Annotated in this window: 89 protein-coding genes (1 of these 89 running past the window's edge); 31 read left to right on the forward strand and 58 right to left on the reverse strand. The window is 71.8% G+C overall.

Features of this window, described 5'->3' with window-relative positions; genetic code table 11:
- Positions 1-1,350 (forward strand): thioesterase domain-containing protein (locus ABZS69_RS40935; RefSeq protein WP_355381816.1); only part of this gene is annotated, 1,350 nt, incomplete at its 5' end.
- A gap of 49 nt (positions 1,351-1,399) precedes the next feature.
- On the opposite strand, the gene ABZS69_RS40940 is transcribed toward ABZS69_RS40935, so the two are convergent.
- Entirely contained in the window at positions 1,400-2,359 is a 960-nt protein-coding gene (locus ABZS69_RS40940; protein ID WP_355381818.1) for a TetR/AcrR family transcriptional regulator C-terminal domain-containing protein, read from the reverse strand.
- A 251-nt stretch (positions 2,360-2,610) separates the two neighbouring features.
- Between ABZS69_RS40940 and ABZS69_RS40945 the strand changes: the two genes are divergently transcribed.
- Together ABZS69_RS40945 and ABZS69_RS40950 are read left to right on the forward strand one after the other, a co-directional pair.
- Positions 2,611-4,131 (forward strand): MFS transporter, encoded by a 1,521-nt coding sequence (locus tag ABZS69_RS40945; RefSeq protein WP_355381820.1) that lies wholly within the window; start codon positions 2,611-2,613, stop codon positions 4,129-4,131.
- Between the two features lie 244 nt (positions 4,132-4,375).
- A complete protein-coding gene (locus ABZS69_RS40950) occupies positions 4,376-5,215 on the forward strand; it encodes a class I SAM-dependent methyltransferase (RefSeq protein WP_355381822.1) in 840 nt (279 codons plus the stop codon).
- Between the two features lie 9 nt (positions 5,216-5,224).
- Here ABZS69_RS40950 and ABZS69_RS40955 read toward each other — a convergent pair whose 3' ends face one another.
- On the reverse strand, positions 5,225-8,068 hold the full coding sequence (locus ABZS69_RS40955; protein ID WP_355381824.1) for an AAA family ATPase: 2,844 nt from the start codon (positions 8,066-8,068) through the stop codon (positions 5,225-5,227).
- 1,456 nt (positions 8,069-9,524) lie between these two features.
- On the opposite strand from ABZS69_RS40955, the gene ABZS69_RS40960 reads away from it, so the two are divergent.
- Together ABZS69_RS40960 and ABZS69_RS40965 are read left to right on the forward strand one after the other, a co-directional pair.
- The gene (locus ABZS69_RS40960; RefSeq protein ID WP_355381826.1) at positions 9,525-11,024 is read left to right on the forward strand and encodes an AMP-binding protein; all 1,500 of its coding nucleotides are present in this window, start codon (positions 9,525-9,527) and stop codon (positions 11,022-11,024) included.
- Between the two features lie 208 nt (positions 11,025-11,232).
- A complete protein-coding gene (locus ABZS69_RS40965) occupies positions 11,233-11,391 on the forward strand; it encodes a hypothetical protein (RefSeq protein ID WP_355381828.1) in 159 nt (52 codons plus the stop codon).
- A 108-nt stretch (positions 11,392-11,499) separates the two neighbouring features.
- Here the strand turns inward: ABZS69_RS40965 and ABZS69_RS40970 are convergent, their stop codons facing one another.
- Positions 11,500-11,829: an AzlD domain-containing protein gene (locus tag ABZS69_RS40970; protein ID WP_355381830.1), complete on the reverse strand. Its 330-nt coding sequence runs from the start codon at positions 11,827-11,829 to the stop codon at positions 11,500-11,502.
- Positions 11,822-12,646: an AzlC family ABC transporter permease gene (locus ABZS69_RS40975; RefSeq protein ID WP_355381832.1), complete on the reverse strand. Its 825-nt coding sequence runs from the start codon at positions 12,644-12,646 to the stop codon at positions 11,822-11,824. Before ABZS69_RS40975 ends, ABZS69_RS40970 begins: the two co-directional genes overlap by 8 nt.
- 79 nt (positions 12,647-12,725) lie before the next feature.
- On the opposite strand from ABZS69_RS40975, the gene ABZS69_RS40980 reads away from it, so the two are divergent.
- Positions 12,726-13,166 (forward strand): Lrp/AsnC family transcriptional regulator, encoded by a 441-nt coding sequence (locus ABZS69_RS40980; RefSeq protein ID WP_355381834.1) that lies wholly within the window; start codon positions 12,726-12,728, stop codon positions 13,164-13,166.
- Between the two features lie 3 nt (positions 13,167-13,169).
- On the opposite strand, the gene ABZS69_RS40985 is transcribed toward ABZS69_RS40980, so the two are convergent.
- Positions 13,170-14,003 carry an aldo/keto reductase gene (locus ABZS69_RS40985; protein ID WP_355381836.1) on the reverse strand — a complete coding sequence of 278 codons (834 nt, stop codon included), beginning with the start codon at positions 14,001-14,003 and terminating at the stop codon, positions 13,170-13,172.
- 78 nt (positions 14,004-14,081) lie between these two features.
- On the opposite strand from ABZS69_RS40985, the gene ABZS69_RS40990 reads away from it, so the two are divergent.
- On the forward strand, positions 14,082-14,582 hold the full coding sequence (locus tag ABZS69_RS40990) for a MarR family transcriptional regulator (RefSeq protein ID WP_355381838.1): 501 nt from the start codon (positions 14,082-14,084) through the stop codon (positions 14,580-14,582).
- A gap of 89 nt (positions 14,583-14,671) precedes the next feature.
- Here the strand turns inward: ABZS69_RS40990 and ABZS69_RS40995 are convergent, their stop codons facing one another.
- On the reverse strand, positions 14,672-15,124 hold the full coding sequence (locus ABZS69_RS40995; protein ID WP_355381840.1) for a helix-turn-helix domain-containing protein: 453 nt from the start codon (positions 15,122-15,124) through the stop codon (positions 14,672-14,674).
- 100 nt (positions 15,125-15,224) lie between these two features.
- Between ABZS69_RS40995 and ABZS69_RS41000 the strand changes: the two genes are divergently transcribed.
- Both ABZS69_RS41000 and ABZS69_RS41005 read left to right on the forward strand, forming a co-directional pair.
- A complete protein-coding gene (locus ABZS69_RS41000) occupies positions 15,225-16,583 on the forward strand; it encodes an MFS transporter (protein WP_355381842.1) in 1,359 nt (452 codons plus the stop codon).
- The gene (locus tag ABZS69_RS41005; protein ID WP_355381844.1) at positions 16,580-17,056 is read left to right on the forward strand and encodes a pyridoxamine 5'-phosphate oxidase family protein; all 477 of its coding nucleotides are present in this window, start codon (positions 16,580-16,582) and stop codon (positions 17,054-17,056) included. Before ABZS69_RS41000 ends, ABZS69_RS41005 begins: the two co-directional genes overlap by 4 nt.
- Before the next feature lie 9 nt (positions 17,057-17,065).
- Here the strand turns inward: ABZS69_RS41005 and ABZS69_RS41010 are convergent, their stop codons facing one another.
- A complete protein-coding gene (locus ABZS69_RS41010) occupies positions 17,066-18,079 on the reverse strand; it encodes an NAD(P)-dependent alcohol dehydrogenase (RefSeq protein WP_355381845.1) in 1,014 nt (337 codons plus the stop codon).
- Positions 18,080-18,193: 114 nt separating this feature from the next.
- Here ABZS69_RS41010 and ABZS69_RS41015 point away from each other — a divergent pair, with 114 nt between their 5' ends.
- The gene (locus ABZS69_RS41015; RefSeq protein WP_355381847.1) at positions 18,194-18,997 is read left to right on the forward strand and encodes a helix-turn-helix transcriptional regulator; all 804 of its coding nucleotides are present in this window, start codon (positions 18,194-18,196) and stop codon (positions 18,995-18,997) included.
- Positions 18,998-19,021: 24 nt separating this feature from the next.
- Here ABZS69_RS41015 and ABZS69_RS41020 read toward each other — a convergent pair whose 3' ends face one another.
- Positions 19,022-22,282 (reverse strand): fibronectin type III domain-containing protein, encoded by a 3,261-nt coding sequence (locus ABZS69_RS41020; RefSeq protein WP_355381849.1) that lies wholly within the window; start codon positions 22,280-22,282, stop codon positions 19,022-19,024.
- A gap of 105 nt (positions 22,283-22,387) precedes the next feature.
- Positions 22,388-25,048, reverse strand: a complete 2,661-nt coding sequence (locus ABZS69_RS41025; protein ID WP_355381851.1) for a SpoIIE family protein phosphatase — start codon at positions 25,046-25,048, stop codon at positions 22,388-22,390.
- Between the two features lie 240 nt (positions 25,049-25,288).
- Between ABZS69_RS41025 and ABZS69_RS41030 the strand changes: the two genes are divergently transcribed.
- Entirely contained in the window at positions 25,289-28,090 is a 2,802-nt protein-coding gene (locus ABZS69_RS41030; protein WP_355381853.1) for a BTAD domain-containing putative transcriptional regulator, read from the forward strand.
- On the opposite strand, the gene ABZS69_RS41035 is transcribed toward ABZS69_RS41030, so the two are convergent.
- Entirely contained in the window at positions 28,059-28,538 is a 480-nt protein-coding gene (locus ABZS69_RS41035; protein WP_355381855.1) for a hypothetical protein, read from the reverse strand. The genes ABZS69_RS41030 and ABZS69_RS41035 overlap by 32 nt on opposite strands.
- 39 nt (positions 28,539-28,577) lie before the next feature.
- On the opposite strand from ABZS69_RS41035, the gene ABZS69_RS41040 reads away from it, so the two are divergent.
- The gene (locus tag ABZS69_RS41040) at positions 28,578-29,168 is read left to right on the forward strand and encodes a TetR/AcrR family transcriptional regulator (protein WP_355381857.1); all 591 of its coding nucleotides are present in this window, start codon (positions 28,578-28,580) and stop codon (positions 29,166-29,168) included.
- A gap of 111 nt (positions 29,169-29,279) precedes the next feature.
- Here the strand turns inward: ABZS69_RS41040 and ABZS69_RS41045 are convergent, their stop codons facing one another.
- The 4 genes from ABZS69_RS41045 to ABZS69_RS41060 form a co-directional block, all read right to left on the reverse strand.
- Positions 29,280-30,221, reverse strand: coding sequence for an NAD(P)H-binding protein (locus tag ABZS69_RS41045; protein WP_355381859.1), 942 nt, complete (start codon positions 30,219-30,221; stop codon positions 29,280-29,282).
- Positions 30,222-30,371: 150 nt separating this feature from the next.
- Complete coding sequence (locus ABZS69_RS41050; RefSeq protein WP_355381861.1) at positions 30,372-31,649, reverse strand: hypothetical protein; 1,278 nt, start codon at positions 31,647-31,649, stop codon at positions 30,372-30,374.
- Between the two features lie 79 nt (positions 31,650-31,728).
- Positions 31,729-32,505, reverse strand: a complete 777-nt coding sequence (locus ABZS69_RS41055) for an SDR family oxidoreductase (RefSeq protein ID WP_355381863.1) — start codon at positions 32,503-32,505, stop codon at positions 31,729-31,731.
- A gap of 28 nt (positions 32,506-32,533) precedes the next feature.
- Entirely contained in the window at positions 32,534-32,728 is a 195-nt protein-coding gene (locus tag ABZS69_RS41060) for a DUF2255 family protein (RefSeq protein ID WP_355381865.1), read from the reverse strand.
- Between ABZS69_RS41060 and ABZS69_RS41065 the strand changes: the two genes are divergently transcribed.
- Positions 32,643-32,951: an aldo/keto reductase gene (locus ABZS69_RS41065; protein ID WP_355381867.1), complete on the forward strand. Its 309-nt coding sequence runs from the start codon at positions 32,643-32,645 to the stop codon at positions 32,949-32,951. The genes ABZS69_RS41060 and ABZS69_RS41065 overlap by 86 nt on opposite strands.
- 38 nt (positions 32,952-32,989) lie before the next feature.
- On the opposite strand, the gene ABZS69_RS41070 is transcribed toward ABZS69_RS41065, so the two are convergent.
- The gene (locus ABZS69_RS41070) at positions 32,990-34,222 is read right to left on the reverse strand and encodes an aminotransferase class V-fold PLP-dependent enzyme (RefSeq protein WP_355381869.1); all 1,233 of its coding nucleotides are present in this window, start codon (positions 34,220-34,222) and stop codon (positions 32,990-32,992) included.
- Between ABZS69_RS41070 and ABZS69_RS41075 the strand changes: the two genes are divergently transcribed.
- A complete protein-coding gene (locus tag ABZS69_RS41075; RefSeq protein WP_355381872.1) occupies positions 34,221-35,615 on the forward strand; it encodes a PLP-dependent aminotransferase family protein in 1,395 nt (464 codons plus the stop codon). The two genes, ABZS69_RS41070 and ABZS69_RS41075, sit on opposite strands and share 2 nt — an antisense overlap.
- 27 nt (positions 35,616-35,642) lie before the next feature.
- Here ABZS69_RS41075 and ABZS69_RS41080 read toward each other — a convergent pair whose 3' ends face one another.
- Positions 35,643-37,640, reverse strand: coding sequence for a S8 family serine peptidase (locus tag ABZS69_RS41080; protein WP_355381874.1), 1,998 nt, complete (start codon positions 37,638-37,640; stop codon positions 35,643-35,645).
- A gap of 168 nt (positions 37,641-37,808) precedes the next feature.
- Complete coding sequence (locus ABZS69_RS41085) at positions 37,809-39,428, reverse strand: phospholipase A2 (RefSeq protein ID WP_355381876.1); 1,620 nt, start codon at positions 39,426-39,428, stop codon at positions 37,809-37,811.
- Between the two features lie 440 nt (positions 39,429-39,868).
- Here ABZS69_RS41085 and ABZS69_RS41090 point away from each other — a divergent pair, with 440 nt between their 5' ends.
- From ABZS69_RS41090 to ABZS69_RS41110, 5 genes are all read left to right on the forward strand, one after another.
- Positions 39,869-40,132: a hypothetical protein gene (locus ABZS69_RS41090; protein ID WP_355381878.1), complete on the forward strand. Its 264-nt coding sequence runs from the start codon at positions 39,869-39,871 to the stop codon at positions 40,130-40,132.
- 33 nt (positions 40,133-40,165) lie between these two features.
- Positions 40,166-40,666 (forward strand): MarR family transcriptional regulator, encoded by a 501-nt coding sequence (locus tag ABZS69_RS41095; RefSeq protein WP_355381879.1) that lies wholly within the window; start codon positions 40,166-40,168, stop codon positions 40,664-40,666.
- The gene (locus tag ABZS69_RS41100; RefSeq protein WP_355381881.1) at positions 40,657-41,895 is read left to right on the forward strand and encodes an MFS transporter; all 1,239 of its coding nucleotides are present in this window, start codon (positions 40,657-40,659) and stop codon (positions 41,893-41,895) included. Before ABZS69_RS41095 ends, ABZS69_RS41100 begins: the two co-directional genes overlap by 10 nt.
- 111 nt (positions 41,896-42,006) lie before the next feature.
- Positions 42,007-43,605, forward strand: coding sequence for a protein kinase (locus ABZS69_RS41105; protein WP_355381883.1), 1,599 nt, complete (start codon positions 42,007-42,009; stop codon positions 43,603-43,605).
- Positions 43,605-45,155 carry a protein kinase gene (locus ABZS69_RS41110; RefSeq protein WP_355381885.1) on the forward strand — a complete coding sequence of 517 codons (1,551 nt, stop codon included), beginning with the start codon at positions 43,605-43,607 and terminating at the stop codon, positions 45,153-45,155. The genes ABZS69_RS41105 and ABZS69_RS41110 overlap by 1 nt, the downstream gene beginning before the upstream one ends.
- On the opposite strand, the gene ABZS69_RS41115 is transcribed toward ABZS69_RS41110, so the two are convergent.
- The 13 genes from ABZS69_RS41115 to ABZS69_RS41175 form a co-directional block, all read right to left on the reverse strand.
- Positions 45,130-47,001: an ABC transporter ATP-binding protein gene (locus tag ABZS69_RS41115; protein ID WP_355381887.1), complete on the reverse strand. Its 1,872-nt coding sequence runs from the start codon at positions 46,999-47,001 to the stop codon at positions 45,130-45,132. The genes ABZS69_RS41110 and ABZS69_RS41115 overlap by 26 nt on opposite strands.
- The gene (locus ABZS69_RS41120; RefSeq protein ID WP_355381889.1) at positions 46,994-48,805 is read right to left on the reverse strand and encodes an ABC transporter ATP-binding protein; all 1,812 of its coding nucleotides are present in this window, start codon (positions 48,803-48,805) and stop codon (positions 46,994-46,996) included. The genes ABZS69_RS41115 and ABZS69_RS41120 overlap by 8 nt, the downstream gene beginning before the upstream one ends.
- A complete protein-coding gene (locus ABZS69_RS41125) occupies positions 48,802-49,983 on the reverse strand; it encodes a lanthionine synthetase LanC family protein (protein WP_355381891.1) in 1,182 nt (393 codons plus the stop codon). The genes ABZS69_RS41120 and ABZS69_RS41125 overlap by 4 nt, the downstream gene beginning before the upstream one ends.
- An 81-nt stretch (positions 49,984-50,064) precedes the next feature.
- Positions 50,065-50,217, reverse strand: a complete 153-nt coding sequence (locus ABZS69_RS41130; protein ID WP_355381893.1) for a hypothetical protein — start codon at positions 50,215-50,217, stop codon at positions 50,065-50,067.
- A gap of 55 nt (positions 50,218-50,272) precedes the next feature.
- A complete protein-coding gene (locus ABZS69_RS41135; protein ID WP_355381895.1) occupies positions 50,273-52,693 on the reverse strand; it encodes a hypothetical protein in 2,421 nt (806 codons plus the stop codon).
- Complete coding sequence (locus tag ABZS69_RS41140; RefSeq protein ID WP_355381897.1) at positions 52,690-53,562, reverse strand: thiopeptide-type bacteriocin biosynthesis protein; 873 nt, start codon at positions 53,560-53,562, stop codon at positions 52,690-52,692. Before ABZS69_RS41140 ends, ABZS69_RS41135 begins: the two co-directional genes overlap by 4 nt.
- A 68-nt stretch (positions 53,563-53,630) precedes the next feature.
- On the reverse strand, positions 53,631-56,486 hold the full coding sequence (locus ABZS69_RS41145; RefSeq protein WP_355381899.1) for an AAA family ATPase: 2,856 nt from the start codon (positions 56,484-56,486) through the stop codon (positions 53,631-53,633).
- Between the two features lie 117 nt (positions 56,487-56,603).
- On the reverse strand, positions 56,604-56,789 hold the full coding sequence (locus ABZS69_RS41150; protein WP_355381901.1) for an aroma-sacti cluster domain-containing protein: 186 nt from the start codon (positions 56,787-56,789) through the stop codon (positions 56,604-56,606).
- On the reverse strand, positions 56,747-57,478 hold the full coding sequence (locus tag ABZS69_RS41155; RefSeq protein ID WP_355381903.1) for an iron-containing redox enzyme family protein: 732 nt from the start codon (positions 57,476-57,478) through the stop codon (positions 56,747-56,749). Before ABZS69_RS41155 ends, ABZS69_RS41150 begins: the two co-directional genes overlap by 43 nt.
- Entirely contained in the window at positions 57,475-58,458 is a 984-nt protein-coding gene (locus ABZS69_RS41160; RefSeq protein ID WP_355381905.1) for a radical SAM protein, read from the reverse strand. Before ABZS69_RS41160 ends, ABZS69_RS41155 begins: the two co-directional genes overlap by 4 nt.
- On the reverse strand, positions 58,458-59,537 hold the full coding sequence (locus ABZS69_RS41165; protein ID WP_355381907.1) for a hypothetical protein: 1,080 nt from the start codon (positions 59,535-59,537) through the stop codon (positions 58,458-58,460). The genes ABZS69_RS41160 and ABZS69_RS41165 overlap by 1 nt, the downstream gene beginning before the upstream one ends.
- Positions 59,537-60,190, reverse strand: a complete 654-nt coding sequence (locus tag ABZS69_RS41170; protein ID WP_355381909.1) for a GAF domain-containing protein — start codon at positions 60,188-60,190, stop codon at positions 59,537-59,539. The genes ABZS69_RS41165 and ABZS69_RS41170 overlap by 1 nt, the downstream gene beginning before the upstream one ends.
- A gap of 10 nt (positions 60,191-60,200) precedes the next feature.
- Positions 60,201-61,031, reverse strand: a complete 831-nt coding sequence (locus tag ABZS69_RS41175; protein WP_355381911.1) for a S8 family serine peptidase — start codon at positions 61,029-61,031, stop codon at positions 60,201-60,203.
- Positions 61,032-61,214: 183 nt separating this feature from the next.
- Between ABZS69_RS41175 and ABZS69_RS41180 the strand changes: the two genes are divergently transcribed.
- On the forward strand, positions 61,215-64,271 hold the full coding sequence (locus ABZS69_RS41180; RefSeq protein ID WP_355381913.1) for a BTAD domain-containing putative transcriptional regulator: 3,057 nt from the start codon (positions 61,215-61,217) through the stop codon (positions 64,269-64,271).
- A 504-nt stretch (positions 64,272-64,775) separates the two neighbouring features.
- Here ABZS69_RS41180 and ABZS69_RS41185 read toward each other — a convergent pair.
- Positions 64,776-65,822, reverse strand: a complete 1,047-nt coding sequence (locus tag ABZS69_RS41185; RefSeq protein ID WP_355381915.1) for a hypothetical protein — start codon at positions 65,820-65,822, stop codon at positions 64,776-64,778.
- Positions 65,823-66,035: 213 nt separating this feature from the next.
- Here ABZS69_RS41185 and ABZS69_RS41190 point away from each other — a divergent pair, with 213 nt between their 5' ends.
- Entirely contained in the window at positions 66,036-66,773 is a 738-nt protein-coding gene (locus ABZS69_RS41190) for an SDR family NAD(P)-dependent oxidoreductase (protein WP_355381917.1), read from the forward strand.
- Positions 66,774-66,866: 93 nt separating this feature from the next.
- Here the strand turns inward: ABZS69_RS41190 and ispH are convergent, their stop codons facing one another.
- The 5 genes from ispH to ABZS69_RS41215 form a co-directional block, all read right to left on the reverse strand.
- Positions 66,867-68,387, reverse strand: a complete 1,521-nt coding sequence (ispH, locus tag ABZS69_RS41195) for a 4-hydroxy-3-methylbut-2-enyl diphosphate reductase (RefSeq protein ID WP_355381919.1) — start codon at positions 68,385-68,387, stop codon at positions 66,867-66,869.
- Positions 68,384-70,270 (reverse strand): squalene--hopene cyclase, encoded by a 1,887-nt coding sequence (gene shc, locus ABZS69_RS41200; RefSeq protein WP_355381921.1) that lies wholly within the window; start codon positions 70,268-70,270, stop codon positions 68,384-68,386. Before shc ends, ispH begins: the two co-directional genes overlap by 4 nt.
- A gap of 52 nt (positions 70,271-70,322) precedes the next feature.
- Positions 70,323-71,654, reverse strand: coding sequence for a hydroxysqualene dehydroxylase HpnE (gene hpnE / locus ABZS69_RS41205; RefSeq protein ID WP_355381923.1), 1,332 nt, complete (start codon positions 71,652-71,654; stop codon positions 70,323-70,325).
- A gap of 24 nt (positions 71,655-71,678) precedes the next feature.
- Positions 71,679-72,557 (reverse strand): squalene synthase HpnC, encoded by an 879-nt coding sequence (gene hpnC, locus ABZS69_RS41210; protein ID WP_355381925.1) that lies wholly within the window; start codon positions 72,555-72,557, stop codon positions 71,679-71,681.
- A gap of 72 nt (positions 72,558-72,629) precedes the next feature.
- Positions 72,630-73,493: a polysaccharide deacetylase family protein gene (locus ABZS69_RS41215; protein WP_355381927.1), complete on the reverse strand. Its 864-nt coding sequence runs from the start codon at positions 73,491-73,493 to the stop codon at positions 72,630-72,632.
- On the opposite strand from ABZS69_RS41215, the gene ABZS69_RS41220 reads away from it, so the two are divergent.
- Positions 73,482-74,597 (forward strand): hypothetical protein, encoded by a 1,116-nt coding sequence (locus tag ABZS69_RS41220; RefSeq protein WP_355381929.1) that lies wholly within the window; start codon positions 73,482-73,484, stop codon positions 74,595-74,597. The genes ABZS69_RS41215 and ABZS69_RS41220 overlap by 12 nt on opposite strands.
- Here the strand turns inward: ABZS69_RS41220 and ABZS69_RS41225 are convergent.
- From ABZS69_RS41225 to ABZS69_RS41270, 10 genes are all read right to left on the reverse strand, one after another.
- Entirely contained in the window at positions 74,557-75,426 is an 870-nt protein-coding gene (locus tag ABZS69_RS41225; RefSeq protein WP_355381931.1) for a DMT family transporter, read from the reverse strand. The two genes, ABZS69_RS41220 and ABZS69_RS41225, sit on opposite strands and share 41 nt — an antisense overlap.
- On the reverse strand, positions 75,423-76,244 hold the full coding sequence (locus ABZS69_RS41230) for a squalene/phytoene synthase family protein (protein ID WP_355381933.1): 822 nt from the start codon (positions 76,242-76,244) through the stop codon (positions 75,423-75,425). Before ABZS69_RS41230 ends, ABZS69_RS41225 begins: the two co-directional genes overlap by 4 nt.
- Before the next feature lie 279 nt (positions 76,245-76,523).
- Positions 76,524-76,913 (reverse strand): D-ribose pyranase, encoded by a 390-nt coding sequence (gene rbsD / locus ABZS69_RS41235; RefSeq protein ID WP_355381935.1) that lies wholly within the window; start codon positions 76,911-76,913, stop codon positions 76,524-76,526.
- Positions 76,910-77,857, reverse strand: a complete 948-nt coding sequence (locus ABZS69_RS41240; RefSeq protein WP_355381937.1) for a ribokinase — start codon at positions 77,855-77,857, stop codon at positions 76,910-76,912. The genes rbsD and ABZS69_RS41240 overlap by 4 nt, the downstream gene beginning before the upstream one ends.
- 5 nt (positions 77,858-77,862) lie before the next feature.
- On the reverse strand, positions 77,863-78,825 hold the full coding sequence (locus tag ABZS69_RS41245; RefSeq protein WP_355381939.1) for a D-ribose ABC transporter substrate-binding protein: 963 nt from the start codon (positions 78,823-78,825) through the stop codon (positions 77,863-77,865).
- A 41-nt stretch (positions 78,826-78,866) separates the two neighbouring features.
- Complete coding sequence (locus ABZS69_RS41250; protein WP_355381941.1) at positions 78,867-79,835, reverse strand: ABC transporter permease; 969 nt, start codon at positions 79,833-79,835, stop codon at positions 78,867-78,869.
- A complete protein-coding gene (locus tag ABZS69_RS41255; protein ID WP_355381943.1) occupies positions 79,819-81,327 on the reverse strand; it encodes a sugar ABC transporter ATP-binding protein in 1,509 nt (502 codons plus the stop codon). The genes ABZS69_RS41250 and ABZS69_RS41255 overlap by 17 nt, the downstream gene beginning before the upstream one ends.
- The gene (locus tag ABZS69_RS41260) at positions 81,324-82,340 is read right to left on the reverse strand and encodes a LacI family DNA-binding transcriptional regulator (RefSeq protein WP_355381945.1); all 1,017 of its coding nucleotides are present in this window, start codon (positions 82,338-82,340) and stop codon (positions 81,324-81,326) included. The genes ABZS69_RS41255 and ABZS69_RS41260 overlap by 4 nt, the downstream gene beginning before the upstream one ends.
- A 92-nt stretch (positions 82,341-82,432) precedes the next feature.
- Positions 82,433-83,497, reverse strand: coding sequence for a S8 family serine peptidase (locus tag ABZS69_RS41265; protein ID WP_355381947.1), 1,065 nt, complete (start codon positions 83,495-83,497; stop codon positions 82,433-82,435).
- Positions 83,498-83,510: 13 nt separating this feature from the next.
- Positions 83,511-84,146: a hypothetical protein gene (locus ABZS69_RS41270; protein ID WP_355381949.1), complete on the reverse strand. Its 636-nt coding sequence runs from the start codon at positions 84,144-84,146 to the stop codon at positions 83,511-83,513.
- A 571-nt stretch (positions 84,147-84,717) separates the two neighbouring features.
- Here ABZS69_RS41270 and ABZS69_RS41275 point away from each other — a divergent pair.
- The gene (locus ABZS69_RS41275) at positions 84,718-90,192 is read left to right on the forward strand and encodes a biotin carboxylase N-terminal domain-containing protein (RefSeq protein WP_355381951.1); all 5,475 of its coding nucleotides are present in this window, start codon (positions 84,718-84,720) and stop codon (positions 90,190-90,192) included.
- A 7-nt stretch (positions 90,193-90,199) separates the two neighbouring features.
- Here the strand turns inward: ABZS69_RS41275 and ABZS69_RS41280 are convergent, their stop codons facing one another.
- Positions 90,200-90,586, reverse strand: a complete 387-nt coding sequence (locus ABZS69_RS41280) for a VOC family protein (protein ID WP_355381953.1) — start codon at positions 90,584-90,586, stop codon at positions 90,200-90,202.
- A gap of 161 nt (positions 90,587-90,747) precedes the next feature.
- On the opposite strand from ABZS69_RS41280, the gene ABZS69_RS41285 reads away from it, so the two are divergent.
- Entirely contained in the window at positions 90,748-92,016 is a 1,269-nt protein-coding gene (locus tag ABZS69_RS41285; protein ID WP_355381955.1) for a LacI family DNA-binding transcriptional regulator, read from the forward strand.
- Positions 92,017-92,075: 59 nt separating this feature from the next.
- On the opposite strand, the gene ABZS69_RS41290 is transcribed toward ABZS69_RS41285, so the two are convergent.
- On the reverse strand, positions 92,076-93,629 hold the full coding sequence (locus ABZS69_RS41290) for a glycoside hydrolase family 43 protein (RefSeq protein WP_355381957.1): 1,554 nt from the start codon (positions 93,627-93,629) through the stop codon (positions 92,076-92,078).
- Positions 93,630-93,756: 127 nt separating this feature from the next.
- On the opposite strand from ABZS69_RS41290, the gene ABZS69_RS41295 reads away from it, so the two are divergent.
- Genes ABZS69_RS41295 through yicI form a run of 4 tightly spaced genes read left to right on the forward strand, consistent with a single transcriptional unit; the run spans position 93,757 to position 99,217 of the window.
- Positions 93,757-95,106 (forward strand): extracellular solute-binding protein, encoded by a 1,350-nt coding sequence (locus ABZS69_RS41295; protein ID WP_355381959.1) that lies wholly within the window; start codon positions 93,757-93,759, stop codon positions 95,104-95,106.
- Between the two features lie 52 nt (positions 95,107-95,158).
- Positions 95,159-96,082 (forward strand): sugar ABC transporter permease, encoded by a 924-nt coding sequence (locus tag ABZS69_RS41300; RefSeq protein ID WP_355381961.1) that lies wholly within the window; start codon positions 95,159-95,161, stop codon positions 96,080-96,082.
- The gene (locus tag ABZS69_RS41305) at positions 96,079-96,972 is read left to right on the forward strand and encodes a carbohydrate ABC transporter permease (protein WP_355381963.1); all 894 of its coding nucleotides are present in this window, start codon (positions 96,079-96,081) and stop codon (positions 96,970-96,972) included. The genes ABZS69_RS41300 and ABZS69_RS41305 overlap by 4 nt, the downstream gene beginning before the upstream one ends.
- A gap of 7 nt (positions 96,973-96,979) precedes the next feature.
- The gene (gene yicI, locus ABZS69_RS41310; RefSeq protein WP_355381965.1) at positions 96,980-99,217 is read left to right on the forward strand and encodes an alpha-xylosidase; all 2,238 of its coding nucleotides are present in this window, start codon (positions 96,980-96,982) and stop codon (positions 99,215-99,217) included.
- 21 nt (positions 99,218-99,238) lie between these two features.
- Here the strand turns inward: yicI and ABZS69_RS41315 are convergent, their stop codons facing one another.
- The gene (locus tag ABZS69_RS41315; protein WP_355381967.1) at positions 99,239-100,855 is read right to left on the reverse strand and encodes a CocE/NonD family hydrolase; all 1,617 of its coding nucleotides are present in this window, start codon (positions 100,853-100,855) and stop codon (positions 99,239-99,241) included.
- A complete protein-coding gene (locus ABZS69_RS41320; RefSeq protein WP_355381969.1) occupies positions 100,852-101,454 on the reverse strand; it encodes a helix-turn-helix domain-containing protein in 603 nt (200 codons plus the stop codon). Before ABZS69_RS41320 ends, ABZS69_RS41315 begins: the two co-directional genes overlap by 4 nt.
- A 71-nt stretch (positions 101,455-101,525) precedes the next feature.
- On the opposite strand from ABZS69_RS41320, the gene ABZS69_RS41325 reads away from it, so the two are divergent.
- Positions 101,526-103,052: a carboxylesterase family protein gene (locus tag ABZS69_RS41325; RefSeq protein ID WP_355381971.1), complete on the forward strand. Its 1,527-nt coding sequence runs from the start codon at positions 101,526-101,528 to the stop codon at positions 103,050-103,052.
- A 99-nt stretch (positions 103,053-103,151) separates the two neighbouring features.
- On the opposite strand, the gene ABZS69_RS41330 is transcribed toward ABZS69_RS41325, so the two are convergent.
- Both ABZS69_RS41330 and ABZS69_RS41335 read right to left on the reverse strand, forming a co-directional pair.
- Positions 103,152-104,345 (reverse strand): cytochrome P450, encoded by a 1,194-nt coding sequence (locus ABZS69_RS41330; RefSeq protein WP_355381973.1) that lies wholly within the window; start codon positions 104,343-104,345, stop codon positions 103,152-103,154.
- Positions 104,346-104,470: 125 nt separating this feature from the next.
- Positions 104,471-104,950, reverse strand: coding sequence for a hypothetical protein (locus ABZS69_RS41335; RefSeq protein ID WP_355381975.1), 480 nt, complete (start codon positions 104,948-104,950; stop codon positions 104,471-104,473).
- 318 nt (positions 104,951-105,268) lie between these two features.
- Between ABZS69_RS41335 and ABZS69_RS41340 the strand changes: the two genes are divergently transcribed.
- A complete protein-coding gene (locus tag ABZS69_RS41340; RefSeq protein ID WP_355381977.1) occupies positions 105,269-107,425 on the forward strand; it encodes a beta-L-arabinofuranosidase domain-containing protein in 2,157 nt (718 codons plus the stop codon).
- Positions 107,426-107,491: 66 nt separating this feature from the next.
- Here the strand turns inward: ABZS69_RS41340 and ABZS69_RS41345 are convergent, their stop codons facing one another.
- Genes ABZS69_RS41345 through ABZS69_RS41365 form a run of 5 tightly spaced genes read right to left on the reverse strand, consistent with a single transcriptional unit; the run spans position 107,492 to position 113,490 of the window.
- Complete coding sequence (locus tag ABZS69_RS41345; protein WP_355381979.1) at positions 107,492-109,222, reverse strand: beta-galactosidase family protein; 1,731 nt, start codon at positions 109,220-109,222, stop codon at positions 107,492-107,494.
- 18 nt (positions 109,223-109,240) lie between these two features.
- Positions 109,241-110,107, reverse strand: a complete 867-nt coding sequence (locus ABZS69_RS41350) for a carbohydrate ABC transporter permease (protein ID WP_355381981.1) — start codon at positions 110,105-110,107, stop codon at positions 109,241-109,243.
- Positions 110,104-110,985 (reverse strand): sugar ABC transporter permease, encoded by an 882-nt coding sequence (locus ABZS69_RS41355; protein WP_355381983.1) that lies wholly within the window; start codon positions 110,983-110,985, stop codon positions 110,104-110,106. The genes ABZS69_RS41350 and ABZS69_RS41355 overlap by 4 nt, the downstream gene beginning before the upstream one ends.
- Entirely contained in the window at positions 110,982-112,226 is a 1,245-nt protein-coding gene (locus tag ABZS69_RS41360; RefSeq protein ID WP_355381985.1) for an extracellular solute-binding protein, read from the reverse strand. Before ABZS69_RS41360 ends, ABZS69_RS41355 begins: the two co-directional genes overlap by 4 nt.
- 1 nt (position 112,227) lies before the next feature.
- Positions 112,228-113,490, reverse strand: coding sequence for a Gfo/Idh/MocA family oxidoreductase (locus tag ABZS69_RS41365; RefSeq protein WP_355381987.1), 1,263 nt, complete (start codon positions 113,488-113,490; stop codon positions 112,228-112,230).
- 79 nt (positions 113,491-113,569) lie between these two features.
- On the opposite strand from ABZS69_RS41365, the gene ABZS69_RS41370 reads away from it, so the two are divergent.
- The gene (locus tag ABZS69_RS41370) at positions 113,570-114,721 is read left to right on the forward strand and encodes an ROK family transcriptional regulator (RefSeq protein ID WP_355381989.1); all 1,152 of its coding nucleotides are present in this window, start codon (positions 113,570-113,572) and stop codon (positions 114,719-114,721) included.
- A 111-nt stretch (positions 114,722-114,832) separates the two neighbouring features.
- Here the strand turns inward: ABZS69_RS41370 and ABZS69_RS41375 are convergent, their stop codons facing one another.
- Positions 114,833-115,343: the end of a glycoside hydrolase domain-containing protein gene (locus ABZS69_RS41375; RefSeq protein ID WP_355381991.1), read on the reverse strand. It continues 2,450 nt past the right edge of the window; 511 of the gene's 2,961 nt are visible here — the last part of the coding sequence; its start codon lies beyond the right edge, outside the window — the gene reads right to left on this strand; it ends in the stop codon at positions 114,833-114,835.

The raw sequence follows: 115,343 nt of genomic DNA on the forward strand, positions 1-115,343 counted from the left end.
CTCCTCGACACCGCCCTGACCACACCCCAACCCCACCTCCTCCCCCTCCCCATCAACACCCACACCCTCAGCAACCGCCCCGACGGCGTACCGGCCATCCTCCGCGGACTCGTCCGCACCCCGGCACGCCGCGCCGCCCACTCCGGCGGGCCCGGCCCGGACGACAGGTCGGGGCTGCAGCGGCGCCTGGCCGGGCTGTCCGCGGCCGAGCAGGTCGACGAGCTCACGCTGATCGTGCGCGAGTGCGCGGCGAAGGTGATCGGGTACAGCGAGCCGGAGGCGATCCGGGCGGAGCAGAACTTCCTCGAGGCGGGGTTCGACTCGCTGACCGCGATGGAGCTGCGCAACGTCCTGAGCAAGGCGACGGGGGTGCGGATGCCGGCGACGGCGGTCTTCGACTACGGCACCGCCGTGGGGCTGGCCCGGTTCCTGGCCGAGGAGATCGCGATCGACGCCGCCGGCGGGACGTCCCCGGCCGGCGCGGCGGAGCAGGACGGGAGCGGGTCGCTCAGCTCGCTGCTGCGCGCGGCGGCTCCTGCCGGGAAGCTGCAGGACGGGCTGGACATGCTGGAGGCCGCGGCGCGGCTCCGGCCGTCGTTCGGGACGCTGGACGAGCTGGACCGCCCGTACCCGCCGCTGATGCTGGCCTCAGGCCCGGGGGGCCCGAAGCTGTTCTGCTTCAGCACGCCGATGGCGCTGGGCGGCGCGTCGCAGTTCGCGCGGCTGGCCGTGCATTTCCAGGGGGTGCGCGACCTGTATGCGCTCCAGGTGCCGGGCTACGCCCCGGACGACAGCCTTCCGGACAACGTGGACGTCATCGTGCGCATGTGGGCGGAGTCCATCCGGGAGACGGCCGGCGACGACCCGTTCGTCGTGGTCGGCTACTGCGGCGGGGGCAACTTCGCGCACGCGGCCGTCACGTACCTGGAACGGATCGGGGTACGCCCGGCAGGGCTCGTCCTGCTGGACACCTTCCTGCCGGACAGCAGCGTCATCGACGAGCTCGGCGGCCAGATGCTGGAGGGGATGTTCGACCGGGCGGAGACGTACGGCCCCTTCAGCGACACGCGGATGACGGCGATGGGGCGGTACTACCGGCTCTTCAGGGAGACCGAGGTGGAGGGGATCGAGGCCCCCGTCCTCTTCCTGCGGCCGGACACCCCCCTGCCCTCCGGCCCCGACGGGGAGAGGTCGCGGGACGGGAACTGGCGGGCCTCCTGGCACCTGCGGCACGACCTGTGCGAGGTCCGCGGCGACCACCTCACGATGATGGAGGGCGAGTCGGCGGCCATCGCACAGGCCGTGGAGGAATGGCTGAAGCCGTCCGACGGGCGTTCGAACGGCGCGTGAGCGGCGAACGACGCAGATGCCGAGACCGAGTCGGACGGGGGCGGCAAGGTCAGTGATCCTCGGTCAGGGGCGGACCCGAGCGGGGCCACAGCCGAGGGGGAGACGGGGACCGCCCCGTCTCCCCCTCCAGGAACCGTGCGATGCCGTCGAGGAGACGCTGCAGGCTGAACTCGAAGATCTCCTCCAGGTCCGCGATGACCTCCGGGCTGTTGCGGAGCGCGGCCTGGCGCGGATACCTGTCGGTGCCCAGCTCCTCCAGCACCGCGGGCACCTTCACGGATCGCCACTGGCTCAGCGAGATCCCGCCGCCGCGCCGTTCGGAGGCGATCTCGCTCACCCGGAGCAGGGCCAGCCCCTGGGCGATGCCGCTCACGCCGAGATAGATCCGGTGGGTCGTGACGGGGTCCAGACCCAGGCCGTCGAACGCGCCCAGGCCGCGTTCGAAGCGGGCGAGGAGGCTGGGGACGAGCGGCGGCTGGACCGTCGCGATGACCTCCAGGACCCAGGGGTACGTCGAGTACAGCGCCCACTCCCACCGGGCCGCGGCCTCGAGCTCGGCCCGCCAGCCTCGTGGGTCCCGGGGTTCGGCGTCCCCGCCTTCGCTGAACACGGCCTCGACCATCAGGTCGATCAGCTCGTCCTTTCCGTCGATGTAGTTGTACAGCGACATCACCTTGACCCCGAGCACGTTGGCGACGTGCCGCATGGACATGCTCTCCAGACCGTCGGCGTTGGCGATCCGGATGGCGGTCCACACGATCCGCTCCCGGGAGAGGCCGGCGTCGGTCCGATGGGGATCCTCACGCGTGGCACGCCCGCCGGGGGCAGGACGCGCCGGAGGGGGAGGTGGAGGCCGGTCGCCCTTCTTCTCCCGCCAGGCTTCCTGGCCGGTCCGCGACTCGAGGCGGGCCCGGTAGGCGCGCGCCTGGCACGAGCGCGAGCAGTAGAGGGGCCTGCGCCCGCGGGAGGGGGCCGTCAGCTCCTTCCCGCACTGTACACACGTCAGCATGGCAGCTTATTTTCGTCACGATCTTCCATTGTGATGAAATTATATCACGCTCTAAATGTGACGAAAAGAAAGGTGGGCTCTTGTGACGAAAATATTCTTCAATCGAGGTCGCCGATCAGGCGATATCCGCGAGCAGGGGGGATGTAGGGGGAATGTAGGGGAACCTGTAAACATTTGCTTGACGAGGTCCTTCTGTGTGATGACATATGGTGTACTGTAAGTGTTACGTACACAGTATGAGAGGGGTGTGAATGGCTATCGCTGAAAGCGGCGCCAAAGCGGGGTGGAGACAATGGACCGGTCTGGCGATCCTCATGTTGCCCGTGCTGCTCATCTCCATCACGGTGACGGTGCTGTTCTTCGCGCTCCCGTCTCTGACCGCCGAGCTGGAACCGAGCGGCACGCAGCAACTGTGGATCGTTGACATCTATGCCTTCCTGTTGGCCGGGCTTCTCATCCCGATGGGCAATCTGGGTGACCGGATCGGCCGCAGGCGGTTGCTCCTGGTGGGCGCGGTGGTGTTCGGCCTCACGTCGGCCATTGCGGCGTACGCCCCCACCACCGAGTTGCTCATCGTGGCGCGTGGCCTGCAGGGAGCCGCGGCGGCGACGCTGATGCCGCCGACGCTCGCCCTCATCCGGGTCCTGTTCACCGATGCCCGCCAGCTCCAGATGGCCATCGCCATCTGGGCGGCGGTCTTCACTCTTGGCAGCGTGGCCGGGCCGATCGTCGGCGGGTGGCTGCTGGAGATGTTCTGGTGGGGGGCGGTCTTCCTGATCAGCGTCCCGATCATGATCCTGTTGCTGCTGCTCGGCCCGCTTCTGCCGGAGTACCGAGATCCCAATCCCGGCAAGTTCGACATCCTCAGCGCGCTGCTCGTCCTCCTCGCCGCCCTGCCGATGGTCTACGCGGTGAAGCTGATCGCCGAGCAGGACCTGTCACCGGCGATGTGGCTCGCCGCCGCGATCGGGCTGCTGTTCCTGACCCTGTTCCTGCAGCGGCAGCGGAAGCTGCCCGACCCCATGCTCGACCTGGCGCTCTTTCGCCGCCAGGCGTTCACCGTGTCCCTGATCACCGCCACCCTCGCGGTGTTCGCCCTGGTCGGGACGTTCTATTTCATCACGCAATATCTGATGTCGGTGCTCGAGATGCGGCCGATCGTGGCCGGCCTGATGACCGTGCCGACGGCCGTCAGCTCGGCGGCGGGCTCGGTGCTCGGGGCGGTGCTCACCAAGTGGGTCCGGCCCGGCTACATCATGGGCTCCGGCATGGTCTTCGGGGCCGTCGGCTTCCTGCTGATCTCGCAGCTGGGCACGGACGTCAATCTGCCGTTGCTGTTCGGCGGGCTGTTCCTGCTGGGCTGGGGGATCGGGTCGGTGCAGGCGCTGGCGTCGAGCATGGTGGTGGCCACGGCGCCGCCCGAGAAGGCGGGATCCGCCTCGGGGCTGTTCGAGTCCTCCACCGAGTTCGGGCAGGCGCTCGGGGCGGCCATTCTCGGCAGCATAGGGGTGGCCGTCTACCGCGGCACCCTCGCCGGGGATCTGCCGCCTGAGGTGCCGCGTGATGCCGCCGCGCTGGCGAACGAGACCATCGGCGGCGCCATCTCGGTCGCCGGCGAGCTCCCGCAGGCGGTGGGCGCGGCCCTGGCCGCCGTGGCGCGCGAGGCGTACGTCGACGGCATGCAGGTCGCCTCGCTCGCGGGCGCGGGGATCATGCTGGTCATGGGGATTCTCGCGTTCATCAACCTTCGTGACTCGCAGAATCCTTCCTGACATCCGGACGCAACGGACAAAACGAAATTGGTAAACCGGGGCGCCCGAGTGGGCGGGAAGACCGGATCAGAAAAAGGGGGGATAGCACCATTGAGTACATGAGAGAATCCGGGCACTCTTCGAAGTATAGACAAGAGTCTTCGCGAGACGAACGCGATTGATCCTCGGTGCGTTCGCGTCGGCAGGCAATCGGTGCGCTGCCCCGACCGCGGGCCACCCTTATTGTCGGAGGGAAGTCGGAGACATGTACGACCAGAGCAGCCATACCTTTTTGAATTTCAAGGGCTATGGCTTGGTACATGAAACCGGCACCCCGGCCGACGACTTCCGGGAGAATGCCCGGGACGACTACCGGACGACCGTCGAGCAGACGGCCGCCTTTCTCGCCGCCAAGGCGGGGATCAACGGTTCGTGCACGGTGCTAGAGGTGGGCGACGACTGCGAGTGCCTGCTCATCTACCTCGCCAAGTGGTTCGGCTGCCGCGGCGAGGGGATCTTCGAGAGCGCGGAGTACGTCAGGTTCGCCCAGGACCTGTGCACGAACCAGATACACCGGATCGACATCGGGTTCCGGCGGGCGTCGGTGACGCGGCTCCCGTACGAGCCCGGGAGTTTCACCCACGTCGTCAGCCACGGCGCGCTGCACAAGGTGCCGGACAAACTCCACAGCTATTCGGAGATCCGCCGCGTGCTGCGAAAGGGGGGCGTCTTCGCCTTCAGCGATTTCTACCAGCCCCGGAAATGGATCAGCGCGCGCACCCGCACCGAGGTCTACGACAAGTTCGGCTGGAACAACGGGTACACGCTGCTGAAATACCATTCCGCGCTGGAGGAGGCCGGCTTCGAAATCGATTCGGTCTTCAACGTGACCGGATTCCTCCGCCGGACGTTCGAGGGGAACGCGGAGGCGGCCCGGACGCGCGCCGAGCAGATGGCCGACGCCGAGTCCCGGGACAAGATGCTCGCCTTCTCCTCGTCGTGCGAAGAAGTGCAGATCGCGATCGACCATGGAGAGGTCGGCTGGGCGATCTTCGTTGTCCGCAAGCCGGACGAGCCCGGCCCGGAGGTCCCGGATGCCGCGTAGCGCGAACCGTCAACCGGGTACGGACGCCGAGCCGGGAAGGTGACGAGGATCCTCCGCGACGAGCACGCCCCCACTCGTGGTGCCGAGCTCCTTCGACGAGAACAGGCGCGGAAGGTCGTTCCGGCCGTTCACGCCGAGCTTGCGGTAGATGCGCGTCAGGTGCTGCTCCACCGTGCTGATGGTGATGTGCGCTCTCGTCGCGATCTCCCGGTTCGTGTAGCCCAGCGCCGCCATGGAGGCGACCCGGTACTCGGCGGGGCTCAGGGCGTTCTGATCGTTGCCCGCGGCGATCGCGCCGAAGTCGCTCTCGAACGCGTGCGCCACCGACCTGCGCAGGGGCTCGGCATGACAGCGCTGACCGACGCGGTCCGCCTGCTGGCCGATGAGCCGGGCCTTGTCGGTCTCGCCCAGGGCGGCGAGGGAGTGACTGAGCCGGGCCAGCGCGTGCGCCAGCTCCATCTTGTGGCCGGACTCCTGGAGCATGTCGACGGCCTTGCGCAGCAGCGGCGGCCGGCGGCCGACCTCCTCGGCGGAGGCGAGCACCATGAGCGCGAACCCCCGGATCCGGAGACTGTGGCCGTGCGGCAGGGCGTGGTGCAGCTCCAGGTACTTCCGGGCGCGGGCGTTGTTCTTCAGCACGACCGAGACGCCCGCCGCGCCCAGGCGCCAGGGGATGAGCAGCGGCGTGTCGATCTCCCACGACCGCATCAGCGTCCCGCACTTCAGGATGTCGCTGAGGCCGGCGTGCGCCTGGCCGACCGCCACCCGGTAGTGGCCTCGCGCGAACAGGTAGTGCAGCCCGTACCGGGTCTGGTACACGGTCTCCGGCAGGGGGTGGCGCAGGTACTGCTCGGCCTCCTGGTACTGGCCCATCTCGGTGTGGGCCTCGATGAGGCTGGCCAGCGGCAGCGCCGCGAACATGCCCAGGCTCCTCGGGGGGAGGGTGCGCAGGGAGAGCTCGCCGTACTCGACGGCTTCCATCATCTCGCCCCTGAGCTCGGCGATGTGCGCGCGGAAGGCCGCGAGCACGCTCAGCCACGTGGGCGAGGAGCGCCGCTCGGCCACCGCGCACAGGTTCTCGACGAGAGAGGCCGCCTCCTGCGTGCGGTCCGAATAGATGAAGCAGAACAGGGCCGCCTCGACCAGCTCGATGTTGCAGCCTTCGAGCTGGATCGAGTGCAGGACCTTCTCCGCCGTCCGCAGCGCCGCCTCGGTCTCGCCGTTGCGCAGGTTGGCGGCCAGCGCGGAGATCGTGCGCGCGTACGAGTGGGCCGGATGCCGCTCGCTGCCCTCGCGTAGGGAGGAGGGCTTGTACGTTCCCCGTAACCGGTGCAGGGCCGGGGGGTGCGTGCTGGCCAGCCAGTGGTCGGCCGCGAGCCGCCACGCGGAGGCTTCCGCGCCCTCCTGGCCGTCGCCCTGCTCCGCCTGCTCCAGCAGCGCGAACAGCTCCCCGGCCTCGTCGTACTGGCCGTGCCAGAGCATGCACGTGAGCAGCCAGTGCACGTCCCTGGCGGGCAGCCGGCCGTCCCGCGCGGCCTGCACGAGTAGGGGGAGGTACATGGTGGCGGTTGAGGGGTTGACCCGCCAGGTGGCTTTGGCCAGCGCCAGGGTGACCTGGATCCGCTCGTCGGGGCCGGAGCACAGGTCCGCCGCGTACCGCAGATACCGCACGGCGAGCTCGTACTCGTCGGTGGCCAGCGCCTGGTCGGCGGCCTCCCGCAGCACGTCCAGGGCCCAGGGCTCGTGCTTCGTGCTGGCGGCGACGAGGTGGTCGGCGATCACGGTGGGCTGTACGCCGGTCGCGTGCAGCAACTGCGCGGCGCGTCCGTAAAGCTCTTTGAGGGTGTCCGGTTCCATGGAGTCGAGGACGGCCTCCCTGGCGGCGGGGTGGCGGAAGCCGTCCACGCCCAGGAGGCCGATCTCCGCCAGCCATTCCAGGGTGCGGACCACGGCCAGCTGCTTGATGTGCAGCATCTCGGCCAGCAGCGGGGGAGAGGCCGACGCGTCCAGCACCGCGGCCGCGCGCAGGATCCGCAGGGGAGTGCTGCCGATGCGGTTCAGCAGCGTGCGGACGGACCCGGAGAACCCGTCGTCGACGACCAGGCCCTGCGCTTCGGCGCCCGCGTTCTGCCGGTCCTCGATCAGCGAGCGCACGAGGAGGGCGTTTCCGCCGCTGACCTCGTGGATCGCGTCCGCCAGCGGGTCGTCGGGCGCGGTCCCGAGGCGAACCTGCGCTATCCGGGAAATGGTGCTCGACGAGTAGGGGGCCACCTTGATGCGGCGGCACTGCGCATGGTGCATCAGGTCGCTCTGAATCCTGAGCGGCACCCCGTCCGGGCCCTCGTTCACCGTGAACACCATGAAGACGTTCGCGGAATGGAGCCGGTTTATGAAATGCAGGAGAATGTCCAGCGACACCGAATCCGCGTATTGCACGTCCTCGATCGTTATCAATACCGCGCCGTGCCGCGCGTGGTTGGTGATGATCTCCCACAGGCCGTGGGTGACGCCGATCCAATTGAGGTCCTCCGGCCGGATCCCCCGCGGCCCCGCGTTGAATACGGCCTCCTGCAGCAACTTCAACGCGGGTGGCATCTCGCCCAGTGCGGCACTCAGGCTCTGCGAAACCTGATGGATGACGCCCAGTGAGATGTTCTGCTCGTTGCGTAAGCAGATCGCGCTCAGATGCGTGGCGCCCGACTTCACCGCGGAGTCGGCGAAGGCATGCAGCACCCGGCTCTTGTCGAATCCGGGCGGGCCGGTTATCATCGCAATTCTTCCCCAGCCATGCTCACTCTCCGCAAGCATGGTATTGAGGAGGGTGATTTCTGATTCGCGTTCGGCGAACTGCATCGACTCTCCTTCACCTGTTTGGTCCTAGAGGAAGTTCAATTAGCAAACGGACGGTCCGACCGGGAGCAGTCCAGGGTTCCTCGATTACCGACTTCGTTACGTTTCAGCCGAGGTTTTCGGCGTCGCGTGGAAGGCGCCCGGCCCCTCTCGCCCGCGGGCGGTGAAGGCGTCACCGGCCGCTTCTGGGCGGATCCTCTCCTGACCCGCCCGCCGGGTCCGGGCGACGGACGTCCGCGGTGCGACGTGGTGCTCGCACTCGAGTCACGCGGTACGGCCGCGGCCCTGCCGAGGCGGGACCGCGGATTCCGGAAAGATCGGCCGGCGCCTGGCGCGCGGTCCGCGGCTTGCGGGAAGCGGTCTGCGCGCAGCACACGGCCGCCACCGCCGGCGGCCGGGCCGAGGCGGTGGTCCTGTCTCTGGGGGGCGGCCACCGGTGGGCGGTCGCCACGGATGAGAACGGAAAGAATTCCCTGCCCCCTTTGAAATCGATGGCCCCGTGGCAACGCTACAACCGGACGGCGGAACGCACTCCGGCGGGGTCGCCGTCCGGCAGGGAAAGCAGGCGCGGTGACGCGGAGACGGGTTTTCCGCGGTTCACTGCGATTTCATGGTTGCGCTCAGGTGTCACCGGACTGACAATCCAATAAACGTTGAGTGCGGCGGCGTCTTTCCCGCCCTCGCCCGCGTCCGTGAATTCCTGTACCATGTGCGGCCACGTCTCCATCATGCGTAGTGAGCGGCTGACGCCGCCGATGTGCTGGGAAAACACACCGTGCGGCGGGCCTTGCACCCCGACCGAATCACAAACGGGCGCCAAACCGTCACGGTAATGTTATGCGCCGGGCCGAGTCAAGGAAAGGCCGCCTTGACGGCGTGGGTCCGGGCAGCCATCGATCACTGTAGACCGGAATGTCAATAGTCGTAAACGAGGGGCCGCGTGATTCTTCGCACGCAACGGTGCTCAACTGGGCCGATGAAGCCCGGCCATTTTCGGGCGGCCGTTTTCTGGAACGTACCAAATCGGACGGCGGTAATCCATCTCCGTCATGCCTCGCGCGGCCCGGCCGCGGGTGGAATCCCCGGGGACCCTCGCAGGTTGGAGAGTCCTCCCGCCCCCGGGGTTGTAAACATTGCACAGAATTCCAAGATCATCTATGGCGCGAGTTGGCCGCGCCGGTATGATGATCTTGGCATGTCCGTCGGCCGCCCTGGTCGTGGCACGGACGCGCGCCGTCGCGGCCGCGCCGGACGGCGGACCCCTGTCGGGTCTGGGGGGCCTACGCGGCCCGCGACCCCCCGGATAGGGGTGCAGTAGGGGGTCAGCTCGCCGGGGCCCGAGCGTAGTTTCGGAATCGGTCTGGCCGGCTTCCGGTTGCACGCGCATGCGTCCCGGCTGCCGGAGAAATTCCTTTCCCCGGCTTGAGGCGGGAGGCTCATATTGAACGGGTTGAATTCCATGACGCATGCTCCGCGGCCGCGGCTCATCCACGAACTGCTGGACGACGCGGCGGCGATGAATCCGTACGGAACCGCGGTGCGCGACGCGCGCGGCGGCTGGAGCTACCGGCGGGTCGTCGAGCTCAGCCACGCCTTCGCCGCCTGGCTGGCGGCCACGGGCGTCGAACCGGGTGACCGCATCATCGTGCAGTTGCCCAACCTGCGGGAGATCGTCCCCATCCTCTACGGCGCGTCCCGCCACGGCGTCGCCTTCGTGCCGCTGAACCCCGGGATGAAGGCCTACCACCTGCGGTCGGTCCTGGAGGACTCCGAGCCCAGGCTGGTCATCGGGGCGGGCGAGGCGTTGCGGGAGACCGCCGACGTGCCCGTGTACGCGATCGACGATCTCTGGAAGGAAGTGGAGGCGTTCGCCGGGCGCCCGGTCCCCGGCGGGCCGGCCGAGGTCCGGCCGGAGGACGTGGCGGTCCTCATGTACACCTCGGGCAGCACGGCGGCGCCCAAGGCGGTGGTGGGCCCGCACGCGCAGGTGACGTTCGCGGCGTCGGCCATCAACGCCGTGCTCGGATATCGCCCCGGGGACGTCGTCTTCTGCCGGTCGCCCATGTCCTTCGACTACGGCCTCTACCAGATCTTCCTGTCCGCTCTCGGCCACGCGGAGCTGGTCATGGCGGACGAAGGGTCCGACCTGGCGCTGCTGGGCCGGCTCCAGGAGTGCGCCGCGACCGTCGTGCCGATGGTCCCCTCGCTCGGCGCCATGCTCACGACCCTGGGCCGGCGGGCCCCCGGCTCCGTGCCCACCGTGCGGATGTTCACCAGCACCGGCGCCGCGCTGCCGGCCTCGACCATCGAGGGCTTGCGCGAGTGCTTCCCGGGCGCCCGGGTGGTGCGGATGTACGGGGTCACCGAGTGCAAACGGGTCACCATCATGGAGCCCGAGCTGGACCGGGAACGCCCGGACTCGGTCGGCCGCCCCCTGCCCGGCACCCGCGTGCTGATCCTCGGCGACGACGGCTCGCCGCTGCCCGCCGGTGAGACTGGGGAGATCGTGGTGGCCGGGCCCAACGTGATGGCCGGATACTGGCGCGCGCCCGACCTGACCGCCCGCGTCTACCGCCGCGACGAGGCCACCGGCGAGACCCGCCTGCACACCGGCGACTACGGCTTCCTCGACGAGGACGGCTACCTCTACTTCGAGGGCCGGCGCGACGACATGTTCAAGCGCAAGGGCACCCGGATGAGCACCATCGAGATCGAGGCCGCCGCGATGGACATCCCGGGCGTCCGGGCCGCCGCCGTGCTGCCTCCGGGCGAACGGCACGATCTCGCGATCATCGTCGAGGGCGACCTCGCCCCCCACGCCGTCCTGCGCGAGCTGGCGCTCCGCCTGGAGGCCGCGAAGGTGCCCGCGGTCTGCCGCGTCCTGCCCTTCTTCCCGCTCACGCTCAACGGCAAGAACGAGCGCAAGGAGCTCGTACGGTTCCTCGAAGAAGCCCCCTGAGCACGCGTCCGCGATCCCGGCCACGGCCGGGATCGCGCGCGTGCGCGGCCTTGGGAAGGCTTTGCCTCTTGCCGGGAGACGCCGAAGGCGGCCCCGGTTACCGTTGAAAGTGCTTCATGCGCCGTACTGGCCGTTTCCCGGGAGCCCAGGTCGACGCTCCGTCAGCCCGCATCAGCTGGGCGCTCATCACGTCACGGAGTGATCTCTGATGATCGAACGCCTGCTCGTCGCCGCCATCATGGCGACATCCGTGCTCGTCGGTCCGGTTGCGCTCTCCATTCCGTCTTCGGCCCCATCGACCGCGGTGGCGCAAGCGCCGGCCGCCATCCCGCCCGCCCCGGTCCCGCCGGATGACGACGAGGGGTAGGACGTCCGTCGGCCGGATCGGAGCCACCCGTCGCCCCGCGAGGCAGCCCCTCGCGGGGCGCTGGACGCCGTCGTCACGGCTTCGAGCACTGCGGGTTGAGGGGGCCCGTTACGGGATGACGTTGACGAGGGCGACGTAGAGCGCGGTGCCGATCCCGACGCTCAGGATCGTACGGCGGCCGAAGGCGAGGTGGACGCCCGCGGTGACGGCCACCGCGAGCAGCGCGTACAGCGTCGCGCGTGGCTCGGCGGTTACGGTGCCGTGCAGGGCGGTCACCGCGAGGATCGCGAGGATGCCGACCGGCATCCACACCGACAGCTGCCGCACGATCGCCGAGGTACGCAGCGTGCGCAGCACCGCGAAGGGGATGGCGCGCAGCGCGAGGGTGATGCCGAAGACGATCGCGAGGACGGCGACGAGGTAGGCGGTACTAGGCATCGGCGGCCTCCGGGGCGGCGCTGTGGGTGGCACTGTGAGCGGCGCTGGGCGCGGCACTGGTAGCTCGGTGGGCGGCGCTGGGGGCGACTAGGCGGGCGGTTCGGCGGGCGGTGAGCGCGTGCCGGGCCAGCAGGAGCACGACGAACAGCAGCAGCGCGGTGAACATGGCCACGCCCGGGGTGAGCACCAGCGCGACGGCCACACTCACCCCCGCGAGCAGCATCGAGGGGATCTCGCGGCGCGAGCGGAACGCGTCCAGGGTGAGCACGGTGAACAGGGCGCACAGGGCGAACTCCAGGCCCTTGACCGGCGCGGGCAGCGCCGTGCCGATGGCCACGCCGACCAGCCCGCCGCCGACCCAATAGGTCTGGCAGGCGATCTGCATCGCCAGCAGCCGGGGCGCCGAGCGCTCCGCGGCGGGCAGCGAGGCGTTGACGGCGTAGGCCTCGTCGATCATCGCGTAGACGGCGTACGCCTTCGCCAGCGGGTTCCTGACCAGGTGGAGCGGGAAGGAGAAGGCGTAGAACACGTGCCGGAAGTTGACCACGAAGACGGTCAGCGCGACGGCGGCGAGCGGCGTCACGGTGGCCATCATGCCCACCAGCAGCAGCTCGAGCGAGCCGGCGAACGCGGCCAACGACAGGGCGGGGGCCAGCCACCACGAAAGCCCGGCCTGGATGACCAGCAGGCCCAGGGCGATCCCCAGCGGGAAGATCCCCAGCCCCGCGGAGAAGGAGTCGCGTACCCCCGCGACGATCTGCTCTTTCCGGGTGGTCAGGGGTGGAGCGGTCAGCTGCGGCTGAACTACATCTTGCACCCCTCCATGGTCTCGCAGAACGCGCGACATGTGGTTGCGAAAATTGCGCATCGAACAGTCGATAGTGCAATCTTCTCTCATGGATGCGACAGATCGGGCAATCATCGCAGAGTTGGAGCGGGACGGGCGGCTGACGAACGTGGAGCTGGCCCAGCGCGTCGGGCTCACCCCCGGGCCGTGCCTGCGGCGCGTCCAGCGGCTGGAGGCCGAGGGCGTCATCCGCGGTTACCGGGCGGTCGTCGATCCCGCCGCCGTGGGCCGCTCGTTCGAGGTCCTGCTCGACCTCACCCTCGACGCCCAGGACGCGGAGACCGTCGAGCGCTTCGAGCAGGCCCTGGCGCGGGCCGAGGAGGTCATCGAGCTGCGGCGGCTGTTCGGCAGCCCCGACTACTTCGTCCGGGTGGCCGTCGCCGATCTGGCCGCCTACGAGACCTTCCTCAGCCAGTACGTGATGACCATCCCGCGGATCAGGAACGTCACCTCGCACTTCACGATGAAGACCGTCAAACCGGCCCCATAGTCGTCAAGGCCGGGCCGCCTGGTCCAGCCGGGCGAACTGCTCGCCGGTGAGCCGGAGACCCGCTGCCGCGACGTTCTCCGCCAGATGGGCCACGGAGGTCGTCCCGGGGATGGGGAGCATGGTCGGCGAGCGGTGCAGCAGCCAGGCCAGGGCGGTCTGGGCGGGGGTCGCCCCGATCTCGGCGGCCACGGTGGCCACGGGGCCGCCGTCCTTCGCGTGGTCGCCGACGGCGATCGGGAAGAACGGGACGAACGCGATGCCGTGCTTGGCGGTGAGGTCCACGACCTCCTCGTGGGTGCGGTCGGTGAGGTTGTAGAGGTTCTGCACGGCGGCGACGGGCGCGATCCCGAGGGCCTCCTCCAGCTGCCCGGATGTCACCTCGGACAGGCCGATGTGGCGGATCTTGCCCTCCTCCCGCAGCCGCGCCAGGGCGCCGAGCTGGTCGGCGAACGGGACCAGGGGGTCGACGCGGTGCAGGTAGTACAGGTCGATCACGTCGCGGCGCAGCCGGCGCAGGCTCAGCTCGGCCTGCTGGCGCAGGTATTCGGGCCGCCCCAGCGGAATCCACTCCTCGACGCTCGGCCGGGACACGCCGCCCTTGGTGGCGATCATGACGTCGCCGGCGTACGGGTGCAGGGCCTCGGCGATGAGCTCCTCGTTCGCGCCCAGCGCGTAGGCGTCGGAGGTGTCGATGTGCTTCACGCCCAGCTCCACCGCGCGCCGCAGGACGGCCAGCGCGCCGGAGCGGTCGGCGGGCGCCTGCCAGATCGTGCCGTCCGCGGACAGTCGCATGGCGCCGAAACCGATGCTGCCCACTTCGAAGTCGCCGATTTTCATGAGTTCTCCTTGAAGGTTGAGCGTTCAAGTGTGGACGCTACACGTCAAAGGTTGAGAGTTCAAGCTAGGATGTGCGACGTGGAGACACGATGGCTCGACGACGGCGAGCAGCGGACCTGGCGGGCGTACCTGTGGACGACCCGGCTGCTCGGCGACGCCCTCGACCGGCAGCTGCAGCGCGACGCCGGGATGCCGTACACGTACTACATGATCTTGGCGACGCTCTCGGAGGTCCCCGGGCGGCGCATGTCGATGACCGACCTGGCCGCGCAGGTCTACTCCTCGCTCAGCCGCCTGTCCCACGCGGTGGCGCGGCTGGAGGAGCGCGGCTGGGTGCGGCGGTCGCCGCACCCGGACAACCGGCGGGTCACCGTGGCGGAGCTGACCGACGACGGCTTCGCCGCGCTGGCGCAGGCGGCGCCCGCGCACGTGGAGGAGGTGCGCGGCCGCCTGTTCGACCCGCTCAGCGAGGAGCAGGTGACCCAGCTGCACGACATCCTGCGGGCGCTGTGGAAAGGGCTCGATCCCGAGCTGGGCGCAGGCGGGCCCCATCCCGGAGTCTTCGGCCCCGAGGCGTAGGCCCGCGCGGGATCAGCGCGGGGTCAGCGCGGGATCGGCGCGGGGTCAGCGCGGGATCGGCGCGGGATCGGCGCGGGGTCAGGGCGGGGTCAGCGCGCCATGGGGGCCTGGAGCAGGCGCTCCTCCTCGGCCGTCCGCTCGTCGTACACGGTGCGGGCGTCGGAGATCTCCCGCTGGTGCTCCTCGGTCCAGACGACCAGCGACTTGATCACCTCGTGCAGCGAGAAGCCGAGCGCGGTCAGCTCGTACTCCACCCGCGGCGGCACCACCGGATAGACGGTGCGGCTCACGAGCCCGTCGCGCTCAAGCTGGCGCAGCGTGACGGTGAGCATGCGCTGGCTGACGCCGTCGATGGCGCGGCGCAGCTCGGAGAATCGCATCGTGCGGCGGTCGAGCAGGGCGATGACCAGCAGCGACCATTTGTCGGCGACCCGGTCGAGGATCTTCCGGACGTCGCAGTCGGCGCGGGTGTCCCACTGGACGACCTGGTCGTCCATGGTTCCCGTGCAGTAACCGAGTGCCTTTGAAGTGCCGTCTTCCATAGTTTCCCCGTGGTCACGCAAGATTCCTTTGTTACGAAAAATAACCATAGGAGTCGTTCCTGTGTCCACAACCACGCACTCTTCCCCACCCTCGTTGCGCATGACGCCCCGGGCCTGGGGGATGCTGTTCGTCCTGTGCGGCGCGATCTTCCTTGAGGGGATCAACGTCGCCATGCTCAACGTGGCCCTGCCCGCCATCCGGGCCGACCTCGGCCTGTCCACGGGTGAGCTGCAGTGGGTGATCAGCGCCTACGTCCTGGGCTACGGCGGGTTCATGCTGGTCGGCGGCAGGGCGGCCGACCTGTTCGGCCGCCGCCGGATGTTCCTGGCCTGGCTGGCGATCTTCCTCGTCGTCTCCGCCCTGGGCGGGCTGGCCGACGAGGGCTGGATGCTCATCGCCGCCCGTTTCGTGGCCGGCGTCGCCGCCGCGGTCATGACCCCCGCCGGGTTGTCCATCATCACCACGAGCTTCGAGGAGGGGCCGCGGCGCAACCAGGCGCTCCTGGTGTACTCCGGCACCGCCGCCGGCGGCTTCTCCCTCGGGCTGGTGCTCGGCGGGCTGCTCGCCGCCGTCGACTGGCGCTGGGTGCTGTTCGCGCCCGCCGTGCTGGCCCTGATCATCCTGGTCCTGGCGGTGCCGCTGATCCCCGCCGGTCCGGTGGAGCGTTCCCAGGGACAGAGCCTGGACGTCATGGGCGCGGTCACCATCACCGCCGCCATCATGCTGCTGGTGCTCGGCGTCGAGCGCGCCGCCCACGTGGGCGCCGGGTGGACCGCCGGCACGCTGGGCGCGGGGCTGGCCCTGACCGGGCTCTTCCTCGTGATCGAACGCCGCTCCGCCGCGCCGCTGGTGCGGCTGGGCATCTTCCGCTCCGCGCCGCTCGTCCGCGCCAACCTCGCGGGGCTGCTGTTCGCCGGCGCCTTCTTCGGCTTCCAGTTCATCGCCGTCCTGTATCTCCAGGAGCTGCGCGGCTGGACCTCGATGCAGACCAGCCTGGCCATGCTCGCGGTCGGCGCGGACGCCATCCTCGCCCCGACCCTGACCCCGTGGCTGGTCAACCGCTTCGGCAACGCGAAGGTCATCCTGGGCGGGCTGCTGTTCGCGGTGCTTTCGTACGTGTTGTTCCTGCCCATCGGCACGGACACCGTCTACCTCGCGATGTTCCCCACCATGATCCTCCTGGGGGTGGCGTTCGCCCTCGCGTACGGCCCGCTCACCATCGTCGCCACCGACGGCGTCGACGAGAGCGAGCAGGGCCTGGCCGGAGGGCTGCTCTACACCTCCTTCCAGTTCGGCGCGGCGCTCGGGCTCGCGGCCAGCACCACGGTGATCGTCGCCGTGGCGGACGCGGGGGACCTGCTCGGCGCGTACCGCACCGCGCTCGCCGTGCCGATCGTCGCCGCCGCCCTGGCCGTCGTGGTCAGCGCTTTCGGCCTGCGGAAGGGCGCGGGCAGATGACCCGTACGATCACGTCCTTCGCCGAGATCGAGGCCGAGTTCGGCGCCGTCATCGGCGCCACCGTGTACGCCACCATGGTCACGGTGGACGCCAGGAACCGCCCGCGCACCCGGGTGCTCATCCCCATCTGGGAGAACGTGGACGGGCGGCCGCTGGGCTGGCTGGCCACCTACCGGACCCCGGTCAAGGCGGCCCACCTCGCGGGCAACCCGCACACCTCGTTCTCCTACTGGAGGCCGGGGAACGACTCGGTCGCCGTCGACGCCGTGGCCGCGTGGGTGGACGAGCCGGACGTCCGGCGGCGCGTGTGGGACCTCTACCGCGCCACCAGCCCCCGGGGCGCCGGGTACGACCTCGGCAACTTCTGGCGCTCACCCGCCGATCCCAAGCTGCACGTCCTGCGCCTCGAACCCTTCCGCGTCCAGGTCATCCGCGGCATGGACCTGCGCAGCCGCATCTGGACGGCCGGTTGAGCGGGCGGGTCAGGCGTGGCTGACGATCACCTTGCCGAAGCCGCCGCCTGACTCGCAGTAGGCGAAGGCGTCCGGAACCTGGTCGAACGGGAACACCCGGTCGATCACCGGACGCAGCCGGTGCGCCGTGACGGCCCGGTTCAGCTCCAGGAAGTGGGCCCGGCTGCCGGTGGCGATCCGGCGCAGCACCGAACCGGCCATGAACAGGGTCGCGGGGTCGACGGGTGCGGCCCCCGCGGTGCCGGACAGCCAGTAGCCGACGAACGCGACCTCGCCACCGGCGGCGACGGACCGCAGCGACTGCTCCAGCGGCCCCGTGGCGTCGACGACCCGATCGGCTCCCCGGCCGTCGGTCAGCGCGTGCACCTCCTTCCACCAGGACGGGTGCTCCCGGTAGTCGATCACCTCGTCCGCCCCGAGCGCCCTGAGCCGCTCGGCCTTGGCGGCGCTGGACGTGGTCACGATGACCCGGGCTCCGGCCAGCTTGGCGAAGCGCAGGACGAACAGCGACACGGCGCCCGACCCGAGGGTCAGCACGGTCGTGCCGGCCTGCGGGGCGCCGCCGGAGGTCAGCGAGTTCCACGCGGTCACCGCCGCCAGCGGCAGCGCCGCGGCCTCCTCGTACGACAGGTGCTCGGGGAGGTGCACGACGCCGTCCTCGCTCAGCAGCGCGTACTCGGTCAGCACGCCGTCGATCATGGTGCCGAGCTGCGCGGCGTCCTCGCGCCGGAACGGGCCGTCCAGCCAGCGCGGGAAGACGGTGGCCGCCACCCGGTCACCCGGCCTGACCCGGGTGACGTCCGCGCCGACCGCCACGACCTCGCCCACCCCCTCGCAGCCGGGCACCACGCCGGGGGTGACCGGCAGCGGATAGTCTCCGGACAGCACCCGCAGGTCGCGGAACCCGAGGGAGTTCGCGCGGATCCTGACCACGACCTGCCCGCGCCCGGGTTCGGGCTCGTCGAGGTCGTGGAGCGTCAGCCCGGCGAGACCGCGTCCGGGAACGAGGCGGTAGCTCTTCATCACAGGTCCTTTCCGTTCTCCATCAGTGGGCACGATGGTGCGGAGCGGCCGTGGCGCCCGGCAATTCCCCCGAGGGAATCGCCGGCTGTCGTGGCGACCGGGTAGAACGGAGCGGTGAGCAGCACCATCAGGGAGAACGGCGTCGGCACGGAGCTGAGACGCTGGCGCGGAGTCCGCCGGGTCAGCCAGCTCGAACTGGCCGTGCTGGCCGGCACGACCCAACGCCATCTGAGCTTCATCGAGAGCGGCCGCTCGCGGCCGGGGCGGGCGATCGTGGTCCGGCTGGCCGAGTCGCTCGGCCTGTCGCTGCGGGAGCGCAACGACCTGCTCACCGCGGCCGGCTACGCGCCGGTGTTCGCCGAATCGGGCCTGGACGAGACGGCGCTGCGGCCGGTCCGCGCCGCCCTCGACCAGATCCTGCACGGGCACCTGCCGTATCCGGCCCTCGTCATCGCGCCGTACGGGCGGGTGGTGGCGGCGAACGACGCCGTCGAGGTGTTCACCGAGGGCGCGTCGCCCGAGCTGCTCGAACCGCCGGTCAACATGCTGCGGCTCATGCTCCATCCGCACGGGATGGCCCCCAGGGTGCGCAATCTGGGCGAATGGGGGCGGCACATTATCGAGAACCTTCGCGCCCGAGCGCGCCGGAGCCCGGACCCGCGCCTCGACGACTTCGTCTCCGAGCTGGCCGGGTACGTCCCCCAGACGCCGGTCGGGCCCGAGCATCTCGGCTTCTCGGTGCCGATGCGGCTGGCCTCGGCGGACGGGGAGCTGCGCCTCATCACCACGCTGACCTCGTTCGCGACGGCGACCGACGTGACGCTCGCCGAGCTCCACCTGGAGGCGTTCCTGCCCGCCGACCAGAGCACCGCCGAGGTGCTCCGGCTGCGGGCCGAGCGCCACCGGACGGGCGGCTGAGCCGCCGCCCGCCCGGTCGTGGGGTCAGCCCACCGAGAGGCGGTCGACGTTCGGGCCTCCGTTCGCCGTGGTGGCCGTGGCCCTGATCCTGTTCACCCCCTGGACGAGGTCGGCGGTCAGGGTGACGGTCTGCCAGGTGGTCCACGCGCCGGTGCCGTTGAAGTCGCGGGTGACCGGGGCGCCGTTCACCGCGACGGCCATCGGCCGGTTCACCGTGGTGCCGTTGGCGAAGCGGAGCTCCAGCGTGACCGGCCCGGCCGCGGCGGCGTTCACCGTCCACTCCACGTAGCTGCCCGTCACGTTGTCGTAGTTCACGAACCCCGTGCCGGTGTAACCCGCGTGGTTGGACTCCACCACGCCCTGCGAGATCGTCGCGTCCTCCGCCTGGTAGACGACGGGGGCGCTGCCGGTGGTCTCGGTGACGGCGTTCGACGGGCCGGAGGCGTTGCCGGCGGCGTCATGGGCCTTGACCGTGAACGTGTACGAGGTGCCGGCCGCCAGGCCGGAGACCGTGGCGGCGGTGCCGGTGACCGTCGTGGCCAGGGCGGTGCCGTTGTAGACGTCGTAGCCGGTGACGCCGACGTTGTCGGTGGCGGCGTCCCAGGCCAGCGAGACGCTGGACGAGGTCTTGCCGGTGGTGCGCAGGTTGCCGGGCGCGGCCGGGCTCTCGGTGTCGGGCGGCCCGGTCGGGACGGTGAGCGTCGCGGTGTTCCACCCGGCCACCCGCACGCTCGGCGCGCCGGTCAGGTCGGAGGCCCGGTACGTGGCGGTGAGGGTCCTGGATTCCCCCGGCCAGAGGCTGATCGCGTTGTCAGACCACTGGATCGGCAGCACCGGCTTGCCCGCCGCGTCCACCACGTCGGCGTCCAGCATGAAGGCGGGGATCGCGCCGGTGCCGGTGTTCTTGACCGTCACGGTGACCGTGCCGGGGGAGGGGGTGGCGGCGGTGGCGGTGATCGGGGTCTGGGCCAGGTTGTTGAGGCCGGTCAGGTTGGCGTAGCTGGAGGTCGGTACGTAGTACCAGTCGTTGTTGTCCCAGTCGATCACGTCGTCCGAGGTGGACAGGGCGTAGACGTTGCGGTCGATCTCCTGGCCGTCGCGCAGCAGCGTCAGCCGTACCAGGTAGGTCGTGGAGAGACCGCTGATGGACGGAACGGTCACCGCGGTGGCCTTGCCCCCGTCGGCGGGGACGCTGACCGTCGAGGTGTTGGTGTACTTGGCGGATCCGTCCATGTTGAACACGTCCGTCCTGACGGTCAGCCCCGAGGCGGCGGAGACGCCGGAGTTGACCACGACGACGGACTTGTTGTCGTAGGAGTACTGCACGTGCAGCGGCTTGTTGGCCTCGCGGGCGCCCCAGTAGGAGCCGCCCTGGTCCAGGTAGTAGTCGAAGAGCTGCCAGTGGAGCGAGGACCAGCCGCTGTTGAGCATCCAGTAGATGACGCCCGTGGACGGGTTGCTCGAGTCGGTGAAGTTGCGGCCGTAGGCCTCGAACTGCGCCCGGACCGCCTCGTACTGGGCGAGCTGTGCCTTCTTCACGTAGTCCGTGAGCCCGGACGGCACGCCGTACCTGCCTCTGAGGGCGTTGTGGTAGATGGTCAGGTTGTTGAAGGTGCTCGACGGGGAGCGGTGATACTGCGTCGCGCTCGGGCTCTTCCAGAGCGAGTCGATCTGCGCGGAGGTCATCATCCGCTTGAGCGAGTCGAGCGTCGGGACGTCAGGGCCCGCGCCGGTCTCGGAGTTGAAGCCGAACGCCCCGCCTTCGCGCTTGTTGTACCAGTAGTTCGGCGGCACCCAGTCGTACGGGCCGGTCATCTTCATGCCCGAGTTGCCCAGTTGCGGGCTGGACTTGTCGGAGGCCACGGGCACGATCGGGAGCTGCCACTCGGCCGCGGTGAGGGCGTCGAGGTAGTTGGTCTCCTTCTGGGCCGTCGGCGGGTTGTCCGAGCCGATCAGGAACGAGATCACGCTGGGGTGGTTGCGTAAGCGGGTGGCCTCCGCCTGCATGGAAGCCTTGGCGATCGGGTAGTCGGAGCTGCTGAACGAGCCTTCCCACTTGTTGCAGCACTCCCAGCCGGGCAGGGTCAGGATGCCGTACCTGTCGGCCAGGTCGTAGAGCTCGTCGGTGTCCAGGTGGCCTTCGACGCGGATCGTGTTGAGACCGAGGTCCTTCACGTAGCGGATCCTGTCTTCCAGGTAGCCCAGGTTCTTGCGCAGGAAGATGTCGGGGGACCAGCCGCCGCCTCTGATCAGGATCGGCCTGCCGTTGATCTTGTAGTAGCGGCGGCCACTGGCGTTCTTGCCCGACTCCACCTTGCGCACCCCGAAGCGCTGGGTCAGCGTGTCGCTCTCCACGCCGCCGGTCGTCGCCGTGAGGTTCAGGTCGTAGAGCGGCTGGGCGCCCATCGTGTGCGGCCACCACACCTTCGGGCCGGTCAGCGTCTGGTTGAAGGTGATCCGCTTGGTCTGGTTCGCGGCCAGCGCGACGTCCTGTGAGAACTCCAGCGAGCCGATCGTCCCCTTGACGGTGGCGTTCACCGCGCTGCCCGAGGCGTTGCGGACGTCGACCTTGATCGTGAGGTCCGCGCGGTCGAGCGCGGGCACCGCCAGGTTCGTGATCACGTGCGCGTCGCGCAGCGAGACGTCGGCGCTGCGCCTGATCAGGACGTCGCGGAAGATGCCCATGTTGTCGTCGCGCGGCAACTGCACCCAGTCGATCCAGCCGATCGTGAGGTGGTTGCCGGGGTTGTTCGGGTTGACGCGGAAGGCCACCGAGTTGACGCCCGGATGCACCAGGGCGGTGACGTCGCGTTCGTTCCTGGTGTAGGCCCCGGCCACCTGGGCGGCGGTGGCGACCTGGGTGCCGTTCACCCACACGTCGGCGCTGGAGATGACGCCGCTGACGTCGAGGAACGTCCGTAACCCGGACTCGTCGCCGAGGGTGAAGTCGGAGCGGTACCACCACGGCACGTCGAAGTCCGCCGTCGGGATCGACTGCATGTTCGTGGAGTAGAACGGGTCCGGGTAGACGTTGTTCTGCAGCAGCCCGGCCAGCACGGTCGAGCGGGGGCCGACCGGGTACCAGCCGGTGGCCGCGTAGCCGGGTGTGGAGATCGCGGCCCCGGTGTCGGACACCTTCGCCGAGGACTGGATCTTGTATCCCGTGAGGGCGGTCGTCGCCGGCGCGGCCTGTGCGGCGGCGGACACGCCCAGCGCCACACCTCCGGCGTTCACCAGTAATGCGCAGGCCGACAGCAGGATGAGGATGAGCCGAGAGCGCGCCATGGGTACCTCTCTGGGCCGATCTATTCGTTAATAAACCTTATTAACAAACAAATCGAATCTCGTAAATGCCCGGATCGACGGCGGGCCTTCGAGGGGAACCGACGGCTAGAAGCCGTCCGGGGAGGGATGGAGGTGCTGCTCGGTCCAGATGCACTTGCCGGAGTCGGTGTAGCGGGTGCCCCAGCGATGGGAGATCGCGGAGACCAGCTGGAGCCCGCGGCCGCCCTCGTCGGTCTCGGCGGCGCGCCGGATGCGGGGCGTGGTCAGGCTGCCGTCGGAGACTTCGCAGGTGAGCACGTCGGTGCGGAGCAGGCGCAGGTGGATGGGGCCCTTGGCGTGCCGGACGACGTTGCCGACCAGCTCGCTGGCCAGCAGCTCGGTGGTCATCGACAGGTCGTCCAGGTGCCAGACGCTGAGCTGGGCGCGGACGTGCTCGCGGGCCTCGCCGGCGGCCTTGGGGTGCTCGGGCAGCGGCCAGGTGGCCATGTCGTCGCTCGGCAGCGCGTGGGTGCGCACGACCAGCAGGGCGGCGTCGTCGTCGGCGGTCCCCTGCCTGCCGGGCAGCAGGGTGGCGGTGAGGCTGTCGCACAGGGACTCCAGGCACCTGGCGCAGTGGAGCGCCGGCGCATCCCCGTCCTGGTGCGGGCACGGCGCCCGGGGCGGGATCCCGGGGACCGTGTCGCCCAGCGCCCTGGCGAGGTCGGCGATGCCCTGGTCGACGTCGAGGGTGGAGGATTCGACCAGGCCGTCGGTGTAGAGCACCAGCAGGCTGCCTTCGGGCAGCTCGATCCGTACGGTGTCGAAGGGCGGGGTGGCGGCGCCGAGGGGCGGGTTCGGATCGGCGGCGGGGAAGTGCACGGTGCCGTCGGGGTGGACGACGGCGGGCGGGGGATGGCCGGCGCGGGTGACGACGCACGAGCGGGTGGTGGCGTCGTAGACCAGGTACAGGCAGGTGGCGTAGAAGTCGTCGCCGAGCTCGCTGACCAGGTCGTTGAGGTGGGAGAGCAGCTCGTCCGGAGACAGCTCCAGGTCGGCCAGGGTGCGCACCGCGGTGCGCAGGCGGGCCATGGTGACCGCCTCGGCCACGCCGTGCCCCATGACGTCGCCGATGACCAGGGCGACGCGGTCCGCCGACAGCGGGATGACGTCGTACCAGTCGCCGCCCACCTCCATGTCCTTGCCGGCGGGCAGGTAGCAGGCCGCGGCGGTGACCGCGGGAAGGTCGGGCAGCCCGCGCGGGAGCAGCCCGCGCTGCAGTTCCTGGGCCCGCGTGTGCTCCCTGTCGTACAGCCGGGCCCGTTCCATGGCCTGGGCGACCAGCCCGCTGAGGGTCAGGAGCAGGTTGCGCTCCTCGCCGGTGAACTGGCGCGGCTCGGCGAAGGACACGACGCAGCTGCCGACGGGGCGTCCCGAGGCGACCAGCGGGAGGAAGGCCCACGCCTGCTTGCCGCTCGCTGCCGGCAGGTCGGCCGTCGTGGGGTAGCGCTCGATGTACTCCTCCACGGAGTTGATGAACACCGGCGTGCGCTCCCGCAGGGCCTGCGCGATCGGGAGCCCCCCGCCGGCGGGTATCCGGGACACCCGCTCGACGAACTCCTCCGAGTACCCGGTGAACCCCACCGGCCGCAGATGGTCGCCCTCCAGGAAGGTGACCATGAGACCGGCGGCGCCGAACGCCGGCAGGATGTGCTCGGCGGAGGCGTCGACGACGTCCCGCACGGTGACCGCCTCGGCCAGCGCCTTGGTCAGCTCCTTGATGCGGGAGGAGCGCTCCACGGCCGCGCGCTCGGTATGACCCGCCGGCAGCCCGGCGATCGCCTCCAGGTCGTCGTGGGTCTTGGTGATGTCCCACAGCGTGCCGACCATGCGCGCCGGGTCGCCGTTCTCGTCGACCAGCAGCCGGCCGCGGGCCCGTACCCAGGCGGGCGTCCCGTCCATGCGGCACACCCGGTACTCGCTGCTGTGCATCCTGCCCGTGCGGATCGCCTCGTCGATGTCGGCCAGCACCCACGGCAGATCATCGGGATGGACGAGGGCCGTCCAGGTCTCGATGCGCCCGTCGAAGGTGCCCGGCTCGATCCCGAGGAGGGCGAGCATCGCGTCGTTCCAGATGACGTCCCCGGTCCTGATGTCCCACTCCCACGTCCCGACGGTCTCCAGATTCTGCGACAGGTGCGAGGCGGTGGACCGGCTCTGCCCGCCCGCGAGCCCCGAGCCGGGTGGGGGCGCGCTGGTCCTGCTCAGGCGCTCGCCCGCCCACCTGCCCAGCGTGTCGAGGAAGGCCCGCTGCCCGGGCGACGGCTCGTACGAGGAGGCCGTCACGATCGACAGCGCGCCGATCGGCCCGCCGGGGCCGAGCAGCGGGACGGCCGTCATCGCCGCGCCGGTCGGCCAGAAGCGGGTTCCGGGCGTGGTGGGGCCCTGCCGGGGCACGGCGGGCGCCATGGGCACCCGGACGAACGCGGCGTCCCGGAACGCGCGGGCCGGGGCCAGCGCGTCGTTGCCGTCGACGCGCTCCCACGCGTGGGTGAGTGCGGGGGGTAGCCCGCTGGTCACGACGAGGCGCAGCCCGCCGCCATGGCCGGGACTGCCGAGGTGCGCCATGCCGCCCAGCCCCGCGAGATCGGCCACCGCCTGCTGGATCGCGAACCGCAGGAGCTCGATCCCCCACAGATCGTCACCGACCTCCGCGAGCAGCCGTCTTCGCTCCTCGGAGACCTGGTCCGCCCACGTGGTTCGCGGACCCTGCGCACGCTGTTCGCCCATCCCATCCCCTCACCACGGCGCCGGGGTCATCGGCATTGATTCGGGGGAAATCTGTCCATATTGCGGTATATGTACCGAGTATAACTACCCAGAGCACACGGCCTCTTTGCTCCATTCACGCCGCGATGTGCGGGGCGCCCCGCGGCGTGCGAGCATCTTCCTGACCGCCGGCACCTTTGGCGCTCAAGACGGGGCACGGGCCCCGGATGATGAGCCGGTCTCTGGAGGGTTGACGGAAGCGTGCTACGAGTCGATTTCGGCGTGCTGGGCGAGATCTGCGCCTGGGCCGACGGGCAGGCGATCGAGCTGGGCCCGGCCAGGCAGCGAAGCGTGCTGGCGGCGCTGCTGGTAAAGGTCAACCATCCGGTCTCCCTCGACCAGTTGACCGACTGCGTATGGGGGGAGTCCCCGCCGCAACGGCCCACCGCGACCTTGCAGAGCTACCTGTCCCGGCTGCGTACGTCCCTGCCGGCGGCCTGGGACGGCGGCATCCGCCGCAGCGGTGGCGGCTACCTGCTGCGGGCCGACGAGAGCGCGGTGGACCTGCACCGCTTCCGCGACCTGCGCAACCGGGCCCGCCAGAGCGACGACGCCACCGCCGCGCGCCTGTACGAGCAGGCGCTGGACCTGTGGCGCGGCGAGCCCTTCGCCGACCTGGACACCCCGTGGGCGAGGGAGCAGCGGCACGCCCTGCAGGGCGAGCGGCTGGCCGCGCGCCTGGCCTACCACGACGTACGGCTGCGCGGCGGCGGGCACGCCGCCCTCCTCGGCACCCTGGAGTCGCTGGCGGCCGAGCACCCGCTGGACGAACGCCTGGCCGCCCAGCTGATCCTCGCCCTCTACCGCAGCGGCCGCCAGGGCGAGGCCTTCCGGCAGTACGAGCGGATCCGCAAGCGGCTGGCCGCCGATCTCGGCGTCGACCCCGGCCCTGACCTGCGGCTCCTGCACCACCAGATGCTTACGGCCGGCGTGGCGCCCGCCTCCGGGGAGGCCGCCCCGGCGCCCGCGCCCGCCGCCGCCGTCGTGGTGCCGCGCCAGTTGCCGGCGCCGCCGCCGGTGTTCGTCGGACGCCCGCGCGAGCTGGCCACGCTCGACGCCGCGCTGACCGGCGACGGCACGGACCGGGTCGCGATGATCTCAGCCATCGGCGGGTACGGCGGCATCGGCAAGACCTGGCTGGCCCTGCACTGGGCGCACCGGCACGTGGACCGGTTCCCGGACGGGCAGATCTACCTGGACCTGCGCGGGTTCGACGCCAGGAACGCGCCCATGCCGGTGGAGACGGCCCTGCGACTGCTGCTCGGCGCGCTCGGCGCGGATCCCGCCGCCGTCCCGCAGCGGCAGGAGGAGCAGACGGCGCTGTACCGCAGCCTGACGGCCCGCAAGCGCCTGCTGATCGTGCTCGACAACGCCCGCGACACCGCCCAGGTAGTCCCCTTGCTGCCGGGCACGCCCTCCTGCACCGTGCTGGTCACCAGCCGCAACCAGCTCCCCGGGCTGATCGCCGGCCACGACGCCCGCCACGTGCCGCTGGACGCGCTCGACGACGCCGAAGCCCGCCGGCTGCTGCGCCACCATCTGGGGTCCGAGCGGGTCGAAGCCGAGCCGGAGGCCGTGGCCGCCCTGGTGGAGCGCTGTGCCGGGCTGCCGCTGGCGCTGAGCATCATCGCGGCCCGCGCCCTGATGAGCCCGCGGCTCCCGCTCGGGTCCCTGGCCGAGGAGCTGCGCGCGGAGTCCACTCGGCTCGACGCGCTGGACGCCGGTGAGCTGTCGGCGGACCTGCGGACCGTGTTCGCCGCCTCGTACCGTGCGCTGGAGCCGGAGGCGGCCCGGCTGTTCCGATTACTGGCCCTGCACCCGGGGCCGGACCTCCCGCCACCCGCCGCGGCCAGCCTCATGGGCGCGGAGGTCCGGCGGCCCATGGCCGGGCTGGTCCGCGCGCACCTGGTCACCGAGCCTGCACCCGGCCGCTTCGCCCTCCACGACCTGCTGCGCGACTACGCGGCCGAGCAGGCGTACGCCGACGGCCAGGCCGAGCGCGACGCGGCGCTGCGCCGCCTGCTCGACCACTACCTGCACACCGCGCACGCGGCGGCCCTGCTCTTCTACCCGAACCGGCGGGCGATCGAGCTGACCGAACCCCCCGCCCCCGGGGCCGTCCGGGTCGTCCTGCACGATCATCAGCAGGCGGCCGGCTGGCTCGCCGCCGAGAACCAGGTGCTGCTGTGGGCGGTCAGGCGGGCCGCCGACGCCGGGCTGACCGCGCACGCCTGGCAGCTGGCCTGGTCGCTGGCCGACTTCCTCAACCGCCAGGGGCGCTGGCAGGACATCCTCGCCACGCAGCAGGCCGCCCTGGAGGCGGCCCGGGACAAGGGCGACCTCATGGCACAGTGCCGGGCGCTCCAGACCATCGCCCGCACCCATTTGCGGCTCAGCCGGTACGACGACGCCCGCGCCCATCTCGATCTCGCGCTCGACCTGTCCACCAGGCTCGGCGACCCGGCGCTCCAGGCCCGGGCGCACCACAGCCTCACCATGGTCTTCAGCGCTCAGGAGCGCCACGGCGAGGCGCTCGCCCACGCCGAGCGGGCGCTCGAACTGTACCGGGGCCTGGGCGACAAGAGCAGCACGGCCGACATCCTCAACTCCGTCGGCTGGGAGCACGCCGCCCTCGGGCACCACCGCGAGGCCATCGACCACTGCGAGCAGGCCGTCGCCCTGTACGAGTCGCTCGGCGACCCGTACGGCCGGGCGGCCGCCCTGGACAGCCTGGGCTACGCCTACCACCGCTCCGGAGACCACGACCGGGCCGTCAGCCGCTACCGGCAGGCCGTCCGGCTGTTCCGGGAGGCGGGGGACCGCATGGAGGAGGTGACGTGCCTGGTCAACCTGGGTGACACCCACCGATCTGCCGGTGACGAGGCGGCGGCCCGGCAGGCGTGGCAGGCCGGGCTGGACGTCCTCGACGAGATCGACCGCCCCGGCGACGACCCGGTGCGAACCAGGCTTCTCACCCGCCTCGCCCTTCCCGGTGACCGCTGACGGCGAAGAATCGGCGAGCCGGGCCGGGGAGCCAGAGGGCGGCGATCATGGCGAGCTGGATGGCGTCGGTGGGGATGACGGCCCAGTAGTACTCGGGGCCGGCCGCCGCGGAGGCGAAACTGCCCAGGGTGGCCAGGACCAGGTAGCCGGTGAGGGCGATGCGGGCCCAGCGGCGGGCCTTGAGCGCCTTGACCGTGAACCAGACGGCGAGCACGGCGCTGACGGCGTGCAGCGCGAAGGTGTAGACGAGGGCCGCGTTGACGGCGAAGCCGAGGTCGGCGGGGTCGAGGGCGGGGTTGTCACGCATGATCGAGGCGCCGGTGGAGCCGCGGTCGACGGCCATCGCGACCGGCAGGGCCACGTAGAGCGCCAGCAGGACGATCAACGCGGGGACGAGCAGGCGGAGGGGGAGAGGGACAGCCTTTTGTTGGTGCGACTGTGCTGCCATAGACAATTATGCTAGCACGGGTGAGCTAACATAAAGCTTGTGCCCAAGCTCATCGATCATGAACGGCGACGCCAGGAGCTCGCCGAGGCGGCCTGGCGGGTGATCATGCGGGACGGCGTCGGGCACGCCTCGGTGCGCGCGGTCGCCGCCGAGGCGGGCGTGTCCGCCGGGTCGCTGCGCCACGTGTTCCCGACGCAGGGGGAGATGCTGGTGTTCGCCATGCAGCTCGTGCTCACCCGCGTACGCGCCCGGGTCGCCGCGCTGCCGCCGCGTCCGACCATCCGGCAGGCCGTCGAGGCGGTGGCCCGCGAGCTGCTGCCGCTGGACGCGGGGCGGCGCGCGGAGATGGAGGTCTGGCTGGCGCTGTTCAGCGCCGCCAACGCCGAGGAGTCCCTCAAGGGCCCGCGGGCCGAGGCCCACCGGGCTCTGCGCGACGCCTGCCGGTGGATGATCGGTCAGCTCGACAACGGCGTCGACCTGTCGCCGGACCGGGACGTGGAGCTGGAGGCCCTGCGCCTGCACGCGCTCCTCGACGGGCTGGCCGCCCACCTCGTCTACGATTCGCCCGCCACCGACCCTGACTGGGCCACCAGGGTCCTGGCCGCCCACCTGGACTCCCTGAGGTCATGACCTCTCACCCGCGGCGGCTCTCACCCCCCGCCCACAGGTCGCGTGCCCGGTCCAGTGCGGTCTGCGGCATTCATCGATGATCGCGACCGGGGACCGCCGGGGACAACCGGTTTACCTCCGGGCCGTGGGGCTTGCGGCGCCGCCGAAGAGGGCCGCGTGGCCGGCGACGAAGGTCTTGACGCTCGTCGCCGGCCGCCCGGTGATCGTCTCGACGTCGCGGGTGTGGCGGGCGTAGCGGCCCCGCGCGTGGAGGTGCGCCATGGCGATGATGTGGTCGGCCAGGTGGTCCGGCAGCTTCGCCTTGCGGAGGTCCTTTTCGAGCCACTGTTCCAGCGACACGTCCGCGTACGTGATGCGCCGCCCCAGGGCCTCGGAGTACTCCGCCGCCACGGCGTTCATGTCCTCCGAACGCGGCCCGGTGAGCTCGTACACCTTCCCGACGTGCGGCGACGGGGCGGCCAGGATGGCCGCGACGACGGCCGCCACGTCACCGGCCGCGACCGGCGAGGTCCGCGCGCCCCCGAAGGGCAGGCGGATCTCGTCCCGCTCGGCGATGGAGGCGGCGGCGAAGAGGGTGAAGAAGGGATGTTCGAGGAACACCGTGGGCCGGACGACGACCAGCGGCAGCCCGGACCACGTGAGCGCCTGCTCGGCGAGCCAGTGCAGCCGCTGCTGGCGTGACTCCTCGGTGCTCGTGGTGGTCATCCCGGAGACGGTCATCTGCGAGAGGGTGACGAACGCCCCGATGCCCGCGGTCTGGCGGGCCACGGTCGCCATGGTGACGGCGGCCTCCAGGTACGACGGCGAGACGCTCATGGTGAAGAACACCCGGCCCACCCCGTGCACGGCGGGCACGACGTCGGCGGCGCGCGCCAGGTCGGCGACGACGACCTCGGCGCCCGTGGCCCGCAGCGCCTCGGCGCGCTCGTCCTCGCGACGGACCAGCGCGCGGACCGGAAGCCCCTGACGCCGCAGCGTCTCCACGACGGTCCGGCCGACCGCTCCGACGCTGCCGGCCGCGCCCGTGACGAGAATCGGTCTGTCCTGGGGCATCGGTCACCTCCTCGACCCACCCCAGCAGACTCACGACGGTTCTTCCACCGGGACGCCCGGCGGATGGCGATGTCGTTAATCCGGAATTATCAAGATTTCGCCGGGGCAGGCCGCCGGCAGCCGTTTCTGGAACGGCGTTGAAAGGCGGCTTCAGCCGGGATCGACGTCGGTGATCGCGACGGAGAAGACGACCCGTTCCTCCTCGCCTTCGGTGAGCCCCCACAGCTCGCCGGTGGCGTACCACTGCGACAGGTCCTCAGGCCGGTACGCCCAGCTCGTGTGGGCGCTGATCGTCCGGGGGGAGGCGCCGAGGTTCACAGTGGCGAAGCGTCTCCTGGGGTCGGGGCCGGGGTGCGCGCCGGCCGCCATGTTGAGGTAGAGGAGGTCGCCGTCGGCCTGGACGCCCTGCACGTCGCTGATGGCGTCGGCGGGGTCGGCCGGGACGGTGGACACCCAGGCCTGCGTGGGCGCGTTGACGAGCCGGTAGTCGCCGTCCGGAGGCGGCTGGAAGCGGTAGCGGACCAGCTTGGTGCCGGCCGGGGAGCCCGAGGAGCCGCTGGAGGCCTTGTAGGTGCCGGCGATCAGGGTGGCGCCGCCGGAGCTGTGGCGGTCCAGGGAGACGTAGTCCAGGCGGATCGGGGTGATGTAGTGGCGCACCTCGGGGATGACGTAGCGGTAGTCGCCGCCGCTGCCGTCCCGCTTGCGGTAGATCTTGCGGGTGTCGAACACCCGGATGGTGTTGTACGTGGAGTCGGGGCCGGCGTAGCCGTTCCAGTTGGTGCTGGAGGTCATGAACAGGTAGGGCCCGTACCAGGCCAGGCCGCCGCCGTGCCCGTAGATCCGCCGCAGCTTCCCCTGAGCGTCGACCCACACGGGCAGGACATTGCGGTAGCGGCGGTCGTCGAGGTCGACCACCGACAGGTTCACGGAGTTGGTGCGGTAGTCGGGGTTGTCCGGGTCGGGCGAGTTCAGCCAGACCCAGCTGGTGATGAGCGCCCTGTGGTCGGCGCCGATCGGGGTGCCGTCGAGCTGGGCCTCGCCCGAGGTGGCCAGCCCCTGGGGCACCCAGGGAGAGTGCGGGAGGTCGTCCTTGTCGCCCTGGGCGCCGGTGTTCCAGCAGAACCAGGAGCGGACCGGGACCCGCGGCAGATAGGCCGCCCGGGCGGCGCAGGCGGGGTCCTCGCCGCCGGGCAGCGCGACGCGGTCGGTCCCGCTGAGCGCCCCGCCGATGCCCACCTGCTCGTACTCGGCCGCGAGCGGCACGGTGTACGGGTCGGACCCGGCGCGCAGGTCGAGGCCCGTCAGGCTCAGTGGTTGGAGCGGCGCCGGAGTCGTGGCCAGGGCCGACGCGGCGCCGGGCCACAGCGCCGGTGCGGCCAGGACGCACGCGGCACCTATCCGTACGAGCCAGGTCAAAGGGGTGGTCATCGAGATGCTCCTCGTTCGACGCCGAGCTTCGCCTGATCCGTAGTGTGATCAATTCCGGGGCGGCCGGCAAGATCACATTTCAGGTGAAGAGCTGGCCGCCGTTGACGTCGACGGTGGCGCCGGTGACGGCCTTGGCGTGGTCGGAGGCGAGGTAGACCACGGCGCGGGCCACGTCCTCCTCCGTGGCGACGCGGCGCAGCGCCATCGCCGAGACGTCGCGGGCGAGGATCTCCTCGAACGTCACGCCTTCCGCCGCGGCCCGCGTGCGCATCCAGTCGTCGAGCGCCTCACTGGCGATCCAGCCGGGGGCCACGCAGTTCACCCGCACCCCGTACGGGCCGAGTTCGTCGGCCAGGCAGTGGGACAGCAGGTGCGCGGCGGCCTTGCCCGCGGCGTAGTCGCTGCGGCCCGCGTAGCCCGTGCGGGAGGACATGGAGGTGAGGTTGACGATCGAGCCGGAGCGCCGGGCCACCATGTGCGGCGCGATGAACCGGCAGGCCAGCAGGGTGCCGTAGCCGCCGGTCTCGACGGCCGCGCGCCAGGCTTCGAGGTCGCCGGCGGACATGTCGAGCACGTTCCTGCGGTGCGAACCGGGGAAGGCGGCGTTGACCAGCACGTCCACCCGGCCGAACCGGTCGATCACGGTGTCGGCGAGCCGCCGTACGTCTTCCACCCTGGTCACGTCGGCGGGCACGGCCAGGGCTCCCGGCACCTCGGCGGCGGTCCGCTCGACCGTGGCCGCGGTGCGGGCGGCCACGACGACCCTGGCGCCCTCCTCGCCCAGGAGGCGCGCCAGGGTGCGCCCCAGCCCGGGGCCCGCCCCGGTGACGACCGCGACCTTGTCGGCGAGCAGCACGCACCGACTCTACCAAGCGTTTGCTTGACTAGGAACCGGGCGCGAGCCGGATCGTCGCGGCACGAGCCTCGGGGTTGACGACGCTGCCGACGACGTTCGCGCTGTAACGGCGGTACTTGGCGCGGTAGGCCGCGTCGATGTCCTCGTCGAGCGCGCGGTCGGCGTCGGCAAAGGTGACCGACCGGCAGGGCCGCCCGCTGTTCCTGGACGGCGACAAGGCCATTGTGGGGGCGGTCCAGCGGATCGCCGAGGCGCGTGGCGTCTCGATGGCCCGGGTGGCCATGGCCTGGGTGCTGAAGAACCCGGTCGTCAGCGCCCCCATCGTGGGCGCCACGAAGCCGCGACACCTGGCCGACGCGGTCGCCGCGCTGGACGTCGGGCTCACCGAGGACGAGATCACGTCGCTGGAGGAGCACTACACCCCCCGTCAGCCCACGTACTTCTGAGCGTGGGCCGGGGCGAGCCCGCACGGGCTCGCCCCATGTCAGCCCCGGGCGCCGGCGACGCTGAGCTCGCCGACCGCGGCGGCGACCCGGTCCACTTCCTCCTCGGTGTTGTAGTAGTGCGGTGACAGGCGAAGGGCCCACTCGACGTCCTTGTCGCCGAAGTCGTACTGGGCGAACTCTCGGAAGCTGAGGGCGGAGTTGATCCCCTTCGCGTCCATGGCCTCCTTGAAGGGCTGCGGCCGCCGGCCTTCGATCTCGAAGGTGACCAGGGCCGCCAGCCGGGTGCCGCGATCGAGGAGCCGGAGGCCGGGGATGCCGGCCAGCCGGTCACGCAGCCGGGCCGCGAGGGCGGGAGTGCGCTCGGCGATGCGGCGCACGCCGACCTGGAGGGCGTACCTGGTGGCCACCGCGCTGCCGATCACGGCCGCGTAGGGGAACTCCCAGTCCTCGAAGCGGGCGGCGGTCTCGACCGGGCGGTAGCGCCGCGGCCCGACCCAGCGGGCGCCGTACATGTCGATGAACAGCGGCTCGTAGCCGGCGCGCAGGACCCGGTCGGAGACGTACAGGAAGCCCGAGCCGCGCGGTCCGCGCAGGAATTTGCGGCACGTGGCGGTGAGCAGGTCGCAGCCGATCTCCTCGACGTCGATCTCGTACTGGCCGACCGTCTGGCAGGCGTCCACGAGATACAGCAGCTCCAGCTCGCGGCAGTGGCGGCCGATCTCGGCCACCGGCTGGACCAGGCCGGAGTTGGTGGGGACGTGCGTCACGGCGACGAGCCCGGGGCGCCGCGAGCGCATGAGCCCCGCCATCGCCTCGACGTCGACGCCGCTCCCGTCCGCATGGTCCGGGGCGTGCACGATCTCGACCCCGAACCTCTTGCGCAGGGACAGGAAGGCGATCTGGTTGGAGATGAAGTCGTTGCGCGTGGTGAGGATGACGTCGCCGCGCTCGAACGGGATGGCGGACAGCGCCCTGGTGTAGGCGTCGGTCGCGCTCCCGGCGAAGGCGATGTTCTCGGGGGAGCAGTTGATGAGCCCGGCCGTCGCGGCGTAGAAGTCGCGGATCTCCGCCTGCCGCGCCGCCGCCGCTTCGTATCCGCCGATGGCCGCTTCGAGGCGCAGGTGGTCGAGCATCGCGTCGAGCACCGGCCTGGCCAGCAGGCCGCAGCCGGCGTTGTTGAAGTGGATCACCGACGCGCAGCCGGGGGTGTCGCCGCGCAGGCTCTGAAGTGTTTCCTCGGTGAAGGCGAAAGCGTTACTCTTGTCTCTCATGTCAGAGAGTAACATTACTCAGGCTCTCGTCACGAGCCTGCGGGCGGAGATCGCCGGGCTGGCCGCGGGCGACCGGCTGCCCAGCGCCCGCGACCTGGTGCGCCGCCACGGGGTGAGCCCCGTGACGGTGACGCGGGCCTTCGCCCTGCTGGCCGCCGAGGGAGCGGTGGTGACCCGGCCGGGCAGCGGCACCTTCGTCGCGGCTCGCCGGAGCCCGAGCGACCGGTCCGCCGACGGCGTGGCGGACACCTCCTGGCAGACGGTGGTGCTCGCGGACCGCAGCATGCCGGCGCTGTCGGAGGCCGAGCTGCTCGGCCCGCCGCCCGCCGGCGCCATCACGATGGCCGGCGGCTACCTGCACCGTTCCCTGCAGCCCACGAAGGCGCTGGCCGCCGCTCTGGCACGCGCGGCGCGCCGTCCGGACGCGTGGGACCGTGCGCCGACGGCGGGGCTGGCGCCGTTGCGCGCGATCTTCGCCAGGCAGGCCGGCGGCGACGTCGGCGCCGACGACGTGCTGATCACCAGCGGTGGGCAGAGCGCCCTTTCCATGGCGTTCCGGGCCATCGCCGCGCCCGGCAGCCCGATCCTGGTCGAATCGCCCACCTATCCGGGCGCGCTGGTCGCCGCCCGCGCGGCTGGGCTGCGGCCCGTACCCGTCCCACTGGACGGCGACGGCGTCCGGCCCGACCTGCTGGCCGACGCCTTCGCCACCACCGGGGCCCGGCTGCTGTACTGCCAGCCGACCTTCCACAACCCGACCGGCGCCGTGCTGTCGCCCGAGCGTCGCCGGCAGGTCGTCGACGTGGCCCGCGCGGCCGGCGCCTTCCTGGTCGAGGACGACTTCGCGCGCCATCTCGGCCACGGCGCGCCGGTGCCGCGCGCGCTGGTCGCCGACGACCGCGACGGCACCGTGGTCCACGTGACCTCCCTGACCAAGCCCGCCTCGCCCAGCCTGCGCATCGGCGCGGTCGTCGCCCGGGGGCCGGTGATGGAACGGCTGCGCGCGATGCGGCGGGTCGACGACTTCTTCATCGCGCGCCCCCTCCAGGAGGCGGCCGTCGAGCTGCTCAGCGCCCCGGCCTGGGAGCGGCACCTGCGCGCGCTCGCCAACGCGCTGCGCGAACGCTGCGCCGCGCTGGTCACCGCGCTGGCCCGCGAGGTCCCCGGCTGGGTGCCCGGACGGGTCCCCGCCGGAGGGCTGCACCTGTGGGTGCGGATGAGCACGGGCCACGACCACGCCGCCGTCGAGGCGGCGCGGGCGCGGGGCGTGATCGTCAGCGCGGGCCGTGAATACTTCGCCGCGGAGGCTCCTGGCGACTACCTCCGGCTGGGGTTCGCGGCCGCCGCCGACCTGGGCGAGCTGGTCGAGGGCGCGCGGCGGCTCGGTACGTAGTCCCGCGTCCCGGGCCGCCGCGGCTGTTCAGAGCGTCAGAGTCCATCCGTTGATGTAGCCCTTGTCGCCGGATGCGACGTCCTCGACGCGGAGTTTCCAGCTGCCGCTGGCCGGTGAGGTGCTGGCGTTGACGTGATAGGTCTCGTTCAGGACGTCGGCGTCGTCCTTCGGTGCCGGTGCCCGTAACGGATAGACCTTGCCGTCCGGGGCGACCAGGTCGAGCTTCAGGTCACCGCGCCAGGTGTGGTTGATCTCGACGTAGACGGTCACGTTGGAGGGGGCGTTGCCGGAGATCCAGCCGACCACGATCTGGGAGTCCGTGCTGCCGGGGTCGGGGATGGGGATGTCGTCCCAGGCGCCGAAGCAGGGCAGCCTGATCGTCCAGCTGTCGATGTAGCCGGTGTCGAGCCATTCGACGTCTTGCGCCCGCAGCTTCCAGGTGCCCTTCACCGGGGAGGCGCTGGCGTTGACGGTGTAGGTCTCGTGGATGATGTCGGCGCTGTCGTTGGGGTCAGGCGACCGCAGCGGGTAGACCTTGCCGTCGGGGGCGATCAGGTCGGCCTTCACCTCGCCGCGCCAGGTGTGGTGGATGTCGATGTAGACCTCGATGGAGGCGGGCGCGCTGCCGATGAGGTCGTTCACCACGATCTTCGATTCCACGTAGCCGTGGTCGGGGATGGCGTAGTCGGTCCCGTTGGTGTAGTTGGGCAGCGGCCAGGGGTCGGCGTCCGGGTCCGGGGTGGGGTTGGTGCTGCCGAGGACGGCGGTGTCGAGCTGGATGCGCGGGGTGGTGGCGCCGGTGTAGGTGATGGTCTTGCCGGTGGTCTTCAGGGTGGTCACCAGCGTGGAGACGGCGGTGGCGGGCTGGGCCTGCCGCAGCACGGCCAGGGCGCCCGTGACGTGGGGGGCGGCCATCGAGGTGCCGTTCATGGAGGCGTACGTGTTGCCGGGCACGGAGGAGACGATGTCGGTGCCAGGGGCGAACAGGTCCAGCAGCGGGCCGCGGTTGCTGAAGGTGGAGGGGGTGTCCTGGTCGGTGGTGCTGCCGACGGCGATGGCCGAGGAGACGCAGGCCGGCGCGCTGATGGCGTCGCCGTAGCCGTTGTTGCCGGCGGCGATGACGGTGGCAACGCCGGCCGCCAGGAGGGCGTCGATGGCGGGTTTGCGGGGGTCGGTGTCGCAGGCGGCGGTGTAGCGGCCGCTGCCGAGGCTGAGGTTGGCGGCCACGATGGGGGTGCCGGACTCCTGCATCTCCAGGACCTTCTCCAGGCCGGCGATCTGGGCGCTGGTGAAGCTGAGCACGCAGGGGGCCGCGCCGGCGCCGCAGAAGTCCTCGGAGGTGAACTTGCTGAAGACCTGGATGGCGACGAGCTCCGCGGCCGGGGCCACGCCGGCGGGCGGGGCTCCGGTGACGCCTTGGCCGTTGCCGACGGCGATGCCGGCCACGTGGGTGCCGTGGTCGCAGTCGAGGGCGGCGTCGGCGCAGGGTCCGGTGTCGGTGTCGGCGGCGCCGGGTCCCTCCTGCTCGGCCTCGCCGTCGGGGCACAGGCTGGTGGCCGAGTAGTCGGCGTCGATGGGGGAGAAGCAGGCCTCGTCGACGACGCGGCTGCCCAGGAAGGGGTGGTTGACGGCGACGCCGGTGTCCAGGATGGCGACGACGCTGCCGGCCCCGGTCATGCCCGCCGCGCGGGTGCGGTCCCCGCCGATCAGCGGGATGCTCTGGGCCAGCACCGGGGGTACGGGTTTGTCCTCGGTGACGCTGACCACATTGTTGAGCTTGGACAGCCGGTCCATCGCCGCCGCGTCCACGCGCAGGGTGACCATGGGGAAGCGGGAGGAGGTCTGCAGGACCTGGCCGTTGCTCGCGGCGTCGGGCAGGTCGGTCCGGGACTTGGTGATCACGTTCACCCTGAGCTTGCCACCGGCGGCCAGCTTGGTGCGCAGCTCGGGCTCCACCGTCGGCGCGGCCGCGGTGGCCGTGGTGGTCTGCTTGTCCGCATTCGCCGTGGCCGCGTGGGCCGGCACGCTTACGAGCGTCGTGGCCGCCAATGCTGCGATGACGCAGGATAAAACCGGGATTTTCATGACATATCGCGCCTTTGCGTGAAGAGTTCTGTGGTGACGACGCCGACATGAGGGGGCGGCCGGACGGCCATCGATCCCGCCGTCCGGCCCAGGGGTCACAGCGTTCGGTTACGTGGCGTTCGCGCCGTTCTTGGGGTTGCCCTTGACGCGGACGGCGGCGTAGTAGACGAGGGCGATCCGCTTGCAGGTCCCGCGTACGAGGAAGAAGTAGCCGCCGCACACCTTGTCGCGCAGCGTGATGTAGAACCTGTTGTCCACGTCGGCCTTGCGGCTGCGGTCGAGGTAGTACTTGTACTTCTTGTACGTGTTGCCGATCAGCCCGTACCCGTAGTCGTGCGAGTCACAGGCCGGCCGGTAGTCGAAGCCGCTGGGGCGGTCCGGAGCCTGCGTGCAGTGGTCGTGGTTGATGCCCATGACCTTGAAGCCGCTGGCGGTCCGCTTCCAGCTCGGGCTGTGCCAGCCGTAGTGCGCGGCGTAGGCGAGGCAGCCGATCTTGGTCCACCACATCCAGTCCTTGGCGGTGGGGCAGTACTTCGGATAGGCCTGCGTGCCGTCGATGCCGCCCGGGAGGAAGTCGCCCGGCGGCGGCTCCGGAGTCACGGGGCTGGGGATCCCGCCCGAACCCTCGATCGGCGTGTCGGCGGCCGGCCGGTCGGAGTCGGTGGAGGTCACCTGGGGGACCGCGCTGCCCGCCGGGAAGCTCAGCTGCCACGAGCCGTTGCTGCTCGAGTCGATCGACGTCAGGCGGCCGATCTCGTCGTAGGCGTAGGTCGCCTGGGTGGTGCCGTCGCTGGGGTCGGTCACCGTGCGCAGCAGACCGGACAGGTCGTACGCGTAACGGGCCGCCGTCTGCGGCGCCTCGGTGCCGAGGGTGACCGTGATCTCCTTGAGGCGGCCCGTGAAGTCGCCGAGGGAGGAGGTGCCGGCCGTGGTCGAGGTGGCGTAGGTGAACGCGAGGGTGGTCTCGGGGACCTCGGCGCCGGCTGCTTCCTTGATGGTGCTGATGCGGCCCTGGGTGTCGTAACCGACCGTCGACTTGCCGTACGCGGTGGTGCCGACGCTGGTCACCCGCCACGTGTCGGTGCTCTGCAGGCCCGCCGGCTGCGCCCAGGCGTAGGTGAACTTGAGGTCGGCCGCGCTGACGGGATTGCCGCTCGCGTCGGTGAAGGTGTCGTCACCCGCGTCCTGGGTGCCCGGATCCACCGCGATCGCCTCGGACATCGTCGTACGCATCGCTCCGGCGGTGGCGTCCCACTTGGTCGTTTCGGTGATCTTGGCCCCGGTGGTGTCCTCGTAGGTGTTGATACCGCCGCCGCCGGGCAGCGAGACGCTGCTCTTCAGGTCGTAACGGGTCGAACCCCCCTCCTCCAGGTCGGTGACGACGATGGCGCCGCTCTGGACTTCCAGCTTCCGGTTGATCGACCCGCCGAGGAACTCCCCTTGCCATCCGGGCCCGAAGACGGCCAGCTCGGGGCGGGTGGCGGGGGCCGACTGCGGCCGGGCCAGATCGCCGCCGGCGCCGGCCACGCCGTGCCGGCGGCCGATCGCGGCGAAGGACACGTCCGTTTCGGCGATCTTGAAGGTGGAGGAGTCCGAGGAGTACTGACCGGGGCCGACCTCCTGAACGTCGGCCAGCGGCGGCTCCTCGACGGCGGAGGCCGAGGCCTCGGGAGAGAGCAGGGGGATGAGCACCGCCGAAAGGGCGACGGCGGTCGTTAATCGGCGCAAGGTGGCCTCCCGAGTACGGGGGTGAGTGATTAGATCACATGGACAGTAGATGATCGAAATTCGCTCGACAAGGGGCTGGACAGGCGTTCAAATCGGTGCTCAAATCGCGTTCGGAGTCACGCCTTCGCGCCCTTCTGCGGGTTTGGTCTCCCGCCTTTTCTGGAGCCGCTTGTGCTCACATCACCGCAGGTCGACAGGGCTTCTCGGGTGAATTTATGGCGCCCTTATCGGGCATCTGACAGAACGGTTAGAGGTGGCCTCAGCAGTTATATGGTCGAAATGTAGTGACTTTATGGCGGTCGCGTCGATCGTCGTTTCCGACGTTTGTCCTGTCTCCGGAGCCGGCCGCCGGCGGGGCTGGTGTAGCGGTCCTGTAGCGGATCTGTAGCTCCTGATCCGAGTGTCGTTCGGAGAGCAGTCGCTGTAAGGAGACGAGAAACGTGGCTAAGAGCGCCTTCTTCATCGCCGTGGTGATGCTGGCCGGCACCGTCACCTTGCGGGAGGGCGTCGAGTTGTACCTGTCCCGGCGGCGGCGTTCGCCCGGCGCCGCGCCGGTGCACCTGTCGCCCTGCTGCGGTCCGTCCCGGCTCGGCCGGTTCGGCGGTGGGCCGATCGACCCCCACGGCAGGACGGCGCGTCTGCGGCGGGGCCGGCGGCCCCGGTGCGCGTGTGAAGGTGCGCGCGGATGCCGGACGAAATCGTAACAGTGCTTATATAAGTGCTGTTACGATTGGCTCATGCCCGATCCCCATGAGCTCGACCCCACCCAGCAGAGCCTCTGGCGCCCCCTGCGGCTCCTCCAGGCGTCGATGGACGCCGACATCGCCCGCGTCTACACCGACGCGCGGATCGACGGGCTCAAGCCGAGCTACGTGCTGGAGCTGCTCCGGCTGCACGCCCGCGGGCCGATGACCATCACCGAGCTGGCCGAGTCGGTCAACCGGACGCATTCGGCGCTCAGCCAGAAGGTGGCCGCGATGCGCGAGGCCGGCTGGGTCGAGACCGTCGAGGGCAGAGACGCGCGCAGCAAGAAGGTGACGCTCACCGGCAAGGCCCGCGCCGTCGTCGGCCGCCTGGCGGCGGAGTGGCGGGCCACCGAGGCCGCCGCCGCCGAACTCGAAGCCGAGCTCCCCTATCCGCTCTCCCAGGTCGTCACCGACATGGAGCAGGCCCTCGAACGCAAGAGCTTCCACGACCGGATCGCGGAGAAGCTGGCGCAGGACCCCGAATGGGGCTGAGGCACACGCTGCTCGATGTGACCCCGCTCCGGTCGTCGCCGCGGTTCCGGCGGTTATGGATCGGCCAGGCGCTGTCCAGTTTCGGCAGCCAGATGACGCTCGTCGCGGTGATGTTCCAGATCTGGCAGGTGACCGGCAGCACCGCGTGGACCGGCGCCGTCGGCCTGGCACAGGCGATCCCCCTCGTCGTGCTCGGGCTGTTCGCCGGATCGCTCGTCGACCGCGTGGACCGCCGGAGGCTCTGCCTGATCGCGGCCGGCGGGCAGGCCGGGTGCTCGTTCCTCCTCGCGGTGCAGGGGTTCGCCGGGCACCTTCCGGCCGCCGGGATTCTGGGGCTGGTGGTCGCGCACTCCTGCTTCGGCGCCGTCGGGGGCCCGGCCTCGCGTACGTTCATCGCGCACCTGCTGCCCAAGCACCAGGTGGCCGCCGGGCTGGCGCTGAACCGCATCTCCTTCGGGGGCGCCATGCTGGTGGGACCCGCGCTGGGCGGGCTGATCGTGGGCTGGCTCGGCGTCGGCGGCTGCTACCTGATCGACGCGCTCACCTTCGCCGCCGCGCTCTACGGCGTGTTCGGGCTGCCCCCGATGAGCCCCGAAGGCGAGCCCGCCCGCCCCGGCCTGCGCGGCGTGCTGGACGGCCTGGCCTTCCTGGCCCGCGCTCCCGCCGTCCGCGGAGCGCTGGTCACCGACCTGGCCGCCACCGTGCTGTCGATGCCGGTCAGCCTGTTCCCCCTGGTCAACGCGGAGCGGTTCGGCGGCGACCCGCGCACACTCGGGCTGTTCCTGACGGCCATCGCCGTCGGCGGCGTCGTGGCCTCCGTCTTCTCCGGGACCTTCACCCGGCTTCCCCGGCCCGGCCTGGTCATGCTCGCCGGATCCGCCACGTGGGGCGCGGCGCTCGCGCTGTTCGGCCTGTCGACCCAGCCTTGGGCCGGGCTGGCCTTCCTCGCCCTGGCCGGCGCCGCCGACACCGTCGCCGTGGTGTCCCGGAGCACGATCGTCCAGCTGCACACCCCGAACGAACTGCTCGGCCGGGTCGGCGCCGCCGAGCAGATCGTCGGGCAGGCCGGCCCCGACCTCGGCAACCTGCGCGGCGGCCTCGTCGCGTACGCCACCTCGGGCACGGCGGCCCTGATCAGCGGCGGCCTGCTCTGCCTCGGCGCCGTCGCCGTGGTGGCCGCGAGCACCCCGGACCTGCGCCGCTCCGCCACGGAGCCCGCCGGCACCTAGGACGGGCGCATAGCTGAGGTGTGAAATGCCTGGGTTTACGGGACTGGCTCACTAGGTCTGACTTTTCCCGCTATGGTGCCGAAGATCCCCTACAGTCGTCACGGGAGTCCCATGCCGCGCGCCGAGCCTCTACGGGAGGGCGACCCCACCGCCGTGGGGCCCTACCGGCTGTTCGGGCGGCTGGGCGCGGGCGGCCAGGGAGTCGTCTATCTCAGCCAGGGGCCGGACGGCCGGCCGGTCGCGGTCAAGGTGCTGCGCGAGGGGCTCGCCGACGAGCGGTTCGCCAAGGAGATCGACGCGGCGCGCCGGGTGGAGCCGTTCTGCATCGCCCAGGTGCTCGACGCCTCGCTGGGCGGGCGGCCGTACATCGTGACCGAGTACGTCGAGGGGCCCTCGCTCCAGCAGGCCGGCCGGCACTACGGCGCCGACCTGCAGCGGCTCGCGGTGGCGACCGCGACGGCGCTGGCGGCCATCCATCAGGCGGGCGTCGTCCATCGCGACTTCAAGCCCGCCAACGTGCTGCTCGGGCAGGGCGGGCCCCGGGTGATCGACTTCGGCATCGCCCGGTCCGTCGAGGCGGGGGCGACGGCCACCAGCAGCATCGTGGGGACGCCCGCGTACATGGCGCCCGAGCAGCTCGCCGGCGAGCGGGTCGGGCCGGCGGCGGACGTGTTCGCGTGGGCGTCGGTGATCGTGTTCGCCGCCATCGGGGTGCCCCCGTTCGGCGAGGACTCGCTGCCCGCGGTGATCAACCGCATCCTGCACAACGAGCCGCAGGTCGGCGACCTGCCGCAACCGTTGCGCACGGTCGTCCTGGCGTGCCTGGCCAAGGACCCGGCCCGCCGGCCGACCATGCAGGATGTGCTGCTGCGGCTCCTGGGCGGACCGGCCCCCGGGCCTCCGGGCGCGGCCGGCGGCGGTGCTCTGTCCGGTGGCGGCGCTCTGTCCGGTGGCGGCGCTCTGTCCGGTGGCGGTGCTCTGTCCGGCGGTGGTGGTCTGTCCCACGGCGGTGCTCTGTCCCACGGTGGTGGTCTGTCCGGCGGCGTGTCCACGGTCCCGGGACGGCGGCGGCGCGGGAGCGGGACGGCGGTCGTCGCGGTCGTCTCCGGCGTGGGGGCGCTGGCGGTCGCGGGCGCCGTCGCCTGGGCGGCCATGAACGTCCGGCCTCAGGGGACACAGCCGAGCACGTTGCCGCTGGCGTTCACCTCCGCAGGGACGTCGGCCCCGACCTCGACCCCGGCCGCGACGAAAACGCGTCAGCGCCCGAAAAAGAGCAAGACCCCCACTCCGACGGCGCCGGTGGCCACGACCAGGCCGACCGTGAAGAAGACCGCGCAGCCGACGCGGTCCGCGCCCAGGCGGACCACCGCGTCGGCGAAGCCCTCGTCGGGCGGGGGCTCCTTCCGGGTGGTGTGGATCCGGGCCATGGGCGCCAGGAAGGCCAACACCCAGGACTGCCAGATCGGCCAGACCAACACCTTCGGCCTGGTCGAGGGGACCAAGCTGAGCACCAGGTTCAACTACGAGTGGATCCTGGACGGACGGGTGGTGGAGCGCTCGGAGTCCGTCATCGCCGAGTCCCACACCATGCAGGTCGTCGGCCCGCTCGTGAAGACGAACGGCGCGCACCGGATCACGCTCCGCGTCACCTCGCCCGCGACGGCGTCGGGAGCGCTCTCGTTCACCGTCTGTCCGGTCGGGACCGAGTGATGAACCCGCTCCTGCCCGAAGATCCCCCGGCCGTGGGGCCGTACCGGCTGCTGGGGCGGCTGGGGGTGGGCGGTCAGGGCGTGGTCTACCTCGGCCAGGCTCCCGACGGGCGGCGGGTGGCGGTGAAGGTGCTGGTGGACGGGCCGGCCGATGATCATCGCTTCGCCAAGGAGATCGACGCGGCGCGGCGGGTGGAGCCGTTCTGCATCGCCCAGGTGCTCGACGCCTCGCTGGGCGGGCGGCCGTACATCGTGACCGAGTACGTCGAGGGGCCCTCGCTCCACCAGGCCGGCCGGCACTACGGCGCCGACCTGCAGCGGCTCGCGGTGGCGACCGCGACGGCGCTGGCGGCGATCCACCGGGCCGGGGTGGTGCACCGCGACTTCAAACCCGCCAACGTGCTGCTGGGCAGGGACGGGCCGCGGGTCATCGACTTCGGCATCGCCCGCGCGGCCGGCCATTCGCTGACCGTGACGAGCAGCATCGTCGGGACGCCCGCGTACATGGCGCCCGAGCAACTCGCGGGCGCGCCGCTGGGCCCCGCGGTGGACGTGTTCGCGTGGGCGTCGGTGATGGTGTTCGCCGCGACGGGACACCCGCCGTTCGGCAACGACTCGCTGCCCGCGGTGATCCGCCGCATCCTGCACGACGAGCCGTATCTAGGGGACCTGCCCGGTCCGCTGCGCCCGATCGTGCTGGCCTGCCTGGCCAAGGACCCCGCCGCCCGGCCCGCCATGCAGGACGTCCTGCTCCGCCTCATCGGCGCCCCGCCCACAGCCCTGCCCACCGGCCCACCCACCGGCCCACCCATCGGCCCACCCATCGGCCCACCCATTGGCCCACCCATTGGCCCGACGGGCGGCGTCGCGGGCCGCGGGGACCGTACGGTGGCGAGCCGCCCGCGCGGGAAGGCGCTGCTGGCGGGCGCGGGGGCGCTGGCGGTGGCCGGGGCCCTGGTGGCCGGGGCGATCGTCTGGATGCCCGCACCGGCGACGACGGCCGCGCCGAACCCGGCGACGACACCGGCGCCCACCGCCTCGGGCGCGGGGCAGGGCGCCACCGGCTCACCCAGCACACCGGCCGGCAAGCCCACCAGGACGCCCGGAAAGACCGCCGGTAAGACGCCGTCGAGGACGCCCACCAAGAGACCCAGCGCGAGCCCCGCCAGGACCGTCCGCCCGACCCCGGCCGTCTCCCGCGCGCGGCCGACGGCCAAGGCCACGAAGACGGCCGCGCCGGCGGCGACCGTACGCCTGCTGTCGCTGACGCTGGATGGGCTGAAGACGGAGAAGGGCTGCTATTCGCCCAGCCTCTTCCCCGTCGCCTCGATCAGCGGCCCGTCCGGCAGGCAGGTGGAGTACGGCTACCGCTGGGTGGTGGACGGCCAGGACGAGGGCTGGAAGACGGACTGGGTGACCGGTATGACCAAGAACCGGCGCAACCCCTTCGGCGCCTTCGAACCGGGCCGGCACACGATCGTCTTCCACCTGCTGACACCCTCGAAGGCCACCAGGAGCACGTCCTTCACGGTGTGCGAGCGCTACTCATAGCCGCGTCGTCGAAGTCCTGGTCGAGGGCGTCGGTCCAGGAGGGCTTCGTCTCCTCGTACCCCTTGGCGTGCAGCCGGTAGAGCGTGGCGTACAGGCCGTCCAGGGCCATGAGCTCCGCGTGGCCGCCCAGCTCGCGGATCGTGCCGCCGTCCAGGACCACGATGAGGTCGGCGGTGCGCACGGTCGCGAACCTGTGCGAGACGAAGACCGTGATCGTGCCGTTCTCCGTCTGGCTCGCGGCGATCTGGAAGCGGCGGAAGATCTCGTACTCGCTCGCCGGGTCGAGGCTGGCGGCCGGCTCGTCGAGGACGCGGAGGATCGGCGCGTCCCGCATGATCGACCGGGTCAGCGCGACCTTCTGCCACTGCCCGCCCGACAGGTCGGTGCCGCCGGGGAACGTGGGGCCGAGCTGCGTCCGCAGGCCCTGGGGGAGCAGATCGGGGAGGGCGGAGGCGCCCGCGCGGTCGAGGGCGTCCCTGACGGCGGGCTCGTCGTCGATGCGGGGCAGGTCGCCGATGCCGGCCGACTCCTGCAGCAGGAACTCCAGGCGGCAGAAGTCCTGGAAGCAGGCCGTCACCCGGTCGCGCCAGGCCTGGACGTCGTAGTCGGCGAGGTCGGTGCCGCCGTACGCGATCCGGCCCGCGGTGGGGTCGTACAGCCGGCACAGCAGCTTGACCAGCGTCGTCTTCCCGGCGCCGTTCTCGCCCACGATGGCCACGGTGCGGCCGGCGGGCAGCCGCAGCGACACGTCACGCAACACCGGCCGGGCGGCGTCCGGATAGCTGAAGGAGACGTTCTCCAGGACGAGGTCGGCTCCGGCGGGAGGCGAGGGGGCGTCCGCCGCGCGTGGCCGGATGCGGGCCCTGGCGTGGTCGTCCAGCCACAGGTAGTACCCCATGGCGCGCAGCGTCTTCTGCATCCAGGAGAGCATCTGGATCAGCCCGGAGACGCTGCCGGTCAGCTGGCCGCCCAGCGCGATGGTGAGGACGACGTCACCGGGGCTCGCCTGACCCTGCAGCGCCGCCGTGACCACGAGGTAGAGCGCGCCGGCGAAGCCCGCGCCGAAGATCAGCCATCCGACTGAGGTCCACAGGGCCGTACGGACCTCCGCCTGCCGCCTGGGCCCGTCGACCTGCGCCCACAGGGTGCGGTGCCGGCCGGCGATCTCCTCCTGCAGGCCGAAGACCCGCAGCTCCTTCGCCGCGCTCGGAGAGCACACGGTCGTGAACAGCCCCTGCCGCAGCCGCTCCGGCGCCACCGTCGCCTCTTCGGCACGGGCGGCGGCCCGCTCGCCGCGCCGCACGGCGAGCACCGTGGGCAGGGCCAGGAACAGCAGGAGGAGGAACTCCGGGCGGACGCTCATCAGCAGCGCGACGGTGGAGCCGAAGGCGACCAGCGCCCGCAGGTTCTCCACCAGGGCCCCGAAGGCCGAGCCGAGCGAGGCGCGATGGCTGCGGAGCAGTTCGAGCTGGTCCTGGTAGGGCGGGTACTCGTGGTGGTCCAGGTGCGGCAGGCCGCTGGTCATCGCCATGATGCGCTGGTCGAGCAGGAGCCCGACCCGCTGCTGGAGCCGGATGCGAAGATCGGCGGCGAACGTCCCGGCGAGGTTGCCGACGACGAGCGCGCCGACCAGCAATATGGCCGCGCCCACCAGCCCGGACGGATCACCCTCGGCCGCGGAGTTCACCATGCGCTGCAGGCCGACCGCCGTCACGGCGGCGATCGCGCCGGTCACGGGCGCGAGTCCGAGCACGAGCGCGGCCCGGGGAGCGTCCGCCTTGAACGCGGCGCTGACCAACAGGGCGATGGCGCGCACCGCCACGCGCGGGGAGGTTCGGTCAGACATTGCGGGCCTCCCTGAACGGCGCGCTCTGCAGGGTGAACAGGTGGGCGTACTCCCCGTCGAGCGCCATCAGCTCCTCGTGCGAGCCGTACTCGATGACGTGGCCGTCGTCGATCACGCAGATCCGGTCCGCCAGCCGCACGGTGGCGAACCGATGGGACACCAGGATCGTGGTGAGCCCGCGGGTGATCTCAAGGAAGTGCTGGTAGATCTCGGCCTCGGCACGCACGTCGAGGTTGGCGGTCGGTTCGTCGAGGACGAGCACGCGGGCGCCGTGCTCGACCGCGAACAGCGCGCGGGCCAGCGCGACCCGCTGCCACTGGCCGCCGGACAGGTCGGTGCCGCCCTCGAACCTGCGGCTGAGCGGGGTGTCCCAGCCGGCCGCGAGCCGGGGCAGGAAGTCGTTGAGGCCGGAGAGCTTGGCGGCACGATCGAACGCGCCGTTGGAGCGGTCGGCGGTGAGCCGTCCGAATCCTACGTTGTCCCGCAAGGGCAGCTCATAGCGTAAGAAGTCCTGGAAGACGATCGCGAGCTGGCGGCGCCAGGCATGCGGGTCGAGGGTGCGCAGGTCCACGCCGTCGATCGTGATCCGGCCGGAGACGGGGTCGTAGAGCCGGGCCAGCAACTTGATCAGGGTGCTCTTGCCCGCGCCGTTCATCCCGACGATCGCCAGCGACGAACCGGCCGGGATGCTCAGGTCCAGGCCCTTGAGGACCGGACGGTCGGGGTAACCGAACCGTACGTCCTCGAACCGGATCTCCTGAGCGGGCAACTGCTCGTCCGGCGTGCTGGTGTCCGACCGGTTGTGCTCCGCCTCCACCCCGAGCCGGCCGATCGCGAGGGCGTGCGGCACGGTGGCGCTGGCCTGAGCCAGCATCCATTGCACGTCCCCGATCCAGCCCAGCGCGCCCAGGCCGGCGATGGCCTGCAGGGCGACGGTGACCGACTCCACGTTGAAGCGCCCGCTCGCCGTGGCGAAGACCAGATAGCCGAACACGGCGGCATGAGAGACCGCGAGCAGGACGGGACCCGCCGTCCTGGTGAGGAGATGGCCCGACCCGGCCAGCGTGTCCATGCCGGAGAGCCAGGCGCGGGTGAACCGTTCGTGCAGCCAGTCCTGGAAGCCGAAGACCCTGACCTCCTTGGCGGCGGCGTCGCCGATCGCGAGCTCCCGGGCGTAGCCGGCCTGGCGCAGCGTGGGCATCGCGCCTTCCTCGGCGTCCACCGCCTTCCTGACCTCGCTCAACCGCCAGCGCGACAGCGTGATCCAGGCGGCGACCAGCGGCAGCGGCAGCCACCATTCGACGGTGGCGAGCAGGATCGCCGCGGCGATCCCGCTCAACCGGCTGGTCGCGAGCCTCGTGAGCGAGGTCACGGCGTCGCCGGGCGGATATCCCGTCGCCAGTCCCTGCGCGAGCTGGATGCGGTCGGCGACGGCGGGATCGCTGAGATGGCCGATGCCGACCGGTCGGAGCGCTCCTTCGAGGGTCGTCTGGCCGAGCGTCGCGTTGAGCCGTCGCGCCAGCTCGTTGGAGATCATCCCCAAGAGGGGCGTGATGGCCAGCCGTATCACGAAGACGGCGACGAAGACGGCCAGATGCAGCAGCACGAGGTCCGTGTCGCCGGTTCCGCCGGTCGCCTGCCGGGCCACGTCGCCCACGACGGTGGCGCTGGCCAGCATGAATCCACTGGTCAGCAGGGCCTGTAGCAGCACGAGTGCGGCCAGGGCCGCGCTCAGCACGGGTGACACGCGCGGCAGGAGGCGGATCACCTCCAGCACGCCGCTCGCGCCACGACCGCCGGTCATCTCAGCCCCAACGCGGCGAGCCATCGCCGGTCACCTCCGTTCCTCGTCAGCAGCGCGGACAGCACCCCGGGTGCTCCCTCCAGCAGCGACCAGCCGGTCTCCGCGAGCGCGGCGGGCTCGTCGAGACGGCCCATCAGATGGTCCGTCAGATGATCGGCGAGCTTCGCCGCTTCCGGCAGCCCGGCGGACCGGGCGAAGGCGTCGAACACCAGCATCAGTCCGGCGGCCCCGTGGCATATACCGAGACCGTCCAGATAAAGCTCGTCGTCGTACGCCGCCAGGAACGATCGTGCCGACTCGAGGGCGAAGGCGCCCAGGTCGTCGTCGCCGAGCACGCGTGCGGTCTCCCACAGTGTCCAGGCGTTGCCGGGACCTCCGTAGCACCACGCCTGCCGCCGCCCGTTTCCCCGAGGCGCGCGATGGCCGTCCAGCCGGGTGGTTCCGAACGGCCAGGTGATCACTCCTCTGTCGTCGACGTAGGACTCGGCCACCAGCCGGGCCGCGAGCCGTCGCAGCAGGTCGTTCAGCTCTTCGCTCAGCCCGTCGGCCTCGGCGGCGGCGCGCAGGGCCATCACGATGCCGGGCAGCCCATGGGCCAGGCCCAGATTGATGCGGCCGAAGTTCCAGCCGCGCAGCTTCTCCCCTTCGTAGCGGCCCACCCGCAGCCTGGACAGCTCCTCGTCCTCGCAGAGCAGCGCCAGCCGGGCCAGGAGCGGTGCCCGGCCCGCCGCGTCGATGTCGGGATCGATGGCGAAGGCCACCAGGACGCCTGCCGGGCCCACGATGAGGTCGTAGTCCTCCCATCCGACCCCCGTGGTCCGCCAGTGCTTGGCGGCCACGTAGTCGATGAACTTGGCCCGGAGTTTCGCCAGGGGCTCGTCCAGCAGCGGCCACGTCGTGGCGGCGATCCGCAGGGCGAACATCCGGGACGACGCGCCGCCGCCGAAGAGGCCGGGATGATAGTGCGGGCTGCGGAAGTCGCGCAGCCACGTGGCCAGGGCGCGGGAGGCGGCTGATTCGCCCGGCGGACGATCCTGGCCGGCGGCCAACGTGGCGAGGATGGCCGGTCCGGAGTCCGGCCTGTTCTGCGCCGGCTCGGCCGGCACGGCGTATTCCTGAAGCAGTGTCTCGGCGACCGCCTGCACGGCGGCCTGCTCGAGCACGTGGGTCGATGTCACGACTACGCCCTTTCAGCGGAAGCCGACTCATATGGGATCGCCAAGGACGCCGCCTGTGGCGGTGTCCTTGGCGATCGGGTTTCAGCAGGTCGCGGTGCAGCCTCCGCTGCACGGGTCGGTGAACGACGGGTCGTCCACCGGCACCGAGTGGACTTCCAGCTCGTCGACCAGGGCCTCGACCTCGTCCTGAGGCTCGGTGCCGTCCTGGGGCTCGGGTGCGGTGTTCTCGGACATTACTGGGCCACCTTTCTTCTTTCTCTTGACCGGTGCTTTTTGGACATCCGGCCGGTCACGTCGTTCCGGCCGAAACCTGGGCGGCGGCGGCCGCCAGCGCTGTGGGCGGCACCGCGTGGGGCAATCGAATGAGGATCTCCGCGGCCACCCGCTCGGTGCCGTGGTCGGACACGGTCAGCTCGTCGGCCGCGGGCAGCATCTCTGTGACGGTGAGCTCGGGCGGCTCGTCGCCCGCGGCGGACGCGAGCGCCTTCAGCGCCTGCTCGAACACCCCCGGCGCGCGCAAACTCTCCAGGTCACAGGCCAGCGGCCGGTATCCGGACGGGCCGGCGACGAACACCCATCGGGGCAACCCGAGCCGGTCCCGCAGTGTGGTGAGCGCCCGGAGCCCGGCCAGGTCGCCGCCCCCGGCGAGGGCGAAGCCCAGCCCATCGGCGGGGATCCGCCACTGCGCGGCGGAGATCACCAGTGACCCGGCCACGGTGATCCGGGGGAGGAAGGTCCGCTCGGGGAAGGCGGTGAGCGAGCAGCGCAATCGCCGGCATCGGGCCGCATGCTGCTGGGAGTCCGCGCACAGGATCCCGGTCAGCACGTTCCACGGCGTCGTGGGGGTGCGCGTCGCGTGGGTGCAGATCCGCACCGGCCTGCCCGCGTGAGAGATCACGATTCGATCCGCTTCACGGTGCGCGGTGAGTTCGGTCAACGGCAGGTGACGCGCCGCCGGGGCCTCCTGCCACGTCGTGCCGTAATGGCCGGGGTCGGGGTCGCCGGTCCAGACGGAGGTGTATCTCGGCCTGCGGATGGCGTTGGCGGCCTGCTCCGCCAGCGGCGGGATCAACAGCTCCACCGAGGGGACGCCGCTGATCCGGTCGAGCTCGGAGAGAAACACCCGGTAGGCGTCAGCGGAGGGCACCGATCCGTGCAGCCGCCACAGCGTCTCGACGAAGCGTGCGTCGAGTACGGCGGCCGGGCTGGCGTTGTCCAGCACCCACCCGCCGTCGCAGAGCGGGCGGACCACGCAATCGGTCGGCCAGGTGATCGGGGCGTCCGGTGCTCCGACGGCGTCGAGCATCGCCGGGGTGATGTCGATGACGGGTGCCGGCCGCGGGGCCGCGTCCAGTGTCACGGCCATCAGGCTCAGGAGCCGCGCGTAGCCTGAGCCGGCGCGGTGTGCCGGGGGCCAGGCGTTCTGCGGGAGAAAACGCTGGTGCAGCTCGTCCTCCGCGGTCCGGGCCGAGATCTCCTCGGCGAACACGTCCATGACGGGGCGCGGTCGCGGGCCGATCCGTTCCCGTAGCCTGCTCTGCGGCCTGGGCGCGTCCTCGCCGATCAGCAGGCCGATCCTGCGGTACTGCTCGAAGGCGTGCTGCAGGGTCGCCAGGTCGGCGGTGAGGGCGCCGTCGGCACGCCGGTACACGTCGACGAACCCGGCGCCGGCGTCGAGGGCGGCCCGTCCGGAGGTCTTCTCCCATCGGCCGTGCCGCTGTCTCAGCGGGGCCGAGACCTCGAGCACGCCGAGCTGGACGAGCTTGCGGACGAGACCCGGAGGCGAGCCCGGCTCCAGCTCCGACACCGGCCGGACGCCGGATCGCAGAGCCTCGGCGATGCGGTCGAGCGCCGGGCTTCGCCGCAGCCGATAGGCGAGGAGGCTGCGTGTGGCGGAGGCCGTATCGATCTTCCAGACCGCGAGGCGGTCGCCCTCCACCCGGTGCAGGGGGGTCATCGACAGCCGGTGATCCGGCAGAAGCCGATCCGCGGCCGAACGGGTGAGGTCGCGCCTCCTGTCGTGCACGTTCTCCGTCCAGTCGACGGCGACCTGGCCGTTCACCGAGAGCTCGGACGAGTGCTCTGTCACGGGGACGAGCGAGACCTGTCCCAGCCAGGTTCGCGGCGTGGTCTTGACCGCGCCCCTGGCGATCATCCGCCAGAGGTAGTCGCTGCGCCTGCGCATCTTCTTGGAGGTCCACGGCTCGTCGCGGGCCAGCCGCCGCTCGATGTCCGCGAGCACGTCGGAGGTCACGCACGACCGGCCGCCGGGCACCGAGTCGAGCAGGTGCCACGGGGCCGCCAGAAGGCGGTCGTGCTCCTTCTCGACCAGGGCCCCGGCCTGCTCCTCCAGCCGCAGGAGCGTGGCGGAGAGCGAGGTCACGCGGTCCAGGTGCGCGATCAGGCCCGGGGCGGCGGCCGGGACGATCTCGCGCAGGCGGTGGGCCTGGTCGCCGGTGAGGGGCCGGCCCTGGTGCAGGCGGCGCCGTACGGCGAGGACCGCGCGCCGCGCCGCGGCCGGCAGCTCCGGCCTCGGCACCACCTCGTCCCCGAGCCGTTCGGCGAGGGCGGAGGCGTCCCCGCGGTAGTCGTCGGCGCACCGGTCGAGCGCGCGCACGCAGGTGAACAGGTCGGGGGAGGAGGCCGCCAGCCAGAGCCGGATGGGCAGCCCCGCGACGCGGAGCATGGCCGACTCGCTCATGGTGGTCACCGGGCGTCACCCTCCTCACGGGCCAGCAGCGCCCCGGTGATCAGGGCCTGCCGCGAGGTCGGCAGGTTCGCCCGGTTCCAGTGGAAGATGACCAGGTACGACGCCACCGCGCGCGGCCCCATCTCGGCCGATCCGCTCTCGAAGTAGTCGCGGAACCAGCGTTCGCCCTCCTTGAGCACGACCTGCCGGTAGTCCTCGGCGAGTCCGGCCGCCTCGGGGGACAGCTTCGCGGCCAGCGCGGCAGGCGACGGCCAGACCGCGCGCAGCGTCGCGGTCAGCCGCGCGAGACGCGGGTCCGCGAGGGCGGCCGAGGGAAGCCGCCGGTACCGCCGCACCCGCTCCCAGACGCCGAGGTCCTCCCAGCCGTCGATCTGCAGGGTGGCGAACAGCGACCGGAGCAGCAGCAGCGACATCGCCCACGAGGGGCCGGGGCCGTGCCCGGCCAGGCGGAGCCGGTGGTAGTCCAGCCAGGCCAGCGAGTCGGCGGTGAAGACGCGGTGGACGCTGCGCATCGACGCCGGCCCGCCGAACAGGTACGTCTCCGGCTCGTACACGCCGGGACGCCAGTCGCTGATCACGCCGTCGCCCAGCCAGGCGCCCAGTCGCTCGCGCAGCAGCAGGTCGAGATCGGGCGCGGCCGAAGCCGCCCGGAACCGGACGCGCATGCCGGGGGGCTTGTGCATGAAGAAGAAGTCGCGGACCAGCTCGTCGCGGACGCACTGGCGGGCCAGCGCGGCCAGCCCCTCGTAGAGGTCGCCGGAGCGCTCCCGGATCGGCGTGAGACCGAACTGGAGCCAGCGCTCCGCCCGGTCCTCCGCCGCCGCCCCGGGCAGCACCTCGGATTCCGCCGATCCGGCTGACCACTTCATTCGCCCACCTCCTCGGTGCCGTCTCCACGATCGTCAGGGAGGGTCTTCAGAGTCGGTTCATAGTCGGCTCATACGAGCGCGTCGATCGTGCGCAGGGCTCTGACGTCGCGTTTCACCTCGGCGTCCGCCCGCGCGAGCCCGGCCACGCGTTCGACGAGCGCGCGGTCCCGGCAGCGGGCCGCCAGCCGCAGCGACACGAGCAGGGGCGTGATCCTGGCGCCCGCGCCGTGCACCCCGTCGAGCCGGGCGCCGGCGCGGGCCACGTGCTCGATCGCCGCGTCCGGACGCTCCTCGCGGAGCGCGGCGGCGGCCGCGGCCTGCTCGATCAGGACGTCGATGTCCCAGCTGTCCGCGCTCCGCGCGACGGGCGGGCCGTCCGCCGTGAACGTCGCGTGCCAGAGCCGGGCCGATCGCGCGCCCGCGCTGAACCCGATCGCGTCGAACCGCTGGATGGCGCGTTTCAGGGCCTGTCCGGCGCCGTCGTGGTCGCCGTGCCGTTCCGCGAGCGTCGCGCGGAACATGTCCAGCCCGGCCAGGCCGGGCTGGTGCCCGATTCCGGCCAGGATGGACCGGCCCTCGTCGAGCAGGTCCGTGGCGGCGGCCGAGTCGCACGTCATGTCCGCGAGCAGGGCCGCCGGGCAGCCGACGGCCGCGCGTACCGTGTGGGCGTCCTTGAGCTCGGCGTGCAGTTGTGCGCAGATAGCCGTGGCCGCCGGGGCGGGGGTGTTCCCGTACGCAAGGCAGAGCGCGAGGTTGCCGTAGATCTCGGTGGCGCCGAAGCACCAGCGCGCCCGCCGCGCGTGGCCGAACGCCTCGTGCAGCACGGCTTCGGCCGTCACGTAGTCGCCGTCCTCCATGTGCCCGATGCCTTCGAGGAGCAGCACCCTGGCGTGCGCCGCCGGGTCGTCGGCGCGGCGGGCCAGCTCGCGCGCCTGGCCGATCAGAGACCGGTGCCATCGCCCGGTCATCGCGGAGCGGGCCACCGCCTCGTTGAGGGTGAGCTGCACCGCGGCCGCGAGGTTGTCGACGGTGTCCCAGCGCTTCCTGGCCTCCGCGATGCGGGCCAGGGTCTCGTCTGCCCTTCCCGCGGCGGCCGTGGCGTACGTCTCGATGGCCGCGATCTCCAGTTCGAGGCCGGGCAGGCCGGAGTCGAGCCCGCCGACCTGGCCCGCGGTCTGAAGGGCCATCGCAAGGTCGCCCCGCGAGACCGCGAACTGGGCGGCGGCGCACAGGGCACGCGCCGCGCGGGCGGCGGCGCGCCGCTCTTCCTGCCCTCCCGGGCGCAGTTCGAGCCAGGCGGCGTGCGCGCGCCCGGCGTGCAGGGCGCACAGCTCGATCTCCGAGGGATGGCGGTCGACGCGGGCCTCGACCAGGTCGGCGACCTGCGCGTGCACGTGGGCGCGGTCGGCCAGCGGCAGCCTGCCGTACGCGACCTCGGCGACGACCGGCGACTCGACCTCCAGCTCGCCGGCCGATCTCGCCCGGGTGACCAGCAGCCCGTCGCCGAGCAACTGGGCGAGCGTCTCGTCGAAGGTCCGGTCGAGCGGCGGGTCCAGCGCCGCGGCGACCTTCTCCAGGTCCCCGGCGAGGCAGCTGCCGCCGAGCGCGTTGGCGATGGCGAGCAGCCGCTGGGCGTCCACGCCCAGGTGATCGAGGCGGGCGCCCACCGCCGCCTCCGCGCTCGGCGCGATGAGATCGCCACGGCCCTCGGCGTCCACCTGGAGGTGGGCGAGCTGTTCGAGGTAGAGGGGGTTGCCGGCGCTGCGCCGGGCGAGGTCGTCCAGCAGGCCGCCGGGCACGGGCGGGGTGAGACGGGCGGCCACGGTCGCCGCCAGCTCCCGGGTGTCCGCGGGGCCGAGCGGCGGGAGGCGCAGCACGGTCACCGCCCCCCGCGTCAGGGGAGGCCCGTCCACCCGGCCGCTGAGCAGCAGCACGGCCCGGACGTCCAGGTCCGGATCGTCGAGGCCCTCCGCGAACTCGCGCACCGCCGGGGACATCCACTGGCAGTCGTCGAGGACGAGGACGATCGGACGCCGCGCCGCCGCCTCCCGGAGCAGCTCGCGCAGGGTCCAGAAGATCTCCTCCTTGCCCTGGGGCCCCTGGCCCCTCGGCACGGGGACCGGCTGGTCTCCCCCCAGGGCCTCGGCCAACTGGTAGAGGGGCCAGTACCCCAGCCGCTGCCCGTCGCGCCGGCAGCGCAGGGTCAGGAACCGCGCGGCCGGCGCCATCCGCCGCGACGCCTCGGCCACCAGCCGGGACTTCCCGACGCCCGGCTCGCCGGCCAGCGTCACGACCGGGACGCCCGGCCGGCTCAGCCCGGTCCGCAGCGCGGCCATGAGGTCGTCCAGCGGGGAACGGCGGTCCACCAGGGGCGTGCGCGCCTCGTCGGAGTCCTCTCCGGCCGCGACCTGCCAGGCCCGCAGCGGGTGGCTGAAGCCCTTGGCCGCGATCGGCTCGATGGGACGGGTGGGTACGGCTCCCCGGACGAGCAGCCAGGTCCGCACGTCCATGACGACGCCGTCGACCGGCGCGGCAGACTGGAGCCGGGCGGCGCGGTTCATGACCTCGCCGATCGCGAACGAGGAGTCCCGCTCGGAGAGGGCGACCTGCCCCGAGGCGATCCCGAAGCGGACCGAGAAGTCCACCCCTCGGGTCCGGCGCAGGTCAGCGGCCTGGTGCGCGATCCGCTCCAGGGAGACCCGGGCACATTCGACCGCGCGGAGCGCGTCGTCCTCGTGGGTGGCCTCCACGCCGAAGACCGCGACCACGGCGTCCCCGATGAACTTCTCCACCCGGCCGCCCTGCTCGGTCGCCGCCCGGCTGACGTCGGCGAAGTACGTGGCCAGCGTGCTCTGCCAGACCTCGGGGCTGAGGCTCCGCGCGAGCTCAGTCGAGCCGGCCACGTCGCCGAAGAGCACGGTCACGAACCGCAGGGTGGTCCGGGGCCTGGAGGCGGAGGTCAGTGCGCTGCCGCAGGACATGCAGAAGCGCGCGGCGGAGGGGTTGTCAGCGCCGCATCGATCGCAGGGTCGCATCACGGGTCACCAGCACCAGCCACCGCTCGCGTACGCATGCCCTTCGACGTCCACGGCGTCCTCCATGCGTTCCCTGATGGAGATGAGAACCTGGAGTTCTTCGTCGCTGAGCGACTGCAGCACCGCGAGCTGCTCCCCTGACGCGGACGTCAGGTCGAAGCCGGCGGCTTCCAATTGGTCGATGGTCGCCATGGTCTCTCCTTTCCTGCGGCGTTCGCGCGCAGCTGGACGGCGTCGACGAGCTGTGCCAGGCCATATGCCGTGTTGAGTGCGCTCAGCCCGATCAGCGTCTCCGCCTCGGGGGTGAGCGGGAGGCCGTCCATCACGCGCCACAGCTCCTCGCGGTGCGTGCCGTCCACGACGGCGTGGGTCACCAGGGTGCTGAACGCGTCCAGCGGCAGGCCGGTGCGCCGGGAGAGCAGCGGCGCCAGATCGGGAGGGGGAGGGTAGCCCTCCAGGACGGCGACGTGCCCGAGCAGCGCCACCGGGTGGGCGTGCCTGATCCAGTAGTACTGGCAGCCGACCACCGCGGCGACGCAGGGCGGCGGCGGGTCCGTGAACAGGGTGGCGGCCTCGCCTCCCGCGCGGGCGTAGTCCTGCACCACGTCCTGGTCGTGGCCGTACTCCTCGTGCACGTGGCGGGCGAGATACCCGGCCAGGCCCCGCGCGATCTCGTCGTCGCGCGCCAGGCACGCCGTGGTGGCGTCGAGGATGAGCGGAACGGTGGCGCGCAGCATGCCGTGCAGGGCCCTGAGCCATTCCAGATAGACCTCGCGCGGCGCGGGGTGCCGCCACATCTGCTCCGTCCTGGCCAGCAGCGCCGGCATGACGAGGTCGATCTTGGCCATCAGCCGCAGGCTGGTGGTCGGTTCCGTGATCATGTCCCGCCTCCCTGGCCCATGAGGGCGGTGAGCAGCCGCGATCCGTCGCCCTCGGCGCTCTCGTGCAGGCGCCAGCACAGGCCGCAGATGTCCGGGTAGCGAGATCGGGCGAGCGCGGCGAACGGCGGCAGCCGCACCAGGTCGTCCGGCCGGACCGAACCGACGGCGCGCAGCAGCGGGTCGTCGCGGAACCCGGCCAGCGCGGCGCGCACCTCCGCCGCGCCGCTCGCCTGCCGGCGCAGTCCCCGGGGTCCGCCGCCCGTGATGACGCTCTCGTTGCAGCAGCCCGTGACCACGCCGTCGTAGCGGACGGTCGGCGACGCGGTCAGCGGGCACGTGCCCAGCTCGGCGACGCCGTGGCGGCGGCCGATCGCGAAGACGCCGCTCCCGCGGCCGGCCCGCAGCGGGGTGATCAGCGTGATCTCCGCGCGCCCGGACCAGTCGTCCCCCAGCGTGTCGCGGAGGACTCCCTCGGCGAACGGCACCGCGCCGGGCTCGTCCAGGAGCTGGACGACGATGTGGCAGCGCGCCCGCGCCGCGTGCGAGACGGCGCGGGCGAACCGCCGCCGGTCGACGGTGGCCCGGTGGAAGGAGTCCGTGCTGAGGATCACGGTCGAGGACCGTTCCAGCACCCGTGTGATCCACCGGGGGCAGCGCGGCCCCGACGCCCAGTGTCCGCTGGAGAAGAGCACGACGTCCTTGCCCGCGTCCGCGAACGCGTCCACGGCCAGGATCAGCCCGCGACGCTCGGCGAACGGCTCGCCGCCAGAGATCGCCACGGCCTCGATGCCGGGTTCGGCGGCGATGCCCGCCAGGATCTCCGTGAAGAGGCGGTAGTCGGTGATGCGCGGCCCGTCCGGGATCGCGGCGACGGAACAGTGCGCGCACCCGACCGGACACCGGTCGGTGAGGTAGAGCAGCACGGTGCGGCCACGCGTCCGTCGCAGCCGCTCGATGTCCGCTAGCCTCAACCGGCGCATCACCGCTCCCGACCGTCCCAGCCGAGCGTCACCAGCTCGCTGTAGCGGGCGATGCCGTGGCGGCGGGCGAAACCGTACGGGCCGTGGCGCTCCAGGAGAGCGCGTACGGCGCCCTCCATCGCCGGACCGGCCGGGGAGCCCAGGTAGCCGGCGGCTCTTTCGCCCAGGCCGCGGTCGCGGTGCAGGGTGACGCAGACGTCGCAGTAGCCGGAGGCCACGGCTCCCGCGCCGAACCGGGCCTTGGCGTAACGCGGCCCGAACATCCGGACGGCCCGCGCCAGCGGCCGGTCCAGATGGCGGCGGCGCAGCACCGGCCAGGGATCGTCATCGGCGTGCCCGAGGACCAGGTGCGGCGGGCGCACGGCGGCGGCGAGGGTGTCGTTGCAGCAGGTGAGCACCGTCCCGTCGTAGGTGACCAGCGGCCAGGCCGCCAGCTCGCACGGCGCGGGCGCCGCGGGATCCGCCGGCGGTCCGGCGGCCGGGCCGTTCAGGGCTCTCGCGCGCCCGACGGACCGGAGTGGCACCACGAGCATGGGCACCCGGTCGGCGAACTCCTCCCGCACCTCGCGCACCAGGTCCGCGACGTACGGGTCCGCGTCGCCGTCGCCGGTGATCTGCACGCTCACCTGCGGCCCCCAGGACCGGATCTCGTGCAGCACGCGGAAGGCCGCGCGCCTGCCCACCTCCCGCTCGTGGAAGCGGTCGAGGCTGACCGCGAAGTGGTCGACCGCCGAGATGGCCGCCCGCAGGGCGGGCGGCACCGCGTGCCCGTCCCGGGCGAAGAACAGCCCCGACAGCAGGTACGACCGCGTCCCCGACAGCCGGGCCGAGTCGGCGAGATCGCGCACCAGCCGCGGCCGCAGCAGCGCCTCGCCGCCGGACATGGCGATGAACTCCGGACGCTCCTGCCTCGTGAAGGACGCGACCAGCCGCCGGAAAGGGCGTTCCGCGTGCTCCGCGGCGCTCATGGCGGACTCCGTCGAGCAGTGCGCGCACGACAGCGGGCAGCGGCGGGTGAGGGCGAGGAAGACGCCCGCGGCGGGCACGGCGCGCAGCACCGCCATCTCGGCCAGGTGCATCAGGTCACTCCGTGGCCGGTGGTGGCGGTGACGAACTTGCTCAACGCGTTGAGCAGCTCGTCCACCGCGGCGTCGGAGGCCTCCGTACGGCTGAGCGCGATCTCCAGGCGCGACCAGGGGGTCAGGCCCTCCCTGGCGCTCCGGGTCAGCGAGCGGGCGGCGGCCATGAGCGTGAGCGTGATCGCCGTCTGGGCGGCCAGCTCGGTGAACAGGTCGATGGCCGCCATCTCCCCGAACCTCTGCAGGGCGGGGTCGAGCACCTCCATCACGCCGATGGTGCGGTCCTCCAGCTCCAGCGGGGCCGCCATGAGGATCTTCGGCACGTATCCGGTGCTCTGCGCGAACTCGCGGTCGAAGCGCGGATCCGCCTGCACGTCGCTGAGCAGCACCGTCTCGCCGGTCTGGAACACCCATCCGGCCACGCCGCGCCCGGTCGGGATGGCGACGCCGAGCAGGCGGTCCTCGCCCTCTCCTGACGACGCCTCGAACACCAGCCGGTCGCGCTCCTCGTCGTACAGGAACACCGACGCGGCCGACGCCGAGAACGTCAGCCGGGCGAGCCGTACCGCCGACCTCAGCAACTCGTCGTGCTCGGTGGGGCGCAGCAGCCGCCCCAGCGAGGAGGTCAAGGAATCAGGGATGCCCACGCCCATGGTGGCCTCCTCAGGTCCTGTTGTTCGCGACGGCGGCCAGCACATGCTTGAGCTGGCCGGTGGGAAGGCCCGGGTGCCGCTGCAGCACGCGCGCGCACAGGCCGGTGATGTGCGGGGTGGCGAAGCTGTTGCCGGTGAGGCGCGAGGTGCCGCCGCCGGGCAGCGGCACCTCGACGCCGATCCCGCGCGCGAAGAACTCGGCCGGGGGCTCCGGGTTGCATTCGATGTGCTCGGCGAGCGCCAGGGAGTGCGAACCCACCGAGATCACGCTCGGGAAGTGCCAGGGATAGCTGCGCACCGGCCGGTTGTGGGCGGAGGCCACGATGGTGACCCCGGCGAAGAACGCCCTGTCGACGAGGTCGTGCAGGGCCTCCTTGTGCTCGGCTCGACGGGTCGACAGGCTCAGGTTGACCAGGGAGAAGCGCTGCTCGATGGCCCACTCCAGCGCCGCCAGCAGCACCTCGCCGCGGCCCTGCAACCCGCTGCCGAGCACGCGGACGCTGGTCAGCTCGCAGTCCGGGGCCATGGACCGGATGACGCCCGCGCAGGCCGTCCCGTGCCCCGCCTGGTCGCCGACCTCGTCGGGCACGACGTCCAGGCCGTCGCCCGTCACGGTGAGCGGGGTGATCGGCCTGGTGAAGACGGGGTGCCGCTCATCGACGCCGCTGTCGATCAGGCAGATCCGCACGCCGGATCCGGTGGCCGACCCCCAGGCCCAGTCGCGTGTGATCGCGCAGGGGAGGGCCAGCCGGGACGAGTCCAGGACCGCGCCGCGCGAGGCGTGCGCCAGCCGAAAGGTCCGGAGAGGCGGTGCCTCCGCGACAGCCTGAAAATCAGCCATTGCCCACCCTCAGCGTCATTGTTCCCGGCTCCTAGGAAATAGTGCGAGAGGGCGTTCATAGTTACTTCATAGTCCGATCAAAGCGCCGCGAGGGACCGATTTCGAGGGCTTGAGAAACCCCATCGGCTGACAGACCATAAGAGCGAAATCCGAACCGGAGTGTGACTCATGTTGGAGTTTCGCTTGCTCGGCGCTGTCGAGGCCTACTCGAACGGGCAGCGCGTCGGACTGGGCCCACGCAAACAGCGGCTGACATTCGCGGTCCTGGCCCTGGAGGCCAACCACCCCGTCACTGTGGACCGGCTGGTCGAGCTGAACTGGCCGGGGTCCCGCCCGCGCACGGCGCAGCACGCGATCCGGGTCTCCGTCTCCCAGCTGCGCTCGATCCTGGGCCGCGCCGACCCCCACCGAGCCGAAGTCACGCTGACGGCGCAGGGCGCGGGGTACGTCCTGCGTACCGACCCGGAGCGGATCGACGCCCACCGCTTCCGCGGCCTGGTGCAGCGGGCCCGCGCGGAGCCCGACGACGAGCGCCGGGTCGCACTGCTCGACCAGGGCCTCAGCCTGTGGCGCGGCCCCGTGCTGGCCGGCACGGCGCCTCCCGAGACGCAGGAGCGCCTGGGCAGCGGCCTGGAGGAGTCACGGCTGGTGGCGCTGGAGGACAAGATCGACGCCGGGCTGCGGCTGGGTCGCCACCGCCAGTTGCTGGACGAGCTGACCGAGCTGACCCGATGTCATCCGTTCCGCGAACGGCTGACCTGCCAGTTGATGATCGCCATGTACCGCAGCGGCCAGACGCACACGGCCCTGGAGGAGGCCAGGAGAGCGCGCCGCCGCCTGGCCGACGAGCTCGGCATCGACCCCAGCCTCGAACTCCAGCGGCTCGAAGTGGCCATCCTGCGCAACGACCCGGTCCTGCTGCCGCAGCCCGACCGCGTCCTGGCGGCAGGCCCGGCCCCGCCGGCGGTGCCCGCGCAGCTGCCGCGCTCGGTCTCCGACTTCACCGGCCGGGCCGGGCAGCTCAGATGGCTGGACGAGCACGTCCAGGACCACACCAGCACCCCGGTCACGATCGCGATCACCGGCACCGCCGGGGTCGGCAAGACCGCGCTGGCCCTGTACTGGGCGCACCGGATCCGCGACCGCTTCCCCGACGGCCAGCTGTACATCAACCTGCGCGGCTTCGCCACCGGGCCGCCGATGCGACCGGACCAGGCGCTGGCCCGGCTGCTGCGCTCCCTCGGGGTCGCCCCCGAGCACGTGCCCGCGGACGCGGACGAGGCGGCCGCCCTGTACCGGACGCTCCTGGCCGGCAAGCGCGTCCTCGTCCTGCTCGACAACGCGGCGGCGCCGGAGCAGGTCCGCCCGCTGCTCCCCGGCGCCACCGACTGCCTGGCCCTGGTGACCAGCCGGGACCGGCTGAGCGGGCTCGTCGCCCTCGACGGCGCCCGGCAGCTCCCGCTGGCCGTGCTGGATCCCGTCGAGGCGCGGACCCTCCTGGGCCGGATCCTCGGCGCCGACCGCGTACGGCAGGAGTCGGACGCCGCCGCCAGGCTGGCGCTGCTGTGCGACTACCTGCCGCTCGCCCTGCGGATCGCGGCGATCAACCTGTCCAGGCAGCCGACGCGCGCCATCATCGACGGCGTCACGGAGCTCGCCGGGAGCGACCGCCTGAACGCCCTGCAGGTCGACGGGGACGGCCGGGCCGCCGTGCGCGCCGCGTTCGACCTGTCGTACGCCGCCCTCGACGAGCCGGACCAGCGCCTGTTCCGGCTGCTGGGCGTGAGCCCGTGCCCCGACCTCACCCCGCAGGCCGCCGCGGCCCTGGCCGCCGCCCCCGTCGACCAGGTGCGGCGGGCCCTGGACCGCCTCGAACGCACCCACCTGATCCTGCAGACCGCCCCCGGCCGGTACGGCTTCCACGACCTGATCAGGCTCTACGCCCGCGACAGCGCGAACCTGGTGGAGCGGACGACCGCGCTCGCGCGGCTGTTCGACTTCTACCTCAGGGTCGCCGACGAGGCCAAACGCCTGCTCTACCCGCAGGCCCTGCAGCTCGCGGGACCGCCGCGGGAGCTGTCGCCGCTGACGTTCGAGGAGTCCGCGACGGCGCTGGCGTGGCTCGACGCGGAGCGCTCCGGCCTCATCGCGACCATCACGTACGCGGCCTCCCACGGCCCCCGTGACGTGGCCTGGCGGCTGGCCGACACGCTGCGCGGCTACCTGTCGCTGCGGCGCGACCCGAACGACTGGCAGACCGTCGCCGAGGCCGCGCGCTCGGCCGCCAGCCTTGACGGCGACCTCACCGCCCAGGCCGCGACCGAGCTCAGCATGGCGCAGGTCTACCAGAGCCGGGGCATGCACCCGCAGTCGCTGAGCCACTACGCGCAGGCCCTGAAGCTCGCCCAGCGCGCCGGCTGGCGCGAATGCGAATGCGCGGTGCTCAACAACCTCGGCAACGTGCACTGGAAGCTGGGCTCGCTGCAGGAGGCCGCCGACCACTACAGCCAGGCCATCGCCATCGCGCGGCAGACGGGTCAGCGCACCATCCACGCCACCAGCCTGGCCAACCTCAGCATGGTCTACCGAAGTCAGGGGCAGCTGGCGCGGGCGGCCGAGCTCCAGCACGAGGCCCTGGCGCGGTACCAGCAGGCCGCCTACCGCAACGGCGAGGCGATCGCGCTGGAGAACATGGGCGAGATCTACCACGATCTCGGCGAACTCGACCGCGCGCTGGACTATCTCGACCGCGCCCTGCCCATCTTCCGCCAGTCGGGCAACCGCTACGGGGAGGTCCTCGTCCTGAACGCGCTGGCCGCCGTCCACCGCGACGCCGGCCGGTATGAGGACGCCCTCGAACTGGCCGACCGCGCGGTGGAGCTGTCCGTCGCGATCGGCGACCGCCGGGCCGAGGCCGACACCCTGAACACCCGCGCCACCGTACGCACCGAGCTCGGGCGCGCGGAGCAGGCCGCCGAGGAGCACGGCAGGGCGCTGGCCATCGCCAGGGAGGTCGGCAACCCGCAGCCCCGGCTGGAGTCCCTCATCGGGCTCGCCGACGCCCACGGTCATCTGGGGAACCTGGAACAGGCCTCCGCCCACGGCCACGAGGCGCTCAACGACGCGCGCCGCTGGGGGTTCCGCCAGATCGAGGAGCAGGCGCTCACCGCTCTGGCGGACATCCACCTCCGCGCCGCGGAACGGCAAATCCGCGCGGCATTGTCCGTCGATTCAGAATGAATAATTCGCCATATTTTATTGGGCCTGCTTATTGCCTGACGGGTCGTCAGCATTTACCGTTGAAATATGAGGAAAGCAGCGATTACCACGCTCGGTGTGCACGACGACACCAACAATTCCACCGACTCCGCCCAGCTCCCTCGACGGTAAATTCCGACCACGGGTAAATGTGCCATTAAATTTTCGCCTCGCGGGGTGCCGGGAAAGAAAGTTCCGGCCGTCGGCATTTCGTCCGTGCGGGCCCGCCGCCGTCGCGCGTGGCCCGGGCCGGTCCGGCGCCCGCCCATCGTGCCGCTGATCAGCGCCGAGACGGCCATGGAGCGCGAACCGGCCCTCGCCTGACCCGTCCGCCGTTCGCCGTGGCCCCGTACCCGCGTTCTGTGCGGGCCGGGGCGGGGGCGAGGCGCGGAGAGCGGGCGCCGGGCCGAGCGGCGGTGCGGAACGGAAACGCGGCCGCGGTATGCGGTCGTCCATTCTGCATACCGCGGCCCGGCGGGCCCCGGTTTACGCGGGCAGGATGATCGACCCGCTCCACTGGTTGGCGGCGGCACGGTAGATCTCCGCTAGTTCGCCGTCGAAATACGGGGAGAAGCTCGTGTCGTAACGCTGGTTGCCGTCGGTGTCGGCGACGCTGACGGTGACGCCGTTGAGGAGGCCCAGGCGGCTGCTCTTGTCATAGTGGAGCAACCAGGAGGAGCCGAGGGAGCCTTCACCGGTGAACGGGGACTCGACGGCGGTGAACTCCTCGGCCTTCAGGCTGGGGACCGCGGCGGCGGTCGTGCGGCCGCTGGAGGATTCGAGGGTCTCACCCGTGTAGGGCCGCTTGCCGTCGGGGTGCGGGCCGGCCGGGTAGCCGAAGACGTCGACCGTGGAGTCGAGCGGCTGGTTCCAGGCCAGGCCCTGCCCGCCGGTGTTGTCGACCAGCCTGCCGAAGTTGGTCAGCTCACCTGAGGCGGAGGGCATGACGCCGTTGTAGACGTTGACGAACGCGTAGTCGCGGTCGTAGTCGTCGTAGGTGGGGAAGTCGTAGTGGGTGAAGGCCCCCTTGCCGACGTAGAGGCCCTGCGGGGTCGCGCCCTCGGCGTAGCCGGGCACGAAGACCCACTTGCCGAGGGCGGCGTCGGAGCGCTGGGTGTCCAGCACGCAGTGAGCGGCCGTGGCGACGAGGTTGCGGAAGTTCGACTGCACGGCGGTGCCCGTGCACCAGTGCGGCAGGCCGTCGGCGCCGGTGAAGAACACCTTGCCGGAGGTGGCGGGCGTCTTGGTGCTCGCCTCGCCGGAGTCGGCCGGCGGTATCGGGGCGACCGTGCCGGGCTTGGTGTCGGCGGGGACGCCGTCGCGGGAGATGACCTTGTCGACGGCCGTCTGGACGTTGTACGGAGTGGCGTTCCTCAGGTTCGCGCCGCCGTCGCCCAGCCAGAACGCCGCCACCTCGACGGCGGCCGGTTGGTCGGCCAGCGGGGTGGTCCACACGGCGGCGGCCTCGGCCGGCGGGGCCACGAGGGCGGAGCCGATCAGGCCGGCGGCTAATGCAACTGACGTTCGCTTCATCTCTCAGTCTCCAGGTCTGCTCGTGGAGGAACGGCGAAGATTCGAACATGAGATCGTCGCCGAAGGCAGACGCTAGCTGTTCGCCGCGGAATGATCAATTGTTTTAGGCCGGTTGGGGCGGTGCGGGAGTGGAAAGCACACGACTGTACGCACCGTGACGGAAAGCAGGCGGCCGATGCTCGCACCAGGACCGACCCCGCGGGCCGGGCAGCCATGAGGCTCGCCGACGCGCACGTCCTCGTCACCGGAGCCTCCTCGGGCATCGGGGCGGCCACCGCGCGGGCGCTGGCGGGCACCGGCGCGCGGCTGACGCTGGCCGGGCGCGACCGCGAACGGCTGGCGGCCGTCGCCGCGGCCACCGGCGGGCGCGTGCTGGCGGGCGACGTCGCCACCCAGGCCGAGGAACTGGTCTCCCGGGCTGGGCCCGTCGACGTGCTGGTGAACAACGCGGGCGTGGGGTGGGCGGGACCGTTCGTGCGGATGCCGGCCGGCAGCGTCGAGCAGTTGCTGGCGGTCAACCTCGCCGCGCCGATCGCGCTGACGCGGCTGCTGCTGCCGGGGATGGTGGCGGCGGCCCGCGGGCACCTCGTGTTCGTGGCCTCGATCGCCGGGGCGGTGGGCGTGGGGCAGGAGGCCGTGTACTCGGCCACGAAGGCGGGGCTGATGGCCTTCGCGGAGGGCCTGCGCCACGAGCTGCACCGGGTGCCCGGCGTGGGCGTGTCCGTCCTGCTGCCCGGGGTGGTGGACACCCCCTTCTTCGTACGGCGCGGCGCCCCGTACGCGCGCGGCTGGCCGGCGCCGATCGCGCCCGAGCGGGTGGCGCGGGCGATCGTGGCGGCGATCAGGGACGGCCGGCCGGAGTCGTACGTGCCGGGGTGGCTGCGGGTGCCGGCCAGGCTGCGCGGCGCGGCCCCCGGCGTGTTCCGGGCGTTCGCGCGGCGCTTCGGGTAGGCGGCCGGCACCGCTTTACGGGCGTTCGCGCGGCTTGGGGCAGGCGGCCGGCACCGCGCCCGGCTACGACCGTCCCGCCGAGGCGCGCCGCCGTCACGACAGCGCTTCGCCGGGCAGCGAGAACCGCACGGACTCCCGGGCGATTACCCGCTCCTCGACGCTCACCTCCCCGAGCCCGCGCAGGGCCGCCACGATGTCGTCGACGAGCGAGGGCGGGGCGGAGGCGCCGGCGGTGAGCCCGACCGTACGGGCGCCGGCGAGCCAGCCGAGGGCGATTCCGCCGGTGTCGTCCACCAGATGGGCGGGGGAGCGGCGGTCGGCGACCTCCACCAGGCGCAGGGAGTTGGAGGAGTTGACGGAGCCCACGACGAGGACGACGTCGGACTCCTCGGCGATCGCGCGGACGGAGGCCTGGCGGTTGGTCGTCGCGTAGCAGATGTCGTTCCGCCGCGGCCCTCGCGCGTCGGGGAAACGGCCCCGGATCGCGGCGGCGACCTCCGCCGCCTCGTCCTCCGCGAGCGTCGTCTGCATGAGGTACGACACCGGCCGGTCCGCCGGCAGGGCCGCCACGTCGTCCGCCGTCTGCACGAGCACGCCAGACCCGCCGGCCTCCCCGAGCGTGCCCTCGGCCTCCTCGTGGCCGGCGTGCCCGATGAGGACCACCAGCCGCCCCTCGGAGGCGAACCGGCGCGCCTCCGCGTGCACCTTGGAGACCAGTGGGCAGGTCGCGTCGATCACCCGCAGCCCGCGGCGGGCCGCCGCCTTCCGGACCTCCGGCGACACCCCGTGCGCGGAGAAGACGGTCACCGCCCCGGCCGGCACCTCGTCGAGCTCGTCGACGAACACCGCCCCCCGCCGGCCCAGGTCCTCCACCACGTGGAGGTTGTGCACGATCTGCTTGCGGACGTACACGGGCGGGCCGTGCCGCTCCAGCGCCAGCTCGACGATCTCGATGGCGCGCTCCACCCCGGCGCAGAACGAGCGCGGCTCGGCCAGCAGGACGGTTCGCGGCCCGATGGCCGCCGCCCAGCGAGCCAGGACGGGGCCGACGGCGGCGAGCGCGCGGCGGGCGGCGACGCCGCGGGCGAGCGTCGCCGGGCTCAGCAGCGGCGCGCCGGGCGTGTCGACGATGACCCGCACGGCGGCCAGCGGCCGGCTCGCGGCGGCGCGGGCCAGCGGCCCGGTCTCCATGTCCACGGCGTACGCGCCCTCCGCGGCGAGGCGGTGCCGCTCCGCGCCGCGGACCACGTGATCGGCGGTGACCAGCGGCCCGACCTTGACGGGCAGGCCGGCGCGGGCCAGCTCGCCGGCGAGGAGGGGCGCGGACGGGCAGGGATGGACGCGCCCCCCGAACCGGACCTCGCTCGCCACCAGGACGTCCCCGGGCCGCAGGCTGCGGTCGACGGCCCCGCCGAAGCCGGCCACCGCCACCGCCTCCGGCCCGCCGCCCCGACCGCTGCCCCACCCGGCGCCCCACCCGGCGGCCGCGCGGGCCGCCCGCCGCGGGCCGACCCCGGTGACGATCACCCTGGTCCCGCCCGGGTGAGCCGGCAGGCCGCGCCTGATCGCGCGGGCCTCGATCCCGAGCGCGGCGCAGATCAGCAGCCGCGTCATGAGGGTTCCTGACCGGCCGGGTCGCGGCGCAGGTAACGCCCCAGGGCGCTGACCGGGAAGACGAGCCGGTAGAGGTGGTAGTTGATGTAGAAGTCACCCGGGAAACCGGTGCCCGTGAAGTACGGCTCTTCCCAGGTGCCGTCCGCCCGCTGCCGCTCGACCAGCCAGCGCACCCCCCGTTCCACTGCCTGCGAGCGTTCGCCGGCGGCGAGCAGGGCCAGCAGCGCCCACGCGGTCTGCGAGGCGGTCGAGGCGCCGCGGCCGATCCAGGCCGGGTCGCGGTAGGAGCGCAGATCCTCCCCCCAGCCGCCGTCGCCGTTCTGGTGCCGTTCCAGCCAGGCGACGGCTCGGCGTAGCGAAGGATGCGCCGTACGGACCCCGGCGGCGACGAGGGCGGGCACGACGGCCCCGGTGCCGTAGACGTGGTTCGCGCCCCAGCGGCCGAACCACGATCCGTCCTCCTCCTGCGCCTTGAGCAGCCAGACCACCGCCCTGCGCAGGACGATGGAGCCGGGCAGCTCCTCGGCCAGGGCCTCGACGACGTGCGCGGTGACGTCGGCGGACGGAGGGTCGATCACCGCGCCGAAGTCGCAGAAGGGCAGCTTGGTGCAGAGCGCGCGATCGTTGTCGGCGTCGAACGCCGCGAACCCGCCGTCGGCGCTCGCCATGCCCGCCATCCAGCGCACCCCGCGCTCGATCGCCGGTCGCGCGCCGGGGCGGTCCAGGCGGCGCAGCGCGAGCACCACCTCCGCGGTGTCGTCGGTGTCGGGATAGCCGTCGTTGTCGAACTCGAACGCCCAGCCGCCGGGCGGCAGGCCGGGCCTGCGTACGGCCCAGTCTCCCGACGCCGTGACCTCCTCGCGCAGCAGCCAGTCGGCGGCCCCGGCGACGGCCGGATGGTCGGCGGGGGTGCCCGCGTCGAGCAGCGCGTTGACCGCCAGCGCCGTGTCCCACACGGGGGACTGGCACGCCTCCAGCCGGCGGCCCTTCTCGTCGCGGACGGTGAACCGGTCGAGCCCGCCGATCGCCTTGCGCATCACCGGATGGCCGACGTCGTAGCCGGAGAGGTGGAGCGCGATGATCGAGTACACCCACGGAGGCTGGATGCCGCCCCAGGAGCCGTCGGCCTCCTGGCGCGCGACGACCCAGTCGACCGCGCGCCGCAGCGCGGCCCGCCGCAGGGCGGCCGACGGGCGCCGCTCGTACCGGTGCAACACCCTGTCCAGCGCGCCGAACACCGCCTCCCAGCCCCCGCGCGCGGCGCGGTGCGGCGCCTGGCCGGTCCGCAGCTCGGGCAGCTCGAACGGGAGCGGGCGCACCGGCCGGTACGCGGTCACGACGGTCAGCGGCACGATCGTCTGCCTGGCCCAGCAGGCCCAGTCGTAGATGTTGAGCGGGAACCATGAGGGCAGGAAGATCATCTCGGGCGGCATGACGGGCAGGTCCCGCCACGGCCACTCCCCGAACAGGGCCAGCCAGATGCGGGTGAACACCCGGCTCGCCTCGATCCCGCCCATGGCCTGGATCCGCTCGGCCGCGACCCGCATGTGCTCCGCGCCGGGCGGATCGCCCGCGAGCCGCAGCGCGGCGTACGCCTCGACCATGGTGGACAGATCCGCCGGTCCGTCGTGGAAGTTGGCCCACGTGCCGTCGGCCCGCTGCTCGGAACGGATCCACCGGGCGGCCTCCGCCGTCTCCTCCTCGGTGCGGATGCCGAGGAACTGCCGCAGCAGCAGATCTTCGGCGTCCATGGTCACGTTGGTCTGCAGCTCGCCCTTCCACCAGCCCTCCGGGGACCGGAGGCCGATCAGGTGGTCGCAGGCGGCCTGCAGGGCGTGCTCGGCGTCGGTGCGCAGGCTCTGGGGCGTCTCAAGGGTGGTCATCTCAATGGTCCAATCGGGCGATGTACGGGAATTCGGCGGCAGGGGGACGGGGTCATGGCACCCGCTCCCGATGCCGTACGTGCCGCCTGACCAGGCGGGCCGCGTGCAGGCCGCTGCGTACCGCGCCCTCCATCGTGTCCGGCCAGCCGGTGTCGGTCCACGCGCCGGCCAGGTAGAGGCCGGGCCACCGCGTGGCGCTCTGCGGCCGCAGCGCCCCGCTGCCCGGGGCCTGGCGGAACGTCGCGCGCCGTTCCCTGGTGACGAAGAAGTCGGTCATCCTGGCCTCGCGCGCGGCCGGGAACACCGATCGCAGCGCCGGTACGAAGGTCTCGCGGAGGTCCGCGGTCGGCCGGTCGATCCATGTGTCCGCGACCGATACCGACACCGCCAGGTACTGGCCCTCGCCGAGCCCGGCGACCCGGGTCTTGTCGAACACCCACTGCACGGGCGAGTCGGTGACCGCCACGAAAGGCATCCGCATGACCGGCCGGTCGTAGACCGCGTGCACGTTGATGATGGGGCTGGCGTCCAGTGCGCCCCATCCGTCCCGGTAGGGCGCCGCCTGCGCGGGCACCAGCCTCGCGGCCTGCTCGTGGCGCGTCGCCACGATGACCGCCGACGCGTCGACCCTGACGCCGTCCACGACGACGGCGGGGCCCGGCTCGATGGCCGTGACCTTCGCTGACAGCCGCACCGCGCCGCCGCGCCCCGCGATGGCGGCCCTGGCGGCGGTGTCGTGCAGCACGCCGAGCGGAACCAGGGGGATCCCCAGGTCGGCCGCGTCCGGCCGGCCGAGCAGGGCGGTCTTGAACACCTTCACCGCCGGGCCGAGCGCGGCCTGCTCGACCCCCGTGTTCAGGGCCGCGACCGCGAGCAGGTCCCAGAGCGCCTCTCGTACGGGGGCCCGCTGGCCGTGCGCGGCCAGCCAGCTCCCGAACGTCACCGCGTCGAGCGCCGGATCGGCCGGGTCGAGCCTGCTCAGCGCGAGCGAGCCGCGCAGCGCCTGGATCCGGTCGCCCGGCCCGAGCAGGCGGTATCCCGCGAGCGCGGGCACGAAATGGAGCGGGCCGGGCAGCGCGGAGCGGCGCAGCCGCCCCGACCGGCCCGCCGTGCCGAGCACCCGCACGTCGAACCGGCTCTGCAGGCCGACCATCGAGGTGCCGCCGAGCCGTTCCAGCAGCCCCCGGTACGCCGTGCAGCAGCGGAGGAAGACGTGCTGGCCGTTGTCCACCGTCAACCCGCCGCGCTGGAAGGAGTACGTGGCGCCGCCCAGCCGCGGGCGGGCCTCGTACAGGGTCACGGGGCAGCCGGCCTCCGCGAGCGCGAGGGCGGCGGTGATGCCCGCCAGTCCGCCGCCCACCACCGCCACCGGCGCGATCGTCATCACAGACCTCCAAGGGCCGCCCTCTCACGCTGACGGCAGTCGTCGCAGGCCCGCGTCGGGCCGGCTCATGGTCATGAGGACCCGCGCCCACGCCCCGAGCAGGCGCAGGCGGCGCGGCCGGACGGCCCGGCCCAGCACGTCGTAGCGGGCGTCTCTCAGCGCGGCCAGGGTCGCGTGGCCGCCCGCGACGTAGCCCGCGACCGCCGTACGGGCGAAGCCGGACAGCGAGGCGACGATCGCCTCCCCTTCGGCCAGCATCGTCCCGGCCCGTGCGGCCTGCACGGCCACCACCTCGCGCAACCGCGCCGACGTGGCCGCCGCCGAGAGATCGCCGATCGGGCAGCCCGCCCGGCGCAGATCCTCCCCGGGCAGGTAGACGCGCCCGCGCCGGAGGTCCTCGCCCACGTCCTGGCAGTGCTCGATGACCTGCAGCGCCGAGCACACCTTGTCGGACAGGGCCAGCCGGGGGCCGCTGACGTCGCCGAACACGTGCAGGACGAGATGGCCGACCGGATTGGCCGACAGCTCGCAGTAGCCGAGGAGGTCGTCGAACGTCTCGTAACGGGTGACCGTCTGGTCGCGCCGGTTGGCCTCGACGAGGCGGCGGAGCGGCTCGGCGGGGATCGAGCACTCGCGGACGGTGCGGGCCAGCCTGCGGACCGGCCCGAGCCGGGGCGGGTGGCCGTCGTACAGCCGGGTCAGGTCGGCGTCGACCTCGTCCAGCAGGCGCAGGCGGTCGCCGGGGTCCGCGTCGTCGCCCATGTCGTCCACCGAGCGCGCGAAGACGTACACGGCCACGAGGTGGTCGCGGTGCCGGCGCGGGAGCAGCCGTGAGGCCACCGGGAAGTTCTCCCGGCGCGCCTTTTCCGCCGGCTCACTCGAATGGCATCTCCGCGACCGCACGACAGGGAGATTATCCGCCGCCGGACAGCGCAAACCTGACTATATTCCGGTGCCCGGGGATTGGCTCGTAATTTACTTTCCTGTGGTGCCGGTAAAAGCGCGTTTGAATTCTTGGGTAAAAGGGGAGTGCCCGTCATGGAAGCGCGCTTCTGCGGCGGCTCGGGGTGGGCCGCCCACGCCGTGGTCGCGCAGCGGGCCCACGCTCAGGCCCATGCGCCCGCAGCGGTCCACGAGCGCGGGGAGGGCGTCGAGCGCCGGTCGCCAGGAGCCAGGAAGGGAAGCGTGGTGGGAGTCATGGAGCAGGACGGTCGCCCCGCCGCGCAGCCCGGCCGACACGGTGGCCAGCACCGAGCCGGGGGTGGCCCCCGCCTCCCAGTCCCGGCCCCAGACGGTCCACAACACGGGACGCAGGCCCCGCAGGCGGGCGGCGAGCAGCGCTTCGAGGCTGAGCGCCCCGTACGGCGGGCGATACCAGGCCGGGCGCACCCCGCCGACGGCCTCCACCAGGTCGGCGGCCCGGCCGATCTCGGCCGTCAGCCGTCCCGGCGGGGCGATCAAGGGGTTGCCGTGCCGCCAGCCGTGCACGGCCAGCTCGTGCCCCTCGCCCACGATGCGGCGGCCGAGCCACGGGTGGCGTTCGAGCAGTTCGCCGAGGACGAAGAAGGTCGCGTGACAGCCGAGCCGTCCCAGCTCGTCCAGGAAGCGCGGGGTGGAGCCGGGATGGGGTCCGTCGTCGAAGGTGAGCGCCACATGGCCGCGGTCGCCGACGCCGGCCAGCGTGGGCAGTCGCCGCCGGACCGGCGGCAGCCAGGTGGCGGCGGGACCGGCGTGCAGGAGCGCCAGGCAGGCGAGCCCGAGCGGCAGCGCGGCGCGGCTCATCGCGCAGCCCCCGGCAGGCCCGTCGCGGCCGATCGCGGAGGTGAGATGTCCGGGCATGAGAGGAAACGGCGGCGGGTCCTGATCCTCAGCGCGCCGATGGGCAGCGCCCATGACCGGGTCGCGGCCGAGCTGGCCGCCCGGCTCGCCGCCGAGAATGCCGATTCAGAGATCATCGATGTCCTCCAGCTGCTCCCGCTCGGGCTGGGATCGGCGCTGCGCCGCGGATATCACTGGATGATCCTGCACGCCCCCTGGCTCTATGACGTCATCTACCAGGTCTTCTTCCTCGGCAAACGGGTCGGCGGCACGTCTCCGCTCACGGTGCTCGCCGCCCCCCGCCTGCGCCGGCTCGTCGCCGCCCGCGCGCCCGACGAGGTCGTCTCGACCTTCCACGTGGCGGCCCAGCTCACCGGCTGGCTGCGCGAGCGCGGCCGGCTGCCCTGCCCGAGCACGGTGCTGGTCATGGACTTCTCGGTGCACCGGCTGTGGCTGCATCCGGGCAACGACCGGTACCTGTGCCCGAACGCCGACATCGTCGGGGAGATCGCCGCCCGTACCGGCCGGCCGGCGCTGGGCTGCGCCCCGGTCGTGCGCCCGGTGTTCGCGCGGGCGGTGGCCGACCCGGGCGGGGTGGCCGGCCGCGTCGGCGTGGACCCCGGCGACCGGCTGGTCCTGGTGTCAGGCGGGTCATGGGGGGTCGGGGACGTCGTCGCGACCGCGCGGACCCTGGCGAGGTCGGGGCGGTACACGCCGCTCGTCCTGTGCGGTAACAACGCCGAGCTGCGGCGCCGCCTGCTGGCCGCCGGGACGGGCCCGGCGTTCGGGTGGCGCGACGACGTGCCGGAGCTCATGGCGGCCGCCTACGCCCTGGTCGACAACGGCTCCGGCCTGACCTGCCAGGAGGCCTTCGCCGCCGGGCTGCCGGTCATCGTGCACCGGCCCATCGGCGGCCACGGCCTGGCCGGCGCGCGGGCGATGGCCAGGGCCGGGGTGAGCCTCTACACCGGCACCGGGGCCGAGCTGCTGGAGGCGCTGGACCGCCTCGACGACGCCGGGTCGCGCAAGCGCCTGACGGACCGGGAGCGCGCGCTGTTCTGCGCGATGCCGGTCCAGGCGGGGCTCATTTCCGCGCCGGGGGCAGCACGCTCTGGGCCTGGATGAGCGGCGACCGGACCAGCTCGACGACGCCGTAGACCAGGAGCCCGGCGCCGGCCACCTCGAACGCGAGCCAGGGACCGGTGCGGATCGGCTCCCCGAACATCAGCGCCCCGTACAGGATGCCCGCCAGGGGGTCGCTGATGGTCAGCGCCGGCTGGGCGACGACGAGGGTGCCGCTGTGCAGGGCGTTCTGCAGGAGGTACAGGCTGCACAGGCCCGCGGCCACCATCGCGTACAGGGGCCAGGACACCGGCAGCGCGGCCGGGTTCTCCTTGAAGATCGTCGTGCACTCCTTGATGAGCGTGGCCGTGAAGGCGAAGCCGAAGCCCCCGGCCACGCCCAGCGCGGCCGGGCGCAGGGGCCCCCTGGCCAGGGCCCCCACCGCCACCAGCGCGGCGATCGTGGCCGAGGTCACGGCGGCGGCGACGATCCACGCGGCCGCGTCCGGCGTCCACTGCCCCGGGCCGGGGACCGCCGCGCCCAGGAACATCGCGAGGCCGGCCGACAACGCGCCGATCGCCAGCCACGACCTCCTGTCCAGAACCGTGCCGAACGCCAAGGACAGGATGATCATGGTGAACGGGAGCTCGATCACCAGGGTCGGCTGGACCAGGGCGATGCTGCCGATCGACAGCGCCGCCGCCTGGAAGACGAAGCCCCCGATCAGCGCCACGATCCCCCACCGCCACAGCGCGTTCCTGAGCAGCGCCCAGATCAGGCCGGGCCGCAGCCCCAGCTCCGGCGACACCGACAGCGCCGCCCGCCGCTGCAGGACCGACGAGCAGGCGTTGCACACCGCGGCGAGCACCGCCAGCAGCGCGGCAGTGATCAACCGCGCCCCGCCTGGGCGAGGGCGCGCAGCGCGACCACGGACTTCTCCCTCGTCGTCAGCGACACCCGGGCGGCCAGCGCGCGGGCGGGGTCGGCGGCGATGCGGTCGAGCAGGCAGCGGTAGATGCCGGCCATGGTCGCCGTGCAGGCGGCGCTGCGCGCGTCCAGCATGGGCAGCAGGCGCATCCCCGTGGCGAACCAGTCGCGCGCCCGGTCCGCCTCGAACCTGACCAGCTCGGCCAGGCGCTCCGGCGGGTCGCTGAAGCGGCCGTAGGCGTCGACGTCCAGGGTGCAGCCGAACCGTTCGAGGTCCTGGGCGGGCAGGTAGACCCGCTTGGCCATGCGGTCCTCCCGCAGGTCGCGCAGGATGTTGGTGATCTGCAGGGCCACGCCGAGCGCGTCCGCGAGCGGCCTGGCCGTCTCGACGTCGTCCGCGCCGAACACCCCCAGCGACAGCCGCCCGATCGAGCCGGCCACGCACCGGCAGTAGCCGACCAGGTCGTCGAAGGTCGCGTACGTGCTCCCGCGCACGTCGGCGGCGCAGCCGTCGACGAGGTCCCCGAAGGCCGCGAGCGGGATCGGATAGCGGCGGGCGGCGTCGAGCAGCGCCACCAGCACGAGGTCGTGCCGCGCGGGGGCGGTCCCGTCGAGCATCCCGCGGACCGCGGACAGGCGGGCCAGCCGCCGCCCGGCGGGGCCGTCGCCGTCGGCGATGTCGTCGATCCTGCGGGCCAGCGCGTAGACGGCGCTCAGCGCGCGACGCTTGGGGGCGGGCAGCAGCCGCAGGCCGTACGAGAAGTTGCGGGCCTGACTGCGCATGATCTGCTCGCAGTGCCGGTACGCCTCATCGAGGCCGACCGCGCCGGCCCCGTCGCGCGAAGAGGCGCAATCATGCCGTCGCCAAAGACCGGTGGCCCAGGCGAACATCATGGCCGCGACGGCCGTTCGCGTCGTTTCCCCCAAGACATGAATGAGGGCTGTCCGTTATGTCGCGGCAATAAACTCGAATGGCGGGCTGCCGGGAATCACCGGGTGAATGATTTACCCGCGGATTAACGATTCGGCCGGGCCGGACAATTGGCCGGGAATTTCGCCGCGTCAGAAGGCGACGCCGCAACGCAGGATGACGTTGGCGTACGGCCGCGCCTCCCCGGTGCGCACCACGAGCCTGCCGGCGGCGGAGAGCTGCTTGAGCCGCTCGTGCGACACGTACGCCAGCCCCGGCAGCCGCTCGGCGAGCAGCGCGTGGCAGGCGGGGTTGGCCGCCTGGACCTCCTTGGCCGCCGTGGCGCCCTCGACGACGATCTCGGCGAGGATCCCGTCGAGCACGTCGGCGAACGACGGGACGCCCGCCACGAACGCCAGGTCCACCACCTGCGCCCCCGCCGGCAGCGGCATGCCGCTGTCGCAGATGAGCACCTCGTCGGTGTGCCCGAGCCCCGCCAGGGCGCCCGCCAGAGCCGCGTTGATGACGCCGCCGCGCTTCACAAGCCCTCCACCTCCGCCATCGTCGGGTACGAATCCTGCGCTCCCGGCCTGCGTACGGCCGCGGCGCCCACCCTGGCGGCGAACGCCGCGGCCCGCACGAGCGGCTCGCCCGCGGCCAGCCGCCAGGCCAGCGCGCCGGTGAACGCGTCGCCGGCCCCGGTGGTGTCCACGGCCGCCACGCGGGGACTGGGCACCGCGCGGACCGCGCAGCCTTCGGCCACCGCGCCGCCTTCGGCCACCGCGCCGCCTTCGGCCACCACGGCGCCGTCGGCGCCCAGGGTGATGACGACCGAGCGGGGGCCGAGTGCCAGCAGCTCCTTGGCCTGCCGGTCCGGCTCGCCGGGCGCGCCGAGCAGCAGGGCCGCCTCGTGCTCGTTGACGACCAGCGGATCGCACAGCGCCAGCAGCTCGTCCGGCAACGGAACGGCCGGCGACAGGTTGAGCACCGCGCGGCGGGCCAGCCGGGCCGCGGCGAGCACCGCCGGCAGCGGGATCTCCAGCTGCAACGACACGACCGGAGCCGACCGCAGCAGCGCCGCCGCCTCCAGCACGTCGTCCTCGGTGAGCCGGGCGTTGGCGCCGGGGGCGACGATGATGCTGTTGTCGCCCCGCGGCCCGACGGCGATCATGGCGATGCCGCTGGCGGCCGGAGTGTCGCGCAGGTGGCCGAGGTCCACGCCGTCGCGTTCCAGCGACTCGCGCAGCAGCCGCCCGTGCCCGTCGGCGCCGACCCGGCCGAGCAGCGCCACCCGCGCGCCGAGCCGGGCGGCGGCCACGGCCTGGTTGGCGCCCTTGCCTCCTGGGTGGACGGCCAGCTCCGAGCCGAGCACGGTCTCGCCCGGCGCGGGATGCCGTTCGACCTGGACGACCAGGTCGGCGTTGGCCGACCCCACCACCACGACGTCGAGCGGGTGACGGGGCGGGCCGCCGTCGTGTTCCTTCATGGGGCTCATGCCCCGGTGAACTCGGACAGGTTGTCCTTGGCGGCGACCTTCACCGGCACGTTGGCGGTGGCCTCCAGCTGCTCGTTCTTGACCGCCTTGACGGCGTTCTGCACGGACTGCTGGCCGAGCAGGGCCGGCTGCTGGGCGATGCTGGCCGCCAGCGTGCCGGCCTCGATCGCCTTCAGCCCGTCGGGAGTGCCGTCGAAGCCGACCACCTTGACCTGCTTGCCGGACTTGGCGCCGAGCGCCTTGATCGCGCCGAGCGCCATCTCGTCGTTCTCGGCGAACACGCCGGTGACGCCGGGGTGCGACTGCAGCAGGTTCGTCATGACGTCCAGGCCCTTGGTGCGGTCGAAGTCGGCCGGCTGCTGGGCGACGACCTTGATGCCGGGGAACGCCTTGATGCCCTCGGTGAAGCCCTGGCCGCGGTCGCGCGAGGCCGAGGTGCCGGGCACGCCCTGCAGGACGACGACCTCGCCCTTCTCGCCGATCTCCTTGGCGAGCCGCTCCGCCGCCAGCTTGCCGCCGGCCACGTTGTCGGAGGCGACGGTCTGGGCGACCTTGCCCCCGTTGACGCCGCGGTCCACGGCGATCACGGGGATGTTGGAACGTTCCGCTATCTTGACCGCGGGCGCGGCGGCGTCGGAGTCGACCGGGTTGATGACGATCGCCTTCATGCTCTGGCTGGTGAAGTTCTGCACCTGGTTGACCTGCTGGGAGGCGTCGTTCTGGGCGTCGGTGACGGTCAGCGTGACGCCCAGCTTCTTGGCCTCGGCCTCGGCGCCGGCGCGCAGCTGCACGAAGTAGGGGTTGTTCAGGGTGGAGATCGACATGCCGATCTTGATGTCGCCGCCGGAGGCGGCTCCCCCCGAGCCGGAGGAGGACGTGCCGGAGGAGCCGGCCGAGCCGCAGGCGGTCAGGCCGAGCGTCAGTGCGGCGCCCGCCGCGATGAGGGCGTGGATGCGCATGGGAGGTACCTCATTCTCTCTTACTGATCTTTACGGTGATGTCAGCGGCCGCTTCGGCGGCGCAGCGTGTCGAGCAGGACGGCCAGGGCGATCACCACGCCGATGACCACCTGCTGCCAGAAGGCCGACACCGACAGCAGGTTCAACCCGTTGCGCAGCACGGCCAGGATGAGCGCGCCGACCAGCGTGCCGAACGCCCGGCCCTTGCCGCCCGACAGGCTCGCCCCGCCGATGACCACGGCGGCGATCGCGTCCAGCTCGTAGCCGGAGGCGGCCTGCGGCTGGGCCGAGGCGAGCCGGCTGGCCAGGACGACGCCGGCCACTGCGGCGAACGCGCCGGACAGGGCGTAGGTGACGAGTTTCTGCCGGCTGACGGCGATGCCGGACAGCCGGGCGGCCTCCTCGTTGCCGCCGAGGGCGTACATCGCCCGGCCGGCGTACGTGCGGTTGAGCACGACGGCGGTGATCACGCCCATGAGCGCCATCACCAGCACGGGCACCGGCAGGAAGCCACCGACGGTGTCGCCGAGGTGGGAGACCGCCTCCGGCATCTCGATGGGGCTGCCCTGGGAGACCACCAGGGCCAGCCCGCGCGCCACGCCCAGCATGGCGAGCGTGGCGATGAACGGCGGCAGCTTGCCGTACGCGATGAGCGCGGCGTTGACCAGCCCGCATCCGATGCCGACGGCCAGCGCGACGAGCGTGGCCAGCGGCCAGGGCAGCCCGCTGTCGGCGGCCGTCCAGGCCAGCACGATCGCCGACAGGGCGGCCACGGCGCCGACGGACAGGTCGATCCCGCCCGTGATGATGACGAACGTCGAGCCGAACGCGAGGATCGCGGTGACCGCCGCCTGGACGCCCACGTTGAGCAGGTTCGTCACGGAGAGAAAGTCGCCGGACAGCAGCGACAGCGCCACGACGAGCACGACGAGCGCCGCGAGCGAGCCGTTCTCGGCCAGCAGGCTCCGGGCCGTCGGCCGTGCGGTCAGCACGTTAGTGGACACGAGCATCCTCCACCTCGGTGACGGCCAGCGCCATCACGGAGTCCTGGTTCGCCTCGGCGGCCTTCAGCTCGCCGACGAGCCTGCCTCTGGCCATGACGAGGATGCGGTCGCTCATCCCGAGGATCTCGGGCAGATCACTGGAGATCATGAGGACCGCGTGGCCGGAGGCGGTGAGCGAATTGATCAACTGGTAGATCTCGACCTTGGCGCCGACGTCGATGCCGCGCGTCGGCTCGTCGAGGATGAGCACGTTGGCGTCGGCGAGCAGCCACTTGCCGATCACGATCTTCTGCTGGTTCCCGCCCGACAGGGTGCGCACCTCCTGGCCGAGGTGGCTCATCCGCACGCCGAGCTGGTCGGCCACCCGCGCGGCGGCCTTGCGCTGTCCGGCCCGGTCGACGAACCCGCCGTGGCTGGCGCCGCGCAGGGTGACCAGGCCCAGGTTCTCGGCGATGTCGGCGCCCAGGACGAGCCCCTGGCCCTTGCGGTCCTCGGGGACTAGGCCGAGCCCGGCCTCCATGGCGGCGCGCACGTCGCCGCGGGGCAGCCGCCGGCCGCGTACCAGCACCTCGCCCGAGTCGGGGGCGTCGGCGCCGAACACGGCCCTGGCCACCTCGGTGCGGCCCGCGCCGACCAGCCCGGCCAGGCCGACGACCTCGCCGGCCCGCACCTCGAACGACACGCCGGAGAACGCGCCGGCCCGGCCCAGGTCGCGCACCTGCAGCAGCGGCTCGCCGGCCGTGGCGGCCTGGCGCGGGTACTGCTGGTCGATGGGCCGGCCCACCATGAGCCGGATCAGCTCCTCCTCGGGCGTGCCGGCCGGCACCTGGGCCACGGAGCGGCCGTCGCGCAGCACGGTCACCCGGTCGCCGATCTGGGCGATCTCCTCCAGGTGGTGGGTGATGAACACGACCGCGACGCCCCGCTCGCGCAGCTGCCCGACCAGGTCGAACAGGCGCCGAACCTCGCTGGTGGTGAGCACGGCGGTGGGCTCGTCCATGATGAGGACGCGGGCGTCGAGCGCGAGCGCCTTGGCGATCTCGACCATCTGCATCTGCGCGATGCCCAGGTCGGCGACGCGCGTGCGCGGGTCGACGCCGACGCCCACCTGGTCGAGCATGCCGCGGGCCTGCTCGTGCATGCGCCGCGTGTCGACGAACCCGAAGCGGCGCGGCGGCCGGCCCAGGGCGAGGTTCTCGCCCACGGTCAGCTGCGGGACCAGGTTGAACTCCTGGTAGATCGTGGCGATGCCGAGCCGCTGGGCGTCAGTGGCGGTCCTGATCGCGACCGGCTCGCCGTCGACGAGGATGCGGCCGCCGTCGGGCTGGTAGGCGCCGGACAGCATCTTGATGAGCGTGCTCTTGCCGGCGCCGTTCTCGCCGAGCAGGACGTGCACCTCGCCCGCGCGCAGGTCGAAGTCGACGCCGTCGAGCGCCACCACGCCGGGGAACCTCTTGCCGAGACCCTCCACGCGCAGGATCTCCCGTGCCTGGCTCACGAGCGGCCTTCCTTCCTCATGCCCGTCTCCCCGCACGACTCGCGTGCCACGAGCGTCGCGGGCAGCACCACCGACTCGGCGCCCCGGCCGTCCAGCACGTCGAGGATCACCCGGACCGCGCGCCGGCCCAGCTCCGCGGTGGGCTGGCTGATCGCGGTGATGCGGGGGTGCACGTGGTTGAACCACGGCACGTCGTCGAAGGAGGCCAATGCGACGTCGCCGGGGATGTTCAGGCCGCGCTCGTGGATCTCGTCGAGCGCGCCGAGCGCCATGAGGTTGTCGCCCAGGAAGATCGCCTGCGGGGGTTCGGGCAGGTCGAGCAGCTCGGAGGTGATCCGCTGGCCGCTGCCGGCGCGGAAGTCGCCGACGCGCACGTACTCCGGGGGGATCTCAAGGCCGTGCTCGGCCGCCGCGCGCAGGAACGCCTCCGTGCGCTCGCGCCCGGTGGACAGGGTGCTCGGCCCGGACACGAACGCGATCCGCCGGTGCCCGAGGGCGCGCAGGTGGGCGACCAGCTCGGCGATGGCGGTGCTGCCGTCGGCCCGGACCGACGGCACCTCCACGCCGCTGAGCGTCCGGTCGAGGAAGACCAGCGGGCGCTCTCCCCGGCTGACCTCCTCCACCAGGGGCGTCACCTCGGCGGTGGGGCAGATCAGCAGCCCGTCGACCCGCCGCTCCAGCAGGGTGCGCACGTAGTGGTCCTGCTGGTCGGGCCGCTCGTCGGCGTTGCCGATGATCACGGTGTAGCCGGCCGCGCGTGCCTCGTCCTCCACCGCCCGCGCCAGCTCGGCGAAGAACGGGTTGAGGATGTCGCCGATGATCAGCCCGAGCGTCCTGGTGGCCTCGGTACGCAGGGACCTGGCCACGGCGTTGGGCCGGTAGTTCAGCGCGGCCATCGCGTCGTGGACCCGGTTGCGCGTCTCCTCGGTGACGGACGGGTTGTCGTTGAGCACCCGGGAGACCGTCGCGACGGAGACGCCCGCCTGCGCGGCGACATCCTTGATTCGAGCCACCTGACCTCCATGTAATCGGTTTCATGAGGGTATGTAATCGGTTACATGATTGGAAACAATAGGCGGTGTGATTCAGGTCACACTTCCGGGGCTCAGAACTTGATCCACCATCCGTCCAGGTAACCCGTGTCGCCCGCGGTGACGTCCTCGACGCGTAACGTCCACGTCCCGTTCGCCGGTGAGGCGCTGCCGTCCACCGGATAGGTCTCCCAGATCACGTCGCCGTTGTCCTGGGGCGCGGGCAGGCGGAGCTTGTACACCATGCCGTTCGGGCTGATCAGGTCGAGCTTCGGATCGCCCACCCAGGGGTGCTTGACGGGGACCCAGACGTGCAGTCGCGCGGGCCCCTTGTCGAGGATGCCGCTCACGTTGATCGGCGAGTCCACCCTGCCCCGGTCGGGGATGGCGTGGTCGTCCAGGTTGGCGAAGTACGGCGGCCAGACGGCCCCCGGATCCGTCGGCTGGGGGAGCGCGGCGCCGTCCAGCCGGAGCCGGGGCGTGGTGGCGCCGGTGTAGGTGATCGGCTTGCCCGTGGTCTTCATGGCCGACTCCAGCTCCGCGATGCTCGCCTGGGGGAAGGCCTGGCGGAGCACGGCCAGCGCGCCGCTCACGTGGGGAGCCGCCATCGAGGTGCCGCTCAGCGGCGCCCACCCGTCACCGGGCACCGAGGAGACGATCGACGTCCCGGGAGCGAAGAGGTCCAACAGGGGGCCGCGGTTGCTGAAGGTGGACACCGTGTCGTCGTCGGTGGTGCAGCCCACCGTGATGGCCGAGGGCACGCAGCCTGGCGCGCTCACCGCGTCGCCGTACCCGTTGTTCCCGGCCGCCACCACCGTCGCCACCCCGGCCGCCAGGAGGCCGTCGATGGCCTGCTTGCGCGGATCGGTGTCGCACGACACGGTGTACCGGCCGCTGCCCAGGCTCAGGTTGGCGGCCACCAGCGGCGTACCGGCCTCCTTCAGTCGCAGGACCTTCTCCAGGCCCGCCACCTGGGCGCTGGTGAAGCTCAGCACGCACGGCGCGGCGCCCGCGCCGCAGAAGTCCTCCGACGTGAACTTGCTGAACACCTGTACGGCGACCAGGCTCGCGCCGGGCGCGACACCGGCCGGCGGGGCTCCGCTCACGCCCTGGCCGTTGCCGACGGCGATCCCGGCCACATGCGTGCCGTGATCACAGTCGAGCCGGGTCCGCGCAGGCCCCCTGCTCGGAGTCGGCCGCCCCGGGGCCCTCCTGCTGGGCGGCGCCGTTGGGGCACAGGCTGGTGGCGGAGTAGTCGGCGTCGACAGGGGAGAAGCAGGCCTCGCCGATCACCCGCCCGCCCAGGAAGGGGTGGCCGGTCGCGACCCCGGTGTCCAGTACGGCCACCGCGCTGCCCGCGCCGGTCAGCCCCGCGGCCCGGGTGCGGTCCCCGCCGATCAGCGGGACACTCTCGGCCAGCGCGGGCGGCACCGGGCGGTCCTCCGACACGCTCACGACACCCGGCCGCGTGGCCAGCCGGTCCAGCGCCGCCGCGTCGACACGTAAGGTCACCATGGGGAACCGCGACAACGTCTGCAGCACCTGACCGGCGCTCGCCGCGTCGGGCAGGTCGGCTCTGGTCCTGGTGACGACGTTCACCCTGATCCTGCCGGCGGCGGCGGCCCGCGTGCGTAATTCCGGCTCCACCGACGGGGGCGCGGACGTGGCCTGCCCGTCCAGATCCGCCGGCGCGGCGTGGGCCGGTGCGCTCGCGATCGCCGTGGCCGCCAGGGCCATGACGACGCCCGAGACGAGCAGGAGCGGCACCGCGGATGTTAATCGGCGCAACCGAGCCTCCTAAATGAGTCGGTGATTTGATCACCTGGACAGTAAATGATCGCAAAGCGCCCGACAAGGGTCTGGACAGGCATTCAGGACGGTGCTCAAATCGCATACGAAGCCGCACCTTCGTGCCCGGCATGAGCCCCGATCGGTGCAGTTCGCGGCCGTAACCGACGGCTCGTCCGTCGCGCCGGAAATCTCGCGTCGTGCCAGCTCAGAAGCCTTGTATCGAATGGGCCGTCAAAGTTCCGAAGAGTCCGCCAGAAGGTTTTTATAAGAGCTTTATGGTGGCCGTATAGTGTTTCTGTGGTGGGCGCTCGGATAATTGCCGAGATGTAATTCTCGCCAATTCGGCGGGCCAGTGCTCCGGGTACGTCCCCGCCGGGTCGTCACGGGGCCGCCGGGGTGGTGTGGCTCGGGCGACCTTTTGTGGGGTTCCCACAACGCAGCCCCTCCGCCATGAGCGATGCGGGCCATGGTGCAGCGGGTGGCGATCGAGCAGGGTGTAGAAAGGTGCAGGCGGCGTTCCGGGATCCCGGGCGTCGCCTTTGTGCGTGAGTATGGGGAGGCTCAACCGGTGTTCAGTCGTGTCGCCATCGTCAATCGTGGAGAGGCCGCGATGCGGCTCATCCACGCCGTCCGGGACCTCTGCGCGGAGACCGGGGAGCGGATCGAGACGGTGGCCCTCTACACCGACGCCGACCGCACCGCGACCTTCGTCCGCGAAGCGGACCTCGCCTACCCGCTGGGGCCCGCCTCCGCCCGCCCCTACCTCGACCACGCCGTCCTGGAGCGGGCGCTGGTGGAGACCGGGGCCGACGCCGCGTGGGTCGGGTGGGGGTTCGTCGCCGAGGACCCGGCGTTCGCCGAGCTGTGCGAGAAGATCGGCGTCACCTTCGTCGGGCCGAGCGCGGATGCGATGCGCAAGCTCGGCGACAAGATCGGCGCCAAGCTCATCGCCGAGAAGGTCGGCGTCCCCGTCGCGCCGTGGAGCCGCGGCGAGGTCGCCACCCTGGAGGACGCGCTGCGCGCCGGCGAGGCGATCGGCTACCCGCTGATGCTCAAGGCGACCGCGGGCGGCGGCGGGCGCGGCATCCGCATGGTCGCCTCGAAGGAGGACCTGGCCGACGCGTATGAGCGCACCAGCCAGGAGGCGCTGCGCGCGTTCGGCTCCGGCGTGGTCTTCCTGGAGCGCCTGGTCACCGGCGCCCGCCACGTCGAGGTCCAGGTCATCGCCGACGGGCAGGGCACCGCGTGGGCGCTGGGCGTGCGCGACTGCTCGGTGCAGCGGCGCAACCAGAAGGTCATCGAGGAGTCCGCCTCCCCCGTGCTGGGGGCCGAGCAGACGGCCGAGCTCAAGGCGTCGGCCGAGCGGCTCGCCGTGGAGGTCGCCTACCGCGGCGCCTGCACCGTCGAGTTCCTCTACCACCCCGGCGAGAAGCTGTTCGCCTTCCTTGAGGTCAACACGCGCCTGCAGGTCGAGCACCCGATCACGGAGATCACCACCGGCACCGACCTCGTACGGCTGCAGCTGCACGTCGCGAACGGCGGGAAGCTGACAGGCCCCCAGCCGGCCGAGGCCGGCCACGCCGTCGAGGCCCGGCTCAACGCCGAGGACCCCGACCGCGACTTCGCGCCCGCCCCCGGCCGCATCGCGCGCCTGGCGCTGCCCGCCGGGCCCGGCATCCGCGTGGACACCGGCGTCAGCGAGGGCGACACCATCCCGGCCGACTTCGACTCGATGATCGCGAAGATCATCGCCTACGGCAGCGACCGCGAGCAGGCGCTGGGCCGGCTGCGCCGCGCGATGGCCGAGACCACGGTGATCATCGAGGGCGGCGCCACCAACAAGAGCTTCGTGCTCGACCTGCTCGACCAGCCCGAGGTGATCGACGCGAGCGCCGACACCGGCTGGATCGACCGCGTGCGCGCCAAGGGCCGCCTGGTCAGCCACCGGCACTCCGCGATCGCCCTGGCCGCCGCCGCGATCGAGGCCTACCAGGACGAGGAGGAGGTCGGCCGCCGGCGGCTGCTGTCCACCGCGCACGGCGGTCGTCCGCAGGTGCAGCACGACTCGGGCCGTCCGCTGGACCTCAAGCTCCGCGGCGCCGGCTACCGGGTGAGCGTGGCCCGGGTCGGGCACCGGCGCTTCCGCGTCGGGATCTCCGGCGGCGGCGAGGCGCACCCGGCGCACGTCGAGGTGGAGCGGTTCGACGCGCACAGCGGCCAGATCGTGGTCAACGGCCGCCGGTTCCGGGTGGTGTCGGCCACGCACGGGCCGATCCACCTGGTCGAGGTCGACGGCGTGACACACCGGATCAGCCGCGACGAGGGCGGTGTCGTCCGCTCGCCCGCGCCCGCGCTGGTGGTCGCGACGCCGCTGTCGGCCGGCGACGAGGTCGAGCCGGGCGCGCCGATCCTGGTGCTGGAGAGCATGAAGATGGAGACGGTGCTGCGCGCGCCGTTCCGCGCCCGCGTCCGCGAGTGCCCGGTGTCGGTGGGCAGCCAGGTCGAGACCGGCGCGCCGCTGATGCGCCTGGAGCCCCTCGCCGACGAGGGCCCAGAAGAGGAGTCCGCGGGTGTCGTCGAGATCGACCTGCCCGCCGAGCCCGGCCTGTCCGCGGCCGACCGGGTCGAGCGCGGCCTGCAGGACCTGCGCGGTCTGCTGCTCGGCTTCGACGGCGCCCCGGACGAGCGCGGCCGGGCGCTGTCGGCGTACGTGGCCGCGCGCGCCGAGCTGGGCGAGCAGCCGATCGAGGGCGAGCTCGACCTGCTCACCGTGTTCGCCGACCTGGCCGAGCTGAGCCGCAACAAGCCGGGCGGCGCGCTCGACGTCGAGCCGGGCAGCCCCGTGCACAGCCCGCGCGAGTTCTTCCACAGCTACCTGCAGAGCCTCGACGTCGAGCGCGCCGGCGTCACCCAGAGCTTCCAGGCCAAGCTCGCCAGGGTCTTCGCCCACTACGGCGTCGACGACCTCGACCGCACGCCGGAGCTGGAGGCCGCGGTCTTCCGGATCTTCCTGGCCCAGCAGCAGATGAGCAAGGCCGTCGCGATCGTCTCGGAGCTGCTGCGCCAGTGGCTGGCCGGCCCGCCGCCGGTCGAGCCGCTCGGCGAGCGCGCCGGGCTCGCCCTGGAGCACCTGGTCGAGGCCACGCAGGTGCGCTTCCCCACGGTGTCCGACCTGGCCCGCGGCGTGGTGTTCCGCTGGTACGCCCAGCCGCTGCTGCGCCGCAACCGCGCCAAGGTCTACGCCGCCGTACGCGACGACCTGCGCTACCTGGACGCCAACCCCGACGCGCCGGACCGCGCCGAGCGGATCCAGGCCATGGTGGCCGGCTCCGAGCCGCTCGTCCGGCTGATCGGCCAGCGCATCGGCCGCCACGGGCGGGATCACGCGCCGCTCCTGGAGGTGCTGATCCGCCGCTACTACGGCAACCGAGGGCTGTCCGAGGTCACCGCGAGCGAGGCCGCGGGTTGCCGGTTCGTCACCGCCGAGCACACCGGCGCGGCCGGGGTGTCCCGCGTGGTCGCCACCGCGGTCGACATCGCCGCCCTGCCCGACGCCATCGGCGCCCTCGACACGTTCGCGGCTGAGGGCGCGGCCGGGCGTGGTCTGGTCGGTGACCTTTATGTCACGTGGGAGGACCAGCCGGACGCCGACGCGATGGCGGCGCGGATCGGCGAGCTCCTCGCCGAGCACTCGCGGCCCGCGGGCGTCAGCCGGATCACCACCACCGTCGTCGGCACCAGCGGCGCCGTGATGCACCACCACTTCACCTTCCGCCCCGAGGGCGCGGGCTTCGCCGAAGACCGGCTGATCCGCGGCCTGCACCCGCAGATCGCCGAGCGCCTGCAGCTGCAGCGGCTGCGCGAGTTCGACCTCACCCGGCTGCCGTCCGCCGACGAGGAGATCTACCTGTTCAAGGCCGTGGCGCGCAGCAACCCGGCCGACGAGCGGCTCATCGCGATGGGCCAGGTCCGCGACCTGACGCCGCTGCGCGAGGCCGACGGCAGGCTGGTCGCGCTGCCAGCCGTGGAGGACGCGCTCACCGCGGGCCTCGACGCGATCCGCAACATCCAGGCGCAGCGCCCCCAGAACAAGCGCTTCGACACCAACCGGATCATGATGTACGTCTGGCCGTCGACCGAGCTGTCCACCGACGAGCTCAACATGCTGGTCCAGCGCATCCTGCCGACCACGGCGGGCGCGGGGCTGGAGGAGGTCCAGTTCGTGGCCCGCCAGCGCACCGCCTCCGGCGAACTGGCCGAGGTCGCCGTGCGGATCACCCTCGACCCGGGCCACGGCGCGACCCTGGACGTGGGCAAGCCGTCTACGGAGCCGGTCCAGCCGCTGGACGACTACCGCCAGAAGGTGCTGCGCGCGGCCCGGCGCGGCAACGTCTACCCGTACGAGCTGACCGGCCTGCTCACCGGGCCGGAGGGCGGCTTCGTCGAGCACGACCTCGACGCCCACGGCACGCTCGTGCCGGTGGAGCGGCCCAAGGGGAAGAACTCCGCGGCGATCGTGGCGGGCGTCGTCACGACGCCGACCGAGCGCCACCCCGAAGGCATCACCCGCGTGGTCCTGATCGGCGACCCGACGAAGGCGCTGGGCGCGCTGTCGGAGCCCGAGTGCTCGCGGGTGATCGCCGCCCTCGACCTCGCCGAGCGGATGCGGGTCCCCCTGGAGTGGTACGCGCTGTCGGCCGGCGCGCGGATCTCGATGACCTCGGGCACCGAGAACATGGACTGGGTCGCCGCGGCGCTCAAGCGGATCGTCACCTTCACCCAGGGTGGCGGCGAGATCAACATCGTGGTCGCCGGGATCACCGTCGGCGCCCAGCCGTACTGGAACGCCGAGGCGACGATGCTCATGCACACCAAGGGCATCCTGGTGATGACGCCGGACTCGGCGATGGTGCTCACCGGCAAGCAGTCACTCGACTTCTCCGGCGGCGTGTCGGCCGAGGACAACTTCGGCATCGGCGGCTACGACCGCGTCATGGGGCCGAACGGCCAGGCGCAGTACTGGGCGCCCAACCTGCCGGCCGCTCGCGACGTGCTCATGGCGCACTACGACCACACCTACGTCGTGCCCGGCGAGACGGGGCCGCGGCGGGCCCGCACCGGCGACCCGTTCGACCGCGACATCTCCGGGTTCCCGCACGAGATCGCCGGCAGCGACTTCGCCACCGTCGGCCAGATCTTCTCCGCGGAGCTCAACCCCGACCGCAAGAAGCCGTTCGACATCCGCACGGTGATGCGCGCCGTGTCCGACCAGGACCACCCGGTGCTGGAGCGCTGGGCGGGCATGGCCGACGCGGAGACGTCCGCGGTGCAGGACGTGCACATCGGCGGCCGGCCGGTCTGCCTGATCGGCATCGAGTCACGGTCGGTGCCGCGGCGCGGCTTCCCGCCCACGGACGGGCCCGACACCTACACCGCGGGCACGCTGTTCCCGCGCTCGTCGAAGAAGACCGCGCGGGCGATCAACTCCGCGTCCGGCAACCGGCCGCTGGTGGTGCTGGCCAATCTGTCCGGGTTCGACGGCTCGCCGGAGTCGATGCGCAAGCTCCAGCTGGAGTACGGCGCGGAGATCGGCCGGGCGATCGTCAACTTCGAGGGCCCGATCGTGTTCTGCGTGATCTCCCGCTACCACGGGGGCGCGTTCGTGGTGTTCTCCAAGGCGCTCAACCCGAACATGACCGTGCTGGCGCTGGAGGGCTCGTTCGCCTCGGTGCTCGGCGGCGCCCCGGCGGCGGCCGTGGTGTTCTCCGGCGAGGTGAACAACCGCACCGCGACCGACCCGCGGGTGACCGAGCTGCAGACGCGGGTCTCGGCGGCCAGCGGCGCGGAGCGGGCGGTGCTCAACGCCCAGCTCGCGGAGGTGCAGTCGGCCGTGCGGGCGGAGAAGCTCGGGGAGGTGGCCGCGGAGTTCGACCGGGTGCACAGCATCCAGCGCGCGGTCGAGGTCGGCTCGGTCGACGCGATCATCCGCGCCGCCGAGCTGCGCCCGCGGATCATCGAGGCGATCGAGCGCGCGATGAGCTGACCATCCGTCAGCGGGGGTCGCGGCGCAGCGGATGATCGGACGGCACCTCGACCAGCACGATGCGATGCCCGTCGGGGTCCTCGATCCACAGCTCGATGAGGCCCCACGGCTCCAGCCGCGCCTCGCGCACCACCGTGACCCCCGCGTCCCGGAGCCGTCCCTCCTCCTGCGCCACGTCGCGTACCTGCAGCCACAGCGACAGCCCTGAGACGGCCCCGTCGTCGGAGTGCCCGGAGATCTCCAGGAACCCCTGGCCGAGGAAGAAGACCACGCCCGGGTGGTCGGCGGGGCCGAACTCGCGATAGACGGCCAGGCCCAGCGTCTCGCGGTAGAAGCCGAGGCTGCGGGTGAGATCCTTCGGCCGCAGCAGCACTCGATTGCTCAGCACCTCCATCCCCGACCTGTTCCCTGTCTGACCGGTGGAAACGCCTGCTCGCCGCCGCGGGCTCGGGTTGGCGGGCCACCCCGAACCCGCGGTGGCTCGCGGCGAGCTCAGCCGATGGGGAGGAGCACCGCCGAAGGGTGCCGCGGGTTCCCAAAGCGAGCCGGCGCACCGTGACCACCTCCGACGGCGGCCGGCTGCCGCTCCGGGTCTTCCCGCCGCCGGACGGGCGTGCGCCGGGTCGCCACGGCGCGAAAGAGTTCACGGGCGACTCCGATGCCATGACCTCCTGGGGCGGGAGCGCCCTGCGGATGTGGCACCATCGAATCGGCACCGCGGCGCGCGGCAACCGGGCGCGGGCGGGTCGCCCGCGCTGCTCGCGCAGACGGGGCCAGTACGGTGGAGGCCGGGAAGCGAAGGACATGAATCGGGCACCAGGCATGGTGGATGTGGCACGCGAGGCGGGCGTGTCGCACGTGACCGTCTCCCGCGTCCTCAACGACCACCCCTCCGTCCGCCCGGAGACCCGGGCTCGCGTCGAGGCCGCCATCGAGAAGCTCGGCTATCGCCGTAACAGCGTCGCCCGCGCGCTCAAGAGCCGCCGTTCCTCGACGATCGGGGTGGTGCTCGCCGGGGCCGAGCTGTACGAGCTGCCTCGCATCCTGCGGGGCGTGCAGACGGCGGCGCAGCGGGCCGGCTACTGGGTCAATCTGGCCAGCTGGCAGGGCGGCACCACCAGAGACCTGGCCGAGACCCTGCAGCGGCTCACCGACCAGGCGGTCGAGGCCATCGCGGTCATCGCCGACCGGCCCATGGTGATGGACGCCCTGGCCGACATCGTGACCGGCGTGCCGATGACGGTCGTCATGTCCGGCAATGTGCCCAACCCGGACGTCGGCTTCGTCGAGCTCGACCAGGAGCTGGGCGCGCGCCTCGCCGTACGGCACCTGGTGGAGCTGGGGCATCGCCGCATCGTCCACCTGACCGGCGCGCTGCGCACCTTCGACGCCCGAGCCCGCGTCGAGGGCTGGCGGGCCGCGCTGAATGAGGCGCCGGAGGCCGGCGGCGAGTTCTTCGAGGGCGACTTCACCGGCAACAGCGGCTACCGGCTGGCCCACTACCTCGTCACCCGCCGCACCGGCGAGCCGCCGACGGCGATCTTTGCCGGCAACGACCAGATGGCCATGGGGGTGCTGGCGGCCTTCGCCGAGCTCGGCGTGAAGGTGCCCGGCGACGTCTCGCTCGTCGGTTTCGACGACATCGCGGGAGCGGCCTATCAGGTGCCCGCGCTGACCACGGTCCGTCAGGACTTCGTCGCTCTCGGCACGCGCTCCATCGAGCAGGTGCTGCGCATGATGCAGGGCGAGTCGGCCTCGTGCGAGCGGATCGCTCCCGAGCTCGTGATCCGGCGCAGCACAGCGCCACCCAAGCCACCGCGCTAGGCACAGCACGCCGCCCCCAAGCCGCCCCCGCCAGGCGCAGCGCCGCCCGAGCTGCGCCGCTAGCCGGCCGTTTCGGGGTCGGGCTGGTATTCGAACCAGTGGACCCGCGCCCGCCCGTCGCTCGCCTGGCCGTTGCCGGTGGCGTACAGACCCAGATAGACCCCGACGAAACCGCCCGCGCGCTCGGTGCTGAAGAAGGACCGTTCGATCGTGGCCAGGCTGATCCACTGCGCCGCGGTGAGATCCCTGACGCGGAAGGTGTAGCCGGCCTCGTCTCCGTCGACCGCCAGCAGCACCTCGCCGGTCGAGACCGGGACCGAGGCCCGGCGGGTGCTCGCGCCCGCCTCCCGGACCGTCAGCACGACCTGCGCCTGCCCGTCGTCGTCCACGGTGAGGGCGAGCGTGGCGTGGTGGTCCTGGTGCTGGAAGACGGCCAGGCCGGCCTCTTCCGACGGGTGCGCCGCGGCGAAGCCGATCCGGGTCCGCGCGCCGAAGCGGACGTGCTGCTGGCGCCGGCCGAGGAAGGCCGGTACGCCGGTGGAGCTGAGGGGCTCGGGGGCGAGGTCGATGTCGAGCCCGGAGCCGTCGGCCGTGGGCCTGACGCGGTCGCCGGCGGGACCGCGCAGGCTGTTCCACTCCAGGCCGCCGAAGTGCGCCCGTCCGGCCGGTACGGCGGTGTCGTCGTCCGGCTGGCTGGACGCGATCGACGGGAGTCGCTCCGACAGTCGCACGGCTCCCGATTCGGGGGCGAAGACGGGCCCGCGGGCGGTCCAGGTCACGGGCACGAGGAAGACCTCCCTGCCCAGCGTGTGGGTGCCCGCGATCGGCCGCACCCCGAGCGTCACCGCCCACCACTCGCCGACGGGCGTGTCCACCAGGTCGGCGTGGCCGACGTTGTGGATGGGTTCGCCCGGGCCGCGGTGCCGGTGGGTCAGCAGGGGGCTGCGCGGGTCGGTGACGTAGGGCCCGGTGACGGTGTCGGAACGCGCCGCGGTGACGCTGTGGTTGCTCTCGGTGCCGCCTTCCGCGGCGATCAGGTGGTACACCCCGTTGCGTTTGTACAGGTGCGGCGCCTCCACCCACGCCCCGCGCACCGCGCCCTGCCACAGCACGTGAGTGGGGCCGACGAGCTTGAGCCGGTCCAGGTCGAGTTCGCGCATCCACAACTCGCCGGGACCGCCCTGGACCGCGTCGCGGCAGGCGGTGAGCCAGCACCGGCCGTCGTCGAAGAACAGCGACGGGTCGATGCCCTCGGCCTCCAGCGGGACGGGGTCCGACCACGGCCCGGCGGGGTCGTCGGCGGTCACGACGAAGGTGAGGCTGCCCTGCCGGTTCACGGCCAGCGTGGAGACCACGTAGAAGGTGCCGTCGTGGTGGCGGATGGTCGGCGCCCAGACGCCGTCGGAGACGTCCAGGCCCTCCAGCGCGAGCAGCCCGGGCCGGTCCAGCACATGCGTGAGCTGACGCCAATGCACCAGGTCACGGCTGTGGAAGAGGGGGAGTCCTGGAAAATAGGTGAATGACGAGGTGACCAGGTAGAAGTCCTCGCCGACCCGGCAGATCGACGCGTCCGGATAGCACCCGGGCAGGACCGGGTTGCGGAAAGCAGGCACGGGGGGCTCCGAGAGATCTCACAAAGAGGGGGCTTGACAGGATGACAACGTTAACATCAGGTTAGATCCCAACGCACGACCCCGGCATTCCCGCCGAGGCGCACCACCCCTCGCCCAGGAGACCGTCATGACCCCACCGACCCCGCCCCGACGCCGCCGACCCCGGACGAAGCTGGGCGCCGCGACGCTGGCGCTCGCCCTGGCGGCCTCGCTGGCCGCCTGCTCGTCCGCCGGCACCCCCTCCTCGGGCACGGCGAGCGCGGGCGGGCCGGTCACGCTCCAGGTCTGGACCTGGAACCTCAAGAACGGCAACCCGGCGGCCCAGGCGATCATCGACAAGTACCACCAGGAAAACCCCAACGTCACGATCAAGCTCTCGGAGGTCGGCGGAACCTCCGAAACCGCCTCCAAGGTGCTGGCCGCCGACAAGGCGGGAGACACCCCCGACGTCATCCAGCTGGAGTATCGGGCCGTGCCCGCCATGGTGGTCTCCGGAGCCGTCAAGGACATCACCGCCGACGTGGCGTCCGCCAAGGCGGGCATCGATCCCAACATCTGGGCCCTGACCACCTTCAACAACCAGGTCTACGGCGTGCCCCAGGACATCGGGCCGATGGCGTTCACCTACCGCAAGGACCTGTTCGACAAGTACGGCGTCAAGGTCCCCACCACCTGGGCCGAGTACGCCAAGGCCGCCGAGCAGATCCACAAGAAGGACCCCGACGCCTACATCGCCAGCTTCGCCGCCAACCAGCTCGAGTTCTTCGCCGCCCAGGCCGCCCAAGCCGGCGCCCAGTGGTGGAGCACCGACGGCAACGCCTGGAAGGTCGGCATCGACAGCGAGCCGTCGCTGAAGACCGCCGACTTCTGGCAGGACCTCGTGCAGCGGGACCTGGTCAAGGTCGAGCCGCTGCTCACGCCCGAGTGGAACGCCCAGGTCAACAAGGGCAAGATCCTGAGCTGGGCCGCCGCGGCCTGGGCGCCCAGCGTCATCCACTCGGTGGCGCCCGACACCGCCGGCAAGTGGGAGTCCGCGCCGCTGCCGCAGTGGACGCCCGGCGACCCCGCCGTCCCGTTCCTGGGCGGATCCGCCTACCTGGTGCCGGCCAAGTCGAAGCACGCCAAGGAGGCCGCGGCCTTCGCGGCCTGGCTGGGCGCCTCCAACGAGGGCTCCAAGCTGCAGCTCACGCTCGACATCTACCCCGGTGGGAACGCCGGGCGCCAGGCGACGCTGACCCACGAGCCGCCTAAGCTGATGCCGCAGCAGAAGGACTTCTACCAGGTCACCGACCAGGTGATCAAGAACACCACCATCCCGGTGACCTGGGGACCCAACGTGAACATCGCCCAGAGCGCCTTCGGTGACGCGCTCAACAAGGCCGCGCTCGACAAGACCTCCTTCCGCGCGGTCTACCAGGCCACGCAGCAGGCCGTCGTCGCCGACCTGCAGAAGTCCGGCTACACCGTCACCAAGTAAGACGCCGAGGGTCCGCCCGGGGCCCTCGGCTCGACCCCTCCCTGGACATCTCATGCCCGCCAGCTCCGGGCGACGCCTGCGCGTCCGCGCCGTCGCCACCCCGTGGCTGTTCGCCACGCCCGCGATCGTCTTCTTCGCCCTGTTCCTGATCATCCCGATCGGCTACGCCGTCTACCTGAGCTTCCGCGGCTTCCGCATCGAAGGCGGCGGCGCGTTCGGGCGGCGGGTGGAAGCCTTCATCGGGTTCGACAACTACGCCGCCGCGCTCTCCGACCCCGAATACGTCGCCGGGCTCGGCCGGGTCCTGCTCTACGGCGTCATCGCCATCCCCAGCGTGCTGGGCCTGGCCCTGCTGTTCGCGCTGCTGCTCGACACCCCCAGGGTGCGGGCGCGCGGCTTCACCCGCACCGCGATCTTCCTGCCGTACGCGGTGCCGGGTGTGATCGCCAGCCTCCTGTGGGGCTTCCTGTACCTGCCCAGCACCAGCCCGCTCACCTACATCGCCAGGCAACTGCACGCCGGGCCGCTGGACTTCTTCGGCTTCCCCGCCCTGTACTTCTCGCTGGCCAACATCGCGCTGTGGTCCGGTGTCGGCTTCAACATGATCATCATCTTCACGTCGCTGCGTGCCATCCCCACCTCCATCTACGAGGCGGCCCGCATCGACGGGGCGAGCGAGTGGCAGATCGCCTGGCGCATCAAGATCCCGCTCGTCGCCCCCGCGCTCGTGCTCACCGGCCTGTTCTCCGTGATCGGCACGCTGCAGCTCTACAGCGAACCGGCCACGCTGCGGCCGATGACGACCACGATCAGCTTCACCTGGGTGCCGCTGATGAAGATCTACCAGGAGGCGTTCTCGAACGACAACCTCGGCGGGGCCGCGGCCGCCTCCGTCGTGCTGGCCCTGGGCATCCTGGTCATCTCGCTGCTGCTGCTGCGGTTCTTCCAGCGCCGGACCTTCGGAGACAACGCATGACCGCCGTACCCCGCACCGGTGACCGCCAGTTCCGCCAGCACCAACGCCGCCGCCCGGCGGCGGCGCGGCGGCCACGCCTCCCGCTGATCGTGCTGCTGCTCGGCGCGCTGTACTGCCTGACCCCGGTGGCCTGGGTGGTCATCGCCGCCTCCAAGACGCCGCGCGAGCTGTTCACCACCTTCTCCTTCGCCCCCGGCACCGGCCTCCTCGACAACCTGGCCAACCTGAGCTCCTACGGCGACGGCCAGTTCTGGAAGTGGGGGCTCAACTCGCTGCTCTACGCCGGCGTCGGCGCGATCCTGTCGACGATGGTGTCGGCCATGGCCGGCTACGCGCTGGCCAAGTTCCGCTTCCGCGGGCGTGAACTCCTGTTCTCGGTGATCCTCGCCGGCGTGCTCGTGCCCGGCATCGTGCTGGCCGTCCCGCAGTATCTGCTGATGGCCGCCGTCGGCCTGGCCGGGACCCACTGGTCGGTGCTGCTGCCGGTCATCATCAACCCGTTCGGCATCTTCCTGTGCCGGGTCTTCGCCGCCGCCTCCGTCCCGCAGAGCACGCTGGAGGCCGCGCGCCTGGACGGTGCCGGGGAGACCCGGATCTTCGGCGCCATCGTGCTGCCCATGATGGCGCCCGGGCTCGTCACGGTGCTCCTGCTGCAGTTCGTCGGCATCTGGAACAACTTCCTGCTGCCCTTCATCATGCTCTCCGACCAGGACAAATACCCGATCACCCTGGGCCTGTACACGTTCCTGGGCAAGGGCGCCGGAGACAGCGACCTGTACCCGCTGGTCATCATGGGCTCGGCCGTCTCCGTCATTCCGCTGATCGCCCTCGTTCTGGTGCTGCAGCGGTTCTGGCGCGCCGACCTGCTGGCCGGCGGATTGAAGGGATGACCTGCCGATGAAGTTCACCGACGGGCTCTGGCAACTGCGCCCCGGCGTCACCGCGCTGTACGCGGCGGAGGCGTACGACATCCAGGCCGGCGAGGACGCGTTCACCGTCACCGCGCCCACCGCCGTGATCAGCCGCCGGGGCGACACCCTCAACCGGCCGGTCCTCTCGCTGCGGCTGTCGTCACCCCTGGAGAACGTGATCCGCGTCCGCGTCGAGCACCACCTGAGCGACGACCGCGGCTTCGACCTCGTCGGCGCCGAGGAGGGCCACGGCATCGTCAAAACGGACGGCGCCACGACGCTCACCAGCGGCACGCTGAGCGCGACCATGGCGCCAGGAGCCCCCTGGAACCTGTCCTTCCACGCCGACGGGCGCCCGCTGACCTCCAGCGGCCCCAAATCGATCGGCTTCTTCCGGCTCGCCGCGGACGCGCAGGTCGATCCGCCGCCGGTCGGCGGCGCCCGCGCCTGCGTCCACCTCGCCCAGCAGCTCGCGCTGGACGTGGGCGAGGTGGTCTACGGGCTGGGCGAACGCTTCGGGCCGCTGGTCAAGAACGGCCAGACGGTGGAGATCTGGAACGCCGACGGCGGGACCTCCTCGGAGCAGGCCTACAAGAACGTGCCGTTCTACCTCACCAACCGTGGATACGGCGTCTTCGTGAACCATCCGGGGCACGTCTCGTACGAGATCGGGTCGGAGACGGTGCAACGCGTGCAGTTCTCGGTGGCGGGGGAGAGCCTCGAGTATTTCGTGATCTACGGGCCGTCCCCCAAGCAGATCCTGGAACGCTACACCGCGCTCACCGGCCGCCCCGCGCGCCTGCCCGCCTGGTCCTACGGCCTGTGGCTGTCGACCTCGTTCACCACCGACTACGACGAGCAGACGGTGACCTCGTTCATCGACGGCATGGCCGAGCGCGACCTGCCGCTGTCGGTCTTCCACTTCGACTGTTTCTGGATGCGCGAGTTCAACTGGTGCGACTTCCAGTGGGACCCGCGGGTCTTCCCCGACCCCGAGGGCATGCTGGCCCGCCTGCACGCCAAGGACCTGCGCGTCTGCGTGTGGATCAACCCCTACATCGCCCAGCGCTCACCGCTGTTCGCCGAGGCCGCCGAGCAGGGCTTCCTCCTGAAGCGTCCGGACGGGTCGGTCTGGCAGTGGGACCTGTGGCAGGCCGGCATGGGACTCGTCGACTTCACCAACCCCGACGCGACCCGCTGGTTCCAGTCGAAGCTGCGCGCGCTGCAGGACCAGGGGGTCGACGCGTTCAAGACCGACTTCGGGGAGCGCATCCCGCTCGACGTCGCCTACTTCGACGGCTCCGCGCCCGAACGCATGCACAACCTCTACACGCACCTCTACAACACGGCGGTGTTCGAGGTGCTCGAAGAGCGCCGCGGCCGGGGCGAGGCGGTGCTGTTCGCGCGGTCGGCGACCGCGGGCGGCCAGCGGCTGCCGGTCCACTGGGGCGGCGACTCGGGATCGACGTACGGGTCCATGGCGGAGACCCTGCGCGGCGGCCTGTCGCTCGCGTTCTCCGGCTTCTCCTTCTGGAGCCACGACATCGGCGGCTTCGAGGGCACCCCCGACCCCGGCGTGTTCAAGCGCTGGGTCGCCTTCGGGCTCATGTCCTCCCATTCGCGGCTGCACGGCTCCACCTCCTACCGCGTTCCGTGGGCCTTCGACGAGGAGGCCGTGGCGGTGACCAGGCTGTTCACGAAGCTCAAGCTGCGCCTGATGCCGTACCTGTACCAGGCGGGTGTCCAGGCGCACGAGAGCGGGACGCCCCTGATGCGGCCCATGGCGATGGAGTTCCCCGGCGACCGCAACGCCGCCCACCTCGACACCCAGTACCTGCTCGGCCCGGATCTGCTCGTCGCCCCCGTCTTCACTCCCGACGGGACGGTGGAGCTCTACCTGCCCGACGGCACGTGGACGAACTACCTGACAGGGGAGCGCGTCGAGGGCGGGCGCTGGCGCACCGAGCGGCACGGCTTCACCTCGATGCCGATCTACGTGCGCGAAGGCGCCGTCCTGCCCGTCGGCGCCAGGGACGACCGGCCGGACTACGACTATCTCGACGGCCTGACCCTGCGCGTCTACCCGGGACCGGACGGCGAGACCGCCCTCACCGTCACCGATCACGCCTCCGGCGAGCCCGCCCGGTTCACCGTCACCCGCTCCGGCGGCGAGGTTCGGGTCTCCTCCTCCCTCGCCTCCGGCTGGACGTACGAACTCGCCTGACGGCGCCATCAGACGGGGCGGTCAGCGCACGGGGAGGAGCACCGCCGACAGGTGCCTCGGGTCGTGGAAGACCTGCTGGTCGGCGGTGCGGAGGGCGGTGGCGGTGGCGCGGGGTTCGCCGGTGCCGGGGTTGCGGTCGTAGCGGGGGAAGGCGCCGCTGGAGACCTGGACGCGGATGCGGTGGCCGCGGGCGAAGCGGTAGGCGGTCGGCCACAGGGTCACCGTGGCGGGGGTGATCTCGTCGGCGCCGGTGAGGCTGACCAGGCCGTCGCAGACGTTGGTGGAGCGGCCGCCGGCGTCGACGTCGCACAGCCGGACGAACACGTCGGCATGGGGGAGGCTGGAGCGGAAGAAGATCTCGGCGCTCACCTCGCCGATGACCTCGACGTCCTCGTCCAGCGCGGACGTCGTGTACGTGAGGACGTCGGGCCGGGCCTCAAGGGCGGCGTTGTCGACCCGGCCGGCCTTCTCGCCGAAGGCCATGCGGACGCCGCCGACTGCGGGGGTGGGGTCGGCCGGGTCGTAGCGGTAGCCGTCGGGGGCCGAGTCGGCGGGCGCCTCGGTGGCCAGGGCGCCGCCCGGCTGGAGATGGAAGCGCCGGGGCTCGTATCCCGGCGGCGGCCAGGACGGGAAGTCGCGCCACTTCTCCTCGCCCATGACGTACAGGCGTACCGGGGCGCGCTCGGCCGGCTCCTCGCCCCTGGCCAGGGCCAGGCCGAAGTCGAGGGCCTCGGCGGCGGCCGTCTGCCCGACGCCCATGGAGACGTGCGCCCAGGGGCCGACGGTGAGGCGGACGAGGGAGCGCCCGGCGTCCTGCAGGGCCTGGTGGTCGCGGAGCTGGCCGGGCAGGAAGATGTCGTACCAGCCGCCGACGGAGCTCACCGGCACCTGGATGCCGGCGACCCGGTGCCGGTGGTCGAGGCCCTGCCAGAACGGGCTGGCGGCGTCGTGGGCGAGGACGTTCTGGAGGTAGTCGTCGTGGCGGCCCAGGGCGGCGGTGTCGGCCTGGTTCAGCGGCAGGGTGCGCAGCGCGTTCTGGACCTTCTTGGCCTTCAGCAGTTGGCGCGGCATCGCGAGCGGGCGTTCCTGGCCCGCCACCTGGACGCCCCAGACGAACGGGGTCTCCAGGGAGAAGCCGTCCCCGCGCAGGAACTCCAGGGTGAGCGCCGACTCGGAGACCGCCGGGATCATGGCCTTGACCTGCGGTGGCACGGCGTCGGCCACCGCCCACTGGACGAAGCCGAGGTAGCTGGAGCCGTACAGGATCATCGACTCGCCGAACCAGGGCTGCCCGATCACCCACTCCAGGGTGTCGAGACCGTCCTCGCGCTCGCGGCGCAGCGGGTCGAAGGGGCCGTCGGAGCCGAACGTGCCCCGGGTGCTCTGGATCAGCACCTGGAAGCCCCGTTCGGCCAGCGGGCGGGCCATCGGGCCCGCGGCCAGGCCGGCCCTGCCGTAGGGGATGCGGATGAGCGCGGTGGGCAGGCCGTCGCCGCCGGTCTTCGGCGCCCAGCGGTCGGCCAGCAGCACGGCCCCGTCGCGCATCGGGACGCGCAGGTCGCGCTCGACCGTCAGGTCCCTGGTCAGGGGCGGGGGCAGGCGCAGCATGCGCTGGACGAGGAGGCTGTTCAGGTTCATATGGGGTTGTCTCCTGGTGTACGGACTCCTGGTGTGTGGGCTCCTCGGGCGAGGACGGTCGAGAGGCGCAGCAGGCGGTCGGCCAGCGCGTCGGGGTCGAGGGGGTCGTCGGCGTCGATCAGCCAGTCGTTGACGATCGTGCCGGTCCCGCCGGCGATCAGCGCCGCCAGGTCCCGCGCCGTGGCGTCGTCGAGGTCGCCGAACACCTCCCGCAGCCCCGACACGGTGATGAGCGAGCCGAACAGCTGGTTCAGGGCCCGGGTCATGGGGAAGGCGCAGGATCCGGTGAGCATCGCGCGGTAGAAGGGCCGGTGCCGGGCGAAGTGCCGGGCCATCGCCAGCATGCGCGCGCGGGGCGGCGCGCTCTCGTCTCCGGCCTCGGGAATGAGCTCCCGTTCGACCAGGTCGGTCGCGGCCGCCACGAGGAGCGCGTCACGGTCCCCGAACTGCAGGTAGACGAGCTGCCGGCTGACGTCTGCGGCGTCGGAGAGGTCGCCGACGGGGAGGGCCGTGGTGCCGCGCTCGGAGACCAGGCGTACGGCGGCGGCCATGAGGGCGGCGCGGGAGCGGCGCACCCGGCGGTCCTGTCGATCCTGCACGCCCCAACATTAGACAAGTGTCAAAAAATGGACAACAGTTAAATCAGTCGACTTAGAAATGAGGAGCCGCCATGTCCGCAGCCGAGGAGCCCGAGGTCCGTACCGCCGCTGGTGTGGTGCGCGGCCGCACGGAGGACGGCCTGGCCGTCTTCCGCGGCATCCCGTACGCCGAACCCCCGGTCGGCGAGGCCCGCTTCCAGGCGCCGCGGCGCGTGCGCGGCTGGGACGGCGTGCGGGAGGCGTTCGCGTTCGGCCCGCCGGCCCCGCAGGACGTGAGCATGGCCGGCCGCGACGGCGGGGACCTCTTCATGGGCACGGGCGACGACTGGCTGACGGTCAACGTCTGGACGCCCGACCCCGACCCGGCCGCCCGCCGCCCGGTGATGGTGTGGATCCACGGTGGCGCGTACAAGCTGGGCTTCTCCGGCAGCCCCGGCTACGACGCCCGGCACATCGCCCGCGACGGCGACGTGGTCTTCGTGTCGCTGAACTACCGTCTCGGCGTCGAGGGGTTCGCCCACATCGACGGCGCGCCCGCCAACCGGGCCCTGCTCGACCAGGTCGCCGCCCTGGAGTGGGTGCGGGAGAACATCACGGCGTTCGGCGGCGACCCCGGCCAGGTGACCGTGCTCGGCGATTCTGCCGGTGCCGGGTCCATCGCCGCGCTGATGGCCATGCCGAGCGCGGCGGGGCTGTTCCGGCGCGCCGTCGGGCAGAGCCTGCCGGGCACGTACTTCTCCGACGCCCTGGCCAGGGACGTCGCGGCGGCCATCGCCGCCGAGGCGGGCCTGCGCCCGACGGCCGGGGAGCTGTCCGGCGTGGATCCGCGGCAACTGCCCGCGGTCGCCCAGGCACTGGAGCCGAAGATGCGGCAGTACGAGGACCGCTGGGGTCCGTTCGCGCACACGCTCACCCTGTTCTCGCCGGTCGTCGACGGCGAGGTGCTGCCGGCCGCGCCCTGGCAGGCGCTGGCGGGCGGCGCCGGACGGGACGTGGAGTTGGTCATCGGCCACACCCGCGACGAGTACCGTACGTTCCTGCTCTTCTCCGGACAGCTCGGCAAGATCACCGAGGAGCAGGCGACGGAGGCGCTGCGTCACTTCGGCCCTGGCGAGGACGGCGAGCGGGCCTACCGCGCGGCCTTCCCCGACGCGTCCGCCGAGGAGCTGTACGAGCTCGTGCAGACCGACTGGCTGTTCCGAATGCCGACGCTGCGCCTGGCCGAGGCGCAGGCGGCCGGGGGCGGGCGGGCACACCTGTACGAGCTGGCCTGGCAGTCGCCGGGCAACGGCGGAGTGATGCGCGCCTGCCACGGCCTGGACGGCCCGCTGCTGTTCGGCACCTACGACGCCCACCTGGGCCCGGCGGCCATCGGCCCCGAGCACACCGCCGCGGCCCGCGAGCTGACGTCCCAGATCCGGACGGCCTGGACGTCCTTCGCGACCTCCGGTGACCCGGGCTGGCCCGCGTACGACTCCCGGCAGCGCCTGACCCGGATCTTCGACACGCCGCCGTCGATCGAGGCATACCCGGAGGAGACCTCGCGCCGCCTGTGGCAGGACCACGCCTTCGGGGCGCTTCCCCTGCTGACCGGCTGAGCCGGCCGTCGGCGGCCCGCGCCGCGAAAGGGCGGAAGCGTCAGCACGCCGCACCCACGACTCGGCGGCCTGGGCTGCACCGCGGGCGGCGGGTCCTGGTCAGCCGAAGCGCAGCGGCAGCGTGTCCGGGCCTTGGATCCCGAGGGGGCCCTGCCAGTCCATCGGCCCCGCGTGGGAGGGCGGGCCCAGCCGCGCGGCGAGGATGGGCAGCGCTTCCCCGATCTCGACGCGGGCGAGAGCCGCGCCCAGGCAGTGGTGCGGGCCCGCGCCGAACTGCAGCGGCGGATTGTCCCTGACGGCCGTGATGTCGAATCGATTGGCGTTCTTGTGCGCACGCGGGTCGCGCTGGGCCGCGCTCACGCACATCGTGAGGAACGTTTCCCGGGCGATGTGCAGCCCCTCGTAGTCGAAGTCCTCGGCGGCGAAGCGGTAGATGGTGCCCGCCGAGGGAAGCCAGCGCATCACCTCCTCGACGGCCTGAGCCGCCAGTTCCGGCCGCCGCCCCAGCAGGGTCCACTGTTCGGGGTGCTCGGCGAAGACGACCATGGCGTTGGCGAGCTGGTACCGGGTGTTGTCCTGGGCGCCGAACACGAGCGTGACCAGGAGGTTGCGCAACTCGTCCGCGCTGACGCGGCCGTCGTCGGCCTGACAGGCCGCGACCAGGGCGGAGGTGAGGTCGTCGGCGGGCCTGGCCGCCTTCTCCCCGATGAGGAAGTCGGCATAGTCGTTCAGGCCGCGTACGGCGGCTTCCACCCTGGCGACGACCTCGCCCCCGGTGGCGAGGCTGAAGACCAGGCCGATGTCCCTGGTCCAGGTGCCGAAGACGTCGTAGTGCTCGGGTGGCACGCCGAGCAACTGGCACATGACCGCCAGCGGCAGCCGGGCGCCGAAGTCCTCGACGAATTCGCACCCCTCGCCCGACGCCAGGCCCTCGGTCAACTGCTCGGCCTGCGCCCGGATGAACGGCCGCAGATTCTCCACGGTGCGCGCGGTGAACGCCTTGCTCGTCAGGCGGCGCAGGCGGCGGTGGTCCTCTCCTTCGTGATTGACGATCATCGGCACGAACCAGTCGTAGATCGGACCGTCGAAGATGCCGTTCGTCTCCAGGTACCGCTTGCCGTTGTGGTCCAGCCTCCGGTCGCGCAAGAGCTCATTGGCCTGCCCATATCGCAGCACGAGCAGGCCGATGGGGCTCGTCGCGTACCAGCTTTCCGCTTGGGCTGCGAGGACCTCGGGGGCGCCGAAGTCGAAAGCCGGATCCAGGACATCGAGGAACGGCACGGATGTCGACAACGTCATCCTCCCTGCAGAGATGGGCGTACGGTCCACACTCTCCGGGATCACGACGAAAATGAAGTAACGCGCGACGCACTCTTTTGAGTCAGGCACTTTCTCGGTGAAAGCGGCACTCAAAGTGGCTAGCCACAATTATCCCAGCTGGAGCGACCGGTGCCCCAGATGGGCCCGCCGCCGAGCGTCTGGACCGATGCCCACCATCTGACGCACGTGTTCGCGGAGTAGGCGCTGACCGCCGCGTAGTGGGCGTATGCCCCGCTGTCAGACACGGGGTTCTTGCCCTGGCGCTCCAAGATGGCCTCCGTGAAGCCGGTGACGCCGTGCGCTTGGCCGACCCTTCTGGTGACCACGCAGTTTTCCTGATATTGGCCGTTCCACAACAGATAAGCGGTGGCCAGAGTGATGTTGTTTCTGTCATCGGTGATATCGGCCCAGTCGAGCACCGAATAACCGCCGTTCGGCCAACCGCACCCTTCCTCTGAAACGACGGCCGAGCCCAGGTCGTGGGCCGAGGCGGGAGGGGCCGCGACCATGATCGAGGTGAGCGCGAGACCGAGAGCCACACCGGTGCGTTCGAGGGTGCGCCGGTAGGTGTGGGGCATGGCGGAGTCCTTTCAGGTACGGCTTGGATTTCAGTATGGTGCGGCCTGCGCGCACAGTCCTTGATGGAGCGTCCACAGTTCTTGACGCTCGGTCCACGAGAACGTCGGCCGCTGCCCTGTCGCTCTCTTGACGAGCCCAATGAGGTCGTTAACACTCCCGAAATGTGGGCCTGGAATGAAGCGCGACGCCTTCGACCTGAGCCGATCGGACAGCAACCATGCACAAAGCGGATTCGCTCCAGGACAAAATGTTAGCGCTACCATTCCGCGCCCACATGCCCTCCACATCGGATCCCGAGTGAGGAAGAGGTCAGCGCGATGTCAGAAATGGTGCCCAGGCGCGAGGCGCTTCGACTGGCGGTGTTGGCGGCCGTCACCCCGTCCGCACTGGCGATGCCCAGCGGAACGGCCCAGGCCGCGGCTCCCCTGCCACAGAACGACCCCCCGGTGCCCGGCAGCTGGATCGTGCAGCCGTTCGCGAACAGCCAGGTCACCCTGGGCACGAGCCTGTTCACCGCCAACCGGGACCGGATCCTGACCTTCCTGCGGTCCTATCCGGCCGACCGGATGCTGGCCAATTTCCGGGCCAACGCCGGTCTGGACACGCTGGGCGCGCAACCACCCGGCGGCTGGGACGACGCGACCGGCAATCTGCGCGGTCACTACACCGGGCACTTCCTCAGCGCCCTCGCCCTGGCCTGCGCGGGCTCCGGCGACGCCTTCTACCAGGACAAGGTCGACTACATGGTCACCGCACTGGGCGAGTGCCAGAACGCGCTGGCCGCGAAGGTCGGGCAGCCCGGCGGGCCGAGCCACCCCGGCTTCCTGGCCGCCTACCCCGAGACGCAGTTCATCCTGCTGGAGCAGTACACGACCTATCCCACGATCTGGGCGCCGTACTACACCTGTCACATGATCATGAGAGGGCTGCTCGACGCCTACCGGTACGCGGGCAACCAGCAGGCGCTCGAGATCGTGCTGAAGATGGGCGACTGGGTCCACAGCCGGCTGGGCCACCTTCCGCGGGCCCAGCTCGACCGCATGTGGGGCATCTACATCGCCGGCGAGTACAACGGCATGAACATCGTGATGGCCGACCTCCACGCCCTCAGCGGCAAGGCGGAGTATCTCGCGACGGCCAAGTGCTTCGACAACACCGCCCTGCTGGCGGCCACCGTCGACAACCAGGACACGCTCAACCGGAAACACGCCAACCAGCACATCCCCCAGTTCATCGGATACCTGTCCGTCTTCGAGCAGACCCAGGAACGCCGTTACTTCGACGCGGCCGTGAACTTCTGGGACATGGTCGTCCCGTACCGCATCTTCACCGACGGCGGCCTGGCCGGTCCGGCCGACAACGGCGAGCTCTTCGGCGCGCGCGGCGTCATCGTCGGCACCCTGGGCACCAACAACGCCGAGACCTGCTGCAACTACAACCTGCTCAAGCTGAGCCGGGCCCTGTTCTTCCACACCGCCGACCCGAAATACATGCAGTATTACGAGCGGGCGCTCTACGGCCAGATCCTCGCCTCCCGCCGCAACACCGACAGCACCACCAATCCGCTGCTGACCTACTTCATCCCGATGCGGCCGGGTGCGGCGCGCACGTACGGCAACCTCGGCACCTGCTGCGGCGGCACCGGGCTGGAGAGCCACACCAAGTTCCAGGACTCGATCTACTTCCGCTCCGCCGACGACTCGACGCTCTACGTGAACCTCTACATGGCCTCGGAGCTCGACTGGGCGGAGAAGGGCTTCGTGATCAGGCAGGTCACGAACTACCCGGCCGACCCCGCGGGGGTGACGACGCTGACGGTCACGGGCGACGGCCGGCTGGTGGTGAAGCTGCGGGTGCCGTACTGGGTGGAGAAGGGCTTCTCGGTCTCGGTCAACGCGACCGACCAGCAACTCGACGCCAAGCCGGGCGAGTACGTCACGCTCGACCGGCAGTGGCGGAGCGGCGACATCGTGCGGATCACGATGCCGTTCTCGCTGCGGATCGAGAAGGCGCTGGACGTCCCGACCATCCAGAGCATCGCCTACGGGCCGGTGCCGATGGTCGCCAAGAGCACCCAGACCACCTACCGTCAATTCTCCTTCTACAAGGACTTCACCCTGTCCGGGGACCTCGCGCGCGCCGTCACGTCCACCGGGCCGATGAGCTTCACCGCGAACGGCCTGCCGCTGGTCCCCCTCTACCTCAACAACACCGACCGCTACCACGCCTACTTCCGGCGCGTCGAGCCGACCATTGTCTTCGGGAGGATCGACTCCGGCGTGCCCAACCGCGAGCGGGCGGATTCGGTGACCTTCCTCGACGCGGTCTGGAAGAACGCGCCCTTCGCGAACCAGGGACAGTTCGTGTCCACCGTGACCCGCACCGCGGAGGAGTGGGTCGCGGCCGGGCTGATGACCTCGGCCCAGAAGGACATGGTGGTCTCCACGGCCACCCGGGCCATGCTCCCCAGCTAGTCCGCGCCTGCCGGGAGGCCGGGCAGGTCATGCGACCTGCCCGGCCTCCCGGCAGGCACTCCTCGGCTACCGGGCGTGCGAGGGCCGGGCGCGGATCTCCAGCAGGGCGCCCACCTGGTCCAGTTCCAGGTGGACGATCTCGTTGACGCCCGCTTCGAGCAGGGGCGCCGGGAGGTAAAGGGTCCGCTGGGGTCCTCGCTTCCAGTAGCGGCCCAGCAGGACGCCGTTGATCCAGACGTACCCCTTGCCCCAGCCGGGCAGCGCCAGGAACGCGTCCGCGGGCTCGCCCACCTCGAACGTGGTGCGGAAGAACGAAAGCGGCTCGCCCGTCGTCCCCGGCCGGAAGCTCAGCCGCGAGACGTCCTCCAGCGGGATCGGCCGCGCCGTGTATCCGTGCACGTATTGAAGGTGGTGCAGGACACCGCCGAGGATGCCCTTGCGCTCGCCGAGCAGCGGGCCGTAGTTGGTCCGTCCCATCGATTCCACGAGGATCTCCAGGGCGGCGTGCCCGGTCGCGAGCAGTTCGGGAGGATCGGCGTCCCGCTCGACGACGCCCGCCAGGCGGCCGTCGACGAAGACGTGCGCGCGGTCGTGCACGCCGCGCAGGGTGAGCGGGTACGTCCCGCGCGGTCCGGGAACGGTCGTCCGGTACAGGACCAGGCCGTGGTCCAGCCCCAGGTCCTCGAACGTCGGCGGCACCGGCGCGGTGGTCTCCGGCCCCGCGATGGCCTCCAGCGCCTCGTGCAGCCGCACCGACCCCGTGGGGCGTAGCGTGGCGGGAGGCAGCGTGGCGGGCACGTCGGGCACGTCGGTGGGCTCGCCGCCGTAGCGGGAGAGCACGTCCCTGAACAGCCGGTACTTCTCGGTGGGCGCGCCGCGCTCGTCGATGGGCGCGTCGTAGTCGTAGGAGGTCACTGTGGGCCGCCACGGGCCGGCGCTGTCGTCCCCTGTGCGGTTGGCGCCCGCCCAGGTGCCGAAGGTGGTGCCTCCGTGCGCCATGTACAGGTTCACCGACGCTCCCGCGGCGAGGATCCGCTCCAGGGTGTCCGCGGCGTCCTGCGGGTCGCGGGTGGCGTGTTCGTGCCCCCAGTGGTCGAACCAGCCGCACCAGAACTCCATGCAGAACAGCGGGTCGTCCGGCCGGTGGGCGCGCAACGCGGCGAAGGCCTGCTCCGGCTCGGAGCCGAAGTTGACCGTGGCCAGCACGCCGTCGATCGTGCCACCGGTCAGGCAGTGGTCGGCCGGCCCGTCGGAGGTGAACAGGGGCACCTCGACGCCGCGGCCGATCAGGCCGTCCGCCAGGTGGCGCAGGTAGGCGTGGTCGCTGCCGTAGGAGCCGTACTCGTTCTCCACCTGGACCATGATCACGTTGCCGCCGCGGGTGACCTGGCGCTCGGCCACCTGGGGGATCAGCCGGTCGAAGTAGCGGTCGACGTGGGCCAGGTAGCCGGGGTCGCCGGCGCGGACGGTCCCGGTGAGCCAGCTGGGCAGCCCGCCGTTGTCCCATTCGGCGCAGATGTACGGTCCGGGCCGCACGATCGCCAGGAGCCCTTCGGCCGCCGCCGCGTCGAGGAACGCGCCCAGGTCGTCCAGGCGGCGGAAGTCTCCCGGCCGCGGCTCGTGCAGGTTCCACGGCACGTAGGTCTCGACCGTGTTGAGGCCCATGGCGCGCACCATGGCGAGCCGGTGCCTCCATTGCCCGGGGTGCACGCGGAAGTAGTGCAGTGCGCCCGACAGCACCCTGAACTCGGCGCCGTCCAGCCGGAACGAGCCGTCAGCGACGGAGAAGGCACGCACAAGACCGTCCTTTGCGGGTCATCTGCTGATTCCGGCGGTCATGCCGTCGACGATGCGGCGGCCCAGCCAGATGTAGAGCACGATCATGGGATAGACCAGGATCACGATGCCCGCGAACATGCCGCCCCAGTCGGAGCTGTACTGCATGCTGCTGTACAGACCGAGGAGGGCGGCGGGCAGGTTGCGTTCCTCGGGGAGAGGGGCGATCAGCAGGGCGAGCAGGGTCTCGTTCCACAGGCCCATGACGTTGAGCACGAACACGGTGGTCAGCCCCGGCCTGGCCACAGGCATGATGACCTGGACGAACGCGCGGAGCGGGCCGGCTCCGTCGATCTCGGCCGCCTCCTCGATCTCGTGCGGCAGCGACCTCATGTACCCGGTGAGCACGAACACGGCGAAGGGGACCGACAGCGCCACCTGGAAGACCAGCAAGGTGATGCGGTTGTCCCACCAGCCGGTGACCCAGTCCTCCATGAACGTGTAGACCGACAGCTTGACCACGACGATCGGCACCAGGATCGTCTGCAGCGGGATGCTCAGCCCCATCGCGAAATAGTTGATCGCGGGGCCGGCGACGCGCCTGCTTGAGCGGGCCAGGACATAGGCGGCGGGGGCGGACACCGCCACGATCAGCACGGCGCCGAACGCGGTCAGCACCACGCTGTTCAAGGCCGCGGCGGAGAACTCGGCCGCCTGCCAAGCCGAGCCGAAGTTGTCCCATCGTGGGCTCGTCGGCAGCGCGAACGGATGCAGCCACACGTCCCGCGAGTCCTTCAGCGACTGGATGCCCACCCACCCGATCAGGGCGAGGTTGAAGGCCACCCAGGCCCACAGGGCGACGGCCGTGGCCCTGGGCAGCAGGATGTCCCCGATCAGACGTCTCATGACAGCTCCACTCGATCGCGCCTGGTGATGCGCCGGGTCAGCACGATCAGTACGGCTGTCACGAGGAGCGTCATCACGCCCATGGCCGCCGCGCTTCCGAGCTCCGGCAGGCCGGCGCCCTTCACCACGATGTACTGCTGCACCGCGATCGTGCGGGCGGGGATCGGCGGTGCGGCGGTGGTGCCCGCGGTCGTGAAGGCCAGCACGATGTCGAAGATCTTCAAGCTGCCGACCACCCAGAGGACGGCGGAGACGGCGAAGACGTCCCAGGTCAGCGGCAGCGTGATGTGCCGGAACTGCTCCCATTTGGTGGCCCCGATGAGCTGGGCGTCCTCGTACACGTGCGCCGGGATGGCGTCGGCGGCCGACATCATCAGCGCGACGTAGAAGCCGGTGCTCGACCAGACCAGCCCGCCCACGATGCAGCGGAGCACCATCTCGGGGCCGAGCCAGGGCTGCGGGTCCAGGCCGGCCCAGCCGAGCACGGTGTTGACCGCGCCCTCGGGGTTGAGCAGGAAGCCCACCGCCGCGCCGATCGCGATGAGCGAGATGATCAGCGGCAGGAAGACGACGGCCCGGATGAAGGCCCGCCCCTTGAGCTGCCTGAGCACGACCATGGCGAGGAAGGTGAAGCCGAAGATCAGGCCGCCGCCGACGATCGCCATCACGAAGGTGTTGGTGAAGGCCGTGGCGAAGACCTCGTTGTGCAGCAGCGCCACGTAGTTGTCCAGCCCGCGCCAGGTCATCTCCGAGCCGGGTCCCGACCATCTGGTGAGACTGATCCAGATCCCGAACAGCGAGGGCGCGACGAACAGCAGGGTGTAGACCAGGAGTGCGGGCAGCAGGAAGGGCCAGAAGGCCCGTTCGTAGGTTTTCACCCGGTCGCCAGGTGCTCGGCCGTCCGCTTCTTGCCCTCGCGGACGAACGTGGTCGCGTCGATCTTGCCGGACAGGAGCCTGTCGTTCAGCGGCAGGAACATGTCGCCCCACCAGGTCTTGTCGGCGCCCGCGTAGTCGTAGCTCAGGTGCGTCTCCTTGGCCTCCAGCACCGCCTTCTGCACGTCCGCCATGTGCGCGGGCGCGGGCACGTCACCGCGCGAGGAGATGTTCAGCGCCACGGTGGAGAACTGCTCCATGTACTTCTTCTGCAGCGCGAAAGCCAGGAACCTCTTGGCCGTCCCGACGTTCTTGCCCCTGGCGTTCACGCCCCAGCCGAGGGTGCCCACCTCGATGGACCTCTTGCCGCCGGTGGGCAGCTGGAACGAGGCGACCTTGAAGCCGGGAGCCAGCTGGGGCTGGACCTCGCTGGCCAGCCAGGTGCCGTTGATGTTGAGGTCGTACGTGCCCTGCGCCCAGGCGTTCTGCGCGGCGGGGTACTTGGTCGCCATGAAGTCCCGCTGGAAGTAGCCGCCCTTGGCGAGCTGCTCGATCTTCTTCGCCGTGTCGAGCACCTGGGGCTTGTCCCAGTTGGCGGGGTCCTTGGCCAGCTCGGCCAGGCTTCCCGCGCCGTTGGCGCCCACCAGCAGGCCGTAGAACCAGTAGACGTTGTAGAAGGCGATGGTGCCGTCCTGGCCGATGGGGGTGCGGCCGGCCTTCTTGCACTCGTCGAGGAAGGCGATGAACTCCTCCCAGGTCTGCGGGTTCAGCCCGGGGTGCTTGGCCGCGTCGTACCAGACGGCGGTGGAGATGATCGTGTGCGGCACGAAGGCCAGGCCGTTCTTGCCGGAGGAGGCCCGCCGTACCGGCTCGGGGAGCACGTCCTTGACCGTCTTTCCCTCGCCGGGGACCTGCGCGTTCTCCACGTCGTCCATCGGGCCGACGATCTGCTGGGCGGTCAGGGTGTCGATGTCGCCGGTGGTGGTGTCGAACAGGTCGGGGCCCTGGCCGGAGGCCATCTCGGCGTTGAGGTTCTCGTTGCCGGTGCGGCCGACGAACTTCAGGTCGACCTTGGTGCCGGTCTCCTTGGCGAAATCGTCCATGATCGTCTTGATGATCTTCGCCTGGGGCTCCGCCGCGCCCCAGGACGAGCGGTAGGACAGGGACTGCTGGGCGGGTTCGCCGCTGTTCTTCTTGCCGCAGGCGGCCAGGCCGAGGGCGCCTATCAGGAGGAGAGCCGTCATTTTACGCATGGTGGGGGGCCTTTCCTATCGTGACGACGGTCCGGGTGCGCCTGGCCTGCTCCGCGGCCCAGACCACCCGGTGCGTGGCGAGGCTGGCTTGCGCGTCGCTCGGGACGAGGGCCGGGTTGTTGTCGCGGACGGCGGCGAGGAACGCCTCCATCAGCGCCCCGTCGCCCCCTCCGTGCCCGGAGGCGGCCGAGGCGTCCGCTCCGGCGAGGGCGTCGACCGACGACACCTCGTCGGTGAGGAAGTCGTGGACGCGGAGCGTCTCGCCGTCGCACTCGATCGAGCCGCGCGTGCCGAAGATCCTGGTCTTCCGGTGCTCGAGCGCGCCGAACGCGGTCATGGTGCAGGTGGCGCTCGTGCCGTCGGCGAACTCCATGATCACTACCTGGCTGTCGACCACGTCGTTGTCGCAGGCGTAGACGCATCTGCCGTACGGGCCCTCGCGCAGGGCCGTGAGCACGCCCTCCTCCGTGAAGTCGCGGGTGACGGCGCCGAGCGGCCAGACGTGCCGGCCCGGATCGGCGAGGCAGTCCATGTACAGCCGCCGGGCGGAATAGGGGCAGGTGGGTTCCACCGGACAGTCCAGGCAACGGTCGGCGGCCCCCGCGGGCCTGCCCTCCTCGGTGAAGTGGACGAGCTTGCCGAAGGAGGAGACCCGTTCGGGCACCTCGCCCTTGATGTGCACGATCCAGTCGAGGTCATGACAGGCTTTGGCGAGCAGCATCGGGGCCGACTCCGCCTCGTTCCGCCAGTTCCCCCGTACGAAGGAGTGCGCCTGATGCCACCATCCGACCTGCTCCAGGTGCTGGATGTTCATGATCTGGCCGATCCTGCCCTCGTCCAGGAGCTTCTTGAGGGTGGTGGTGTAAGGCGCGTAGCGCAGCACGTGGCAGACCGCCAGGATCACGCCGTTGCGGTCGGCGGCCGCGGCGATGGCCGCGGCGTCCGCTTCCGTCGGCGCCATCGGCTTCTCCAGCAGGATGTGGTAACCCAGCTCGGCCGCGCGTACGGCGGGCTGGAGGTGCAGGCGGTCCTGCGTGGCGATGATCACCGCGTCGGCCAGCCGCTCGCCGGCCAGCAGGTCCCGCCAGTCGGCGAAGACGCGCTCGGCCGGGATGCCGTGCTCGGCCGCGAGGTCCGCCCGCCTGTCCCGGTCGGGCTCGGCGACGGCCACGACCTCGGCGAACCCGCCTTCCCGCGCTAGCCTGGCGTAGCCGGTGCCGCGCAGGCCCGCCCCAATCACGGCAAGAGTGACCATCCGCATCCCCTACGAGTTGTAACATACTAATGAAGACTGTTTTTATTTCTGCGACGGAAGATCTGTCAAGGGGGGAAGCGTGACAATCCGTGGCGGCGACACCTCGCGGCTTCGCCGGATCAATCTCGTGACGACGCTCCGTACGGTCCGGTCGCAGGGTCCGCTCGGGCTGACCGACCTCGCCAAGGGGGCGGCGCTCTCAAGGCCGACCGTGGAGGGCCTGGTCGAGGAGCTGCTGGCGGCGGGCTGGCTCAGGGAGCTGCCGCCGGAGAGCGGTCAGATGGGGCGGCCGGCCAGGTTGTTCGCCTTCCACGCGACGGGCGGCCACGTGCTCGGGATCGACATCGGCTCCTACACGCTCAGGGCCACCGTCGCCGATCTGGAGGGCGCGGTCGTGGCCGCGCGCGACGAACAGATCGCCGCCACCGCCGGCCGCGCGGAGCGGCTGGCGGGCCTCAGGACGGTGATCGCGGCAGCGCTGGAGGCCGCCGGGCTGACCGCCGACCGCATCGCTGCTGTCTGCGTGGGCACCACCGGCGTGGTGACCGCCGAGGGCGTGGTGAAGCTGTCGGTCGCCCTTCCCGAGTGGACGGGCCTCGATCTGGCGGGTGAGCTGCGCGCGAGCTTCGACTGCCCCGTGCTGGTGGAGAACGACTGCAACCTGGCCGCGCTCGCCGAGCGTTGGCGCGGCCAGGCCCACAGCGTCGACGACCTGGTGTTCGTGCTGTCCGGCGTGCGTACGGGCGCGGGCATCGTGGTGGGCGGCAAGCTGCTCAAGGGAGCCAGGGGCGGCGCGGGGGAGATCGGCGCGCTGCCGCTGGTCGGCTGGCACCGCGCGCCCGTCCATCTGACCGGTTTCCAGGGCCTGCCGCCCGGCACGCCGCCGCGGGACGCCGCAGCCCAGGTCTTCGCCGCGGCCAGGTCCGGCGACCCGGCCGCGCAGTGGGCGATCGAGCAGTACGCGCGCGACCTGGCGGAAGGCATCGCCGCCCTGGTGCTGACCGTGGATCCCGAGCTGGTGGTGCTCGGCGGTGGCGTCTCACGCTCGGGCGACGTGCTGCTCGCGCCGGTGCGCCGGCATCTGGACCCGTTCTGCCTCGAACCTCCCGTGGTGGTGGTCTCCGACCTGGGGGAGCAGGCCGTGGTCCTGGGCGCGGTACGGCGCGCGCTCGATCACGTCGACGCCCGCCTCTATGACTTCGACGCCCCCCTCCCGAAGCCGTTGTCCTGACGGGATCGGGCAGCGCGCCTGGGCCCGTCGCCTGGTTCATGGCCACGGGCCCCGCCGGTCACCGCGGATCGTGCCCGTTCATCGGCCGTCCGTCGGCGTGCTCACCGGCGGCTACCCGGTCCGGCCGCTCGCCGCCGGACTGAGAGCCGGGAGGTTGTAGAGCTCCAGCTCATAGACGGCATACATGCTCCACCGGGTGTAGTTCGCATCGTTGATCTTCAGGCGCAGCTTCCTGACGCCTTGCAGGTCGGGAAGGTCGGCGACCGAATACTCCATGACCCCGTCGTCGTCATCGCGCGTCCATCGGAACGCGACGCCCCGCGCGGCCGTCGTCCAGTCGGTGCCGTTGGCCGAGACCTCGACGTCGACGTCGGTCAGCCCCTGCGGAATGCCGCCACGGGTGGCGACCACGAGCGTGTTGAACGCCTTCGGCTCGTTCCAGTCCAGCACGATCTCGTGCGGGAACGGGTTCGCGTCGGTGTAGCCCTGCTTGGCGGCGAACATCGTGCCGTACTCGCCGTCCACCATCTTCTGGGGGCCGTACTGGACGCCGCCGTCGCCGTCACGGGCCGCCGAAGCCGACACCGCCGAATAGTCGCGGGCGACGTTGGCGTCCGCGGTG

Source organism: Nonomuraea sp. NPDC005650, assembly GCF_040605375.1.
Taxonomy (GTDB): Bacteria; Actinomycetota; Actinomycetes; order Streptosporangiales; family Streptosporangiaceae; genus Nonomuraea.

What these genes read in the sequence shown, in the direction of transcription:
- ABZS69_RS40960 (WP_355381826.1), top strand. Translation starts at nt 9,525, where the DNA reads ATGACGCATGCTCCGCGGCCGCGGCTCATCCACGAACTGCTGGACGAC.
- ABZS69_RS41035 (WP_355381855.1), bottom strand. Translation starts at nt 28,538, where the DNA reads ATGGCAGCACAGTCGCACCAACAAAAGGCTGTCCCTCTCCCCCTCCGC.
- ABZS69_RS41165 (WP_355381907.1), bottom strand. Translation starts at nt 59,537, where the DNA reads ATGCACCTGGCCGAGATGGCGGTGCTGCGCGCCGTGCCCGCCGCGGGC.
- hpnE (WP_355381923.1), bottom strand. Translation starts at nt 71,654, where the DNA reads ATGACGATCGCGCCGGTGGCGGTGGTGGGCGGCGGACTGGCGGGCATC.
- ABZS69_RS41350 (WP_355381981.1), bottom strand. Translation starts at nt 110,107, where the DNA reads ATGAGACGTCTGATCGGGGACATCCTGCTGCCCAGGGCCACGGCCGTC.
- yicI (WP_355381965.1), top strand. Translation starts at nt 96,980, where the DNA reads ATGAAGTTCACCGACGGGCTCTGGCAACTGCGCCCCGGCGTCACCGCG.
- ABZS69_RS41065 (WP_355381867.1), top strand. Translation starts at nt 32,643, where the DNA reads ATGTCCTCGTCGAGCGCGCGGTCGGCGTCGGCAAAGGTGACCGACCGG.
- ABZS69_RS41005 (WP_355381844.1), top strand. Translation starts at nt 16,580, where the DNA reads ATGACCCGTACGATCACGTCCTTCGCCGAGATCGAGGCCGAGTTCGGC.
- ABZS69_RS41240 (WP_355381937.1), bottom strand. Translation starts at nt 77,857, where the DNA reads ATGAAGGAACACGACGGCGGCCCGCCCCGTCACCCGCTCGACGTCGTG.
- ABZS69_RS40950 (WP_355381822.1), top strand. Translation starts at nt 4,376, where the DNA reads ATGTACGACCAGAGCAGCCATACCTTTTTGAATTTCAAGGGCTATGGC.
- ABZS69_RS41160 (WP_355381905.1), bottom strand. Translation starts at nt 58,458, where the DNA reads ATGCGCCGGTTGAGGCTAGCGGACATCGAGCGGCTGCGACGGACGCGT.
- ABZS69_RS40955 (WP_355381824.1), bottom strand. Translation starts at nt 8,068, where the DNA reads ATGCAGTTCGCCGAACGCGAATCAGAAATCACCCTCCTCAATACCATG.
- ABZS69_RS41250 (WP_355381941.1), bottom strand. Translation starts at nt 79,835, where the DNA reads ATGCTCGTGTCCACTAACGTGCTGACCGCACGGCCGACGGCCCGGAGC.
- ABZS69_RS41140 (WP_355381897.1), bottom strand. Translation starts at nt 53,562, where the DNA reads ATGAAGTGGTCAGCCGGATCGGCGGAATCCGAGGTGCTGCCCGGGGCG.
- ABZS69_RS40940 (WP_355381818.1), bottom strand. Translation starts at nt 2,359, where the DNA reads ATGCTGACGTGTGTACAGTGCGGGAAGGAGCTGACGGCCCCCTCCCGC.
- ABZS69_RS41155 (WP_355381903.1), bottom strand. Translation starts at nt 57,478, where the DNA reads ATGATCACGGAACCGACCACCAGCCTGCGGCTGATGGCCAAGATCGAC.
- ABZS69_RS41060 (WP_355381865.1), bottom strand. Translation starts at nt 32,728, where the DNA reads ATGGCCTTGTCGCCGTCCAGGAACAGCGGGCGGCCCTGCCGGTCGGTC.
- ABZS69_RS41280 (WP_355381953.1), bottom strand. Translation starts at nt 90,586, where the DNA reads ATGGAGGTGCTGAGCAATCGAGTGCTGCTGCGGCCGAAGGATCTCACC.
- ABZS69_RS41075 (WP_355381872.1), top strand. Translation starts at nt 34,221, where the DNA reads ATGTCAGAGAGTAACATTACTCAGGCTCTCGTCACGAGCCTGCGGGCG.
- ABZS69_RS41300 (WP_355381961.1), top strand. Translation starts at nt 95,159, where the DNA reads ATGCCCGCCAGCTCCGGGCGACGCCTGCGCGTCCGCGCCGTCGCCACC.
- ABZS69_RS41130 (WP_355381893.1), bottom strand. Translation starts at nt 50,217, where the DNA reads ATGTCCGAGAACACCGCACCCGAGCCCCAGGACGGCACCGAGCCTCAG.
- ABZS69_RS41050 (WP_355381861.1), bottom strand. Translation starts at nt 31,649, where the DNA reads ATGACCACCCCTTTGACCTGGCTCGTACGGATAGGTGCCGCGTGCGTC.
- ABZS69_RS41105 (WP_355381883.1), top strand. Translation starts at nt 42,007, where the DNA reads ATGCCGCGCGCCGAGCCTCTACGGGAGGGCGACCCCACCGCCGTGGGG.
- ABZS69_RS41115 (WP_355381887.1), bottom strand. Translation starts at nt 47,001, where the DNA reads ATGTCTGACCGAACCTCCCCGCGCGTGGCGGTGCGCGCCATCGCCCTG.
- ABZS69_RS41335 (WP_355381975.1), bottom strand. Translation starts at nt 104,950, where the DNA reads ATGCCCCACACCTACCGGCGCACCCTCGAACGCACCGGTGTGGCTCTC.
- ABZS69_RS41185 (WP_355381915.1), bottom strand. Translation starts at nt 65,822, where the DNA reads ATGAAGCGAACGTCAGTTGCATTAGCCGCCGGCCTGATCGGCTCCGCC.
- ABZS69_RS41000 (WP_355381842.1), top strand. Translation starts at nt 15,225, where the DNA reads ATGACGCCCCGGGCCTGGGGGATGCTGTTCGTCCTGTGCGGCGCGATC.
- ABZS69_RS41230 (WP_355381933.1), bottom strand. Translation starts at nt 76,244, where the DNA reads ATGCGCAGTCAGGCCCGCAACTTCTCGTACGGCCTGCGGCTGCTGCCC.
- ABZS69_RS40995 (WP_355381840.1), bottom strand. Translation starts at nt 15,124, where the DNA reads ATGGAAGACGGCACTTCAAAGGCACTCGGTTACTGCACGGGAACCATG.
- ABZS69_RS41070 (WP_355381869.1), bottom strand. Translation starts at nt 34,222, where the DNA reads ATGAGAGACAAGAGTAACGCTTTCGCCTTCACCGAGGAAACACTTCAG.
- ABZS69_RS41245 (WP_355381939.1), bottom strand. Translation starts at nt 78,825, where the DNA reads ATGCGCATCCACGCCCTCATCGCGGCGGGCGCCGCACTGACGCTCGGC.
- ABZS69_RS41315 (WP_355381967.1), bottom strand. Translation starts at nt 100,855, where the DNA reads ATGAACCTGAACAGCCTCCTCGTCCAGCGCATGCTGCGCCTGCCCCCG.
- ABZS69_RS41295 (WP_355381959.1), top strand. Translation starts at nt 93,757, where the DNA reads ATGACCCCACCGACCCCGCCCCGACGCCGCCGACCCCGGACGAAGCTG.
- ABZS69_RS41325 (WP_355381971.1), top strand. Translation starts at nt 101,526, where the DNA reads ATGTCCGCAGCCGAGGAGCCCGAGGTCCGTACCGCCGCTGGTGTGGTG.
- ABZS69_RS41100 (WP_355381881.1), top strand. Translation starts at nt 40,657, where the DNA reads ATGGGGCTGAGGCACACGCTGCTCGATGTGACCCCGCTCCGGTCGTCG.
- ABZS69_RS40970 (WP_355381830.1), bottom strand. Translation starts at nt 11,829, where the DNA reads ATGCCTAGTACCGCCTACCTCGTCGCCGTCCTCGCGATCGTCTTCGGC.
- ABZS69_RS41110 (WP_355381885.1), top strand. Translation starts at nt 43,605, where the DNA reads ATGAACCCGCTCCTGCCCGAAGATCCCCCGGCCGTGGGGCCGTACCGG.
- ABZS69_RS41175 (WP_355381911.1), bottom strand. Translation starts at nt 61,031, where the DNA reads ATGGCTGATTTTCAGGCTGTCGCGGAGGCACCGCCTCTCCGGACCTTT.
- ABZS69_RS41220 (WP_355381929.1), top strand. Translation starts at nt 73,482, where the DNA reads ATGTCCGGGCATGAGAGGAAACGGCGGCGGGTCCTGATCCTCAGCGCG.
- ispH (WP_355381919.1), bottom strand. Translation starts at nt 68,387, where the DNA reads ATGACGCGGCTGCTGATCTGCGCCGCGCTCGGGATCGAGGCCCGCGCG.
- ABZS69_RS40945 (WP_355381820.1), top strand. Translation starts at nt 2,611, where the DNA reads ATGGCTATCGCTGAAAGCGGCGCCAAAGCGGGGTGGAGACAATGGACC.
- ABZS69_RS41025 (WP_355381851.1), bottom strand. Translation starts at nt 25,048, where the DNA reads ATGGGCGAACAGCGTGCGCAGGGTCCGCGAACCACGTGGGCGGACCAG.
- ABZS69_RS41365 (WP_355381987.1), bottom strand. Translation starts at nt 113,490, where the DNA reads ATGGTCACTCTTGCCGTGATTGGGGCGGGCCTGCGCGGCACCGGCTAC.
- ABZS69_RS41150 (WP_355381901.1), bottom strand. Translation starts at nt 56,789, where the DNA reads ATGGCGACCATCGACCAATTGGAAGCCGCCGGCTTCGACCTGACGTCC.
- ABZS69_RS41215 (WP_355381927.1), bottom strand. Translation starts at nt 73,493, where the DNA reads ATGCCCGGACATCTCACCTCCGCGATCGGCCGCGACGGGCCTGCCGGG.
- ABZS69_RS40980 (WP_355381834.1), top strand. Translation starts at nt 12,726, where the DNA reads ATGGATGCGACAGATCGGGCAATCATCGCAGAGTTGGAGCGGGACGGG.
- ABZS69_RS40985 (WP_355381836.1), bottom strand. Translation starts at nt 14,003, where the DNA reads ATGAAAATCGGCGACTTCGAAGTGGGCAGCATCGGTTTCGGCGCCATG.
- ABZS69_RS41305 (WP_355381963.1), top strand. Translation starts at nt 96,079, where the DNA reads ATGACCGCCGTACCCCGCACCGGTGACCGCCAGTTCCGCCAGCACCAA.
- ABZS69_RS41190 (WP_355381917.1), top strand. Translation starts at nt 66,036, where the DNA reads ATGAGGCTCGCCGACGCGCACGTCCTCGTCACCGGAGCCTCCTCGGGC.
- shc (WP_355381921.1), bottom strand. Translation starts at nt 70,270, where the DNA reads ATGACCACCCTTGAGACGCCCCAGAGCCTGCGCACCGACGCCGAGCAC.
- ABZS69_RS41020 (WP_355381849.1), bottom strand. Translation starts at nt 22,282, where the DNA reads ATGGCGCGCTCTCGGCTCATCCTCATCCTGCTGTCGGCCTGCGCATTA.
- ABZS69_RS41170 (WP_355381909.1), bottom strand. Translation starts at nt 60,190, where the DNA reads ATGGGCGTGGGCATCCCTGATTCCTTGACCTCCTCGCTGGGGCGGCTG.
- ABZS69_RS41010 (WP_355381845.1), bottom strand. Translation starts at nt 18,079, where the DNA reads ATGAAGAGCTACCGCCTCGTTCCCGGACGCGGTCTCGCCGGGCTGACG.
- ABZS69_RS41045 (WP_355381859.1), bottom strand. Translation starts at nt 30,221, where the DNA reads ATGCCCCAGGACAGACCGATTCTCGTCACGGGCGCGGCCGGCAGCGTC.
- ABZS69_RS41360 (WP_355381985.1), bottom strand. Translation starts at nt 112,226, where the DNA reads ATGACGGCTCTCCTCCTGATAGGCGCCCTCGGCCTGGCCGCCTGCGGC.
- ABZS69_RS40965 (WP_355381828.1), top strand. Translation starts at nt 11,233, where the DNA reads ATGATCGAACGCCTGCTCGTCGCCGCCATCATGGCGACATCCGTGCTC.
- ABZS69_RS41340 (WP_355381977.1), top strand. Translation starts at nt 105,269, where the DNA reads ATGTCAGAAATGGTGCCCAGGCGCGAGGCGCTTCGACTGGCGGTGTTG.
- ABZS69_RS41095 (WP_355381879.1), top strand. Translation starts at nt 40,166, where the DNA reads ATGCCCGATCCCCATGAGCTCGACCCCACCCAGCAGAGCCTCTGGCGC.
- ABZS69_RS41120 (WP_355381889.1), bottom strand. Translation starts at nt 48,805, where the DNA reads ATGACCGGCGGTCGTGGCGCGAGCGGCGTGCTGGAGGTGATCCGCCTC.